This window comes from Dyella solisilvae, assembly GCF_003351225.1.
Lineage (GTDB): Bacteria > Pseudomonadota > Gammaproteobacteria > Xanthomonadales > Rhodanobacteraceae > Dyella > Dyella solisilvae.
This window is the reverse complement of record NZ_QQSY01000001.1, coordinates 676273-787310: the sequence shown is the minus strand read 5'-3', so window position 1 is coordinate 787310 and position 111038 is coordinate 676273. Positions and strand designations below refer to the sequence as shown.

The following is a 111038-nucleotide window of genomic DNA, read 5'->3' as shown; positions in this document are numbered from 1 at the left end:
CGCCCGCCGAAGGCCCGATGCGCGCGTAGGCGGGCAACATCGCGGTGACCAGCATGGCCAGCGTCATGAAACCCATGGACAGCAGCATCGTATGACGCCGCCCGAGCCGGTCACCGATGTGCCCGAACACGATGGCGCCCAGTGGCCGCATGCCATAGGAGATGGCGAATCCGGCAAGCGCGGCGAGCAATGACCTCTCGCCACCGCCAAAGAAGACGCGGGACAGCACGGTGGCGAAGTACAGGTACAGCGTGAAGTCATACCATTCGGCGATGGTGGACAACGCCGCGATGGTCATCGAGGTGCGCGAAAGTCTGGGTTGGTCCAGCCGCCTGGCTGCTGCCATCGATGCTCCCCAGCGAGAGTCGGTGCAAGTCACCCCTCGCAGTTATAGCGGGTGATCGTGGTCAGTGCGATAGCTGGTGCGCCGATCGGAGGCTGCGGACGACATGACGACCGGCGCAGGTGAGCAGATGGCGCGCTGAAAGTGGGGCGCAGGCGAGGTGCTCGCTTTGATGATTTGAGGGAGATATCTCCATTGAAGCGAGTGGATGCGATGCATGGGGATGCCCTTCGTGACCACGAGAGGGCATCCCCATGTTCAAATCAGCGAGGCGGATGTTCGCGGCATCGTGACATTCGAGGCGAGCTGGTGTTCGTCGCTCAGTGGCCCTTGCCGTTGGTCTTGGTGAGTCCCTTGCCGTGGGATTTGTCGCGGGCGACATCGCGCACGGACGGGCCCACCTTCGTATCGTTGGTACGGGCGGTTGCCGCCGCATGAGACACGGCATCGCCATGCACGTCATTGTTCATATGCATGCTTGGCGCTGCGCCTCCGCCGTGACCGTGCGCCTGAGGCGCAGCCATGAGCGGCATGGCGAAGAGTGACGCAGCGAGTGCGAGAGGAATGAGCTGGCGCATGGCGGTACTCCCGGAGAATGACTGAGGCCGGCGCGGTGGATGCGGCGACGGCCGAGTCACCATCGCACAACCAGTGGCCTGCACGATGAACGAACGTATACGGCGCGATGCAGCAAAATTCTCGTTCAGTCTTGGTTTTTTGGCGTCAGTTACACGTCAGAAAAAGACGCTGCTTTTGCGATGCGCCTCACGAAATGGACGTCTGAATAAACAGTCACTGAAAGCAGACGCATCGTTTGCTTAACCGATGTCGAAATCATCTTTTCTTGCAGCTCCGGTTTCGACAGGATCTTTCACCGAGGCCATGGCGGGGTCGAATTACCCGGCCCGCGGCAGATGCGGAGTTCATCTGATGACCATGCTTGGGCGCCTCGGAAGGAAAGTACGTGCACATCATCCTTGCCCGGGGCCACTCATGAAAAGACATCTTCTCGCAATCTCGCTGCTTGCTGCCGTTGCCGGCATCGCCGTTGGCGCCGCCGATGCGTGGGCCGCCGACACATCACCATCGAGCACGGATGGCGCCGAGGGTAGCAAGCTGGCCAATGCGTACGCCACGTTCGCCGGCTCCTCCGCCAACGCGCAGGCGTTGGTGGATGGGCTGCATAACGGGACGGCGATCGTGCTGGTGACGCCTGCCACCGCCACGACACCTGCGGTGCAGACAACTTTGACGCCCTACACGGGCAAGATGGGCTATGGCAATGTGAACCTCGCGCTGGCCCTCGCCGAAGCCGATCTTGCCAAGGCTGGCATCACTCAACCCACCACTGCACAAATTGCGGCTGCGCTGAATGGCGGCGCGGTGACGACTTCGAGCGGTTCCGTGCAAATGCCTGGCGTGCTCGCCTTGCGCGCAAAGGGGGACGGCTGGGGCAGCGTCGCGAAGGCGCTGGGCCTGAAACTCGGCGCCGTCGAGCACGAGGCGCATGCGCGTGGCCCACTGCCGGACCACAAGGACATCGACCACGACGACAAGGTCGCGAAGACCGACAAGGTCGACAAGAACGACAAGGCTGATAAAGCCGATAAAGCCGACAAGTCCGAGAGCGTGGCCGACGCCCAGCACGTCGACAAGCCGGATCACCCGGACAAGGTCGATCGCCCCGACAAACCCGAGCGGCCGGACAAGCCCGAACGCGCCGGTCGCTGACACCTGCTCAGGTGTCACTTATCAGGAGGCCCCTGCGGCCTCCTGCTTTTTGTCTGTACTAAGGAAGACTTGATGAACACCAAGAATGCGGGCGCGCTGTGCGCGCTGGGTATGCTCGGCCTGCTGGCGCAGTCGGCTCATGCGGATGAAGCCTCCACCGTCAAGGTTGGCGCCGGCATCGACTACACCTCAGGCAAGTACGGCACGTCGACCACGACGGATATCACCCAGGTACCGCTGACGCTGGGTTATGAAACGGGCGACTGGACGTTCAAGCTCGACGTGCCTTACATCCACGTGACGGGCGCTGACAATGTGATCCCAGGCGTGGGTCCAGTGACCAACACCAATCCGAAGAAGCGTGGCCACGGCAAGAACAGCTCGGCCGCAGTGACACCGCCCCGGACACCGACCACCGGGTCCGCCTCGGGCCTTGGCGACATTACTGCGGCGGCGACCTACGAGGTCTACCACAACCAGGCCGCCAACTTCGGCATCGATCTGACCGGCAAGGTCAAGTTCGGTACGGCGAATGCGGATGAAGGCCTGGGTACGGGCCAGAACGACTACAGTTTCAATGTCGATCTCTACAAGGGATTCGGCGCGTGGACCGCGTTTGGCGGCGTCGGTTACACCTGGCTTGGCAGCTCCCAATACATCCGCCTCAACGATGTCTGGACGGCGAACGCCGGCGCCAGCTACAAGCTGGATGCCCACAACAGTTTCGGCGCCTATTACGATTATCGCGAGAGGGCCTCGAGCACCAGCTTCGCGCGCAACGAATTGACGGGTTACTACTCCCACAAGTTCACCAGCGCCTGGAAGGCGCAGGCGTATGTCACCAAGGGCTTTACCGACGGTAGCCCGGACTGGGGCATTGGCGCCACGGTGGTGTACGCGTTCTGAGCGCCGTGTGTGCAGGTGGCGTGTAGTGCCGCCTGCACGCGCCTTCGTTAAGCCCATGGTGTCGCCGTGGGCTCACTGGCCAATGGCAACTTCCGCGCAATGCATGGCGCGAGAATGCGTGGCCTCCGCAGGGCACATTTCGCATCCATGGTGCACGCGTCACTTTGCGTTCCAGTCTAAAAAAAGCGGGCTGCACTAAGTAGAACTACGCTGGAATGCATCTCCCGCAAGAGGCAGCCTCTACGCAGTCAAGCCGATGGCCGGCGTCCGCCGGGGTGGTCATCCGTGCACCGGATGGCATCCCCGCACAGCGGGCCGTGACGGCAATTCAGCCAATCAGCGAACACCAGCCTCGGCGGGAGGTTCACGTGAATCGTGTGATCGACAAGATCAAGCATGAATTCCTCGAGATGCTGCCGCCCACGATCTTCTTCTTCGTGATCCTGCACATCATCGCCTTGATTCGCGCGTTGATGGTGCGCGGCACCGGCGTAGCGTTGCCCACGACGGCGTCGGTCACCATTGCCGCATTGATCCTCGGCAAGTCCGTGCTGATCGCCAACATGCTGCCTTTCATCAACCGGTTCCCGGAAAAACCGCTGATCTGGAATGCGGGCTGGAAAACCGTCGTCTACAGCGCGGTGGCCCTGTTGATCCACTACGCGGAGCGGCTGTACGAGTTCTGGAAGGACGCCCCGAGCCTCGCTGCCGCCAACCATGCGTTGCTGACTCAAATGGTGTGGCCGCGATTTTGGGCCATCCAGATCCTGCTGCTGACGCTGATCGGCAACTACTGCGTGTTCGCCGAGCTGGCGCGCCTCATCGGCCGTGAACGGCTCAGGGCGATATTCATCGGGCCCTTGCCCGCGGATATGGCGAGCCGTCTGGCCGAAAATGCGGCACGCCGCGCGGAATTCCACTGACAGGCGGTTCGTGGCGCATGGCCATGAGTGTTGCGGCATGCATTGCGCGTGGCGGAAAGATTCGCTGTGCATCGTTCATGCTGTCGTCGTACGTCCAGATATCGCCTTTGCGGTCGGTTCGAGCCCACGGCGAAGTAGTGGCGCCAGGCAAGGCGAGGGTCAGCACCTGAATCGGGTGCGCTCGCAAATGGGCGTTGCCGTGACATCGAACATCGTGTCAGAACCTGAGCCGGGCAAGTGTACCCAGGCCGGGTCAAAGACACCTCAGCTTGCGTCCGCGACCACTTGCGTCGACCTTGCGAATGCTCACGCGGGGTCCTCAAACGGCTCGATCGCTTGCGCCGGAAAATTGAGGCTCGGCATACTGCCGAGGCCACGACCGCAAGCGTGCGGTCGAAGGCAACCATCTACAGGGGACAAATGGCATGGAATGGTATCTGTCGGTACTGAAGCAGTACGCCGAGTTCGGTGGTCGCGCCCGGCGCAAGGAGTATTGGATGTTCACCTTGATCAACTGCCTCATCATCATGGGCCTCACGATCGTGGCGACGGTGATCAGCCCGTCCGGAAAGGGCAGTGTCCTGGTCAGCCTTTACCAGTTGGCGCTGTTCATCCCCAGTCTCGCCGTGGGTGTGCGCCGCATGCATGACACCGACCACAGCGGCTGGTGGATCATTTGCCCCATCGTCAACCTGGTATTTGCCTGCATGGAAGGCACGCAAGGCGACAACCGGTTTGGCTATGATCCCAAGCTGGTCGCCGAGCCGGCTTGAAGTCGGTATCGGCGCGCGCGGTCTATTGAAGGCATCGCCGGCTTCTGCCGGCGATGTTTTTTTTTGAGGGGATTTCAACCGCTTGTGTAACCGGGCCTGAAGGCTCAGGTCAAGGCGCCGAATGTGGCGCGCCACCGACGTTGGAAGCGATGATGCCGAGGCCCTTCCAGAAATCGGACGGATAGGACAACGCGGGTTTTCCAACCCAGCCGCGCGAGATGTCCAGCTGGTATCCCTCGCCAAGCCGCTTGTAATGGACCGAGTTCAGGGCGATCGCATCCCAGACGCCAGTGAACGTGAGGTCGTCCAGTGTATCCGGATAGCTGCCATGCCTGATCTTGTACAACTCGATCAGCGCGATGGCCGTCTTGAAGTGCTGATCGCCGAACTTGGCATCGGCCTGCTCCTGGAATGCACAAGCGCTCGAGAACATCAGCAAGAGAAGCACGCATAGCCATCGTGTCTTCCTGGACATCAGCATGCAGCTACTCCGGTCTGCTTATGTGCGGCCTTGAACGTCACGGATGCCCCGTCACTGCAGGCGAGGCGACGACCTTCACGAACTTCAACGTCATGCGATCGGATTCGCCGATGGTTTTCATCTTCGCGTGCTCGTCCTCCGGGCCAGACAGGTCGGGGGGCAAGCGATGGACGTTGATGTCTTCCGGGTCATTCGGGTTGGCGTTGATCTCGGACACGTCGCCAAGCTGGAAGCCGGCCTTCATGGCCTGGGAGATCATGTAGTCCTCGGAGATGCGGTGCAACGCGCCGGCGGTGACGCGCGCATCGGAGAACGGCTTGGCCCGATGCTCCTCGATGCCGAGTACGCCACCGGGCTTGAGCACGTCGTACGACGCCTTGAACACCGCGTCGAGTGTTTCCGGACTGTGGATCAGCCAGTCATGGGTGTTGCGGAACGTCAGCACCATGTCTGCGGAGTTCGGTGGTCCGAGATTGACCTGATCCGGCGGCGCGAAAGGAATGACCTTGACGATGTGCCCGAACACCTCCGGATTGGCTTTCAGCTTGGCGGTGAATTTTTCCGCCTTGGGCGACGACGCTTCGATCAGCTGCCCGTGCGCGGCCAGATAGGGCGCAAGAATCTCGGTGTACCAGCCGCCGCCGGGCGAAAGCTCGATCACCGTCATGCCTGGCTGGATGCCGAAGAATTGCAGTGTTTCCACGGGGTGCCGGTAGACGTCACGCGCCTTGTTGGCGTCCGAGCGCCAGCTGCCGGCGACGGCGTCCTGCAAGGAGATTTCCTTCGCGGGTGGGGGTGTGGTGTTGGCGGCCTGGGCGACGGCGGCGCATAGCAGCAGAGCGGGGAGCAGGAACAGCGGCTTGCAGGTGCGGTGGAACATGGTTCAACCCTCCTGGCGGCGATCCCACAAGGGTACGCCCAAATCACGCCGCGTGAGCCGGTAGGAGGGATTCGGCGCAGGACGTTTCATCGCCTCCATGTCACACGTCCCGTGGAATGCTCGCGGCGCGTGACCTTTGCGGCGGCCTGGTCGGCCGTCATTCCGGCTGGGCCGGGCTCCAGCGCCTGCGGCATGCCGAAGGCACGGGATGCCGGCCTCGGCGGCCTGCGCGCGCCGGAACTGGGCGCCATCCCTGACTCGGGAGATCCCCATGCGGTTCATTCCCTACCTCAACTTCAACGGCGACTGCCAACAGGCGTTCGACTTCTACGCCAAGGCCTTCAACGGCAGGGTCACCATGCGCATGACCTATGGCGAGTCACCGATGGCCAAGGACATGCCGCCGGATACGCATGGCCGCGTGATGCATTCGCAGCTGGAATCGGCCAACGGCATCTTGGTGGGCGCCGATGGCCCGCCGCAGTCGGACACCGAGGGCGGCGTGGTGAATATCGATGTCAAGACGCCGGCCGAGGCGGAGCGCGTGTTCAATGCGCTTGCCGATGGCGGCAGCGTGCAGATGCCGATCGGCGAAACCTTCTGGGCCCATCGCTTCGGGCTGCTCACCGACCGCTTCGGCAAGGGCTGGATGGTCAACTGCCTGAAGTCGATGGACTGAGTGGGCGCGAGGGCCGCGCAGGGCGACCCGCGCAACGCGCGCGTTCGTGGCGCTCAGTTGGTGTAGTCGAGCCGTGGATACCAGTCCGCGCCGCGTCCCTCCGGCACACAATCCAGCACGGTCCACAACGGCATCAGGTCGGGAGCGCCGCGCGGGTCCTGGCCCGGATCCGACGTGGCGCCGCCCATCTCGCCGGCCCAGAACAGGCGGATGACGCCGTTTTGTCGGTGGAAGACGTTGAAGGCCGGTTCGTCGCCGCCGTTGTCGCCGATGGCGCGATAGTCGCGGCTGAAATCGCCGTTCACGTCCGAATACAGCTTGAGGTGACGCCAACCGCGCTCATGCTTGAACGCCAGCAGCCGCTCAATCGGCGAGCGGGCGATGACGGCCAGCGCCACGCGCTGCTCGATGTCCTGCGCTTCGCCGTCCCACGAGCTGAGCAGGGAGGTGCACATGGGGCAGGGGCGTTCGCGCTGCGGGCCGAACATGTAGCTGTAGGTCACCAGGGTCTGCTTGTCGCCAAACAGGCCGGCCAGATCCATCGGGCCGTGCTCGCCCATGAAGCGGTAGTCGCCGCTCACCTCGGGACCCGGGGGTAGGGCGCGGCGCTGTTCGGCCACGCGCTCGATATGCCGGCGCAGTTCGATCTCCTCGGCCAGCAGAGCGTCGCGAGCGTGGCGGTAGGCGTCGCTTTCATGGGGAAAACGCACGCCGTTGCGACGCACGAGTTCGGCGGCGGGTACGAATGGCTGGGCTGTCATGGTCGATCACCTCCGTGGTGGCGCTCCTGTCGATCATGGAGCGGGCGCGTTGAAGACGTCGTCATCGAGGACGACGAATCGACACACGGGAAATCGACAAGGGGGAGGGTCAGGCGGCCAGCTGGTTGGCGTAGTCCAGCGTGAGCGCCGCGTTGACCGAGGCGGCCAACTGCTGGGCAAGGTCGGCGTAGCTGTCCGCGCGCGGCACGCGCACGCGCTTGGGCGCCGCGGCCAGCAGGTCGAACTGGCGTTGCGAGGCCGCGTCGGCCAGGCAAATGAACAGGCAGGCGCGGGGCGAATCGAGGAACACGCGCATGTCCACGCTCACCGTCGCGTCCAGCTCGGCGGACCGCTCGGGCCTCACCATGATGGACAACGAGCGGTTGCCCTTGCGGCGCAGCTGGCGCAGGCAGTCCTCCAGGTCGACCACCAGCTCGTGGCCCTCGGGGACATTCAGCTCGCGCAGCAGGATCGGCTCCATCTGCGCCACCACCTTGCGGACCTCGTTCTCGATGCGCCCCAGGAATCCCACGCGCAGGTCGTGCCGCGTGTAGTGCAGCGGCATGGTGGATACCTGGATGTCGTTCTTCCTGACCAGGGTGGAGTGGTTGATGCGCGAAAAGCTCAGCCCCGCCGCCTCGTAGCTCTGCTGGGCATTGGCCCCGCTGATGCCCGCGAAAGCAGCCCAGGCGGCTTTGAGATAGGCGATGTTCGGCGGCGATTGCAGCATGTCGATTCCACGAGGCGGCAAGACCCGTCGTCGTTCATGAATGTGACGGCGGCGCGCCCGATTTGGGCACTATGGGCTTATCGGCGGCAGCGTCTCAAACTTCAGTGCTCCGATGCGGCAAGCTCGAAAGCAGCCCCGCCGGAGGGTCACGTCGCGGACACCCTCGCGTGATGGAATCGTGCCGGCCCCCACCGAGGACTGGCACCGATGAGCAAGGCGCACGCCAATTCACTCGCGGCGATCAACCATATCGCCGTGCTGATGCTGGAGAACCGCTCGTTCGATCACATGCTCGGCTTCCTGTATGCCGACAGCGGCAATCTCTCGCCTACCGGGCAACCCTTTGAAGGACTCACCGGCAAGGAATCGAACCCGGGCGTCGCAGGCGCGCCACCTGTCACGGTGAGCCGGATCGCCTCGGGCGCCGCCAGCACCTATTTCCTGCCCGGCGCCGATCCCGGCGAAGGCTATGCGGCGACCAACGCCCAGCTGTTCGGCAGCAGCACCGCGCCGACGCCGCCCGTGGCGACCAATCAGGGTTTCGTGAGCAATTTCGCCGACACGCTGGTGTGGGAGGCCAAGCAGAAGTGGTCGATCCTGCCGGGCACGGTCGCCGCGGACATCATGGCCATGCACACGCCCACCACGTTGCCGGTGCTGTCGGCGCTGGCGCGCGGATTTGCGGTGGTCGACCACTGGTACGGCTCGGCGCCCACCGAGACCTTGCCCAACCGCGCGTTCGTGCATGCGGCGACCTCGCAGGGACACATGGACGACGCGACCAAGTCGTACACCGCGGCCACCATCTATGGCGCGCTCGGCAAGGCCGGCGTGTCGTGGATGATCTACGGCTACGACGCCGATCCGCTCACGCGGATGAATTTTCCGGACCTGGTCAACGCGCCCGACAGCCAGTTCGGCCACTTCGCGGACTTTCAGGCCGCGGCGGCCAAGGGCACGCTGGCCTCCTACAGCTTTCTCGAACCGAGCTGGGGCTCCAGCGGCAACAGCCAGCATCCCAACTACGACGTGGCCCTGGGCGAGCAGCTGATCCACGACGTGTATGTCGCCTTGCGCAATGGGCCGGCGTGGAACCAGACGCTGCTGATCATCACCTACGACGAGCACGGTGGCTGCTACGACCACGTGCCGCCGCCGACGGGCGCGATCCCGCCGGACAGCTCGGCCGGAGAGTACGGCTTCGACTTCAGGCGCTTCGGGCCGCGCGTGCCGACCGTGCTGGTGTCGCCGCTGATTCCGGCAGGAGCCGTGCTGCGGGCGCCCGCCAGTGGCGCGCCGTTCGACCACACCTCGATCCTGCGCACGGTGGAGTTGCGCTGGAACCTGCCGCCGTTGAACGCGCGGGATGCCGCGGCGCCGGACGTGTCCGCGGCCTTGAGCCTGTCCAAGCCGCGCACCGACGATCCGCTTGCTGGCGTGGTGGTTCCTACCTCCAAGGGCGCCAATCCAGCCGCAGGGCAGCCATCCCATCTGCAGCAGGTCTACGCCGAACTGGTCTCGCGCCTTCCGGTCCCGGACCAGAAGGGCGGTACGCATCATGAGCTGCCTCCGCTCAGGACCGAGCAGGACCACACGCGCTACATCGCCGAACGGCTGGCCGCGTGGAAGGCGTCGCGCCGATAGCGCCAACATTCATCGCGGGGCGAAAGGATTTTCGAATCCTTTCCCCAAGGGCCTCCCGCGTGGTGATCCATGACCTCTGTCCTAGGCGGCGCCCGTCGGGCGCTTGCTATAACTGCCGTGTCAGGGATCCAGACCCCCGACCGTCGTTTCCGCGCCAGTGGGGACTGCGTGGTTGCGCGGCGGCGGATGTCGCTGGTTGTGCGCCCATGCGGGAATGACGGTCGTCACGGTTGTTGTTCGGCACGACGCCCGGCCATTCATTGCAAGATTCTTGGGGAGACATACCGCATGACCCGATTGACGATCCGGCCGCTGTTGGCGGCCTGCCTGCTGGCTTCGGTGGGCAGCGCCATGGCGATGGGCGACAGCACGCCTTCCAGCGACGGCATGCTCGGCTTCACGCCGCAGGGAGCCTCCGCCCAGTCGAGCCTGGAAAAGCGCTTCGATGCCTTGCTGGATCCCGCCGATCAGCGCGAATGGCTCAAGCAGATGTCGTCCGAGCCCAACCAGGTTGGCTCGCCGCACGACAAGGCCAATGCCGAGTTCATGCTGGCCAAATTCCGCGAATGGGGCTGGGATGCGCACATCGAGACCTTCGAGGTGCTCTATCCGACCCCGAAGAAGGTGGCGCTGGAGCTGCAGGGCGCGCATCCGTTCACGGCGAAGCTGAGCGAGCCGGCCGTCGATGGCGACGCCACCTCCGGCATCACCAAGGACGTGCTGCCGCCCTACAACGTGTACGGCGGCGACGGCGACGTCACTGCGCCGCTGGTTTACGTCAACTACGGCATGCCCGACGACTACAAGGAGCTGGAGCGCCGCGGCATCGACGTGCGCGGCAAGATCGTCATCACCCGTTACGGCGGTGGCTGGCGCGGGCTCAAGCCCAAGCTGGCGCAGCAGCACGGCGCCGTGGGTTGCCTGATCTATTCCGATCCGCGCGACGATGGCTACAGCGAAGGCGACACGTATCCGCAAGGCGGCTGGCGTCCGGCCGACGGTGTGCAGCGCGGCTCGGTGGCCGACATGCAGCAATATCCCGGCGATCCGCTGACGCCTGGCATCGGCTCCACGCCGGGCGCCAAGCGTCTGGCGTTGAAGGACGCCAAGACCATCCTGAAGATCCCGGTGTTGCCGATCTCCTATGCCGACGCCACGCCGCTGCTGAAGTCGCTCACTGGCGACGTGGCGCCGCCGCAGTGGCGCGGCGCGCTGCCGCTGACCTATCACGTCGGCCCGAGCAACGCGCCGGTACATCTGACCGTGCAGTCGGACTGGGGCCAGAAGCCGGTGTACGACGTGATCGCGACCCTGAAGGGTTCGACCGAGCCCGACCAGTGGATCGTGCGCGGCAATCACCACGATGGCTGGGTGTTCGGCGCCTGGGATCCGCTCGCCGGCAACGTGGCCTTGCTGGCGGAAGCCAAGGCCATCGGCACGCTGTACAAGCAGGGCTGGCGCCCGCAGCGCACGCTGGTCTACGCCAGTTGGGACGGCGAGGAGCCGGGCCTGTTGGGTTCGACCGAGTGGGCCGAGACGCACGGCAAGGAGCTGCAGCAGAAGGCCGTGCTGTACCTCAATTCCGATACCAACGGCCGCGGTTACCTCAATGCCGGCGGCAGCCATTCGCTGCAACACCTGGTCAACCAGGTGGCGGCTGGCGTGGCTGATCCGGAAACCAAGGCCAGCGTGCTGGAACGCATGCGCGCGCGCATGCTGGTGGATGGCGCCGACAAGGACGCCAAGGCCAGCGTGAAGGAGGAGGCCGAGCTGGCGCAGAAGGGCGGCGATGTGCCGATCGGCGCGCTGGGTTCGGGCTCGGACTTCAGCGCCTTTCTGGAGCACCTGGGCATCGCCTCGCTGGACCTCGGCTTCGGCGGCGAGGAAGACAACGACGGCATCTACCATTCTGCCTACGATTCGTTCGATCACTACGCGCGCTTCGGCGATCCGACTTTCGAGTACGGCGTCGCGCTCTCCAAGGTGGCCGGTCATATCGTGCTGCGCACGGCCGACGCCAGCGTGGTGCCGATGCGCTTCAGCGACTTCAGCGACACGCTGGATCGCTACGTCGACCAGTTGCACAAGCTGGTCGACTCGACCCGCAAGGACACCGAGCAACAGCACAAGCTGCTGGACCAGCGCGCGTATGCGCTCACGGTCGACCCGACCCGTCCGGTGGCGGGGCCCGCTCGCGATTCGGACGTCGCGGAGATCAAGCTGGCGCCACTCGACCAGGCGGCTGCGGCGCTCAAGCAGAGCGCCAACGCTTATGAGGCGGCCTACAACGCACGCGCTGCGGCGGGCTTCAACCTGCCGGAAGCGCAGCGGCGCCAAGTCAATGCGCTGATGGCGCAGATGGAGCAGGCGCTGTCCGATCGCAGTGGACTGCCGGGGCGTCCGTGGTTCCAGCACATGATCTACGCCCCCGGCATGTTGACCGGTTACGAGGTGAAGACCGTGCCGGGCGTGCGTGAGGCGCTGGAAGGACGTCGCTGGGACGAGGCCAACCAGTACGCGACTGTCACCGCCAAAGTGCTGGATCACTATCGCGCGCAGCTGGACCAGCTGACGGCGTTGCTGAAGAAGACCTCGTAAGTCGCAGGTCTCGCATCCATCCGACCTTCATGCCGGCAAGCGCTGGTATGGAGGTCGGGGCGAGAGTCCGGCCGCAGGAAGCTCAAGCCTCCTGCGGCTGGTACATCAGGTATCCGAGAAACGAGCGCTTGAGCTCGCGAAGCAGCACCTTGTCGTCATCGGGAATGAGCGCTCGCCAGTTCTTCATGTTTTCGTCGATCAGGAAGAACTCGATGAGTGTTCCCGTGAGCGTCGCGAAGGCGAAGGACAGCGCCAGGGACGGATCCGGATGAGGGATGTCGTCGCGGTACGCCAGCAACACGTCGAGCACATACGTGTACGACTGCTTTTCCAGCTTGACCGCCTTGTTCTTGAAGGCGAGGTGGTCGCTGCCCTGCACGAACTGACGCAGCCCCATCAACAGGCCTGAGTTGGCCCGATACGAAGCCAGCGTCGCGGAGATGATCTGCTCGATGAGTTCAGGCAGGGTGTGTTCGCGCGTCATTGCCGGTGTGAGCACGCGGCGAATGTGCACGTCCTGATTCTCGAGAATGGTCAGGATCACGGTTTCCAGCAGAGCGTTCTTGTCCGGAAAGCGTCGATACACCGCCCCCGGGGTCAATCCGGCGTGTTCGGCGATGCGCGGAATCGTGGTGGCGTCGAGCCCGTAGCGCCCAAGCACCTCCATGGCCGCTTTGAGCAGCTTCTGTTCCGATTCGCGGCTGCGCGCCTGGCGGGGAGCGAGGGATTTCCTGGTCATCGAGCGGCCTTTTCCTCCTGCGAGCGCCCAGTTGACTCCCGCATAATGCAAATGTAAATTTACATATACAAATTGAACCGGGAGGCCTGCCGTGAGTGCATCTCCAAGCGTTATCAGCGACGCGTCGCCAGCCGCCATCGAGCACCCGCTGCGCAACCGGATCTATCGGCGCTGGCTGGGCGGCAGCGCCATTTCCCTGCTGGGCGACCAGTTCTACCTCGTCGCCTTGCCCTGGCTGGTCTTGCAGCATCTTGGATCGGCAGGCGCCCTCGGCGCCGTGCTGATGGCAGGCGGCGTGCCTCGCGCGCTGCTGATGCTGTTCGGCGGTGCATTGGCGGATCACATCTCCGCCCGACGGATCATGTTGATGACCGCGGCGGCCCGTGCGGTGTGCGTGGCCGTGATCGGCATCCTGGCATGGCGCGGCGCGCTTTCAGCCTGGACGATCTACGCGCTGGTGATCGCCTTCGGCGTCGCCGATGCGTTCGCATTGCCAGCGCAATCGGCTTACGTGCCATCGCTGCTCAAGCGCGAACAACTCGTTGCGGCCACGTCGCTGGCGCAGATCGTTGCGCAGCTCGCCGCGATCCTGGCGCCCTTGCCGGCGGGCCTCCTGATCGCTGGACTGGGTGTCGCTCCCGCACTCTTTGTCGATGCAGCAAGTTTCCTCTTCGTCATCGCCGCGCTGCTGTTTCTGCCTGATCCGCCCTTGACGGCGCGTCATGCAAGCGCGCTGAAGAGCATCGGCATGGGCATCGCCTATGTCATGCGCGACGTGCCGTTGCGGACGCTCATGTTGTTGGCGACGATCCTCAATTTCTGCATTGCCGGACCGATGGCCGTGGGCGTTGCCTACCTGGCGAAGACCCGGCTCGATTCGTCCTCCGCCTATGGCGTGATGGTGGCGGCGCTGGCGGCCGGCGGCCTGATCGGCGCCCTGGTGGCCAGCGCCTGGAAAATCCGTCGGCGTGGCGTGTTGATTGTCGCCGGTTCGGCTTTGCTCGGCTTTTGCCTCATGGCCATTCCATGGGCGGGAGGCGTGGCGAGCGTCGCTGGTGTCCTGCTGCTCATGGGCGCGACAGCCAGCCTCGTCAACGTGCACATCGGCGCCTGGATGATGCAACGCATTGACGTCGAGGTTCGCGGGCGCGTGTCCAGCGTCCTCATGCTTGCCTCATTCGGAACCGCGCCGCTGTCGATGGCTGTCGCGGGCTTTCTCATTGCGTGGAATGAAAACTTGTCGTTCCTGCTGGCGGGAGCGGCCATCTTGTTGACCGCCGTCGTCGCTCTGCTGAAACCGTCGGTGCGCGATATTCGAGAGTAAGCGCCTGATCCCTGATCCAGCGGATCCCGAGGCCGGATCAATCGGTCGCGGGATCCGTCAGATAGCCGACCTTGCGTTGTTTCGGCAGGCGCTTGATCTCCCATTCGGCCCGCGAGGCCTGCGAGCGGTTCGCGTAGGGCCGTGAACCGAGCAGGCGCAATGGCGGGTGGGAGCGCGTGTAGCGCGCGCCCTTGCCGGCGACATGGGCCTCATAGCGCGACTCCAGATCGTTGGTGATGCCCGCGTAGTACGTGCCGTCGCGGCATTCGATCAGGTAGAGCCACCACGTGTCGGTGACTGGGATGGAAGCGGCGGCGTCGGTCATGTGCGGGTGTGCTGAAGCGATCGAATGGCCATGGAAGTTTGCCGCATGGCTGGGTTCCTGGCGAACTGCCCTTCACTTGCGCATGGTGGGTGAGGGAGGAGCTGCGAGGCGGCAGTGCCTCCAGATCCTTCGCTCACGCCAGCGCCATTACGACGATGCAAGTTTGGTCCGGGCGAAGAACGCCACGATCCAGCCGAACAACAACATCGCGGCCAGATTGGCGATGAAGCTGAAGGTGCTGAAATGGGGCACGGCATGCAGCGCCGAGAGCGGGACCACCACGTAGTTCATCACGATGAAGATCACCACGCCGTAGGCGACGCCCCAGACCGGCCACCAGCTGCTGGCGGCGATGCGTCGCCGCGTCGCCCACACAAAGATGGCGGCGATGATGATCGACATGGCCCATTGCAGCAGCAGGCCCAGCGCCGCGTTGGACAGGCCACCGGCCAGCGAGGATTTGCCCAGCAAGCCGCCGGCGATGTACTTCAGGATGATGAGCGGGTGGTAGCCGCTGATCAGCGAAGCGGCGCCGATGTCGAGGGTGCCGGCGACGAATCCACCCCACAGGGTGGCGGCAAGGACGGGGTGACGCGCACGTGGCATGACGTACTCCCATGGCGCCCGGCGCGCCGGTACTGGCGTGCCTGCTGGCACGGCCACTTTAGTAGCCGCCCGGACGTCTGGCGACATGACTTTCCTCAGGGGCATGCTCATGCCAGAGGCGCAGCAACGGCGACGCTCCCTGAAAACATGGCGCGGGTCGCGCGGGCGAAGACGGGGCGGTTGCCCGTGTGGACCGGTCGCTACCGCGGTTACCATCACGCCCCATGTTGTTCTCCGATCCCAACGGATGTCCCGCCAAGACGCAGGTGGCCGAGCTGCGCGATTACCCCGAGTGGCATCGCGGGCGCGAGCGCTATGGCGTGTGGATCGTGCCGGTCGAGCAACCGGAGCTGCTGGGCTACATCGATGAGGCGCGGCGCGCGCTCGATGACTTGCTGCATCCTTGCCCGCTGCGGCAGCCCCATCTCACCGTGTTCGTGTGCGGCTTCGCTCGCGACACGGCGACCGAGGATGATGATTTCTCCCCAGCGCAGTTGCGACGACAGATCGCGATGCTGTCCGGCGACCTGGGCGCGGCGCTGGCGCTGCCGTTGTCTGCGCCGGACAGTTTCACCACGGCCGCCTTCATTCCGGTGCACGATCCCGAGGGCCGGCTGGCGCGATGGCGCAGCCGGCTGGGGGGCGCCGCCAATGAAGTGCGTCAGTCGACATACGTGCCCCACATCACGCTGGGGCTCTATCGAAAGGAGGTGACGGCGGCCGTGCTGCGCAGCCGCCTGGCTGGGATCGATCCACCCGTGATGGCGTTGCAGGCGCACTCGCTGAACTACGCCACCTATGAGACGCGCAGCCAGTTCGGCCCCTTGCACAGCCACCATCGGCTGGCGCTGCCGGGCGGCATCAGTACGCCGGCCTAGGCCGGCGCACGGCGCGGAGCATGCTCTTCCGCGCCGTGCGCGCCTGCAGCGGCGAAGGTCGCGCCATCAGCCACCCGTACCGCTGGACGAGGAGGCATTTGCTGTCGCGCGACTCTTGCCACTCTTGCCACCCTTGTGGGGTGCTCCCTTGTGGTCGCCCGGGTTGCGATACATGGTGTCGGCAATCTGTTTCTGTTCAGGCGACAGCACGGCGTACAGATCGTTGAAGGCGGACGCCAGCTTCTTCATGTTGTCAGCGTGAATCGCGGTGAGGTCCGCGTATGAACTCATCGCGTCAGGCGCGCTCATGGCGGGCAGTTTCTGCGCGCGCTCGCGAAATGCCTGGTCGGCCTTGCGGGCGTTGTCGCGCATGGTCTGCGCGAAGGCGTCCCAGGGTTTGGCTTGCTGATCGGTGATCTTCAGCTGGGTATGCAGGTCGGCGATGCGATGCTCGACAGCGTCGGCATGCTGTTGCCCGTGATCCTTGCTGGCTGCCGGGGTGGAGGAAGGCACCGTGGGCGCGCTGGCCTGTTGCGCCCAGCAGGGCGCGGCCACCAGCGCGAGCGACAGCAGCGCCGGGCGGGTCAGGTTGCGAAGTGATGTTTTCATCGTCGTTTTTCCCTGGCGGCGGGGACGGAGCGCTCATCAATAGCCGTCGTCCTCATAGACGACCGGCGGCGGAGGCGGTGGGGGCGGGGAGGTGTAGACCACTGCGGGCGGTGGTTGGGGCGTGGTGGAGCCTGCAATCACAGCCCCGGCGGCCACGCCCAGCAGGGCGCCGGCGACGATGGCGCCGGTGTCGTCATGCCCATGTTGGTAATCGCGATGGTAGTAGTCGCGATGGTAGTCCTGGTGTTCGACGTGCTCGGGATGGCCGTGGTCGTAACGGTCCTGGTCGTGGCGATAATCCTGTGCCGATGCCGGCAGTGCGAACCAGGGAGCCGCGACCAGCAGTGCGGCGATGCGGTGGCGCATGGCGATGGTCGAGCGGGATTTCATCGAAGTTCCCTCCGGCGGTGCGGCGGAATCGTGCCACCCAACCATAGGTCGGCCAACGTGCATGGCGACCCAACGGGATGCGCGGCCGCACGGTGTCTTAGGGAACGGTTTGCCTATGTCTGCGGCGCGTGAGCGCGAGCTACATGCGCCTGTATTGCGGGGAAATTTTGCGGTTCAGCGATGAAGAGACGGCCGCGCTCGCGTTGGCTGGCGCCCCTGAGGTGGTGTGCGGGTGACCCGCAGATTGAAGCGGCGATGAATCCCTGCGATCGCCACCGGGCTTCGTCGCGCGCAGGTTTCAGCGCCGAGGACGTCCACGGCGCCATGCCGCGTTGCGCGACGGGCGTGGCGCCTCGGCGTGGTGGAGGCGTGTCGCGCCTCCACCTGGCGTTCGGTCATCGGGCATCCATGAAATCGATGCGGTCCAGACCTTGCCGCTTGGCGGCGGCGATGGCGCCCGCCACCGCCTGATAGGTGGCGCCGTCGTCCGGCGCCACCACCAGTTCTGGCGGCTCGCTCCGATGCGCGGCGATGGCCAGCTGCACCTCCAGCGCGGCGGCGTCGACAGGCACATCGTTCCAGCGCATGGACCCATCGGCGCCGATCGACAGATGCACCGTCTCGGGTTCCGTCTGTCGTTCCGTTTTGCCCGGACCGGGCAGGTCGAGCTTGAACTCATGGGTCAACATCGGCGAGGTGATCATCACGATCACCAGCAACACCAACAGGACATCCACGAGTGGCGTGACGTTGATCTGGGCCAGCGGCGCATCAGATACACGTGCAGAGAAAGCCATGATTCTTCCTCCTGACGGCGTGATGTTGCATCGATGTGGGATGCCAGGCCTGGGGATGCGCTGGCGACTTGAGCTTACGCCCTCGCGGGGCAGGGCTGGCAAGTGCGGCGCCGCTGGGGCGGAAGGCGAGGTCGATGGCCGGTTGCGGTATGGTGTGTCGTTTTCCTCGGCTCGTTCCCATGCGTACTCTTCATCCCCGTCCTGACGCCATGCAGCCCGACCTGCTTGGAGGTGGTTCGGGTGCGCCCGCCGCCATCCATCGACTGTTCTTCGCGCTGATCCCGGACGAGGCGGTGGCGAAGCAGATCGAGACGGTGGCGACCGGCGTGGCGGCGAGCCAGCTTCTGCGCGCGCGGATGGTGCGGCGCTCGCGCTACCACGCCACCCTGCATTTCCTTGGCGATCACCACGAGCTGCGCCAGGACATCGTCAGGGCGGCGATCTCGGCGGGCGGCAAAGTGCAGGCAAGCCCATTCGACCTGGTGCTGGATACCGCGACAGCGTTCCATGGGCGCGAGCCACCCTGCGTCCTGCGCTCGTCGGAGGAGCCGGCCGCGCTGCAAACCTTGTGGCAGGACCTGCGCCAGGCCTTGGTTCTGGCCGGGCTCGGCTCGCACATCTCACGCAGCTTCGCCCCACACGTGACCTTTGCCTACAGTCGCGGCGGCTTGCCGCCCAGCACGCGGGTGGAGCCAGTCGCCTGGCGTGTCGAAGGATTCGCGCTGCTGCACAGCGTGGTCGGCGCGGGCGAATACCAGCTGCTGGACGCCTGGCGTTTCCAGTCCCGCTAGGCGTCACCACCCGGCCAGCCATAGCGGCAAGAACTTTCTGTGCGGCCGGTTGATCCATGGCGCGTCGCAACCAGACATACTCACCGAACCTTTGTGACGCCGGTGATTCGCTCCATGATCAAAACCCTGCTTGCCGCCATGCTGCCCCTCGCGATCGCGCTGCCTGCGCAGGCGACCACCCTGGACCCGCACCAGACTCAGGCCCGCGACATCTTCAGCCATGTGATCGCATTGAAGACGGAGATCGGCCAGGGGCAGGTGCCGGTGATGGCCAAGTACCTGGCCGAGCAGTTCCGGGCGGCGGGTTTTGCGGATTCGGACATCCATATCCTGCCGCTGGGCGAGACCGCGTCGATGGTGGTGCGCTATCGCGGTGACGGTACCGGCGGCAAGCCGGTCGCGCTGATGGCGCATATGGACGTGGTCACCGCCAAGCCTGAGGACTGGCAGCGCGATCCGTTCAAGCTGGTCGAGGAGAACGGCTACTTCTACGGACGCGGCACGCAGGACATCAAGAGCGGGGTCACCGTGCTCGCGGCCAACTTCATTCGCCTCAAGAAGGAAGGCTTCGTGCCCACGCGCGACCTCATCATCGTTTTCACCGGCGATGAGGAAACCACGCAGGACACCATGGAGGACCTGGTCAAGAACCATCGCGACCTGGTGGACGCCGAGTACGCGCTCAACACCGACGCCGGCGGCGGCGATCTCAGCGAAGCCGGCAAGCCGCTGGTGTTCGGCTTGCAGACCGCCGAGAAGGCCTATGCCAGCTTCGAGCTGACCACGCGCAATCCGGGTGGCCACAGTTCGCTGCCGCGCAAAGACAACGCCATCTATGAACTGGCCGACGCGCTGAAGAAGGTCCAGGCGTATCAGTTCCCGGTGATGTGGAACGACACCACGCTGGCCTCGTTCAAGGCGCTGGGCGCCGCCACCCAGGGCAATGTGGGGCAGGCCATGCGTGACTTCGCCAAAAACCCGCATGACGCGGCGGCCGCTGCCGTACTGGCGGACGAACCGTCCGAAGTGGGCAAGACCCGCACCACCTGCGTGGCGACCCTGCTGCGCGGTGGCCATGCCGACAACGCGCTGCCGCAATCGGCCACGGCCACCATCAACTGCCGCGTGTTCCCGGGCGTGGCCATCGACACGGTGCGTCAGGCGCTGCAGGAGCAGGTGGGGCCCAAGGTCGAAGTGACCCTGGTCGGCAAGGCGGTCACCAGCGACCCCTCGCCGCTGCGTCCCGACGTGGTGGCTGCGGTGACCAAGGCGGTGCACAGCATTCATCCGGGCGTGCCGGTCACCCCGGTGCAGGACTCCGGCGCTTCCGACGGCATCTATTTCCGCGCCGTGGGCATTCCCACCTATGGCGTCGACGGCATGTTCATGAAAAACAGCGACGACTTCGCGCACGGGCTCAACGAGCGCGTGATGGTCAAGTCGTTCTACGACGACCTGGCCTACTGGTACGTGCTGCTGAAGACCGTGGGTGGCCCGGCCCGGTAAGCCGCCTCCCGCACGTGCCGAAACGCATGCTGCGGATTATGCTCTGGGGGCGCAAAATGGCGCCCCCAGAGCCGGCTCCCTGTTTCTGCACGGCTCTCAACCTGACCACGGAGTTCGTTATGCGTCCGACCGTACTTGCAGTGCTGGTAGCCCTCGCTTTCCCTGTCACCGCAGCGCTGGCCACGCCGCCGGCGGCGTCGGCCATCCCCGCGTACGTCACTGCGGCCGTCAATGACCCGGCGCGCAAGGACGACAGCGCCAATGATGAGCGGCGCAAGATCGCCGACATCATGGCGTTCGCCGAAGTGAAGCCCGGCCAGTCGGTGGTGGACCTGATTCCCGGCAGCGGCTACTTCACCCGCGTGTTCAGCGGCATCGTCGGGCCCACGGGCCATGTCTACGCCGTGTGGCCGAACGAATACGGCTCCGAGGCGAAGTCGGATGTGCAGGCCTCCAAGGCGCTGGTCGCCAATCCGCACTACGCCAACGTGGGCGTGTTCATGGTGCCGTCCAAGGAATTCAAGACGCCGGGGAAGGTCGACCTGGTGTTCACCTCGCAGAACTACCACGACTATCCCGACAAGTTCATGGGCAACGTCGATCCGGTGGTGTTCGACAAGCAGGTGTTCGACTCGCTCAAGCCGGGTGGCCTGTTCGTGGTGATCGATCATGTGGCCGAAGCAGGTTCGGGCATGCGCGACACCGACACGCTGCACCGCATCGATCCGGCCATCGTGAAGAAGCAGGTGGAGTCGGTCGGCTTCGTGTTCGACGGCGAGAGCGACGTGCTGCGTAACCCGGCCGACCCGCATAACATCAAGGTATTCGACAAGGCGATACGTGGTCACACCGACCAGTTCGTCTATCGATTCCGCAAGCCTGGCTAAAGCATTGACTGATCCACTTCGATCCAGCCCGACGGAGGGCGCTGCGGCGCCCTCCGATGATCCGCCTCCCACGCGCCCCCAGCGACCCGATGACGAGGATTGCTGCGGGCAGGGCTGCGTGCCCTGCATCTTCGACCTCTACGACGAGGCGATGGGCCGCTATCGCGAAGAACTGGCGGCGTGGAAGGAGCGCCACCCCGGCGAATCGCCCGAATAAACCGGGCCCCTGCAGGACCGCAACCTGTACGCGACCACAGCGTCGAGTCACTGCCTCGGTCGCGCACGGGGTGCGCCGCTACAGGCTGGGCTTTACACTTGCGCCTCCGTTTTGCCGGATGGTTCGATGCACTCCCTGTCCCTGCGTGCCCTCGCGTGCGGCCTGCTGCTCCTGGTCAGCCAGGCCGGCCTGGCCCAGACGCCGCGCACCGTGCTGCTGGAGAACCTGACCTGGACCGAGATCCGCGACCAGGTCCATGCCGGCAAGACCACCATCATCATTCCCATCGGCGGCACCGAGCAGAGCGGTCCGGGCATCGCGGTCGGCAAGCACAACGCCCGGGCTGCTTTCCTCGCCCAGAAGATCGCCGAACGATTGGGCAACGCTCTGGTCGCGCCGGTAGTGGCGTATGTCCCCGAAGGCGGCTACGCGCCGCCGAGCTCGCACATGCGCTTCCCGGGCACCATCACGATTCCGGACGCGGTGTTCGAGCAGATGCTGGAATCGGCGGCGCAAAGCTTCGCCGTGCACGGCTTCCGCCACATCGTGTTCCTCGGCGATCACGGCGGCTACCAGAAGGACCTGGACCAGGTCGCGGCCCGGCTCAACAAGGCGTGGGCCGGCAAGGCGCGCGCCATCGTCCCGCCGGAGTATTACGCCAGCGCCTCTGACGGCTATGCCCAGCAACTGCGCCAGCGCGGCTATCGCGACGACGAGATCGGCACCCACGCGGGCCTGGCGGATACTTCGCTGCAGCTGGCGGTGGCGCCGCAGATGGTGCGGCAGGATCTGCTCCAGCACGGCCCCAGGCTGGGGCAGGCCGATGGCGTCTACGGCGGCGACCCGCGCCGTGCGTCCGCTGACCTTGGTCAGTTGGGCGTCGATGCTATTGTGTTACACACCGTCGAAGCCCTGAGGAAAGACACCCAGGCTCCATGACGCCCCTCCGGGGAAACCTCCAGACTTCCACCCATAAGTTGTTGCCCATGGCCATCGCACATTCCCTGCGCTCTTCCCGCCTGTTCCGCCTCGCTCCGCTCGCGCTCGCCGCGGCGTGCTTCGGCGGCCAGGTTCTGGCGGCCTCGTCCGTCACCACCGTTCCGGGCATGCCGCCGGTGGTCAACCCCGCCAACATGTACAGCGAGGCTGGCCTCAACAAGCTCAGCCCCGCCGTGGCGAACGACCCGGCGCGCATCTACGTGCCGAACCTGCGTTCCAACGACGTCTACGTGATCGATCCGGCCACCTACAAGGTGGTGGACAAGTTCAAGGTGGGCGAGGGCCCGCAGCACGTCGTGCCGTCGTGGGACCTGCGCACGCTGTGGGTCACCAACAACGCCGAGCGCAAGAACACCGGCAGCCTTACCCCGATCGACGCGCGCACCGGCAAGCCGGGCAAGGCGGTGACGGTGGATGACCCGTACAACATGTACTTCACGCCGGACGGCAAGGAAGCGATCGTGGTGGCGGAGGCGCACGCGCGTCTGGACTTCCGCGATGCGCACACCATGGCGCTGCACTCCAGCCTCGAGGCGCCGGAGTGCAAGGGCATCAACCACGCCGAGTTCAGCATCGACGGAACCTACGCGATCTTCACCTGCGAGTTCACCGGCAAGCTGACCAAGATCGACATGGTCAACCGCAAGGTGCTCGGCTACCTCGACCTGTCCAAGAAGGGCATGCCGCAGGACATCCGCTCGTCCCCGGATGGCAAGACCTTCTATGTCGCCGACATGATGGCCGATGGCGTTTACCTGATCGACGGCGCGAACTTCAAGCAGGTCGGCTTCATCAAGACGGGCGTGGGTACGCACGGCCTGTATCCCAGCCGTGACGGCACGAAGCTGTACGTGGCCAACCGCGGCTCGAACAAGGTGCATGGTCCGCGTGGCGGCAAGGGCAGCGTGTCGGTGATCGACTTCGCCTCGCAGAAGGTGGTGGCGAATTGGCCGATCCCTGGCGGCGGCAGCCCGGACATGGGCAACGTCAGCGCGGATGGCAAGACCTTGTGGCTGTCCGGCCGCTTTGATGACGTGGTGTATGCGTTCGACACCACCACCGGCCAGGTGCGCAAGATTCCCGTGGGCCAGGAACCCCACGGCCTCGCCGTGTGGCCGCAGCCGGGTCGTTACTCGCTGGGCCATACCGGCATCATGCGCTAAGCCCTTTGATCGGGAGCTTTGGGTGTCCTTCGTCGTAACGAAGGACACCCCGCTGCGCGCACGAGTCTCCGCACTGTCATCGCGTAGCAATCGCCGGCCCCGAATATAGCGGTCAAGTTGTGATGCGAATCACATTTTGACTTGCGATACGAGGGGCCGAGCATGAGCGGGAAGCAGTGGCTGGCGCGGCTGATATGCCGCGTTTCCAATCACCAATGGGTGCGCCCGGAACCCGGTCGCCGCGAATGCCGCCGCTGCGGAGGTGTTCAACTTCGTGCCTGGCGCCTTGGCTGAGTCCCAGTTCCTGATGGAGCAAGGCGCCGCTGCAGCATGATGAATGCGCTGATGGCGGATATCGAAAGGATCACCCTTCAATTCGCCGAAGGCAAAGGCGCGTTGAGGATCTTGCATGGGCTCGGTGGCGCAAGGCCACATGGTGCGAACGTCATTCGCAACCGAACCTGCATGACGGTGCGGTTGCGTCCACCTTTCTTCATTCCCAAAAACTTTTTTCTTGCGTGAACCTTGCGAGTAGTTTGCCTGCGCGCGTGTTCGCAATGCCTACGCCAAATTTTTGACACCCACGCATCGCCTTTGCCGAAGGCAACTGTTAAATTGTGATGAAGAGCACATTTTGACAGGGTGGGTCGAGGTGATGGCGGTGAAGTGGAAGCATTGGTCCGGGCGGCTGGCGTGCCGTTTGTTCAAGCACAAGTGGATGCGCCCGGAGCCCGGTCGTCGCGAATGTGCGCGTTGCGGGAGGCTGGAGCAGCGCAGCTGGCGAATGGGTTGATGAATTCCCGTACGAACCGCCCGCGCGGTTCGTAGACAGTGCGGTTCCATTGCCGCATGTCTTCAGCGGTGCCGGTGCCGATGATGGATGTCCGGAAAGTGCGGATGAGTGTGCGTCACCGCTGAGTGCCAGTGCGGGTGGGTGTGTGGCTCGCTGCCGTCCCAGTCGAAATCATGCTCGTGCTGATGATGTTCGTCGTGCACGTGGCGATGCGTGTGGCGCATCGGCTCATGGGTATGCTCGTGTTCGTGACGCTCGGTGAGGTGTAGCCACACGCCGGCGCCCATCAACGCTGTTGCGATCCAGAACGCGACCGTTGCGTGTTCCCCGAACAAGGCGATGGCAATGGCGGCGCCGATGAACGGCGCGGTCGAGAAGTACGCGCCGGTGCGCGCGCTGCCCAGGTCACGCAGGGCGAGCACGAACAGCACGAGGCTCACACCGTAGCCGAGAAAACCGATCAGCATGGCCGGCGCGGCGTGCGCAAACGAAGGCAGTCTGGCGCCAAGCACCAGTCCCAGCGACAAGTTGATGAAGCCTGCGACCCAGCCCTTGCTTCCTGCAATGAACAGCGCGTCGTTGGCGGAGACCTTGCGCGTGAGATTGTTGTCGATGGCCCAGCACAGGCAGGCGCCGGCGATGGCGGCAGGGCCGAGCCAGGAGTCGAGGCCGTCAGCGGCGCTCGACCACGACAGCAACAAACCGCCGGCCACGATCAGCAGCATGCCGGCCACGATGCGACGATCCGCGTTCTCCTGAAACACCACCCATGCCAGCACAGCGGTGAGTACTGCCTCGAGGTTGAGCAGCATGGACGCTGTGGACGCCGATGTACGGGCCAGGCCCAGCATCAGCAGTAGCGGGCCCAGCACGCCGCCAAACAGCAGGGCGCCCAGCCACCAGACCCATTCGTGTAGCGGCATCGTCGGCGGACGCAGGCTGCGCAGGTGCACCGTGCGGATGAGGCCCAGCCCGATGCCGCTGCCCAGATAGAGCAGGCCGGCGAGCAGGAACGGCGACACGCTTCCCACGAGCAGCTTGGCAAAGGGCGTGCTCGCGCCGAACAGCGCGGCGGCCGCCAGCGCGGCGAATACATCGCGGGGAACCGTCGTTCGATTCATGCATGCCTCGGGATGGAATGCAGCGGCCCTACCTGCCCATTCTACGTTGCGGCGCCGATGCATGGCGCCTATGGCATTCGACACGTATTGGAAAGACGAGGATTCCTGGTCTCGCGCATCGCACGTTTGGACGGCTATTTGCCAGGTTGTGCATCATGGGCGTTCACCGGTCCTTTCATCCGCGGAGCAAGTGGCGTGGCGGACGGGGCTGGCAATGCCTCGATCCGTCCCCATATCACCGGCTTGATTGCAGAGGACGCCCGATGATCCCGTTTTCCGTACTTGATCTCGCGCCGGTGACCGAAGGCAGCAACGCGGCACAGGCTTTCGCCAACACGCTGGATCTGGCCCGCCGCGCCGAACGGCTTGGCTATGGCCGCTATTGGCTCGCCGAGCACCACAATATGCCGGGCATCGCCAGTGCGGCGACCGCCGTACTGATCGGTCACGTGGCGGGCGGCACCTCGACCATCCGGGTGGGGGCAGGCGGCATCATGTTGCCCAACCATGCGCCGCTGCAGGTTGCCGAACAGTTCGGCACGCTCGCGTCACTTTATCCTGGGCGCATCGATCTTGGTTTGGGGCGCGCCCCCGGCACCGATCACGCCACGGCGCGCGCACTGCGTCGCTATTTCGACAGCGCCGAGGCATTCCCGCAGGACGTGTCCGAACTCCTGTCGTACTTCGAACCGGCCACCGACAGCCAGCCCGTGCGGGCGGTGCCCGGCGCCGGGATCGAGGTGCCGGTGTGGCTGCTGGGCTCCAGCCTGTTCAGTGCGCGGCTGGCCGCGACGATGGGGCTGCCGTTCGCCTTTGCCTCGCACTTCGCACCGGACCAGATGGACGAGGCGGTAGCCCTGTACCGCCGCGATTTCCGGCCATCACGCCGGTTGTCAGCGCCTTACGCGATGCTGGGCATCAACGTGGTCGCGGCCGACAGCGACGCGCAGGCGCGACGGCTGTTCACCACACAGCAGCAGAGCTTCATCAACCTGCGGCGCGGCCGGCCGGGGTTGATCCCGCCGCCCATCGACAACATCGAGAACTATTGGACGCCCACCGAAAAGTTCGGCGTGGAGCGGGCATTGGCGTGCGCGGTGGTCGGCGATGCCAACACGGTGAGAGATGGCCTCGCGGCGTTTGTCGCGCGTCATCGCCCCGATGAGCTGATGGTCACGGCCAACGTGTTCGATCATGAGGCGCGCTGCCGCTCGTTCGCGATGGTGGCCGAGGTGCGCCAGCAGCTCGCCGCCGCCTGAACGCGGCGCACCCCCCCAGTAGGAAACGGCCCCGCGCGCGAGGGGCGTGCAAACTGCCCGCGGTTGCGCTCTTTGGCGCCCTCCTGAAGAGGGCGATGCGAAGGTAGAACTCAGGGCTCGGCGAAGTTCTTCCGCAGATCCTGTCGGCAACGTGCCAGCAGTGGCGCGGGGAATGGTGAGAACGCCTCGCCGGCGTAGTCGGTGTCGCCATCGAGCAGCCCTTGTTCGGCCAGCAGCTGGCGCATCGCCAGTCGTTGCGCCACGTGGAGCACGCGACTCATTGGCAGCGTCATCGCATCGGCCGTGCTTTCGGCTTGTTCGACCAGCGCATCCAGCACTGGCGGCGGCAGGTCCCAGTGCCGTGAGGCCTGCACCGTGAGTTGGGCGGCGAGGCGGGCGCAGCCGGCGATGAAGAGTGACGAGCAGGCTGGCTGGTCCTGGCCCAGGCCTCTGTCCATCAGGCGCGCGATGGCGCCCAGGCCGGTGAAACCGACGAGGCCGGCGAGGTAGGCCTCGAACGGGTCGCATTGTCCCTTGCTCAGGAACACCGCCGCGTGGGCGCTGCGTTCGGCGTGGTCCCACAAGCGTTGGCCAACGACCTGCCCGCTGTTGCCGGCGCTGGCCATCAGGATCGGCTTCATCACGTAAGAGGTCACCACGTGGCGCAGGCCGATCTGGCCGAGCAGCACCACGGCGTGTTGCAGGCTTCCGATCGGATGGGCGGTGCGATAGGTGACGCTGCCGGTAACCCGCATCACTTCGCCCACCAGCACCGGGTCGCGCCGGATCAGGTCGGCGAGCTGGGCGCCGTTGACGGTGTCGCTCTTCATCGCGCGCATCAGCTGGGGCAGCACGCTGGGCATGCGCGGAAGGCTGCGCACGTCGAAGCGGCCGCTGTCGCAGGTGTCCTTAAGGCGCTGCAACAGCATCTGTTCGAGCGCCGGCTGGGCCTGCTCGCCGGCATCGACGGGCAGGTTGAGAATGAAGCGGTAGAAGCTTTCTTCCAACTGGTCGCAGGACACTGTGCCGTGCGGGCCTTCGTCCCCGGAAAGCCTTGTCAGTTCGCTCGCAGACGGGCGCGGCGCCGCCGTCGCGGGCGCGCGGCCACGTGCAAAGAACCAGTCCCGGATCCCCCTCATTGCGTTGCCTGCTCCACTCATGACCCGCCCCCGCTCCGCTCCTGTATCGGCGGGAAGTCCAGAACATGTAGGGTGGATTGCCGAGGTTGCGACGCGGTCATCAAAGGCTGGCGGCGGGCAGTTCGCCAATCCGGCGGACCACGCCCCGGCCCGCCCGGTAGCCGCTGGCGAAGCAGGCCGTCAGCAGGTAGCCGCCGGTCGGGGCTTCCCAGTCGAGCATCTCGCCGGCGCAGAACACGCCGGGCAGCGCCTTGAGCATCAGGTTCTCGTCCAGTGCTTCCAGTCGCACGCCGCCGGCGCTGCTGATGGTTTCGGCGATCGGCCGTGGACGCAGCAGGCGCAGCGGCAAGCGCTTGATGGCGCGCGCGAGGGCATCGGCGTCGTGGAATCGCTCGCGATCGAGCACTTCGTGCAGCAGCGCGGCCTTGACCCCGCTGAGACCGGTCTGGCGGCGCAGGTGATCGCTCATCGAGCGGCTGCCGCGTGGCCGGGCCAGTTCGTCGCGCAGGCGCTCAAGGGTGCGTCCCGGCGACAGGTCCAGCTCGATGGTGACGCCGCCATGCGCCGCGATGGAATCACGCAGCATTCCGGAGAAGGCGTAGATCAGGCTGCCTTCAATACCGGTGGCGGTGACCACGCATTCGCCTTGACGCGTGTGTTCGCTGCCGGAAGCATCACGCAGGTGGATGACCACGGGCTTCAGCGGAGCACCGGCGAAGCGGCTGGTGATGTGCTCGCTCCAGCCAATATCGAAGCCACAGTTGGAAGGCGCGAGCGGCGCCACGTCGACACCACGGTCGGTGAGCCACGGTTGCCAGGCGCCGTCGGAACCAAGTTGCGGCCAGCTGCCGCCGCCAAGGGCCAGCACCACGGAGTCGGCGTGGATGGAGCGCTCGCCCTCGGGTGTGGCCATGCGCAGGCTTCCGTCCGCGTTCCAGCCCAGCCAGCGGTGGTGCACGTGAAACTGCACGCCGCTTTCGCGCAGGCGATGCACCCAGCCGCGCAGCAACGGCGCTGCTTTCAGGTCGCTGGGAAACACCCGACCGGAGCTGCCGACAAAGGTATCCACGCCGAGCCCGCGCGCCCACTCGCGCAGCGCGTCGGCGTCGAAATCGTCGAGCCAGGCGGCCACCTCCGGAGCCCGCGCGCCATAACGCTGCACGAAATCCGGCTTGGGCTCGCCATGGGTGAGGTTCATGCCGCCCTTGCCGGCGATGAGGAACTTGCGGCCGACCGAGCCCTTGGCTTCGTACAGGTCGATCTCCAGGCCGCCGGCGCGAGCCGTTTCGGCGGCCATCAGGCCGGCAGGGCCACCACCGATGACGGCGAGGCGGGGGCGGGCGGGGCTGGTCGGCATGAGGGCGTGCTGCGAACGAGCGGTCAGGCGGCCGCCGGAGCCATGCGCGTGCGCGGCTCCACGGTCACGCTGGCGTCGTCGCCCAGCAGTTGCAGCTGGCCGTCCTGGATCAGGCATTGCAGGCGCAGGCTGCGTGCGCTCATCGCGGCCAGGGCGTCGACGGTCTCGCCGGCAAGGTCCAGCACCGTCAGGTTGCGGTGGCGCGCCAGTGCGCCCGCGTTCTTGTCCCACCAGATGTCGGCCGCCCGGCCGCCGTAATTGAGGACCACCACCTGTTGCGCGCGGTTGCAGGCCTTGCGGATGCGCGCCTCATCGGGCTGGCCCAGCTCGATCCACTGTTCGATGTCGCCACCGTAGTCCCGGCGCCACAGCGCGGGTTCGTCCTCGTCGCTCAGGCCACGGCCGAATTCCAGCCGCTCGTCGGCGTGCAGCGCGAACGCGAGCAGGCGCACCATCAGGCGCTCCTCGGTTTCCGAGGGATGGCGGGCGAGGGTCAGCGCATGCGTGGCGTAGTAGTGCCGGTCCATGTCGCTGACCTGCAGTTCGGCCTTGTAGATAGTGGCGGTGAGGGCCATGGCGGCATCCGGGTGACGGTCAGCCGCCTATTGTACGTGGCCCGTGCTGCTCCTGTAGGAGCGCCCCGGTGCGCGACCCCCGAGGTGGTGCGGCCCCAGGACGAAACTGGCCGCGCGCAGGCAGGGTCAGCCCTGGCTCAGCTTGTCCAGCAAGGGCTTCACGAGGTCCAGCGGCAGCGGGAACACGATGGTGGAGGCCTTGCCGCTGTTGGAGATGTCGGCCATGGTCTGCAGGTAGCGCAACTGCAGCGCCTGAGGCTCCTGTGCCAGCAGGCTCGCGGCGTCGCGCAGTTTCTCGGCGGCCTGCAGCTCGCCTTCGGCGTGGATCACCTTGGCGCGCCGTTCGCGTTCGGCCTCGGCCTGGCGAGCGATGGCGCGCACCATGGTCTCGTTGAGGTCCACGTCCTTGATCTCAACGTTGCTCACCTTGATGCCCCAGGGGTCGGTGGCGTCGTCGAGGATCTGCTGCAGGCTGTGGTTGATCGAGTCGCGCTGGGACAGGATGTCGTCCAGCTCGTGCTGGCCCAGCACCGAGCGCAGGCGCGTCTGCGCCAGCTGACTGGTGGCCTGGAAGAAATCGGCGACCTGCAGGATCGCCTTGTCCGGTTCCATCACGCGGAAATACACCACCGCATTCACGCGCACAGACACGTTGTCGCGCGAAATCACGTCCTGCGGCGGCACGTCCATCACCGTGACGCGAAGGTCCACGCGCGTCATGCGCTGCACGATCGGTATCAGGATCACCAGTCCCGGCCCCTTGATGCCGGTGAAGCGACCCAGTGTCAGCACCACGCCGCGCTGGTATTCAGGCAGCACCTTGATCGACAGGAACAGCAGCGCAGCGACCCACACCACGATCACGCCGAAGAAGCCGAGCATAGGTGTCACCTCCTGGTAGCCAGTCATGCCTGGGTCACCCGCAACAGCAGCCCGTCGCGGCCGGTCACGCGCACGCGGGCGCCAGCCGGAAGCGCCGCTTCGCTATGCACGCGCCATTGTTCTCCGGCGATGCGCGCCCAGCCTTCGCCGCCGGCGCTCACCGCCTGCATCAACTCGCCGGTGGCCAGCAGCAACTGGGCGTCGCCATTGAACGGGCGCGCTCGTCGCGAGCGGGTCACGAGGCGCAACAGCATGGCCAGCACGGCGGCGCCGGAAAGCCCGATGCCGCCAATCACGCCGACGTTCACCGCATAGCCGGGCACGCCGGTGTTGAACAGCATGACCGAGCCGATCACGAAGGCGATCACGCCACCAATGCCGATCGCGCCCACCGAGGGCGCCAGCGCCTCGGCCAGCACCAGCCCGATGCCCAACGCCATCAGGGCCAGTCCCGCGTAGTTCACCGGCAGCAACTGCAAGGCGTACAGGCCGATCAGCAGGCAGATGGCGCCGGCGACGCCGGGCAGCAACGCGCCGGGATGGAAGGCCTCCAGCACCAGTCCATACACGCCCGCGAGCAACAGCAGATAGGCTAGGGTGGGGTGGGTGATGATGCCGAGGAAGCGCGTGCGCCAGTTCGGCGGATAGTCGCGCACCGGAAGGCCGGCGAGATGCAGCGTGACGTCGGCGCCGGCCACGCGCACGTGGTGGCCCTCGGCGCCCGCGAGCAGGGCCGTGGTGTCCGGCGCGATCAGGTCGATCACATGATTCTGCAAGGCCTCGTTCGCGGTGAGCGTGGCGGCGCCGCGCACTGCCTGTTCCGCCCACGCGGCGTTGTGGTTGTTGAGCTGGGCGAGGGAGCGGATCGAGGCGATGGCGTCGTTGAGCACCTTGGTGCTTTCCGCATCGGGCGGCGGCTTGGCCGCCGTCGCGGCCGGCGCCGGTGGGTTGCCGACCGGCAACGGGCTTTCGCCGCCCAAAGGCACCGGCGTCGCCGCGCCCAGGTGCGTGGCGGGCGCCATGGCGGAGAACGGACAGGCGTAGAGGATGTAGGTGCCGGCAGACGCCGCGCGCGCGCCGCTGGGCGCCACATAGCCCAGCACCGGCAGCTTGGCGGCGAGCAGGCTGGCGATGATCTGGCGCATCGAGTCGGACAGGCCGCCGGGCGTATCCAACTGCACGATGATCGCGCTGGCGCCGTCCTGGGTTGCCCGCTGCAGCACGTCATCCACGTATTCGGCCGAGGCCGGGCCGATCGGTCCGATCAGGTCCAGCCGCGCCACGAAGGGTTCAGCGCGCGTAGGCCCGCCAGTGGCCGGGGCGGCCACTGTGGATCCGGCAAGCAGCACGACGACAAGCGCGCCTGCCAACATCCCGAGCCATCGCCTCATGCGTGGGCCTCCTCGAAGGTGGCGGCATCACTTTGCGCCTCGGTGTGTTGTTTCGGTGTGAGACGCTCGCGGCGTTCCAGGGGCCGTAGGGGCGACCGTGCCGCCATGGCTCCTGCTGGGGCGCACGTGTCATTTCACGGCGCGTTTGTTTCCATCACGCAGTCGTCAGTGAAAGACACTGGCTGCCGTGATGGTTTGCTGGCTTGCAGGCGTGGTTCGAGCGGCCGGATCGCCAGCCGCTCGCCCAGCCATTTCCCTCAGTGCTCGTTGACCTGCAACTTCTCGACCAGCAGGTTGAGCTTGCCCTTCATGGTCTCCTCCGGCCGCGGTCCGTCCACGCCGTAGTAGGCGGTGTACAGCACGCCCGGCTTGGCATCGGCGGCGACTTGCGTGCTGCCGACCGTGCCGATGTAGGTCATGTCATTTTCGCTGTAAGGCACGCCGTCGTCGGGATGATCGCGGCGGAGAATCTTGCCCCAGTAATTGCGAAAACTGTCGTCGAGATCGTCGGAGGGCGCGATGTGGCGGTTGAAGCCGATCTTTTCCGCGTTCTCGATATTGGACTTCACCACCACGTTGGAGACGTCCCACACCACCTTGCCGTGGTCTTCGAAGTAGGACATGCCGAGCACCAGCTGACTGTCCTGGTCGATCTTCTGCAATTGTGGGGTATAGGCAAACGAGAGGCGCCTGGACTGGTAGTGGAAGTCGCTGCCGTAATCGAAATGGATGGCGATGTCGGAAAGCGCCGCGGGCAGCAGCGCGGTGTTGGCGAGGTACTCCTTCCATTGCGCGAGCGTGCCGCTGTAGGAGACATACACGTAATCGGTGAGCGCCTGCAGGTCACCGGCCTCCTCGTGGGCATGCCGGGTGGTGGCCACCCGCACCATCGCCGCATAGCCGTCCGGAACCGGCAGCAGGAAAGCGATCATTTCGGAGTTGTCATACGCCATCGGCCACACGCGCACCTGCCAGTGGCGCTGGTAGCGGTCGGTGAACATGCGCTGCTCGGACGGCTGGCCGAGCGAAGTGATGCGGACCTGCTCGGACGCAACGCGCCGCTGCATCGGGGCGCCCTTGAGCAACAGGTCCATGAACAGCTTCGGATCGTTGTAGAGCTGCTTGCTGGAGACGTCGTCCGGCTTGCGCAGGTGGAACATGATCTGGTTGCCCACCATCGCCTTGGATACATAGCCGTTGTGCGGCAGCGTGCCCTTGCTCTCGCTGGCGGCGGCGATGATCCAGGTGCCGGTATTGCTGCGATGGAGCAGCGAGGGGAAGGGGCTGAGGGTGGAGCCGCTGTGCAGCAGGCGGCTGGAGCCATCGCCTTGCGGAAACAGCGTCGCCGCGTTTTCCGCCAGCAGGTCATGCAGCTGCTGGTCGACGTTGGCGTCGTAGAGCTTCTGGAGGGTGGCGCTGAAGTCCGCGAAGCTCTTGGGCAGCGGGAACTGTGCCTGGAAGCGGCCGGGATGCTTGTTGTCGATCACGTCCAGCTGGTACACGCCGCGCGTGTCCGCCACCGCGAGGTTGGCCGGCGCCTTGAGCACCAGGTCGATGGGCAGGGCGTAGTTGAGGTTTTCGTCCGGTGACTTCATCAGCACCAGGCCGATCACCTTGCCGTCCTTGTCCAGCAGCGGGCCGCCGCTGTTGCCGGGCGACGCGGCGGCGGAGAAGCGCATCCACTTCCAGCGGCCGTCCTCTTCCTCCGGCGTCTGCGAGGTGTACAGGCCGTCGCGAATCACGATGCCGGTGCCCAGCGCATTGCCCACGGCGTAGACCACGTCGTTCATGGTCGGCTGGGTGTTCACCTCGAGCGGCGCGACCTTCGGCGGATCCTTCAGGGTGAATTCGACGAAATCTTCCTGCAGCGAGAAGCGGGTGATCTTGTCGATGGCGTACACGTGGCCGTTGGCGTCGCGCACGGCGGGCTCGCCCATCAGGTTGTCGATGCCAATGGAGAGCACGTGGCCGGCGGTGATGTAGCGGTTCTCGCCCACGGCGAAGGCCGTGCCCACCGAGTAGTACTTGTCGTTGCGCTGCTGGAACGGCAGCAGGTCCATCGGCAAGGGCTTTTCGTAGGTGAGCGGATCGTTGACCGGTTTGGGGATCACCACTTCGAAGGTGGCGCCCTGCACGCGCGGAAGCACGGCAGGATCGAGCGTGGCGGCGCCGGCGGCGATCGGCATGGCGAGCGCGAGCCATGCGAACCATGAAGCGAGTGGTCGACGACGTCGCCGTGGAGAAACATCCTGCTGAACTCGGATTGCCCGCTGCTCCATGTTCCGCCCCTGTCTGCTTTTCCAAGGACGCCCGGGTGGCGTCGTACCCTCGGGCTCGCGCCCGATGCCTGTCGAAGTGTAGCGAAGCCGGGCGGGGCCGGAATGGTATGGGCGACGAAGTCATGTCGCCGTCTCGCCTGTGCCCGCGATCGGTCATTCGCCGGATCGCGGAACATGCCCTAAGCTGCAGACATTCGTGCGCCAGGTGCCAGCATGACCCGACCGCTTGCCGCCAGCTTGCTGCAATTGCCGCCCGGCCCCTGGGTCACGGTGCTCGACGCCCTGTGCGCGCACTTCCCGCGGATCGACCGCGGCCAGTGGGAAAGCCGCTTCGCGCGAGGCCTGGTGGAGGACGAGGCGGGGTCGCCGCTGACCGCGGACGCGCCCTATCGGGTGGGGCTGGGCGTGCGCTACTTCCGAGAGGTGATCGACGAGCAACCGATTCCCTTCCGCGAAACCCTGCTGCACGTCGATCAGCACCTGGTGGTGGTGGACAAGCCGCACTTCCTGCCGGTGACGCCTGCCGGCGGCTTCGTGGAGGAAACCGTACTGGCGCGGCTCACCCGCCACCTGGGCAATCCGGCGTTGGCGCCGCTGCACCGGATCGACCGGCATACGGCAGGTCTGGTGCTGTTTTCGGCCAATCCGGACAGCCGGGCGGCGTACCAGGCGCTGTTCCGCGAGCGACGCATCGACAAGGGCTACGAAGCCTGGGCGGCGCCGCTGCCGGCGCTGGACTTTCCGCATGTGCGACGCTCGCGCATCGAGCCGGGCGAACCGTTTTTCCGCATGCGCGAAGCCGAAGGCGTGGCCAACAGCGAGACCTGGATCGACCCGATCGAGCGCACAGAGCAGTGCTGGCGTTATGCCCTGCGACCGGTCACCGGGCGCAAGCACCAGTTGCGCGTGCACATGGCCGGGCTTGGCGCGCCGATCCTGCACGATCCGTTCTATCCCGAGCTGTCCGAGCAGGCGCCCGACGACCCCGCGCGGCCGTTGCAACTGCTGGCGCGGCGGCTGGCCTTCATCGATCCGCTCAGTGGCAGGCCCCGCGAGTTCGTCAGCGAGTTGTCCTTGCTGTCGCCTCCGTGATCGCGCAGGGCGGGACGTCGCGCGCGCCGGACCGCTAAAATGCGCACCAATCCCTAGCTGACGGGCTGCCCGTGATGTCTGCCGTGTTCTCCGTTGCTGCCGACGATGCAGTGCTGGAGGCTTTGTTCGTGCCGTTCGAAACGGGTGCGCTGGCGCTGCCCGCCGACGGACGCGTGTTGTTCATGCGCGCGCGCGATGGATTCCGTCTGCGTGAGATGGCCCGTCCCGGCTGGGCGTGTGCGCAAAGCTTCAAGCCGTTCGCCGACGCGTTGCAGCGCAGCGGCTTGTCGCTGGCGGGCGATGACGATGCATCCCGCTACCCGCTGGTGCTGGTGTTGCCGCCACGGCAGCGCGACGAAGCGCGGGCGTTGTTCGCCCAGGCGGTGCGCCGCACGGCGCCCCGTGGTGTGGTGCTGGCGGCGATGCCCAACGCCGAGGGCGCCAAGTCCGGCGAGTCGGACCTTGCCCGGCTGGCGGGGCCGCTGCAGCAACTGTCCAAGCACAAATGCCGCGTGTTCTGGGCGACCCCTGGCGAGGCGGTCGACAACGAGCTGCTGGACGCATGGAGCGCGCTCGACGAACCCCGCCGCAATGCGGCGGGCTACATGAGCCGGGCGGGCCTGTTCGCCTGGGATCGCGTGGATGCCGCTTCCGCCTTGCTTGCGGCGCATCTGTCGGTCGATCTGGGCGGGCGCGTGGCCGACCTTGGCGCGGGCTACGGTTATCTGTCCGCCCAGGTGCTGGCGCGCTGCCCGGCGGTGACCTCGATCGACCTGTACGAGGCTGAGGCGCGGGCGCTGGAGCCGGCGCGAATCAATCTGGAGGAGGCGTTGCGGGCGCGCGCCCAGCCGGCGGCGTTCGCGCTGAACTGGCACGACGTCACCCAGGGTCTGTCGCAGCGCTACGACGCCATTGTCAGCAACCCGCCGTTTCACCAGGGGCGCGCCGACCTGCCGGAGCTGGGGCGCGCCTTCATCGCCAATGCCGCCCATGCGCTGTTGCCGCACGGCCGGCTGTGGCTGGTGGCGAACCGGCATCTTCCCTACGAGGCCACGCTGGCCTCACGTTTCAATGAGGTACGTACCGTGGTGACGCAGGATGGATTCAAGGTGATCGAGTCCCGCGGAGTACGCGCATGAAACTGGTCAAGCTGATCGCCAACCTGGGTTATGGCAGCCGCAAGGACGTGGCGTTGATGTTTCGCGAAGGTCGCATCACCGACCCCGATGGCGAGGTGCTGTATGCGGACGACAAGGTGTCCCACGAGCACATCCGCGTCGACGACGAGCCGCTGGATCCGCCGGCCGGGCTCCTGCTGATGATGAACAAGCCGCTGGGCGCGACCTGCTCACGCAAGGACACGGGCCGCGTCGTGTACGACCTGCTGCCGCCGCGCTATCGCCTGCGCGACCCGGCACTGTCCACGGTGGGGCGGCTCGATCGAGACACCTCCGGCCTGTTGCTGTTCACCGACGACGGAGCGTTGCTGCACCGGATCATTTCGCCGCGCGCGCAGGTGGCCAAGGTCTACGAGGCCACGCTGGCGCGTGATCTGAACGGCGACGAGGGGGCGCTGTTCGCCAGCGGCACGCTGATGCTGGAATCCGAGCGCGAACCACTGGAACCGGCCGTGCTCGACGTGCTAGGCCCCCGTCACGCGCGGCTGATCGTCACCGAAGGGCGCTACCATCAGGTGCGGAGGATGTTCGCCGCGGCGGGCAACCACGTGGAAACGCTGACGCGCGTCGCCATTGGTGGACTGACGCTGGGCGAGCTGCCGGCCGGGCAGTGGCGCGCACTGGCGGCGGAAGAGGTCGCGCAGGTCTTCAGCGCGCCTCCGGCCGTCTGAAGGCAGCGCTCAGTCGACCGCGACGATGCGTCGGCGGGCGAGCTCGTCTTCCCGGCGCGATTGCGCGCCAGGCTGCCAGGAAACCAGCTGGGAACAGCTGTGGTCCTGTGAATCTTTTTGTGAGGCGTCCTGCGTGTCCCGATGGGAGAGCATCCCTGCTACTAGCTGCATTCCGCGCTCGAAGGCGGAACGGGCAAGAAGCATGTGCATGAATTTACTCCGGGCTACCCCTGCGTTAGCCACTGGAGCGCACTAAACCACGTTCACGAGCGGTGCACAAATGCCAATCGGTACTGAACAGCGTTACAAATCATTACGCGAAGCTGTCGCAAATTACATAAGACGTTAGCGTTAGAAATAACGGGTTTGCCGCAGAAATCTGCAGTCTCGACGTGCTATCAGGATGGCCTCGTAACACCATCTCTTAAAAAAGCTTTTCTAACGCATGCGTTCGATGCCCTTCGACAATTCGTTCATTCGCGAGCTTCCCGGCGATCCGGACCGGGGCATCTGGCAACGCCCTGTGCTGGGTGCGGCTTTTTCGCGCGTGACGCCCACGCCGGTCGCCGCGCCACGGGTGGTGGCCTGGTCGCGTGAAATGGCCGCGCGGCTCGGCCTGGATGAGACCGACGTGGCCAGCCCCGAGTTCGCCTCGGTTTTCGGCGGCAATGCGCTGCTGGACGGCATGGAACCCTGGGCGGCGAACTATGGCGGGCATCAGTTCGGCGTGTGGGCGGACCAGTTGGGCGACGGGCGGGCGATCTCGCTGGGCGAGCTGCTGAATGCCGCCGGTGAGCGCTGGGAATTGCAGTTGAAGGGCGCGGGGCGCACGCCTTATTCGCGCGGCGCGGATGGTCGTGCGGTGCTGCGCTCATCCATCCGCGAGTTCCTGTGCAGCGAGGCGATGCATCACCTGGGCGTGCCGACCACGCGCGCGCTCTGTCTGGTGGTGACTGGCGATCTGGTCGTGCGCGACATGTTCTATGACGGGCATCCCGAGGAAGAGCCCGGCGCCATCGTGTGCCGCGTGGCGCCGTCATTCATCCGCTTCGGCAACTTCGAGCTGCCCGCGGCCCGCGGCGACATCGCGCTGCTGAAGCAACTGGTCGACTACACCATCGCCCGTGACTATCCCGCACTGGAGGGCCAAGGCGAGGCCTTGTATGCCGAATGGTTTGCCCAGGTGTGCGAGCGCACGGCGGTGATGGTGGCGCACTGGATGCGCGTGGGCTTCGTGCACGGCGTGATGAACACCGACAACATGTCCATCCTCGGGCTCACCATCGACTATGGTCCCTATGGTTGGGTCGACAACTTCGATCCCGACTGGACGCCCAACACCACCGACGCTGGCCAGCGTCGCTACCGCTTTGGCCAGCAACCCAACGTGGCCTGGTGGAACCTGAGCCGGCTGGCCATGGCCCTGTCGCCGTTGTTCAGCGGAACCGAGCTGTTGCAGGCGGGACTGGACCGTTATGCGGCGACGTATGCCCAGGCGGATCGCAGCGACATCGCCGCCAAGCTGGGCCTCGCCGAGTGCCAGGATGACGATGTCACGCTGATGCGCGACCTGCATGTCCTGCTGGCCGAGGCCGAGGTCGACATGACGCTGTTCTTCCGCGCGCTGGGTGAACTCGATTCGGCGGCGCTGGAGTTCGAGCCGTTGCGCGAATCCTTCTACGACGAAGGCAAGCGAGTGCAGTCCGAGCCGGCCTTTCAAGCCTGGTTGGCGCGGTATGCGTCGCGCCTGTCCGCCGACCCGCTGAGCGCCGATCAGCGGCGTACGCGCATGCGCGCCGCCAACCCGTGCTACGTGCTGCGCAACTACCTGGCGCAGGAGGCGATCGATCGCGCCACGCAGGGTGACTACGCGGGCATCGACGAACTTTTTGAGGTCATGCGGCGCCCGTACGACGAGCAGCCCGGACGCGAGCGCTTTGCGCGCAAGCGTCCGGATTGGGCCGTGCACAAGGCGGGATGTTCGATGCTCTCTTGCAGTTCCTGAGCGTCAGGCGAGCGCGCCGGCGAGGAACTGCCGCAGCTGGGCCGGATTGAGCGCGCCAGCCTGGCGCGCGATTTCGCGGCCGCCGCGCAGCACGAGCAGGGTGGGGATGCTGCGGATGCCGAAACGTTGGGCAAGCGCCGGCTGCGCCTCGGTATCCACCTTGGCTAGGCGCAGCTGCGGTTCGAGGCTGCGCGCGGCGTCGCTGAACACCGGCGCGAAGCCGCGGCAGGGGCCGCACCACGGCGCCCAGAAATCCACCACCACGGGCAGGTCGCCACGTCCGGCGATCGCATCGAAGTTGGCGGTGGTCAGGGTTACCGGCGCGCCCTCGAACAAGTGCTGCTTGCACCGGCCACACACGGGCGCCTCGCCCAGCCGTTCGGACGGTACGCGATTGAGCGCGCCGCAATGGGGGCAGGGAACGTCCAGGGTGGTGGACATGGCGGGCTCCGTCGGTAAAGACTCGATGGCCGCAGAGATGGTGTCCGCGGCAGCGTCGCACAAGGTTGCCGGCTTACCTGGAGCGCCCTGATGAAGCGAAGCGGTGCGTTGCGCGCAGCCCTCCTGCTCGGCGCCTGCTGGACCTTGCCCAACAGCCTGCTGGGCCTGCTGGCCGGCCTGGCCTGCCTGGCCTGGGGCGCACGTCCGCAGTGGCGTCAGCGGGAATGCGCATTGGTGTTCCGACGCGTGCCCTGGCCCGGTCCGGGAGGCGCGCTCACCCTGGGCAACGTGATCCTGCACACCGGCGACGAACTGGATACGCCCTGCTACACCTACGCGCATCGCGCCGGGCTGGACGACGAACCACGCATTTCGCTGGCCGACCACGAACGCGCGCACGTGTATCAGTACATGGTGCTGGGGCCGCTGTTCCTGCCGATGTACGCGCTGTGCGGCGGCATCAGCGCGCGCAATCGCTTCGAGCGCGCAGCCGACCACTACGCGCGCCACGGCGCCGGCTGGTGGCCGTGGCGGTCGCGCGGCGACGATGCCGGCTGTGCGCAGAAGGTCAACAGGCGGTAGCCGCGCAGGGGGGGCATGCGCTTTCGCGGGAAAACCTCGCCGTCGCTGCAGGGCTGCCCGTCCAGTTCACGCCAACCGTGCGCGACAGCGCCATCGAGTGGGCCCGTGTCGGGAACATCGCGGCCAGGCGATCGCCGGTGAGCTGCTGGCCTGCCCGACAGCAAGTCGTGGGCAATCGCAGGCGCGTGGCTCCCGGGCAACGCGCTCAGCCGCCTCCGCCGCCGGAATCATTCTTAGGCGGCGGACGCTGCTGCGGGCGCTGGTTGCCACCTTGGCCGGGTGGGCGCTGTCCGCCCTGGCCCGGCGGACGTTGTCCCTCCTGACCCTGCGGCCGTGGTCCGCCCTGGCCCTGCGGATTTGAGCTTCCTGCTGGCCGCGGGCCCTGGTTCGGCGGTCGCTGATTGGGGGGCGGCCGGTTGCCTTGCGGCGGCCGGTTGGTGGGAGGTGGCGGACGGGCGCCATGCGGCGGTTGATAGCCCTGCGGCGGGCGGTAGCCTTGAGGCGGGCGATAACCCTGCGGCGGCTGATAGCCCGGACGTTGCAGAGGCACAGGATGGACCGGTGGCCGCACGGGTGGGCGGGGCGGTGGCCGTGGCATGTACGGACGGTTGTACCAGTACGCCCGGTTCCCGTAGAACGGCCGGTTGCTGTAGTACCTGCCCCAGTAGTCTGCGATCGCAAACGTGACGATCGGTATGCCGATGCTGGCGCCGTAGTCGGTCACGATCACGGGTTGGTTCTGGTAGGTGTACTGCACGAAGGTGCCCGCCACCCAGCCGCGCATGCCCAGGGTCGCCACGTCGCACCAACCCCATCCGGCGGTGCATCCCATGATCGAGACGCTGGTGCCAGCGGGCAGCTGCGCAACAACCGGGAACCCGACATCCGGGCCGGCATAAAGATCCACAAAGGTGGTGACCACGCCGTTGCCGACCTGCCCGAACGCTGGTGTGGACAGGCCGAGGACAGCAATCAGCAGCCATATGAACCGCTTCATCGACGTGCGTTCCTGCAGCTACGACTCGATGAGAGCTCGCGTGACGCGAAGGGGCCGTCAATGAGAGGGGGACTGCACCCGGGCAGTACCGACCATGCGGCGTCGCTGCCACGCGTAGATGGGCAATCCGGCCGCCAGCAACACGAGACCCCACAACAATGGCTCTGCTCCAGCGCCGGCCAGCGCCCACAGGCTGAACGCCAGCGCAGCCATGGCGACCAGCCGTCTCAGCCAGTGCGCGCCACGTCCCTCAAGCCGCCACCAGGCCAGCGTGGTCACCAGATACGGCAGTAGGGTCGTGGCGGTGGACAGCAGGATCATGAAGGTGAACAAGGCCACCAGCGATCGGGTGTAGTTGGTGGCGATCAGCGCGCTGGTGAGAGCGCCGCTCACCAGCAGCCCGATCCACGGCGTGCCGTGTCGGTTGATGCGCGCGAATGCGCGGGGAAACAGGCCATCCTGCGCGGTGGCCAGGGTGGTCTGCGAGACCAGCAACACCCAGCCGTTGAGTGTGCCGAAGCAGGACACTGCCGCCACGACCGCCAGCGCGACGCCGGCCTGCGGTCCCCATACCTGCGTGGCCGCCGCGGCCATGGGCGCGGCGGACGTGGCAAGCGCGCCGCCAGGCAGCAATCCGATTACGACAGTGCAGGTCAGCATGGTGGCCAGGCCTGCGACGAGCGTGCCTATCACCGTGGCGCGCGGCACGGTGCGCTGCGGGTCGATCACCACGCCCGTTGGCACCGTGGCCGTCTCCAGTCCCAGCATCGCCCACAGGGCGAGCGTGGCCGTGGACAGCGCCACCTGCGGCAGTGGCATGCCGCTCGGATTGAACGGTCGGTAGGCGCCGGCGTGCAGCGCAGCCAGGCCCAGCACGCCGAATACCAGCAGCGGGACCAGCTTGAGCAGGGTGGTCAGCACAGCGACGCGACCGGCCTCGCGCACGCCGCTGAGCGTGATGCCGTTGCACAGCCACAGTGCGCCGAGCGCACACAGCCCGCTGCGCAGCGGTGTGGCCGTAGCCGCTGGCCAGAGCGCGCCGAGACTGCCGGTGAAGGCCACCGCGATCGCCGCGTTGGCCGACCACGTGCACACCCAGTAACTCCAGGCCACCAGAAAGCCGACGCCGTCGCCGAAGGCGCGTCGCGCATAGGCGTAGGGGCCGCCATGGTTCGGAATGCTGCGCGCCAGCCACGCAAACACCATCGCCAGCGCCAGCGCGCCTCCCACGCTGATGCCCCAGCCGAGCAGGCTGGCTGCGCCGAATGGCGCCATCGCCGCCGGCAACACGAAGATGCCCGAGCCGATCATGTTGCCGATCACCAATGCGATCAGCGTCCACAAACCAATCACCCGCGGGGGCGTGCTCATGCGTCGGCGAGCGCCTCGCGGTAGCCGCGGCGCACCAGCTCATGAAAGTGGTGCACGGCGTTCTCGCGCAGCGGATTCAGCCTTCCGGCTTCGTACGAACCGGAGGCGAGGCCACGCTGCACATCCTCGCAGATGGTCACGTCCTCATCCTGCACTTCGTCGCTGAATTCCACGTCCCTGGCGCGCCGCGCCTGCGCTTCGTCGCTGTGGTCCGGCCGGTAGTAGAAGTCGAACTCCACGCGGCAGCGATCCACGCCGAGCGGCAACACGCGATTGGTCTGCAGGCGGCCGGGCAGGATGTTGAGCATGGTGTTGGGATGGATGAAGTAGTACAGCGCCTCGCCGCTGCCGTAGAGGTCGCTGGCGCTTTCCAGCGGGCTGTACTGGAACGAATACCACTGCGCCGTCTCGGTGATGTAGCTGCGGTAGTCCAGCAGGCTGTTGAGGCCCGGATGGATGTGCGGCACGTGGTAGCCCTCAAGGTAGTTGTCCACGTACACCTTCCAGTTGCACGCCACGTCGTAGCTGGCGCGGTGATGGAAGACGTAGCCTTCCAGCGAGCGGTCCGCGCCGAGGCGTTCGTCGATGCCGGCCACCAGTTCGGCGAATGGCGGCGCCTCGCCGATGGCGACGAACACCAGTCCCTGCCATACCTGCACGCGCACTTCCGGCAAGCGGATGTCGGAGGGATTGAAGTCAGGCGTGCGGCCCATTTCCGGGGCGCCACGCAGCACGCCATCCAGGCCGTAGGTCCAACCGTGGTAACGGCAGCGCAGCGCCTTGGCGCCGCGGCCGTCGCAGCTCGCGATGGGCCCGGCGCGATGGCGGCACACGTTGTGGAACGCACGAATCGCGCCGTCCTCGCCGCGCACCACCAGCAGAGGCAGGCCGGCGATCTCGGTCACCACGTGGTCGCCCACGCCGGACACCTGCGTCTGGTGGCATACCAGCTGCCAGCTGCGCGCGAAGATCGCGCGCGCATCCCAGGCGGCCATGCGCGGGTCGGTATAGAAGCGGGCGGGCAAAGTGAGGGCGTGATCGAGCGGCTGCGAGGCAAGGGCAGGGGCTTCGAGCAGATCACGCATGGATCAACGTCCGGCAGTGGTTTTGGCCGAGTATGGGTCGGCCCGCCACGGTGCGGGAAGGGGGCTATGCGGCCTGATTTCAGACCAGCACCGCCAGCTGGCCCTGCGCCTCGCATCAGGGCAAACGTCGCGCAAGCTCGGCTGGATCGGGAAGCGGCCAGGAATCGCGGTTTTTCCGGATAAGACTGGTCTGGCGCCGCCTGTCGCCAGTGGGCGAGGCGAGCCTTGCGCAAAGAAGCCGCGGTTGGGCCGCGGCTTCCTTGGAGGGATAAGGATTGCTCAGTGCCCGCTATCTTCGTCTTTCTTGGGTTGCGGATGTGGCGCCTGCTTCTGGCCCTCATGGTGGTCACCCTGAGGCGGACGCTGCACCTGCCCCGAAGGATGGGCGCCTGGACCTTGTACTGGCTGGCCGTGGCCCTCGACGGGCGGTGGTCGGTTGGCGGCGGGCGCCGGCCGGTAGTTGGGCGATGCCGGTCGGTACTCCTGCGCTCGTTCCGGCTGCGGTCGATAGCCAGCAGATGGCATGGGCTGCATGGCTGGAGCATTGGGTTGATGGACGGGAGCCGGCGCCAGGTGAGCCGAAGCCGGCGGCGCGCGATCATGATTGCCGCGGTCTGCCTCCCGCCATCCCGGTGGGCGCGGCGGTGGACGTGACTCGATGGGGTGGCTGTACCAACGATCGCGGTCCCGGTAGAACGGCCGGTCGCGGTAGTAGTGATCCCAGTACGCGCCGATGGCGAACGCCACGATGGGGATGCCGATGCGCGGCCCGTAATCGGCCACGATCACGGGCTGGTCCTCGTAGGTGTACTGCACGAAAGTGCCCGCCACCCAGCCGCGAGTGTCCATGGTGATCACGTCGCACCAGTTCCACCCTTCGAGGCAGCCCTGGATGTCCACGGGCGTGCCCGCAGGCAATCCGGCGACGGCGGGATAACCGACGTCGGGGCCGGCGTACAGGTCGACGTCCGAGGTGATCACGCCGTTGGCGCCCTGCGCCGCGGCCGGGCCCGTCATCGCCAACATGAGCAGAATCGCGCAAGGAAAATTTCTCATCGCAAGTCTCTCGTGGGTATGCGACCCCATGAGACCCCCGGCTGCGAGAACGCGTTGTCAATCCTGTGTAAGCGCGCCGATTGCCCTTCAGGAAGAACAACCGAACGAAAACGCCGCAGCTGTCAGGCGACTTCCGCCAATTGTCCCTGAACGTCGTTGATCGAGTTGCGGATGCGCTGGCTGAAGACCGAGTCCTCGTGATGGATCATCACCAGCCGTTCCGTCGCGCGCGTCATCGCGACGTACAGCAGGCGCGCCTCGTCGGCCTCGTCCTTGCCCGGCTTGGGCAGCGAACCCAGGCCAGGGATGACCACCAGCGGGAACTCCAGCCCCTTGCTGGAGTGCATGGTGACCAGCTTCACCGTGTCATCGACCACGAACAGCGCGCTCTTGCCGTTGCCTTCGGCCAGGCGGCTGGGAATGTTGGCGCGCTGCAATGCCTCGTGCAGTTTTTCGCCTTCCCAGCTGTTGCGGAAAATCACCGCCATGTCCGACAGGTGTCGGCCGCCGGCCTGTTCATCGCGCAGGCGCTGGATGATCGCCGGCAGCTGGTCCTCCTGGCGCTCGACGCGGATCAGCTCCGGCAGGGCGCCGCGGCGGCCGGCGCTCTCCGGCGCAATCAGCGGCACGCTGTCGTCGTCCTCGGGTCGCTCGAACAGCAGTTCGTTGGCGAAGCCGCGCGCCACCGCCAGGATCTCCAGCGTGTTGCGGTAGTTGAGCTTGAGGATGGTGGTGCGGCCTTGCGCCTGCACGCCCAAGCTCTTCCAGCTGAGCTGCTTGCGGCTGGACTGCCCGTAGATGTTCTGCGCGTCGTCGTACAGCACCAGCAGCGAGTTGGTGTTGGGGTCGATCATCTGCACGATCAGCTTGTACCACTCCGGCTCGAAGTCGTGGCCTTCGTCGACCAGCACCGCGCCATACTGGAAACGCGGGATCTGCCCGCTGTCCACGCCGGCGATCACCGCGGGCGGCAGTTGCTCGGCGAAGTGCTTTCCATTGGGCGGCAACGGCACGTGGTACGCCGTGAGCATGCTGCGGCACCACTTGTGGAAGTTGTACACCTGCACTTTGTCGCTCAAACCGCGCTCGCCCATGAGCTGTTCCAGTCGCGCGGCGAGCGTCTTGTTGTAGCAGAGCACCAGGATCGGCTTCGATAGCGCGCGCGCCAGATGCATCGCGCGAAACCCAAGGATCATGGTTTTGCCGGAGCCCGCCACGCCGTGGATGATGCGGTGCTCGTCGCCCAGCGAGCGGGCGAGCAGCTCCTGCTGCGCGTCCATCACCTTGATCAGGTCGGGGATCGCAACCTTTGTGCTGCTTTGCGCCTGCGCGCCGAACAGGCCGAACTGACCCTCGCCGGGTTCCACGCGGATTTCGGGGAACAGGTGCCAGCGCACGCGGTCGATCTGCGGCAGCGTGAGCGCGGTGGGAAACACCTGCGGGAACATCGCCCACAACCGCTCCTGGAAGGCCTCCGGCTCCACCGACTCGAACATCTCGTCCTGGCAGATCACCAGGTGCGAAGGAATCACGGCGTCCAGCTGACCGGCGTCGAACTGCTTGCGGCTGATGTTGGCGAGCACCACGCCATAGCCCCACGGCATCAGCAGCTTGCCCTCGTAGGTGTGGCCGGGCCGGTGGCGCAGCGCCGGGTCCTGCGCCAGCACTTTGTAGACCTCGCTGGCGCAGTCGCGCGCCTGCATCAGCGGGTTGTGCTCCTTCACGCTGCTGTTGCCGGTGAGCAGGGTGAACAGCGTGCGGTCGGCGTGCTGGATGGTCCCGGGCTTCCAGTCCTTCACCTCCAGCACCAGCAGGCCACGGCGCGGGTGGAACACGATGAAGTCGGGGCGGCGTTGGCGCGGCCCGATCGCCACGTCGTACCACAGCAGGTAGTCGTCCTCGAGCTTCTGTTCCAGTCGCTCGGACAGGCGCTTCTCGCCGCCGGTCATGCGCGGCAGGCAGCTGTTGCGGGAAGGAATGAGCGTCGCCACCGTGGCCCCCTGGCGTTCCGATCCGGCGACGTTAGCGGATCGGCGCGGGGTGTCAATCTCGCGGCGTGGCGCGATCGTGTCTTTTCATCGGCGCCACGACGCACTTATGGCTACGGGCCGATACCCTGCCAATGTTGCAGCGACTCGGCCGAGACGCCGACGCGCGCGCAAGCGCGGCTGGCGATGCCGTCGTGCAGGGCCATGCGGAACATCGGCGCCACCGATGCCAGCGCGCGCGCAGCGAGCCGGGCCTGCGCCCGCTGCAGGGGCGAGCGTTCCAGCAATATCTCGGCCCACGCCGGCAACAGCGCCGCGCCGGCTTGCAGGAACACATCGCGTGAAAGTCCAGCGATACGCACCGGCAAGCGCACTCGCGAGAGCACGTCCAGCACCGTGCGCGAGCGGGCGCTGAACACCAGTTCAGATCGCATGCGCCGGAAGTAGGCATGGATCTGCGCCTCCGATGCGGGTACCTCGCGCGCGCCCAGCGCCTCGGCGACACGGCGCACTTCGTCGTAGTAGCGATCAGCCGCGCCCGCCGGCAAGGTGATGCGGCTGTAGCGTCGATAGCCTTGCAGGAAGCTGTACGCCTCGGTGACATGCACCCAGGTCAGAAGGTGAGGATCGTCCGCCGCGTATGGACGTCCATCCTCGGCGACACCACGCACCTGCGCGTGAATGTTCCTCACGCGCTCGATCAAGGCCTGCGCCTGGTCGCGCGGCGCATAGGTGGTGCCGCTGACGAACGACGTCGTGCGGCGCAGGCGGCCGACCAGATCTTCGCGAAAATTGGAGTGATCCCACACGCCGGCCAGCGCCAGCGGATGCAGGGTCTGCAACATCAGTGCGGCGAGGCCGCCAGAGAGCATTCCCGGAAAGTCCGCATGCACGCGCCAGGTGGCGCTGTGCGGACCGAAAATTCCCGGATCGCCCAGCGGCTGGTCGTAGTCGACGTGGCCGCCACCGCCGCGCGGAAACGCACTGAGCACCCAGCGCCGGATCGGTTCACGGGCGGGCAGGGCGAGCAATTGCCAAGGTGTTCGCATGCGCGGAGTGTATCGCTTGGTTGCAAATGCATCCTTTGCACCCGCGAAAAGCCTGTGTTATCTCTAGCGGCCATGATCAACCACACCGCCCGCCAGTATTTTTGGTTTTACGGCTATCCGATGCCGCTGGCGGAGGGTTGGTCTCGAATGTCCTGAACGACACGACACCAGATCCCAAAAGGCCGCCAGCCCAACCACTGGCGGCCTTTTTCTTGGGTCGCGAGTGGAACCCCCGACAGGAGCCCCACCGTGAACCCCTCCACTGACGATTTGCGCATCCGCGCCATCACCACGCTCAGCACGCCGGCCGAGGTGATGCGCGATTGCGTGATGAGCGCGCGCGCCGCCCACACCGTCGCCTCCTCGCGCGAAGCCTTGCATCGCATCCTGGCCGGCCGCGACGACCGCCTGGCGGTGGTGATCGGCCCGTGCTCGATCCATGACACGGCCGCCGCGCTGGAATACGCCGAGCGTCTGGTCGAACTGCGCCTGCGCCATGCGGGCGAACTGGAGATCGTGATGCGCGTGTATTTCGAGAAGCCGCGCACCACGGTGGGATGGAAGGGGCTGATCAACGATCCTGACCTGGATGGCAGTTTCCAGATCGACAAGGGCCTGCGGCTGGCGCGCGGACTGCTGCGTGACATCAACGAGCTTGGCCTGCCGGCGGGTTGCGAATTCCTCGACATGGTCACGCCGCAATACATCGCCGACCTGGTGGCCTGGGGCGCGATCGGCGCACGCACCACCGAGAGCCAGGTGCATCGCGAACTGGCGTCGGGACTGTCCTGCCCGGTGGGCTTCAAGAACGGCACGGACGGCAACGTGAAGATCGCCGTTGACGCCGTGCAGGCCGCATCGCAGCCGCATCATTTCATGGCGGTCACCAAGGAAGGACAGACCGCCATTGCGGCGACGACCGGCAATGAGGATTGCCACGTGATCCTGCGCGGCGGCAAGACGCCCAACTACGATGCCGCGAGTGTCGACGCCGCCTGCTCGGCCATCGCGCGCGCAGGACTGACCGGGCAAGTGATGATCGACGCCAGCCACGCCAACAGCAGCAAGCAGCCGGAAAACCAGCCTCGCGTGATCGACGACATCGCGGTGCAACTGTCGGGCGGCGAGCGTCGCATCGTGGGTGTGATGGTGGAGAGCCATCTGGTCGGCGGCCGGCAGGATCTCGTGCCAGGCGAGCCGTTGCTTTACGGCCAGAGCATCACCGACGGCTGCATCGACTGGGCCGCGTCGGTCGAGGTGCTCGAGCGGCTTGCCGCCGCCGTCCGTTCGCGCCGCGCGGCCGAGCGCGCTGCGGCGCGTCCGGCTCGGTTGGCGTCAGGTTGCTGAGCGTCAGTCCCGGCCTTCGCGGGTGTGGCCGCTGGGATCCACCGCGAGCGTCAGCAGCGCCACCTGCACGCCTTGATCGGCGGACAGCGTGGCCACCGACGTGCTGCCGCGCTGGGTGGCATAGACGTTGTCCTGATCCAGCGTGATGCGCTCCAGGCCATGACGCCCGTAACGTGCGTCCGCCATCGCGGCGAGGCTGGCCGACTCGGGGAAAAACAGTTGCCCGGTGTGCACCACCTGCCCGCCACGGTAATGGCCATCCTGCATCTGGCCGCCCACGTGCAGCTTGAGATGGATGTGGTTGGTGCGCCCGGCGTAATAGCCGGGCCAGATGGTGTGGAAGTCCACGCGTCCGCGCTCATCGGCGATCTGCACGCCGCGCAGGAAGGTGAGCTCGTCGGTGGCGACGCTGCGTGGTGGCGCCCCGCGTCCCGGGCCGCCCATGCCAGGCGGCGGACCCGGCGGCATGCCGCCCGGCGGTGATCCCGGTGGTGGTCCCATGCCACCCGGAGGCGGTCCCGGCGGCGGTGGCCCCATGCCCGGGCCACCCGCGGACATGGCGGTGAATCCGGAGTACAGGCCTTGCGCGTCGCAATGCCAGATTTCCAGCGCCGTTCCGCTCAGCGGCCGGCAGGTGCGGCTGTCGAGAATCTCGAAATGCAGCGCCAGCGGCAGGCCGCTCCTGCCTTCGGTGATGTCCTGGCGCAGCAAGGCGCGGTCCAGGTAGTACGGACCTTCCGTCTGTTCGGGGCTCAGCTTGCACGCGGGGCGTCCATCGGGCAGGGCGCGCGCAACGCGGACGAAGGGCAGGGTGGCGACGCCGCCCAGGCACGCCTGCAAGAAGTGGCGTCGATTCCAGGTGATCTTCACAGCATGTCCTGACGAGGAAAGGGCGCCATGCAGGCATGGCCCGTCTTCGAACGCGCTGGGAAGTCGATGGATGACAGCCGCGCTGATGCTCAGCCTTCGAGCCGCGCGTCGAGCGTGATGCGGGCTTTCAGCACCTTGGAGACAGGGCAGCCTTCCTTGGTGGCCTGCGCGATGCTGTCGAAGGTCGCCACGTCGATGCGCGGCACCACGGCGCGTGAGATGAGCTCAACCGTGGTGATGGCGAAGCCGTCGCCATCCTTGTCGAGCGTCACTACCGCCTTGGTCTCGACGCGCGCAGGTGTGAAGCCGGCTTGCTCGAGCCCCGCGGCGAGCGCCATGGTGTAGCAGCCTGCGTGAGCGGCGCCCAGCAATTCCTCGGGGTTGGTGCCCGGCCCATCCTCGAAGCGCGAATGAAAGCCGTAGGGCGCGTCGTGCAACACGCCGGTGCCTGTGGACACGATGCCCGAGCCTTCCCTGAGGCCACCGGACCAGGCGGCGGAAGCGGTCTTCTTCATGGGTGATCCCCGTGGCGCGGCAGTGCGCTCATGGGCGCCAGTGTGCCGAGGCGCCCATCCATGAAATGCGAATGCCGCGCGGCGCTGCCTTCACGTGCGGTTCGCTGGCGTCTGTTCTACGCTTGCGCGCTTCCACCGCCCGCGTGAGCGTTTCATGTCCGCCGAGATCAACCACAACCCGACAACCCACCGTTTCGAAGTCAAGGTGGATGGTGTTCCCTGCGTGCTCGATTACACGCTGGAGAACGGCGTGATGACCATTACCCATACCATTGTGCCGTCGGCCGTTGGCGGTCGCGGCATCGCCTCCAACCTGGTGCGTACCGCGCTGGACACGGCGCGGTTCGAACACTGGAAGGTGGATCCGGCTTGTTCCTATTCGGAAATCTGGATGAAGCGCCATCCGGAGTATTCGGACCTGCACGTCTGACGCTTCGCCTTCCACCTGGCCTGCCATGGGCCGATAGCGATTAAGATGGCCGGGCCCGCCGCCGGGTCATCGGAGTGATCGCCTTGACGATGTGTCGTACGCCGGCATGAACGTGCCGAACGGAAAGCTACCGGCGCCCGCCGGTTCCAGCAAAAATCGCCCCCTTCGGTTCCCCGGCCTGCGCGCGCGGCCACGCATGGCCATGTCCGCCGTGGTGTTCCTGATCGTCGGGCTGACCTTGTGGCAGGGTTGGCATCTGAAGCCGGCCAAGGCCCTGCTGCTGGGCTTCGACCTGGGCGCGTTGATCTACTTGATGACGCTCGCGCTGCTGTTCAATCGCACCTCCACGCCCGAGCTGATGCGCGACCAGGCTCGAAGGCAGGACACCGGGCGCTGGGGCGTGTTGTGGACAGGCCTGGCGCTCACCGCGGTGGTGGCGTTGGCGTTGACCACCGAGCTGGGCGCGGCCAGGAGTGGCGGCGCCCAGGCCCTGCTGGTTTCCGCCGCCAGCATCGTGCTGTCGTGGCTGTTCCTCAACGTGATGTTCGCGCTGCACTACGCGCACGGCTACTACGGTGACTTCGGCCAGAAGCACGAGGGGCTGGAGTTCCCCAGCACGCCACAGCCCGACTACTGGGACTTCGCCTATTTCGCGATCGTGATCGGCATGACCTTCCAGGTGTCCGACGTGCAGATCACCAGCCGCTACCTGCGCCGCGTGGCCCTGCTGCACAGCGTGATCGCGTTCTTCTTCAACGTGTTCATCATCGCCATGAGCGTGAATATCGCCGCGGGATTGGCGGGTTAGGCTATCCGCCCGTCACGCCGGCAAAGTCCGCGGCGATGGTGGTTCGCCATCAGTCGCGGAAATTGTCGAACTGCAACGGCAGTTCCACATCGGCCTTGCGCAGCGCCGCCATGGCCAGCTGCAGGTCGTCGCGCTTCTTGCCGGTGACGCGCAGCTTGTCGCCGTTGATCTGGGCCTCGACCTTGAGCTTGGCCTCTTTCAGCGTGGCCACCAGCTTCTTGGCGATCGGCTGCTCGATGCCCTGCTTGACGGTGATCTTCTGGCGCGAGCCGCCGAGGTTGGTTTCCGCATCACCGACATCGAGCGCGCGGATGTCGATCTTCCGCGAGGTCAGGCGGCCGCGAAGGATGTCCAGCATCTGCTCCAGCTGGAATTCGCTGGGCGCGCTCTGGGTGATCACTTCCTTGTCCAGCTCGAATTTCGCGTCCGTGCCCTTGAAGTCGAAGCGGTTGGCCAGCTCGCGGTTGGCCTGGTCCACGGCATTGGTCAGCTCGTGCTTGTCGACTTCGGAGACGACGTCAAAGGAGGGCATGGTGGCGGTCCGTATGCATTTGGAAGGGCCGAGTTTAAGCGATATGGCGCCGGCTGTCGGATAATGCGCGACTTGCGAGACCTGGAGCAGGCCGAGATGGTGGTGGGCGCGTGAAAGTGGATGTACTGATCATTGGCGCCGGCGCCGCCGGGCTGATGTGCGCGATCACCGCCGGCCAGCGCGGGCGCGACGTGCTGGTGGTCGACCATGCCAACAAGGTCGGCAAGAAGATCCTGATGTCCGGCGGTGGGCGCTGCAATTTCACCAATCTTGGCGTGACGCCCGGCTGCTATCTCTCGGCCAACCCGCACTTCGCCAAGTCGGCGTTGGCGCGCTACACGCCGTGGGACTTCATCGCGATGGTGGAGAAACACCGCATCGCCTACCACGAGAAGGAACTGGGCCAGCTGTTCTGCGATGAATCGTCCAAGCTGATCGTACGCATGCTGATGGATGAATGCGCGCAGGCCGGCGTGCGTGTCGAGGCCAACTGCGGTGTCGATCGCGTGCGCAAGACGGACGAGGGGTTCAGCGTGCACACCGCACGCGGCGAAGTGCACGCGCAGTCGCTGGTGGTGGCGACGGGCGGCCTGTCCATTCCCAGCATGGGCGCCACCGGCCTGGGCTATGAGCTGGCGCGCCAGTTCGGCCACAACGTGTTGCCGACGCGGGCAGGACTGGCGCCGTTGACGTTGAGCGGCAAGCACCAGGAGCGCTACGAGGACCTGGCCGGCGTGGCCTTGCCCATGGTCGAGGCGCGCGTGGGGAAGCGCTCTTTCCGCGCCGGCATGCTGTTCACCCATCGGGGCATCAGCGGCCCGGCGATCCTGCAGATCTCTTCCTATTGGCAGCCGGGAGACGACCTGCGCATCGACCTGCTCCCCGACATGGACGCCGGCGCCTGGCTGCAGGCGCAGCGTGGTTCCCGTCCGGCGGCCGAATTGAAGAACGTGCTGGCTGATGCACTGCCGCGGCGCCTGGCTCAGCGCCTGTGCGAGCTGTGGTTTGACAGCCGCCCGATGCGCCAGTACCGCGAGGCGGAACTTGCCGCCATCGGCGGACAACTGCACGACTGGCCGATCGTCGCCAGCGGCACCGAGGGGTACCGTACCGCCGAGGTAACCCTGGGTGGTGTCGACACCGACGGGCTGTCCTCCTCCACCATGCAGTCGAAGCTGACGCCGGGGTTGTTCTTCATCGGCGAAGTGGTCGATGTCACCGGCTGGCTGGGCGGCTACAACTTCCAGTGGGCGTGGGCCTCCGGGCACGCCGCGGGCGAAGTCGTCTGAATTCGCGTGGGCTGTACGTGGCGCGTGGTCCACTGCCCGCGCCTCATGTCGAGGAGGATGGACGCATGAAAGTCGGTTTTATCGGCCTCGGCGCGATGGGCAGCGCCATGGCCAGCAACCTGCTCAAGGCCGGCCACGAGGTGACCGTCTGGAACCGCTCCCCGGCGGCCACGGAGCCGCTGGCCTCGCTGGGCGCCAAGGTGGCCAAAAGCGCCGACCGGGCCGTGCTGGGCGATGTGGTGTTCAGCATGCTGGCCAACGACCAGGCGGTGCGCGACGTCTTCCTCACGGACGGCCTGCTCGATGCGATGGACAAGGGCATGGTGCACGTCAACCACGCCACCATCTCCGTCGCGCTGGCGCGGGAGATCGCGGCCGAACACGCGCAGCGCGGGTTGGAATACGTGGCCGCCCCCGTCTTTGGACGCCCCGATGCCGCCGCCGCGGGCAGGCTCAATATCCTCGCGGCCGGCAAGCCCGCGGTGGTTGCGCGCGTGCACCCCTTGCTGGAAGCGATGGGCAGTCGCGTATGGCCGCTGGGCAACGCGCCCGAACGCGCCAACGTGGTGAAGATTGCCGGCAACTTCATGATCTGCGCCGCCATCGAGAGCATGGCCGAGGCCTCGGCGCTGGCGCGGGCGCACGGCGTCGGCGCCGCCGACTTCCTCGAAGTGATGACGGGTTCGCTGTTCGCCGCGCCGGCCTATCAGGGTTACGCGAAGCTGATTGCCGAACAGCGCTACAGCCCGGCCGGATTCGCGTTGCCGCTCGGCTACAAGGACATCGGGCTGGCGCTCAGCGCCGCCGACGCCACGCGCGTCCCGCTACCGCTGGCCGGCCTGCTGCGCGACAACCTGCTGGAGGCGTTGTCGTCCGGCGTCGAGGACGTGGACTGGGCGATCCTGGCGCAGGTGGCCGCGCGCCGCGCGCACCTGGACGAACGCGGACTCTGACACGGCAGGAAGTCGCACTCCTGCGCGGAATGCCCGGCTTTTAGCGCGCCTGTCGGCGTCGCGTCAGCCAGCGGTCCAACTGATTGGCGAAGGCCTGCTTGTCGCGGGGATGGAAGGCGGCGGGGCCACCGGTGTCGATGCCGGCGCCACGCAGCTCGTCCATGAAATTGCGCATGCCAAGACGCTGCGCGATGGTGTCGGCCGTGTACAGCTCGCCGCGTGGATGCATGGCCAGGGCGCCCTTGGCGATCACGGCGGCGGCGAGCGGAATGTCCTGGGTCACCACGAGGTCATCGGCGCTCACCCGATCCACGATCTCGTTGTCGGCCACGTCGAAGCCGCCAGGGACCTGGATCGCACGTACAAAGCGCGAGGGCGGCGTGCGCAGCCACTGGTTGGCCACCAGGGTGACCTGCACCTGCTCGCGATCGGCGGCGCGGAACAACACTTCCTTGATCGCGGCCGGGCAGGCGTCGGCATCCACCCAGATTTGTGCGGCCGGGTTCACGCCGCGCCGTTCCAGTGGAGGGCGCCGTCGATGATGGTGTTGGTATGGCCACCGATCCACACCGTGCTGCCGTCGATGCGCACGCTGAGGCTGGCGTCGTGGCCAATTTCGCGACCCTGGCTCACCGTGTAGCCGCGGGCCAGCGGGCCATGCGGCTCGGCATGGGCGATGTAGGCGGCGATCAGGCCGTTGGCCGCGCCGGAGGCGGGATCCTCGATGATGCCCACGCCGGAGGGGAAGGCTCGCACCACCAGTTGGTAGTCGGGATGGGCGCTGCGCGCGAACACGCACAGGCCCAGGCTGTTGGTGGCGTGCGCCAGCGCGCCAATCGCCGAATGGTCCGGCTGCCATTGGCGCAGGCTTTCCTCGTCCGCGCATTCGGCCAGCCACCAGTGGCGGCCTCCGGCGACGTAGGCCGGCGGCAGCGCGCCCAGCGCGATGCCTGCAAGGGCGTCGTGCAGCAACGGGTGCGCGTCGCGTCCGGTCTTTTCCACCGTAGCGTGGGGCGACTTCAGCAGCAGCCGGCGCGACTCGCCTTCGCCCTCGATGCGGATGGGCAGCACGCCGGCGCCGCATTCCTGCCACAGCACGCCGTCCACCGGTGCGGCCAGCCCGCGCAGCAGCACCGCGTGGGCGCTGCCGATGCTGGGGTGCCCGGCGAACGGAATCTCCTTGTGCGGCGTGAAGATGCGCACGCGGTAGCTGGCGTTCGGCTGGGTCGGCGGCAGCAGGAAGGTGGTCTCGACAAGGTTGGTCCAGCGGGCGAAATCCTGCATGCGGGCGTCGCTCCAACCGGTGGCGTCGGTGACGACGCCAAGGTGATTGCCGCCGCCCGGTGTGGCAGCAAAGACGTCCAGATGCAGATAGCGGATCGACATGGTTTTCAGGTTGGGTTGGCGTGAGGAAGGGCGCGCGAAGTCGCGAATCATAGTGCGGATTGCCCCGTCGTGCCCGGTTTTCCGGACCCGGCGGAGTCGACAACGGCCTCGCGCGAGGCCAAGATGCGGGCTCTTTGTCCTCCCGCATCCGATACGGAAGTCCGCATGATCACCCTGGCCATCATCGCCATCACCTGCGTCGTGTCCTTCATGGCGTTCAACAACGTCCGTCTGATGAACGACCTGATCCTGTGGCCGCCGGCCATTACGCGCAGCCGGGAATACCACCGCCTGGTGACCTACGGGCTGGTCCACGCGGACTTCAACCACCTGCTGTTCAACATGATCACGCTGTTCTTCTTCGGGCGCCTGATGGAGCGGTTCTACACCGCGAGCCTGGGTTCCCTGGGGTTCGCGCTGTTCTACATCGCGGCTCTGGTCGTCTCGATCCTGCCGACCTACCTGAACAACCGTAACAACAGCAACTACCGCAGCCTGGGCGCTTCCGGGGCGGTGTCCGCCGTGCTGTTCTCCTACATCCTGCTCGCCCCGTGGTCACGCATCATCGTGTTCGTGGTGCCGATGCCGGCGATCATCTATGCGGTGCTCTACGTGGCCTATTCGATCTACATGGATCGTCGCGGTCAGGGCAACATCAACCACAGCGCGCATTTGTGGGGCGGGGCGTTCGGCGTCGCCTTCACCTTGCTGGTGCGGCCGGAAGTGTTCTCGTACTTCCTCTCGCAACTGGCGCAACCGCGATTCTGAGCGGCAAAAACAGGCTCCTGCTCACCCGGGATACATCTTTGCGGTGCTAATCCTCGCGTGGCCTGGCGAGCAGGGCGTCGGGCCTACTCGACAACCGCAGGAGTGCAGACGCATGGCAACGACGCGCAAGCCAGCCGCCAAACGATCCACGACCCGCAAAGCAACCCCCCGCAAGACCACTGCCAGGAAATCCGCCGCCACCTCCAAAGCGCGCAAGACCGCCCACAAGACCGCAACTCGCAAGACAGCTGCCCGCAAGACCGCCACGCGAAAGACGGCAGCGCGCAAGACTGCAACGCGCAAGACGGCAACGCGCAAGACGGCAACGCGGAAGGCTGCAACGCGCAAGACGGCAACCCGCAAGACCACCGCGCACAAGTCCGCGGCACGCAAGAGCGCCGTCCGCAAGAGCGCGGCCACCCGGACATCGGCACGCAAGACCGCCGCCAAGCGGCCGTCCACCCGCAAGGCCGCTCCGCGCAAAACCGCCAGCAAGGCAGCACGAAAGACCGCACGGAAGGCCCCGGCGAAGCGCGCGACCGCCAAACGGGCTCCCGCCAAGAAGACCGCCACCCGAAGGGCCGCCGCCAGCAAGCTGGTGACGGCCCAGGTGACGGGCAAGCCCATGCCTCCCCGGTCAGGCGCGCGCAGGGCAAGCGCCAAGCCCGCCGCTGAGGCTGCCGGCCACCGGACGCTCGCCCGTCCACGCAGGGCGCCGCGCAAGGCCAAGAAGCGGCAACTCACGCCGCAGGAAGCCGTCGCGCAAATCCAGGCGCTGCTCGAGGCCAAGCAGGAGCGCGTCCGGCAGGGGCCCAGTTGGCCCGGCGCTACCCGTTTCCCGTCCGGCGACATCGACAACCACGGCATGGGTGACCGCGGCCCTGGCGCCCCCGTTGAAGGGGTTCAGCGTCACATCCTCCAGCCACCGGGACGCAGCGGCGGTCACTGAAACAGGCGACGGGCCGCCATCTTGGCGCGGCCTCCCGCAGCGCGTGGCCGGCAGGAAAAATTCTTCCGGCCATGCCTGCGGCATTCAGTGCGCACTCAATGGTTTAGGACTAGCGTAGAGCTGTCCTCCGTAGAGGTCTGTGCCATGAAACGCATGCTTGCCGGCCTGGTCCTGTTGGCCGCTGTGGCGGCACTGTCCGGTTGCTACTACTACCCGAACTACACCTACGCGCATCCGGTGAGCACCGGCGGAGGTGACGCCTACTATGGCACTGGCGTCGTCTACAGCTCCTACCCCGGGTATTACTACCCGGGCTATTGGGGTTACTACGGTTGCTGCTGGGGGCCGACGATAGGCATTGGCGGGATCTGGTACGGGGGCTCCTACTACTACGGCCACGGCGGCTACTACGGTCATTACGGCCACGGCGGTTACTACGGCCATGGCGGCTACTACGGCCATGGCGGTGGTGGCCACGGTAGCTGGGGCGGCCACGGCGGCAGCGGACACTAGACGCACGCTTTCATCGCCCGGAGTCAGGGCACAATCGCGGCATGAGGTTTCCCACCGGTTTGCCGCCCATCAGGATGATGTTCAGGCCCATCGCCACGCTGGCGATGGGCCTCGTGCTTTCCGCCTGCGCGACGGTCGGCTACTACTCCCACGTGGCTGCCGGCCAGAGCCAGCTGATGCTGCACCGTCGCGACGTGGCGCGCGTGCTCGACGATCCCTCCGTGGACGCCAAGCTCAAGCGCCGCCTGCAACTGGCGCAGGAAGCGCGCGCTTTCGCCAGTTCGCATCTCGGGCTGCCCCAGAACCGCAGCTACACCAGTTATGTCCAGCTCGACCGGCCTTACGTGGTGTGGAACGTGTTCGCCACGCCCCGCTATTCGATGGACCCCATCCGGCACTGTTTCCTGTTCGCCGGCTGCGTGGCCTATCGCGGCTATTTCTCGCACGACAAGGCCAAGGCCGAGGCGGCGCGCCTGGAGAAGGGCGGCGACGACGTCTACGTCGGCGGCGTGCCGGCGTACTCCACGCTGGGCTGGTTCGCCGATCCCATCATGAGCAGCATGATGCGCTGGGACGACGACGAGCTCGCCGCGACCATCTTCCACGAGCTGGCGCACCAGCTGATCTATGTAAAGGACGACAGCGCCTTCAACGAATCCTTCGCGAGCTTCGTGCAGGAGGAGGGCTTGCGTCAGTGGCGCCAATCACGCGGCCTGCCGCCGCAGGACGTGCTGGCCAAGACCATGGACGACGGCTTCACCTGGCTGGTCATGGATCTGCGCGAGCGCCTGAAGAAGCTCTATGCGAGCGGTGTTGACCAGGCTGCGATGGAGGCCGGCAAGCAGCGCGAGATCGCTGATTTCCGCGTGCGCTACGCGCAGTGGCGCGACCTCGACTGGCCGGACGACCATCGCTACGACGGTTGGGTCAGCGGTCCGATCAACAACGCGCGGCTGCTGCCATTCGGACTGTACGACCGCTGGACGCCGGCGTTCGCCGCGCTGTTCAAGCAATCCAACCAGCAGTGGCCAGACTTCTATGCCGGTGTGCGCGCCCTGGCGCGCCTGTCCCATGCCGAACGCCAGCAGGCGTTGCAGCGGCTCCTTCCGCCGGGTACGCCGCCGCCCGCCTGAGGGCCCTCAGTGCTGGACCTTGTGCGCGGCCATGTGCCGCAGATAGGCGAGCAGGGCGTCGAGGTCCGCATTGGACAGCGCGTCGCGGTCAAAGCCCGGCATGCGTGCCTGCGGCCAGCGCCGCAACGACTGCGGGTCGCGGATATAGGCGCGCAGCAGGTCCTCGCGCAGGTACTCGGTGGCGCTGTGAGGAATATTGAGGTCAGGCCCCAGCCGCGCGTCGCCCTGGCCATTGAGCGTGTGACAGGCCAGGCAGGTGCGCTGGAACACGGCGAAGCCCCGCGCCACGGCGCTGTCCGGTCGCACCGACGGGTCGGGATTGAGCGCGGGGAAGCGCTCGGCGACCGGCGCCAGCCGCCGGATCGAGGCCAACTGGAACGGCCACTGCTCCGGGCCGATCCGCATCGCCTGCGGGTCGGTCCACACCAGATAGAACGGCCCGGCGCCGGGTTTGTCGTCGGCGAGCGCCGGCCAGGGGTGTTCCGGCTCCTCGATGGCCAGCCAGGCCTCGGCGCCGTGGGCCTTCAGCAGCAGCCTGGCGGGAATCTCCGCGGCGAAGCCGTCGTTGGCCACGAACAGCAGGGCGTCGTCTGGCGCGGCGCCCGAGAGCAGCGCCTTCAGCGGCACGGCGCGATAACGCATCGAACGTTTGTAAGCCACATCGACGGGAATGCTGATGGTGCGTACGTCCTGGCGCGCGAGCAGCTGCGCGGTGCTGTAGGTGCGCGTTCCGTGGCCGAGATCGATGCTGAGGTCGGCGGCCTGCAAGGGTGGTGCAAGGCAGAGGATGAGCAGGCACAGGCGACGCAACAGCGATGACATGGGTTGGTCCGCGGAAAGGTGCGGGCGATTGTAACGGTCGGCGTCCAGCTTGCCGAAACCTGAACGGCGCCGAGCGAGCCCTTGAACCGGGGCAGGGCGGACCACACTAACTAGTCGTATCGCCGTGACGGCGACAGGAAGTGGCTCAGCACCATCGTGCCACTGAGGGGTCGGTCCTTTTCCCCTCTTTGTTTGCGACCGGCCTGACAAAACCTCGGTAGCCCCTCCCCTGGCTACCGGGGTTTTTATTTGCCCCCATGTGGCGCGTACTCGCGCTGCCGCCCGCCAGACGGGGATAATCGTGCGCATCCATCCCCGTAGCGCCGATCCGGCGCCTGAGCGACTGATGATCGTTACCTCCCTGCTCGACACCGACCTGTACAAGTTCTCGATGATGCAGGTGGTGCTGCATCACTATCCGGCCGCGCAGGTCGAATACAAGTTCAAGTGCCGCAACCCCGGCATCGATCTGGTCCCATATATCGATGAGATCCGCGCCGAGATCGACGCGCTGTGCTCGCTGCGTTTCACCAACGATGAGCTCGACTACCTGCGGACCTGGCGATTCATCAAGAGCGATTTCGTCGACTTCCTCGGGCTGTTCCAGCTCAACGCCAAGTACGTGGAAATCAGGCCCGCCCAGGACGGGCCGGGCGAAATCGAATTGCACATCCGCGGGCCCTGGCTGCACACCATCCTGTTCGAGGTGCCGCTGCTGGCCATCATCAATGAGGTGTACTTCCGCAACACGCAGCCGGGACTCGATCTGGGCGAAGGACGCCGCCGCCTGCGCGAGAAGATCGCGCTGTTGCGCGACACCGACGGATTCACGGAGTGCCGCATCGCTGATTACGGCACGCGCCGCCGCTTCTCGCGCGCCTGGCACGAGGAGGTGGTGACCACCCTTCGCAACGGACTCGGGAGGCAACTGGCGGGCACCAGCAATGTGTGGCTGGCATGGAAGCTGGGGCTCACCCCATTGGGCACGCTGGCTCACGAGTACCTGCAGGCGCACCAGGCGCTGGGTCCGCGGCTGCGCGACTCGCAGGTGGCGGCGCTGGAGGCCTGGGCGCGCGAATACCGCGGCGACCTGGGCATCGCGTTGTCGGACGTGTACGGCCTCAGCGCCTTCCTGCGCGATTTCGACATGTACTTCTGCAAGCTCTTCGACGGGACGCGCCACGATTCGGGCGACCCGTTCGCCTGGGGCGAGCGCGTGCTGGCGCATTACCGCGCCAATCGCGTGGACCCGAGCTCGAAGGTGCTGGTGTTCAGCGACGGCCTCGACATCCCCAAGGTGATGCGCCTGTACCAGCACTTCCACGGGCGCTGCCAACTGGCCTTCGGCGTCGGCACCAACCTCACCAACGACGTGGGACCCGAGCCGCTGCAGATCGTGATCAAGATGATCCGCTGCAACGGCCAGCCCGTGGCGAAGATCAGCGACACGCCGGGCAAGAACATGTGCGAGGACAGCGCCTACGTGGCGTACCTGCGGCAGGTGTTCGAGATTCCGGCGGAGCCGGAGGTGGCGTGACCGCAGCTATCTTCCACGCCTTGAAGATGAAGCTGAAATACGTGGTCCCTCAGCGTCATTCCGGCGCAGGCCGGAATCCAGCGCCTTTGATCTCGCATTGACCGCGGACCGCAAAAGGCACTGGATTCCGGCCTGCGCCGGAATGACGGTGAGGAACGATGGGGTGAATGGCAGTGGGAGAGGGCTTGGGCCGCGGCAGAACCAGCCGTCCCGCCCATCCCATCAAAACGCCGGCAACACCGCGCCCTGGTACTTCTGCTCGATGAAGGCCTTGATCTCGGGGCTGGTCAGCGCCTTGGCCAGCTTCTGGATGCGCGGATCGTCCTTGTTGTCGGGGCGCGCCACCAGGTAGTTCACGTACGGCGAATCCTTGTCCTCGATCAGCAGCGCGTCCTTCGCCGGGTTCAGGCCCGCGGCCAGCGCGTAGTTGGTGTTGATCAGGGCCAGGTCAACTTCGTCCAGCGTGCGCGGTAGCATCGCCGCTTCCAGCGGGCGGAACTTCAGCTGCTTGGGATTGGCGCTGATGTCCTTGACCGTGGACAGCTCGTTGGCCGGATCCTTCAGCGTGATGATGCCGTGCCTGGCCAGCAGCAACAGCGCGCGGCCGCCATTGGCCGGATCGTTGGGCAGGGTCACGGTGCCGCCATCGGGCAGTTGGTCGATCGACTTGAGTTTGCGCGAATACGCGCCGAACGGCTCGATGTGCACGCCGGTGACGATCACCAGGTTGGTGCCACGCTCGTGATTGAACGCGTCCAGGTACGGCTTGGTCTGGAAGTAGTTGGCGTCGATCGCCTTCTCCAGCACCTGGGTGTTCGGCTGCACGTAATCGGCGAAAACCTTGATCTCCAGGTCCACGCCTTCTTTGGCGAGGATCGGCTTGACCTGCTTGAGGATCTCCGCGTGCGGCACGGCCGTGGCTGCCACCACCAGCTTCTGGCTGCCGGCGTCGCCGCCGGACTGCGACGAAGAACAGCCTGCCAGCAGGATCAGGGCGGCAAGCATGGCTATGAGCTTATTCATCTTCGTCATGGGGCGGTTGTCTTGATGCGGCGCACAAGAATAGCCGTCCATATCGCCCGATGCAAAATCATGCGCTGCGCCTCCTTGCCGAAGCGCAGCGCCTGGGGGCCTCAGTGGCGGGTATAGCGCGCCACGATGCGATCGCCCAGCATCTGCAGCAGCTGGACCAGCACGATCAGCAAGACGACGGTCACCAGCATGTAATCGGACTTGTAGCTCAGGTAGCCGTAGCGGTAGGCGAGGTCGCCCAGGCCGCCCGCGCCGATCGCGCCGCCCATGGCGGTGTAACCGACCAGGGCGATGGCGGTGACGGTCGTGCCGGCGATCAGGCCGCCGCGCGCCTCCGGCAGCAGCACGTGGCGCACGATCTGCCAGGTGCTGGCGCCCATGGCCTGGCTGGCTTCGATCACGCCGCGCTGCACCTCGCGCAGTGCGGTTTCCACCAGGCGCGCGAAGAACGGCGCCGCGCCGATCACCAGCGGAGGGATGGCGCCGCGAATGCCGAGCTTGGTGCCCACCAGCACGTAGGTGAGCGGCATCAGCACGATCATCAGGATGATGAAGGGAATCGAACGCAGGATGTTCACCACCAGCGACAGCGCGGCGTACAGCTTGGGCATGGCGCGCAGTTGGCCCTTGCCGGTGAGGTAAAGCAGCACGCCGAGCGGCAGTCCAATAAGCACGGTCAGCAGCAGCGAGCCACCCAGCATCAGCAAGGTGTCGATGCAGGCCTGGCCGATCTCGCTCCAGTCATCGATGTTGGGGAACAGGGATTGCAGCGGTGCGATGCTCATGCGCGGTGCTCCGGCGACGATGCGGTGACTTCCTCGATCTCGATGCCGGCCTGGCGCAGGTGGGCCAGCGCGTCGTCGACGCGGTCGCCCTGCATGGCCAGGGTGAGCTGGCCGTAGGGCAGGTCCTTGATGCGGTCGATACGGCCGGCCAGGATGTTGAAGTCCACGCCGGTCTCGCGCGCGACGCGGCCCAGCGCCGGCGTCCAGGTGGCGTCGCCGCGGAACGACAGGCGCAGGATGCGGCCTGGCACGTGTGCGAATGGCGCTTGCTCGCCGGCCGCTTCCTCCGGCAAGGCTTCGTTGACGAAGCGGCGCGTGGTGGCGTGCCGTGGATGCAGGAACACGTCAGCCACCGGACCGTTTTCCACGATGGCGCCGGCGTCGAGCACAGCCACGCGATCGCACACACGACGCACCACGTCCATCTCGTGGGTAATCAGCACGACAGTGAGTTTCAGTTCGCGGTTGATCTGGGCCAGCAGGTCCAGCACCGACGCGGTGGTCTGCGGGTCGAGCGCGCTGGTGGCCTCGTCACATAGCAAGATCGCCGGACGATTCGCCAGCGCGCGTGCGATGCCGACGCGTTGCTTCTGGCCGCCGGAGAGTTGCGAAGGATATTTTCCAGCGTGCGCGCTCAGGCCCACGCGGGCCAGCAATTCGTCGACACGGCTGCGGATCGCCATCGCATCGCGTTCACCGGCCAGGCGCAGCGGAAAGGCCACGTTTTCGGCCACCGTCTGCGAGGCAAGCAGATTGAAATGCTGGAAGATCATGCCGATGCGCTGGCGCTGCTGGCGCAACTGGGCATCGGAAAGCGTGGTCATGTCCACGTCGCCGATCTGGATACGGCCGCCGCTGGGGCGCTCGAGCAGGTTGATCAGACGGATAAGCGTCGATTTACCTGCGCCGGAATGGCCGATGATGCCGAATACCTCGCCGTCGGCGATGTCCAGGCTGAACGGTTGCAGGGCGGGGACGTCCTTGCCGTCGACGCGGTAGGACTTGTGCACATCCTGGAATCTGATCACGGGATACCTTCGGGGAAACCTGAGGCCGAGGCCTCGGGACAGGCAGTGGCTGTGCCGATGCGGGGGCACAAGCATAAGGCATGTGACTTGGCGGGTGCGCACCGTGTGGGGCCAAGGTATGTCGCGCCGTGTGTCGTGGTGGCGAGCGATCGTGACGGCGGGCTACTCGGCGTGCGCGAACAAGTCCTAGACTGGGGACTCCCCGCCTGAGGACCGCCAGCATGACGTCCGTCTACGATTTTTCCGCCCGCGACATCGAGGGCAATGAGCGCTCGCTCGCCGACTACCGTGGCAAGACCTTGCTGATCGTCAACGTGGCTTCCAAGTGCGGATTCACTCCGCAGTACACCGGGCTGGAGGCGCTGTGGAAGGCCGAACGCGACCAGGGACTGATGGTGCTCGGCTTTCCGTGCGATCAGTTCGGCCACCAGGAGCCGGGCAATGAAGCGGAGATCCGCAACTTCTGCTCCACCAGCTACGACGTGAGCTTCCCTCTCTTTTCGAAGATCGAGGTGAATGGCGACGGGGCCCACCCGCTGTACAAGTGGCTCAAGAGCGAGGGCAAGGGGATCCTCGGCAGCGAGTCGATCAAATGGAACTTCACCAAGTTCCTGGTTGACCGCAATGGCCAGGTGGTGAAGCGCTACGCGCCGACCGACACGCCCGAGAAGATCGCCAAGGACCTCAAGCCCCAGTTGGCCGGATAAGCCTCAGTTGGCCGGATGAGTCGCCACCGCCGGCGCCGTTGATACCGCGCCGCTGCGGTTGCGCATGCCAGCCAGCATCACGGCAATGGCATCCAGGTCGCGGGTGGCGCTGGGCGCGCCCGCGGGCGGCGCGTAGTTGTTGAGCATGATGGCGAAGGCCAGGCGCTCACCGTCGCTGGTGGTGACGTATCCGGCCAGGCAATGCACGAAATTCATGCTGCCGGTTTTGGCGCGAACGTTGTTCTCCGCCGGCGTGTTGCGCATCCGGCCGTAGAGCGTGCCGTCGACGCCGGCTATCGGCAGCGCGTCCTGCAGTGTCGCCGCATAAGGTTGCGTGGCCAGATAGGCGAGCAGGCGCGCCATCGCGTTGGCGGTGGTCAGGTTGCTGCGCGACAGGCCCGTGCCTTCCTCGATCAGGGTGGACGTCGGCGTGATGCCGATCTGTTCGAGCAACTGGTGCATGGCGCGGATCCCCCAGCGTTCGCTGGTGATGAAACCGAAGCTGCCGTCGCGTTGCTCGGCATCGGTTTGCGCCTTGACGCCGGCGAGCAGCAGCAGGTTCTGCAGGTAGAGATTCTGCGAGCGCTTGAGTCCGCGCGAGAGGATCTCACCGAGCGGGGGAGAGCGCACTTCCGCCAGCGTGTGTGCCTGCGCCGACAACGCGATGTCGCGCCTCGGCCATTGCAGCACCACCAGCTTGCCGTCGAGCTGGATGCCATGCCGCGCCAGCGCTGCACGCAACAAATTTCCGGCGTAACGGGCCGGATCGGGCACGGCGAGCTTGTAGGTCTGTGCAGGCGAATGCGCGGCGATGTTGCCGAACGCGTACAGCACGCCATCGCCAGGCGCGCGATACAGGTTGATATCGTTGCGCGAATGCGGGGCGCTGGTGACGATCTCGCTCGCCAGGTTGGGGATGGACTCGGCCGGATCGAAGCTGATCGTGGCCGGGGCGCCGGCGGTGGACCCGGGCGCCACGGTGACCTCCACCTGATTCTCGTGCACGCTGAGCGCGGTGGCCGGCACCGCGAACCAGCTCTGCAGGTCGATCGCCTCCCAGCCCGAACCCATCATCGGGCTGGCGAAGTAGGTGGCGTCGGCGATCAGGTCGCCATGCACGTGGTGTAGCCCCTGCGACGCCAGCTGCTCGGCCAACTGGTCGGGCCAGGTCTGTGTCGATGGATCGGCGCCCAGGGTGGGGTCGCCCATGCCGTAGAGGATCAGCGGCCCCTCGAGCTGGCCCTGGCGGATGGCGCCGGTGGCGAGCACGCGGGTGGGAATGCGGTAGTCCGGACCGAGCTCGCTGAGGGCGACAGCGGCGGTGAACAGCTTGGCGGTGGACGCCGGCTGCAGCAGCTGGTCCGCATGGTGGGTGTAGACCGTGCGGCCGGTATCGAGGGAAACCACCGAAATGCCCCAGTCCGCGCCGGCGAAGCGGGCCTCGCTGATGAGGTTGTCGATCTGCTCGGCCAGCGTCGATGCCGAGGCGGGCGAGGAAGGTGCGGCGGTGGTCTGCGGTGTGGCGGCCAGCGCGCTGGAATCGAGCGGCGCAAGGGTCAGCCCGACGCAGAACAAGGCGCCGGCAAGACGGCGAAACGGGATTGACGACCAGCCCATGGGCCAAGTATCGCCAATCCACCCACCGGGAAGCCAGCCGATGCCGGAAGCCGCAGTCTGTTACCCTTGGCCGTTCGTGTCGGCGCGTGCCGGCGCTCCCTATCCCCATTCGAGAACGTCATGCAGATCGCAGAGAATTCCGTTGTCTCCTTCCACTACACGCTGACCGACGACCAGGGCCAGGTCATCGACAGCTCGCAGGGCCGTGAGCCGCTGGTGTACCTGCAGGGCGTGGGCCAGATCGTTCCGGGCCTGGAGAAGGCGATGGAAGGCCGCCAGGTCGGCGACCAGTTCAAGGTCGACGTGGCGCCGGAGGAGGGCTACGGCGTGCACCATCCGGAGCTGATGCAGGAAGTGCCGCGCGAGGCGTTCCAGGGCGTGGAGGACATCCAGCCGGGCATGCAGTTCCAGGGCCGCGGTCCGCAGGGCGTGATCAATGTCACCGTGACCAAGGTCGACCAGGACAAGGTGCACATCGACGGCAACCACCCGCTGGCCGGCCAGACCCTGCACTTCGACGTGGAAGTGACCGAAGTGCGCGCGGCGACCGAGGAAGAACTCTCGCACGGTCACGTGCACGGTGAAGGCGGCCACCACCACTGATGGCTCGCGACGGCGACGCTCCTGTAGCGTCGCCGTCACTCAACTGAATTCGCGCTCCCTCCAGAAGGGCGCCATGTGCGCGACCGACGCGCCCTCAATACCAATCGAGCAACGACACCCCGATGCCCAGATAAGTGGCATTGTGGTTGTAGTCGATCATGGTTACGCCGTAGCCCTTGAACAGCTCGATGTAGCCCCGCAGGTTGCCCGCCACCGGGAACGACCACGTGAACTGCGCCGCGCCATGGCTTTCGCTGCCACCTCGCAATGAGTGGCGTAGCAGCAAGCCGAATTCCTGGCCGTTCCATTCGCGGATGATCTGCATGTCCGCGCGGCCCATGTAGTTGCTGATATCAGGATTGTTGTCGTCCACGCCATGTTCGGGCACGCGCCACCATGGGCGCAGCATCACCGTCCAGTGTTCGCGTTCGAATCCGAGATAGCCCATCACCCGGTTCCAGCTGCGCGACAGCGGGTCGGACTGGCCGTTGGACTGGTGGTTCACGCCAATGCCCAGCAGGCGACCATCCCAGCCCCACAAGTCGTAATGGGTATCGAACGTCAGGATCGCCTCGGGCTCGTAGTCGGTTTCGCGAAACGGCCGCGACTCGGGTTCGTTGTAGACCTGCCAGTACGAAGCCTGGGTGTAGGCCACCCACAGGTCGCCCGCATCGCCGAACACGCCTTGCCAGATCTTGGTCTTCAGGCTGAGCTGGAACTTGCTTTCGATGTTGTCCAGACGCTGCGGCGTGTCGACCGTGTTGAGCGGATTGGGGCTGGTCGGCTGCCGGTTCTGGTTGCTGCTGGCGAAGAACGGCATCACCGTGATCGGCTTGTAGCCGCGAAGGTTGAACGTGCCGAGCTTGCTCTCGGGCGACAGCTCCCACCGACTGTCCAGAAGCGACGGCCCCGTAGGAGAAGGCTCCTGCGCCGCAACGGAAGCCGATGCCGTGCCGACCTTCGGCGGTTCATGGCTGAACACGATTCCGGGCGGCGCCGGTTGCGCCGCTTCGTTGGATTTCTTCTGTGCCGCCGGAAGCTGGTCGCGACCCGTCGCGTGGTCATAGCAGGCCAGCCGCTGCGCATCGCTTTCGATGGCGGTGCAGGCGCGGATGTCCATGGGGTTCGGGTTCTGCGCGCGCGCGGCAGTCAGGAAAAGGCCCAACGCCAGCGTGATGGCCGTCAGGAGGGTCAATCGCATGATTGGGCTCCGTCCTCATCCAGTCTGCGATGGTAGCGAGTGGCGCATGGGCCCGCCGCACGTGCTGGCATCACACAGGACGACGCGGGCCGCTAATGCCGCGGCCCGCGTCGGGGGGCTCCATCTTACTTACTTGTTCTCCACCCAGTGCTCGTACTCTGCCCTGGTGATGTGACCGGTCTTGCCCTTGTCGACGTACAGGAAGTCATTGGCCAGCGGCGGATAGGCCGACGCCTGGTCCTCGGTGATGTACCTGGCGCCGCCCGAGAGCTGGTCGAAGCTCGGCGCCGGGCCGGCGGCGACCTGCGGCACCTCCGAGTTGATGATCACTTTGCCCTGCGGGCTGTTGAACTGCGCCTGCGTGCCGCCCGGAGGCGGTGGAGGCGTCGGCGCGCTGGACGGAAGCGTGGTTGCGTTGGCCGGCGGCGACGACGTTGGCATCGACTGGGTCGCGGTTGGCATCGACTGGGTCGCAGTAGGCATCGACTGGGTCTGCGCCAACAGCGAGCCTGCCAGCATCAGCGAACCGGCGGTGACCACGGTGAGGATGGGAATGCGGGCTTTCATCGTGTTGACTCCATGCCAGAATGCTTGGCTCGTGAACGGATGAGCGCGATGCAAGTTGCGTGGCGAGGTCGCGCTGCGAACTCCCTCGCGCTCGTTTCAACGCTAGCAAACGGCGATTAATGTCGCCTCAATACAGGCATGGTCATCGCGTGAAGTCGTCGTTACCGTTGTCGGTCCCTTCATTCCCCGCGCAGGCTGCGTTAAGCATCACGCAGGCACGGCGTCTTCATCTGGCGGCGCAAGGTTTGCTGCAACAGCCGCGTGCACGCGCGCGGCGCGAAGATGTGGTTGCAGCGATCACGCGCATGCGGCTGTTGCAGATCGACAGCATCCATGTGGTGGCGCGCAGTCCGTACCTGGTGTTGTATTCGCGCCTTGGCGAGTACAAGCCGCAATGGCTGGACGATGCACTGGAAGCAGGGCGCCTGGCCGAATGCTGGGCGCACGAAGCGTGCTTCGTGCCGGCGGCTGATGTGTCGTTGCACCACGCATGGCGTCGCCAGCGCGCGATGCATTGGGCCTACAAGCATGCGGCGCGCATGCATGCGGAACATCGCGAAGGTATGGATACGTTGCTGGCGCGCATTCGCGACGGCGGCGCCGCGCGTGCCGCCGACTTCGAAAGCGAGCAGCGCAGTGCAGGTGGCTGGTGGTCGTGGAAACCGGAGAAGCGCTGGCTCGAGGCGTGGTTCGCGCTCGGCGAGTTGATGGTGACGCGCCGTGAGCGCTTCCAGCGAGTCTACGATCTGGCCGAACGCGTGTTGGCCAAACTTGATCCGCCGATCGACGCCACGTCGACCTCACTCGATCACGCATCCTTGCGCGAACACTTCGTGCTCGACAGCGTACGCGCACTCGGCATCGCCCAGGCGCGCTGGATTGCCGACTATCACCGCCTGAAGCCCGCGGTCACCGACCGCGAGCTCGCGCCGCTGGTGGCGCGCGGCGAGCTGTTGAAGGTCGAGGTGGAGGGCTGGACGACGCCGGCTTACGTCCTTCGCGATCACGCCGATCTGCTGGCGCAGGCCGCGCAGGGAAAGCTGCGCGCCACGCGCACCGTGCTGTTGTCGCCGTTCGATCCGGTGGTGTGGGATCGCGCGCGGGCGCTGGCGCTGTTCGGCTTCGAATACACCATCGAGTGCTACGTGCCGGAGTCCAAACGCCGCTACGGTTATTACGTGCTGCCCATCCTGCATCGCGGGCAACTGGTCGGCCGGCTCGATGCCAAGGCGCATCGAAGTGAAGGCGTATTCGAGATCAAGTCGCTGTTCCTCGAACCGGAGGTGGAACCGTCGGAACGCCTGTTGGATGACCTGGCGCAGGCGATCGCGGCAACGGCGCGTTGGCACGAGACGCCGCAGGTTCGACTGGGGCGGTGTGGCGCCCGAGGTGTGTCGGCGGCGCTGCGGGCCCGCTGGCGCGAGGCTGGCGCGTCAGCGTGAGCCGGGGCTCGTGACGGCCGCCGCCGGACTGCCAGGAACGCAGGATTTGCCGTGCAGCGCTTCCCTCAACTGCGCCGCCAGCGCGGTGCAGCGAGCTCCCAGCTGCGGGCGCGTGGCTGGATCCTGCGAATCGCGCAAGAGGCTGGTGCGCATCGCCTCAAAGCGGGATTCCAACTGGTCCGGCGGGAAGATGCCGGCGGCGCGGTGGCAGGCCATATAACTTGCCAGGTAGTCGTCACAGGCCGGAATGCCCGTGCTGTCCGACAGCCCCGAAGTGGCCTGCTGCGAGCCGCCGTGGGGCTTGGCCGCTCCCGTCGTGGCTGCGCCGCCGCCGGTATGGCTGGTGGGGGCGCTGGTGGTCGCCGGATGAGCCGTAGGCGCCGGATGGGTGGTCGGCTGGTTTGAGCAGCCCACCATGACGACTCCACCGGTCAACAGGGCCAGGAGGGCAAGGCGGTAACGGGCTGACTTCATGGGCTTCTCCTTCACTGGCATGGCCGGGCCGGGCGGCGCCCAAGGGGGCGACCATGGACCTGAGGCTTAAAGAGAGGGATGAAATGGGAAGATGGCGTGAAAATCAAATCGGCTGATACGCCGGGCATCGGGCATCCATTCAGCTTCGGGATATCCGGGGATTCGCGTTGCGACCAATGTCCCGCTATGATTGTCAGGCTGTGTTTGCTGGGGTCACCAGAGTTTTGTGACCCGATGCCGCTGATCTCGATCTAGCCACATCGCCTCACCCCTAGGGTTTCCTTGCACACCAGTAAGCCTGCCTGCGCATGTCGCGTGGGCTGAGTCTCTTCAATCCTATGGAGTGTTTCATATGTCTGATCGTCAGATCGGTACCGTCAAGTGGTTCAACGATGCCAAGGGTTTCGGCTTCATCAGCCGTGACAATGGCCCGGATGTCTTCGTGCATTTCCGCGCGATCCAGGGCAACGGCTTCAAGAGCCTGCAGGAAGGCCAGAAGGTCAGCTTCAAGGTTGTGCAGGGCCAGAAGGGCCTGCAGGCCGACGAAGTGATGGCTGCCTAAAAAGCGTTTTCAATAACGCAATGAATAAGCCAGGCAGTAATGCCTGGCTTTTTCTTTTTGCAAATGTCGACGAAATGTGAAAATCACGCGGGTCATTCACTTGTATTAGAAAAATCCGTTATGCTGGATTTACTGTGGTTGCTCGGTCACGCGCGTGCCCGATGCGCGACCCATCAGGGTCCACATCGCTTCACCCGATCCCTGCATGCCCAGTAAGCCGTCGGCCAAAGGGGAGGCTGACTTGTCTCAGCATCGAGCAGATCGGAGTGAGTCATGTCGGATCGTGAAGTTGGCACAGTCAAATGGTTCAACGACGCCAAGGGCTTCGGCTTTATCAGTCGCGAAAGCGGCCCCGACGTCTTCGTGCATTTCCGGGCCATTAGTGGCACAGGCTTTCGCAGCCTGAAGGAAGGTCAAAAGGTGAGCTTCAAGGTGGTGCAGGGCCAGAAAGGCCTGCAGGCCGACGAAGTCGCGCCTGCCTGATTAATTGCCGTCGATAGTGAAAAAGGCCGGTGCAAACCGGCCTTTTTCATGCGCGAGACTTTTTCATTACACAGGTATTGGGTAGCCTGCGACGTTTTCACGACTGACGCGTGCCCTTGTCGATGATGTCCGCGCCCTCGTTTGACCCGACACTACTTCCCGATTGCGAAACGCTGCCCGCATCCGCCGCGGATGGCGCCTGTGCCGAAGTGATTCTGCAATTGCCGGCGGGGGCGATTCACGACGTGGTGTATTGGTTGCCGGCCTTGGGTATGCCGGCGCGACAATATTTGCCGCTTGCGCAGGCGCTCGCCGCGCAGGGCGTCGCCGTGGCGATCCACGAATGGCGGGGCATCGGCTCCAGCAACCATCGCGCGAGCCGGCGCGACGACTGGGGTTATCGCGAGCTGCTGCAGGACGACCTGCCGGCCGGCGTGGCGGCGGTGCAAGCACGCCTGCCGCAGGCCCGCTACTGGTTTGGCGGGCACAGCCTGGGAGGGCAGCTGGCGTCGCTTCATGCGAGCCTGCATCCGCGGCAGGTGGCTGGCCTGCTGGTGGTGGCGAGCGGGGCGCCGTATTGGCGGCAGTTTCGCTGGGGCGGGCCGATCTGGCTGGCCTTTGTCCTGGCCCCGTGGCTGGCGCGACTGGTGGGTTACCTGCCCGGGCGTCGCCTCGGTTTCGGCGGCAACGAGGCGCGTCGGCTGATCGTCGACTGGGCCCGGACCGGGCGCACAGGGCGCTATGCCGCCGAAGGCATGCCAGATGACCTCGAGCAGCGCCTGGCCGCGCTGAGCGTGCCCTTGCTCGCCTTGCGCCTGGCCGACGACTGGATGGGGCCGCCGGCGTCGCTGGAATGGCTGCTGGGCAAGATGCCGCACTGCGCGATTACCCGCGAGGTCATCAGCGCCGCCGATCTCGATGGCCGACCGGCCGAGCATTTCGGCTGGATGAAGACGCCCGAACCCCTGGTCGCGCGCACGATGACGTGGCTGGCGGCCGCATCGACCGATCGGGCCGGGGTGGAAGCTTGAAGTCGGGCATGGTCGCCTGAATGTGTGATGGAACTTTCTACTGGAATGACACGATGAAGCTGTTCACCCCGTTTGCCCAACGCAGCCTTTCGCTGCGCAATCGCCTGGTCATCGCCCCGATGTGCCAGTACTCGGCCGTCGACGGGATGCCGAACGAGTGGCACCACGTGCATCTGGGCAGCCGCGCCGTGGGCGGCGCCGGGCTGGTGATCGTGGAGGCCACCGCGATCTCGGCGGAGGGGCGCATTTCCGCCGGCGACGTCGGCCTGTGGAATGACGCGCAGCGGACCGCCTGGCAGCCGATCACGCGGTTTGTCACCGAACAGGGCGCGATCGCGGGTGTGCAGCTGGCGCACGCCGGCCGCAAGGCCAGCGTGCTGCCGCCATGGGAGGGCGGGCATCCGCTCACGGCAGAGAAGGGCGCCTGGCAGACCGTCGCGCCGTCGGCCATCCCGTTTGACGCGCACTGGCACGTGCCGCAAGCGCTGGATGCGGCCGGCATCGCCGAGGTGGTGGCGGATTTTCGCGCCGCCGCGGTGCGCGCGCTGGAAGCGGGCTTCCAGTTGGTCGAGCTGCACGCGGCCCATGGCTACCTGCTGCATCAGTTCCTGTCGCCGCTCAGCAACCAGCGCACCGATCAGTACGGCGGCAGCTTCGAGAACCGCACACGCCTGGTTCGCGAGGTCGCCACCGCCGTGCGAGAGGTATGGCCCGAGCAGTTGCCCCTGTGGCTGCGCATTTCTGCCACCGACTGGGCCGAGGGTGGCTGGGACGTCGAGCAAAGCGTGCAGTTGGCGCGCGAGATCAAGACGCTGGGCGTGGACCTTATCGACGTGTCCAGCGGCGGCCTGACGCCCCACGTAAAGATTCCTGTCGCGCCGGGTTACCAGGTGCCATTCGCATCGCGCATTCGTCACGAGGCGGGCGTCGCGACCGGCGCGGTGGGACTCATCACCGAATCCACACACGCTGCGCGCATCATCGAGGAGGGCTGCGCCGACGTGGTGCTGATCGCCCGCGAGAGCCTGCGTGATCCGTATTTCCCGCGTCGTGCGGCGCAGGAGCTGGGCGTGTCGATCGATGCGCCGATGCAGTACCAGCGCGCCTGGTAAACAGGCGCACCCATCATCCAGGGAGCACGAAACATGGAACAACAACCGATGCTGATCGATGGTCGCGTGCATGACCTGGGCGATGGCTTCAACGTGCGGCGCCTGCTGCCTGTGCTGCAGGCCAGGCACGTGGGGCCGTTCGTGTTCTTCGACTACATGGGGCCGGTGACCTTTCTGAAGGACAAGGGCATGGATGTGCGGCCGCATCCGCACATCGGGCTGGCCACGGTGACCTGGTTGTTCGAGGGCGTGATCCGTCATCGCGACAGCCTCGGCAGCATCGCGGACATCCGTCCCGGCGAAGTGAACTGGATGACCGCCGGACGCGGCATCGTGCATTCGGAGCGCACGCCGCCCGAGGCGCGCGGCGGTGGCATGCGTGCGCACGGTATCCAGGTGTGGGTGGCGCTGCCGCAGAAGGACGCCGAGATCGAGCCCGAATTCCATCACCACGGCGCCGACGAGTTGCCGCGCATCGAACGGCCCGGCGCCAAGCTGGTGCTGATCGCCGGCACGGCCTATGGGAAGGCTTCGCCGGTGAAGGTGTTCGCACCCATGTTTTTCATCGAGGCCACCTTGGAAGCTGGCGCCGAGCTGCCCTGGCCGCCCGAACACACCGAACGCGGCGTCTGCGTGGTCGACGGCGGAGTGGAGTGGGATGGCGTGACCGTGCAGCCGATGCAGGCCGCCGTGCAGGCCGGCGCCGATTCGCCGCCGCTGCGCACCACGGTGGCCAGCCGCGTGATGCTGTTCGGCGGCGCCCCGCTGGATGGCGAGCGCCACCTCTGGTGGAACTTCGTGGCCAGCAGCCGCGAGCGCATCGAGCAGGCCAAGGCGGACTGGTCCGCGCAGCGCATGGGCAAGGTCATCGGTGACGAAGAGGAGTTCATCCCGCTGCCGGCCTGAGAGCCTTTGTTGCATTCGCGCATGCAACGGCAGGGCGGCCGGATTAGGCTGGCGGTACTCCCTTGACGGCGATCTCCATGTCCGGCTTTGCCAGCTTCCGCGAGTTCTACCCGTACTACCTCAACGAACACAGCGACCGGCAATGCCGGCGCATGCACTTCGTGGGCAGCACGCTGGTGCTGGCGGTGATCGTGGCGGCGCTGGTCACCGGCAACGCATGGTGGCTGCTGCTGGCGCCGGTGATGGGCTACGGCTTCGCCTGGGTCGGGCACTACGTGTTCGAGAAGAACCGGCCCGCGACCTTCACCCATCCGCTGTACAGCCTGATGGGCGACTGGGTGATGTACTGGGAGATCCTGCGGGGCAAGGTCAAGATCTGAGGCCTTGCGCTGCGGCAGTGTTCGTAGCCGGTCAGCGGTATTGCTGATGGCAGGACTGGCAGGTTTCGGCGATCGGCTTGAGCGCCGTCGCCAGCGCCGCGCAGTCGGCAGGCGCGGCCTGCAAGGCGGCCTGGGTCTTGTCCTTGAGCTTCGCCGCCTCGTCGAGGAACGGCTGGTCCACCCCAGGGAAAGCCTCCTTGAGATCGGCCTGGGTTTGCAGCAGGCGGGTAAGGTGAAGCTGGGTTTGGGCGGCGTCACATTGGCGGGACTTCACGGCCTGGCGCAGAGCGCCTGCGTGGTGGTCCATCATGGTCATGACCGTGTGAGACAACGGCTGGTGCTCGTGGAGTGCATTCAGCGCGAACACGGTTCCCATGACGCCGATGACCAGGCCGAGCACGATCAGGAGGGCATTGCGCATGCAGTGGTGTCCCGCGGGTTTGCGAAAGCGCCAAGCATAACCTGCGCCCACGGCAGGCGTGCTGCGGCGTTCGCCAGCAGCCGCTAAAATGTCGTGTCATCAAGATCTTGGAATGGTTCCAGTGAAGCAGTCAGAGAGTGCGGCCGGCGTAGCGGCAGAGCCAGCGGCAGAGGCGTCGGCGGCGTTTCCGCGCGAGCGTTTTGCCGGTGTCGAGCGCCTGTATGGCGTGGGCAGCGTGGATCGGCTGGCGCAGAGTCATGTCTGCGTCATCGGCATCGGCGGCGTGGGTTCGTGGGCAGCCGAGGCGCTGGCGCGCAGTGGCGTGGGTCACCTCACCCTGATCGACGCCGACGAGATCTGCGTGTCCAACACCAATCGCCAGTTGCACGCGCTTGATGGCGAGTACGGCAAGTCCAAGGTCGGTGTGATCGAGAAGCGCCTGCGCGCGATCAATCCCGCCATCAAGGTGGACGCGATCGAGCGCTTCCTCACCACCTCGACACTGGATGAATTGCTAGACCGCGGCTACGACGTGGTGCTGGACGCCTGCGACGCCTTCCGCGTGAAGCTGGAGGCCATCGCATGGTGCCGTCGGCGCAAGCTGCCGATGGTGACGGTTGGTTCGGCCGGTGGCCGCACTGATCCGACCCAGATCCGCGTGCGCGACCTGTCGCGCACCGAGCACGACGCCATGTTCAGCCTGATCCGCAAGAAGCTCCGCCAGGACTTCAACTTTCCAAAGAACCCCGATCGGTATTTCGGCGTGTCGGCCGTCTATTCGCTGCAGAACGTCCAGTATCCGCAGCCGGACGGCACGGTGTGCGGCACGCGTCCGCCGGTAGCCAATGGCGCCGAGGCGTTGAACCTCGCCTGCGGCGGCGGCCTTGGCGCCGCTACCCACGTGACCGGCGCCTTCGCCTTCGCGGCGGTGGGCCGGGTCATGGAACGGCTGTTCAAGAGCGAGAAATGAGGAACGAGAAGTGAGAAACGAGAGAGAGCCATGCGTTCCCCGGCTTGTCTCTCACTACTCACTCCTGTCCCCATCACCAGCCCATGTAGTGACCGCCATTGATGGACAGGTTGGCGCCGGTGATCCAGGCCGCTTCCTCACCGGTGAGGAAGGCCACGGCGTGGGCGATTTCCTCAGGCTTGCCGAGGCGACCCACCGGGATCTGCGCGATGATCTTCTCGCGCACTTCCTCCGGCACCGCCATCACCATGTCGGTACCCACGTAGCCGGGCGACACGGTGTTCACGGTGATGCCGAACTTGGCGTTTTCCTGCGCCAGTGAAATGGTGAAGCCGTGCATGCCGGCCTTGGCGGCGGCGTAGTTGGCCTGGCCGTACTGGCCCTTCTGGCCGTTGATCGAGCTGATCTGCACGATGCGGCCCCACTTGCGCGTGCGCATGCTTTCGATCACCGGGCGGGTGACGTTGAAGCAGGCGTTGAGGTTGGTGTTCACCACTTCCATCCACTGCGGGTAGGTCATCTTGTGGAAGGTGGTGTCGCGGGTGATGCCCGCGTTGTTGACCAGGATCTCCACCGGCCCCAACGCGCCCTCGATGATGCGCACCATCGCCTCGCAGGAATCGGGATCCTTCACGTCGCCCGGCACGAGCAATACCTCGATGCCCTCCTGCGCCATCATCGCCTTCATCGCCTCAGCCTTGGCCTGGTCGCGATAGTTGGTGGCGACCCGATGTCCCTGGCGAGCGAGGTAGCGGATGATCGCCGTGCCGATACCACCCGTGCCGCCAGTGACCAATGCCGTACGCTGCGTCATGCCTGTTCTCCAAAAAGATGCTGCTGCGGTTGAGACCCGGATCGTGCGTCGCGGGCGACGTCATGTCTAGCACGCCAAATATGGCAAAACGTCGATGGAATGCACGTGTTGGCGGTAAACACGGGGGCGGGTCACGGGGAAGGTTCTTTATAGACCTTTACGCCGCGACGCGTTCGCTGCAATGCGGCAAAAGGGTGGGGTCGAAATGCGCCAGCGCATGCTCCAGCAGGTCCACAGGGGCGTGCGCATGGCTGGCGATGGGCAGCTCGAGGAAGCCAAGCGCGCGCCGCAGCGCCGGCATGGGGTGGGTGGGGTCCACCGGATGCGCCTGCTCGGACTTGGACAGCTTGCGTCCGCTGTCGTCCAGGGCCAGCGGCAGGTGCAGGTAACCGGGCGTGGGCAGGCCGAGGCAGCGTTGCAGGTAGATCTGACGAGGGGTGGAGTCGAGCAGGTCGTTGCCGCGCACCACCTCGGTGACGCCCTGGTAGGCGTCATCCACCACGCAGGCCAACTGGTAGGCGTAATAGCCCTCCACCCTACGGATCACGAAGTCGCCCGCGGTGTTGCGCAGGTTCTGCCGCTGCGGACCCTGCAGGGCGTCGTCAAAGTGGATAGCAAGGTCCGGCACGCGCAAGCGCCAGGCCGGCTCACGATCAGAGCTGGGCGCCGCCCGGCAATGCCCGTCCAGGTGCAGTCCGCCGGCCAGGTCGTTGCGGCTGCACCAGCAGGGGAAGACCAGGTCGCGGGCCTTGAGCTGTTCGAATGCGGCGTCGTACGCCGCCATCCGGGAGGACTGGTACAGCGCTGGCGCATCGGCGACCAGCCCAAAGGCCGGCAGTGCGGCCAGGATGCTTTCCGCCGAGCCAGGCATCTCCCGGGGCGGATCGATGTCCTCCACGCGCAGCAGCCACTGGCCCCCGGCGCGCCGCGCGCACAGCCAGCTGCCAACGGCGGCTACGAGGGAGCCGAAATGCAGATGGCCGGTCGGGGAAGGAGCGAAGCGTCCGCGGTAACTCATCGCGCCATTGTACGAAGGATGTTTCGGCTTGCAGGAGGGCGCCCTGTGGGCGACTGTACGAGGCCGCGCCAGCATGAACGCCAGTCGCGCGGGGTGCGATGCCGCAGGGCATGGGCCTTGAAACCGCAAGGTTTCGCCACGATGCTTCCACGGAGGCGAAAGCCGCCCATTCCCTTTCATGACTGCCCGAGAGACAGCCATGCGTCGCATCGCATTGTTCCTGCTTACCAATATCGCCGTCCTGTTCCTGCTGAGCATCGTTTGCCACCTGTTTGGCGTCGATCAGTGGGCCGCCGCCCGTGGTTACGGCGGCATGCAGGGCCTGCTCATCTTTGCCGCCGTGTTCGGCATGGGCGGCGCCTTCATTTCGCTGGCCATGTCCAAGTGGACGGCGAAGATGTCCACCGGCGCCCGCGTGATCGAGCAGCCGCAGAACGAGGCCGAGCGCTGGCTGGTGGACACCGTGCGCCGCCACGCCCAGGCAGCCGGCATCGGCATGCCGGAGGTGGCGATCTACGACGCGCCGGAAATGAATGCGTTCGCCACCGGCATGACCAAGAACAGCTCGCTGGTGGCGGTGAGCACCGGCCTGCTGCAGCAGATGGATCGCCAACAGGTGGCGGCGGTGCTCGGCCACGAGATCGGCCACGTCGCCAATGGCGACATGGTGACCTTGACCCTGATCCAGGGCGTGCTGAACACGCTGGTGATCGTGGCCGCGCGCATCGTGGGCCGCCTGGTCGACAGCTGGCTGTCGGGTGGTCGCGACCGTGACGGTGGCGGCGGCATCGGTTACTTCGTGTCGGTGATGGTGCTGCAGGTGGTGTTCGGCCTGTTCGCCTCGATGATCGTGATGGCCTTCTCGCGCTGGCGCGAGTTCCGCGCGGATGCGGCCGGCGCCAAGCTGGCTGGCCGTGGCGCAATGATTTCGGCGCTGCAGCGCCTGCAGGTGCAGCACGGCGAGAGCACGCTGCCGCAGACCATCGCCGCCTTCGGCATCTCCGGCCACCTGGCCGGCGGTTTCCGCCGCCTGTTCATGAGCCACCCGCCGCTGGAAGAGCGCATCGCGGCACTGCAAAGCGCCTCGTCCAACGGCTGAATTCACCCGCCCTCGCCGAGAGGGCGGGCAGCATGAGGGGCCGATTCGTCGGCCCCTTCGTTTGTGTATCCCTTTCGTCCTACCTTTGCCCGAGTCTTTCGTATGACCAACGCCACACCCGAGACCCGCAAATTCGAAGCCGAAGTAGCCCAGGTGCTGCATCTGGTGACGCACTCGCTTTACTCGCACAAGGAGATATTCCTGCGCGAGCTGATTTCCAACGCCTCCGACGCCTGCGACAAGCTGCGCTTCGAGTCCATCGCCCAGCCGGACCTGCTGGCGGGCGAGGGTGAACTGCAGATCCAGGTGAGCTGGGATCCGCAGGCGCGCACGGTCACCGTGCGCGACAACGGCATCGGCATGAGCCGCGACGAAGTGGTAGCCAACATCGGCACCATCGCCAGCTCCGGCACGCGCCGCTTCCTCGAGGCGATGAGCACCGAGCAGAAGACCGACGCGCGCCTGATCGGCCAGTTCGGCGTGGGTTTCTATTCGGCGTTCGTGGTGGCCGACCGCGTCACTGTGCTGAGTCGCCGCGCCGACCTGGCGACGGGCGAGGGCGTGAAGTGGGAGAGTGACGGCAAGGGCGAGTACAGCCTGTCCCAGGTCGACCTGCCCGAGCGTGGCACCGCGGTGATCCTGCACCTGAAGGCCGACGAGGACGAGTTCCTCAAGGGCTGGGAGCTGCGCTCGCTGATCCGCAAGTATTCCGACCACGTGGCCTTCCCGATCCGCATGCCCAAGGAGCAGGACGGCAAGCCGGGCGAGGAGTTCGAGACCGTCAACGACGCCTCCGCGCTGTGGGCCAAGCCGCGCAACGAGATCTCCGACGAGGACTACCAGAGCTTCTACAAGTCGCTGGGCCACGACTTCAACGACCCGCTGGCCTGGACGCACAACCGCGTCGAGGGCAGCCAGAGCTTCACCACGCTGCTGTATGTCCCCGAGCAGCCCCCGTTCGACCTGATGATGGGCGGGCGCGACGAGCGCAAGGGACTAAAGCTCTACATCAAGCGCGTCTTCATCATGGACGCGGCCGAGGAGCTGCTGCCCAACTACCTGCGCTTCGTGCGCGGCGTGGTGGACGCCGACGACCTGCCGCTCAATGTGAGCCGCGAGATCCTCCAGCACAATCGCCAGCTCGAGCGCATCCGCGCCGCCTGCGTGAAGCGCGTGCTCGACCTGATCGAGAAGCTGGCCCGTGACGAGCCCGAGAAGTTCGCAACGTTCTACAAGTCCTTCGGCAACACGCTGAAGGAAGGCATCGCCGAGGACAGCGCCAACCGCGAGCGCATCGCCAAGCTGCTGCGCTTCGCCTCCACCAAGGGCGAGGGCGCGGGCCAGACCGTGTCGCTGGACGACTACATCGGGCGCATGACGGTGGGTGAGGACACCATCTGGTACATCACCGCCGACAGCTATGCCGCCGCCGTCGGCAGTCCGCAACTCGAAGCCTTCAAGGCCAAGGGCACCGAGGTGCTGTTGATGTCCGACCGCATCGACGAATGGATGCTGGGCAGCCTCAACGAATACGCGGGCAAGAAGCTGCGCAACGTGGCCAAGGGCGAACTGCCGCTGGACGAGGCTGGCAAGAAGCAGCAGGAGGAGGCCAACAAGGCGGCCGAGCCGCTGCTGAAGAAGCTGAAGGACCTGCTGGGCGATCGCGCAGGCGACGTGCGGGTGTCTGCGCGCCTGACCGACTCGCCGTCGTGCCTGGCGCTGTCTGACTATGAGATGGCCCCGCACCTGGCGCGCCTGTTGCGCGAGGCCGGCCACGACATGCCGGAGAGCAAGCCGACGCTCGAGATCAACCCGCAGCACCCGCTGCTCAAGCGCCTGGAAGGCGAGGGCGACCAGGCCCGCGCCGCCGACCTCGCCAACCTGCTGCTCGACCAGGCGGAGATCGCCGCCGGCGCGCAACTGCCGGATCCGGCGGCGTTCGTGCAGCGGCTTAATCGCTTGATTGGTGGGTGATTGATCGGAGAGGGGCTCGCTTGCCTTGAAGTGCGCTCGGAATGGCCGTTTTCGGGCCTCGTGCCAAAGTCACTGGATTCCGGCGCTTGCCCCCTCTTTGGGGTTCGCCGGAATGACGAGCCAAGAGGCTGCCGAGTCACCGAGTCGTCATCCCGGCGAACCCGCAAAAGGGGGCAAGAGCCGGGATCCAGTGTCTTTCGCGAGACAGGACAAATGCAGTGGCCTGTCTTTCGCGAGCGCGATAGTTGATCGATAGGCGAGACAAGGCGGCTATGGAAGTGCCCTGACTAGCCTCCCCAAGGGCAACTGCAGACGGCCGCTATACTGCGGCCGTCTCTTTTTGCGGGAAATCCATGAGCGCGCTGCTGTTGTTGTTCACCTGCCTGTTGCTCGGCGCGCTGGTGGCGCGTTTCGCCAAGCCACCTTCCGGCATCGTCCACGGCATCAACTGGTGGGTGATCAACATCGCGTTGCCGGCGCTGGTGCTGGAACTGATGCCGCGCGTGAAGATCGACGCGCAGCTGTGGTTTCCCGTGGCGGCGATGTGGGTGGTGTTCTTTGGCGCCTGGTTGCTGTTCGCGACGCTGGGGCGTTGGCTGGGTTGGTCGCGCGAACGCGTCGGCGCGCTGACCCTGGTATGCGGTCTGGGCAACACCTCGTTCATGGGCTATCCCATGATGCAGGCGCTGCACGGCAAGGAGGGGCTGGCGCTAGCGGTGGTTGCAGACCAGCTCGGCTGCTTTCCGCTGCTGTCTTCGGCTGGCGTGGCGGTGGCGTCGTGGTATGCGGGCAAGTCGCCGCAACCGGCGGTGATCGCGCGACGCATCCTGAGTTTTCCCGCGTTCCTGGCCCTGGTGGTCGGCGTCATCGCCGGTGCGCTGGGTGGCTGGCCGGCATGGGCGGACGACGTATTCGTGCCGATCGGGGCGACACTGACGCCGCTGGCGCTGTTCTCGGTGGGACTGCAGTTCAAGTTCCATTTGCGCCCGGGGCAGCGGTCCGCATTGGTGCTTGGCCTGGGCTGGAAGCTGGCTCTGGCGCCGCTGGCGGCATGGCTGCTGGGTCGTGCGGCTGGCGTGGGTGGACTCACGCTGACCGTGGGCGTCCTGCAGGCGGCGATGGCGCCGATGATTTCCGCCGCGATCCTGGCCGACGAACACCGGCTGGAACCCGCGCTGGCGAACACCATCCTCGGCGCTGGCATCGTGTTGTCGCTGGCCACGGTGCCCCTGGCCAACCTGCTGCTGGGCGGGTGATGCGATGGATCTGGCCGAACACCTGCTCGACCTGGAGATGCAGCTTCACCGGCAGGACGTTCGCGCCGATGCACAGGCGCTTCGGCGGCTGATCGCCGAGGACTTCGTCGAGTTTGGTGTGTCCGGCACGGTGTGGGCGCGAGAGAGCGTGATCGCCGCCTTGCACGGCGAGACCTTTTCGCCACGAAGCGTGAGCGACTTTCGCCTCACCCCGCTGGCCGACGACGTGGCGCTGGTGACCTACCGCGCCCACCGCTTCGCGACGGCGGAGCGCCCCGAGGCCGACTCGCTGCGCAGCTCGATCTGGCGGCGGCGCGAAGGCCAATGGCAGATGGTCTTCCACCAGGGCACGGCGCTGTAAGGGCGCATCCGCCGTACGCGGTTGTCACGCGCTGCGCTGGGCGCTTGCGCGCAGCATGCGCCCCACGGCGGGAGGTTTGGGGGAGAATACGGCGCATGTCTTCATCCCCGACTCCAGACGCGCCCAGCGTGCGCGCCGACGTGTGGCTCTGGGCCGCGCGATTCTTCAAGACCCGCAGCCTCGCCAAGCAGGCCATCGACGGCGGCAAGATCGACCTCAATGACGGCGCCTGCAAGCCAGCCAAGGCCGTGCACGTAGGCGACGTCTTCCGCATCAGTCGCGGCGAGGAACGCCTGGAAGTGGAGGTGCTGGCGCTGTCCGAGCAACGTGGGCCGGCCCCGGTCGCACAGGCGCTGTACTGCGAGAGCGAGTCCAGCATCGCCGCCCGCCTGGCGGCGCAAGCCCAGCGCAAGTTAGTGGGCGCGATGGCCCCGCCAGGGCGTCCGGACAAGCAGGCACGTCGAGAATTGCGACGCCTTAAGGATTTCATGTGAGTCACCCATCGCAGAACCGGCCGCGGTTCTGCGGGAGCATCTCGTCCAAGGAAACGCCGCACAGGAGCGGCCTTCCAACGACCTGAAGCTGGAGGATGACTATGACGGGCTTGGCTTTCCTGAAGCGTTGGCTTGGGGCGGCGACACAGGCTCGGCCGCCGGAACCGATGCGCAAGGCGCCGCAGGGCGCCCGGGTGTTGGTCGTGGACGATTCGGCGACCATCCGCGCGGTGCTGGGCCGGATGCTGGAAGTGGACGGTTACCAGGTGGTCCGCGCCGTGGACGGCGAGAGCGCCCTGGAGCTGGTTCGCCAGGACCCGCCGGCGATGATCTTCCTGGACATCGTGCTGCCCGGCATCAATGGCTTTGCCGTGCTGCGCTCGCTGCGCCACGACCCGCTGACCGAGCACATTCCCATCGTGATGATCAGCGGCAACCAGCAGGCGACCGAGCAGTTCTACGTGCAGCGCTTCGGCGCCGACGACTTCATCAGCAAGCCGTTCGGCCAGGGCGAGGTTGCCGGCAGCATCGATCGCCTTGTACGCCTGGGACGGTTGCCGGCGCGCGAGGTGGCGACCGTGGTGAGCCTGCCAGTCACCGTGCCGGTGGAGGCGATCCCCGACATGCTGGCGAATGCCACCGCCGAGCTGCCCGAGGGCGGCCAGGCGCCGGAGCTTGCTGCCTGAAGGTTCGCGCCGGCACCCCTCATGCCGGCAAGAAAAGGGCGGCCACCCTCACGGATGGCCGCCCTTGATTTCCCTGGCGTCAGCGCCAGGCCGGCTGCTGCCGATAGTGATCAGGCAAGGTCGAAGCGGTCGAGGTTCATCACCTTGTGCCAGGCAGCGACGAAGTCGTGGATGAACTTCCCCTGCGCGTCCGAGCCACCATAGACTTCGGACAGGGCGCGCAGCTGCGAGTTCGAACCGAACACCAGATCGACGCGCGTGCCGGTCCAGCGTGGCGCCCCGGTCTTGCGGTCGTGTCCCTCGAACAGTTCATCGGCGTCCGACGTCGGCTTCCACTCCGTGTGCATGTCCAGCAGGTTCACGAAGAAGTCGTTGGTGAGCACCCCGGGCCGGTTGGTGAAGACGCCGTATTGCGTATGGCCAACGTTGGTGTCCAGTACGCGCATGCCGCCAATGAGCACCGTCATTTCCGGCGCCGTCAGCGTCAGCAGCCTCGCCTTGTCCACCAGCAACGCCTCGGCGGACACGCTGTATTTGCCCTTGAGGTAGTTGCGGAAGCCGTCGGCGATCGGTTCGAGCACCGCCATCGAATGGACGTCAGTCTGTTCCTGCGAGGCGTCCATGCGGCCCGGCGAGAACGGCACCGTGACGTTGTGACCGGCCTGTTTCGCCGCGTGTTCGATCGCTGCGCCACCGGCCAGCACGATCAGGTCAGCCAGCGAAACTTTCTTGCCGCCCGATTGCGCCTTGTTGAACTCCTGCTGGATCCCTTCCAGCGTCTTGAGCACCTTCGCCAGCTGCTCGGGCTGGTTGACTGCCCAGTCCTTCTGCGGCGCGAGGCGGATGCGCGCGCCGTTGGCGCCGCCGCGCTTGTCCGTGCCGCGGAAGGTGGAAGCCGACGCCCAGGCAGTCGACACCAGTTGCGACACGCTCAGGCCCGAGGCCAGCACCTTGGCCTTCAGCGCAGCGATGTCCTTGTCATCGACCAGCGGATGATTGACTGCGGGAATCGGGTCCTGCCAGATCAGCTCTTCGGCCGGAACCTCCGGGCCGAGATAGCGTGCGCGCGGGCCCATGTCGCGATGGGTCAGCTTGAACCAGGCGCGGGCGAACGCATCGGCGAACTTGTCGGGGTTCTCGTAGTAGTTCCGCGAGATCTTCTCGTAGGCCGGGTCGGTGCGCAGCGACAGGTCGGTGGTGAGCATGCTTGGCGCGCGGCGCTTCTTGGGATCGTGCGCGTCGGGAATGGCGTCGGCGCCGGCGCCGTTCTTCGGTATCCACTGGTGCGCGCCGGCAGGGCTCTTGGTCAGCTCCCACTCGTAGCCGAACAGGTTCTCGAAGAAGTAGTTGCTCCACTTCGTCGGCGTCTGCGACCAGGTGACTTCCAGGCCGCTGGTGATCGCGTCGCCGCCCTTGCCGGTACCGAAGCTGCTCTTCCAGCCCAAGCCCTGCATCTCGAGGCCGGCGGCTTCAGGCTCGGGGCCCACATGGGAGGCCGGGCCGGCGCCGTGCGTCTTGCCGAAGGTGTGGCCGCCCGCGATAAGCGCGACGGTCTCCTCGTCGTCCATGGCCATGCGCGCGAAGGTCTCGCGGATGTCCTTCACCGCGGCGGCCGGATCCGGATTGCCGTTCGGGCCTTCCGGATTCACGTAGATCAGGCCCATCTGCACGGCGGCCAGCGGGTTTTCCAGGTCGCGATCGCCGGTGTAGCGCTTGTCGCCCAGCCAGGTGGTTTCGCTGCCCCAATAGATGTCCTCATCCGGTTCCCACACGTCCTCGCGTCCGCCGCCGAAACCGAAGGTCTTGAAGCCCATCGACTCCAGCGCGACGTTGCCGGTCAGCACGATCAGGTCCGCCCACGAGAGCTTGCTGCCGTACTTCTGCTTGATCGGCCACAGCAGCCGGCGCGCCTTGTCCAGGCTGACGTTGTCGGGCCAGCTGTTGAGCGGCGCGAAACGCTGTTGGCCCGAGCCGGCGCCGCCACGGCCATCGCCGGTGCGGTAGGTGCCGGCGGCATGCCATGCCATGCGGATAAACAAACCGCCGTAGTGGCCGAAGTCGGCCGGCCACCAGTCCTGCGAGTCGGTCATCAGCGCATGAAGGTCTTTCTTCAGGGCTGCAAAGTCGAGGCTGTTGAACTCCTTCGCATAGTCGAAGCCATGGCCCATGGGGTCGGACTTGGACGAGTGCTGGGCCAGCAGCTTGAGGTTCAACTGGTTTGGCCACCAATCGCGGTTGGATGGACCATCGGCCTCGGTTTGATGAAACGGGCACTTCGCTACGGTAGACATGGGTTCTGTACCTTTCGCTGTTTCAATGCAACAACTCGGACCGGTTCGGCACCGAGCACCGATAAGGGAGTCTGTTTGTCGTTGGCATCCGCATCTGTAGGTGATGCTGGATGCTCGGGTGCTTCCGTTCCCGCGGCGCATGGCCGGCAGGGCCGCCTGGCATGTCGGGCGATGGCATCACCCGATGCACGGGCGAGGACTCTGCGCTATGCACTCATGACGTGCTCCTTGGTCGCAGGGTGAGGCGGACGAATGCTCGTCTCTCTTGAGACTCTACGCAGGCCGAGTGGCTCGCGGAATTTGATTTTTTCGATGCATTTCATAGGCGCGGACTATGAGCATGCGCATGCGGAGACAACCCCTGAAGCTTGGCCTTCGCCGCGGTGATGAAGACGTGACGAGAAGCGTGACATTGCGTTAAGCGCAACGCCTTCAACCGCTCCCGGCCCTGGCCGTGATGCGGGTTGGTCAACATCCGCCATGCATGAAGACAGGCCAGTGGCCGCGTCGGCATCGATGCGGTGCGTCGTGGCCCGCGTGGAGGGAACGAGGAGAGTTTCCGTGGGGTCAGTTGCGTCGACGGCGTTGCGCCGTGCGCGGACGAGTTCACGCCCGCTGCCGGGCGCTCGTCAGTTTGCAGGGGAGAGTGATGCTCGGCGACCGCCAGGCGGTGGGGCCTCGAGAGGCGGGCCCGCTGCGCTCAACGCAGGGGCCCGCCAGCAGCTTCAGGTGAGCGCCTTCAGCCGGTACAGCGCTTCCAGCGCCTCGCGGGGCGACAGCGCGTCGGGGTCGATGCCTTCGAGTGCGCGCTCCACCACGGATGGTGCGGCGGCGAACAAACCAAGCTGCGGCGATTCCTGCGCCGGGGTCTTGGTGGTGGCGGCCGAGGCTTGCTGGTACATGCCGCGCTCCAGTTCCGCCAGCGTGCGCCGCGCATCGGCGATCACCGAACGGGGCAGACCGGCCAACGCGGCGACCTGCAGGCCGAAGCTGCGGTTGGCCGGGCCTTCCTTCACCGCGTGCATGAACACCAGTTGTTCGCCGTACTCGACAGCGTCCAGGTGCACGTTGGCGATGGACGGATATTCGTTGGCCAGCTCGGTCAGCTCGAAGTAGTGCGTGGCGAACAAGGTGTACGAGCGGCTGCTCGCCGCCAGATGCACGGCGGCGGCGCGCGCCAGCGCAAGACCGTCGTAGGTGCTGGTGCCGCGTCCCACCTCGTCCATCAACACCAGGCTGTGCTCGGTGGCGTTGTGCAGGATGTTGGCCGTCTCGCTCATCTCGACCATGAAGGTGGACTGGCCGCGCGAAAGGTCGTCGCCCGCGCCGATGCGGGTGAAGATGCGATCGATGGGACCGATCAGCGCGCGCGAAGCCGGCACATAGCTGCCGATATGCGCGAGCAGCACGATCAGCGCGTTCTGGCGCATATAGGTGGACTTACCGCCCATGTTCGGGCCGGTGATCACCAGCATGCGGCGGCTGTCGTCGAGCGCGAGGTCGTTCGGCTCGAATGGCTCGTCGCGCACCTTCTCCACCACGGGGTGACGTCCACGCTCGATTGCGATGCCGGGCTCATCGGTAAGCTCGGGTGCGCTCCAGTCGAGCGTCGAGGCGCGTTCCGCCAACGTGGCGAGCACGTCCAGCTCCGCCATCGCGGAGGCGGCGTTCTTCAGCGGTTCGAGTTCGCCGATCAGCGTGTCGATCAAGGCCTCGTACAACGCGCGCTCGCGCATCAGCGAGCGTTCCTTGGCCGAGAGCACCTTGTCCTCGAAGGTCTTCAGTTCCTCGGTGATGTAGCGCTCGGCGTTCTTGGTGGTCTGGCGGCGCGTGTAGTGCGTGGGCGCCTTGTCGGCCTGGCCCTTGCTGATCTCGATGTAATAGCCATGCACGCGGTTGTAGCCGACCTTCAGCGTCGGGATGCCGCTGGCGGCCTTCTCGCGTTCTTCCAGCTCGACCAGGTACTGGTCAGCGTGGGTGGAGAGGCGGCGCAGCTCGTCGAGTTCGGCGTCGTAGCCGTCGGCGATCACGCCACCGTCGCGCTGGAGTACGGGCGGTTGCGGCACCACGGCGCGTGCGAGCAGGGCGGCGGTGCCGGCGTGGTCGCCGATGCGTTCGACCAGCGCATGCAGCAACGGGCTGTCGAGTGAAGCGATCAGGGCGCGCAACTCCGGCGCCGCAGCCAATCCGTCGCGCAGGGTGGACAGATCGCGCGGACGTGCAGAACGCAGCGCCACGCGCGCAAGAATGCGTTCCAGGTCGCCGATGCCGCGCAGCTGCTCACGCAGCGCTTCGTACTGGCGGTTGTCGATCAGCGTGCCGATCGCCTGATGGCGGCTGCGCAGCAGCTCGCGCGAACGCAGCGGGCGGTTGAGCCAGCGACGCAGCAGGCGGGCGCCCATCGGCGTCACCGATTCGTCCAGCACGCCGAGCAGGGTGTGTTCGGTGCGCCCGCTGGGATGCGTATCCAGTTCGAGATTGCGGCGCGTGGCGGCGTCGAGCGCGATGGTTTCGCCCGCGCTTTCCACCGCCATGCCGGACAGGTGCGGCAGCGCGCTCTTCTGCGTCTCTTCCACATAGCCGAGCAGGCAGCCGGCCGCGGCGATCGCCAGCGGCAGGCGGTCCACGCCGAAGCCGCCGAGGTCGCGCGTGCCGAAGAAGCGATTGAGTTCGCGTCGCGCGGCGTCCCCATCGAAATGCCACGGCGGACGCTTGCGCAGGCCGGGGAGGGAGCTGACGAACTTCGGCCACGCCACATCTTCACCGACCAGCGTCTCGGCCGGCTGCAGGCGCGCCAGTTCGGAAGCCAGTGCTTCGGCGCTCGGAACCTCGCTCAGCAGGAAGCGGCCGCTGGCCAGATCGACCCAGGCGAGGCCATAGGCGCCATGCGCGCCAGCCGAGATCGCCATCAGCAGGTTGTCGCGGCGCTCCTCGAGCAGCGCGGCATCGGTCACCGTGCCCGGCGTGACGATGCGAACCACCTTGCGTTCGACCGGACCCTTGGCCAGCGCCGGATCGCCGATCTGCTCGCAGATCGCCACCGACTCGCCCAGCCGCACCAGCCGCGCCAGGTAGTTCTCCACCGCGTGATACGGCACGCCGGCCATGGGAATGGGCTGACCCGCGGACTGGCCACGCTGGGTCAGCGTGATGTCCAGCAGCCGCGCTGCCTTGCGCGCGTCGTCGTAGAACAGCTCGTAGAAGTCCCCCATGCGGAAGAACAGCAGCACGTCCGGGTGCTCGGCCTTGGCGCCCAGGTACTGGCGCATGAGTGGGGTGTGTTCGGTGCTGTTCTCGGCCATTCCTGCGCGGTGTCCTGATGTTGCCCGCCGGCGTCGCGGCGCCGGTCAAAGGCGCTCACTTTAGCGGTTCGGCCACGGCTTGTTGAGCGGATGTCGCTGGCGGCCACTCATAACTGTTGGGGTATTTGCTGCACTGCGGTGGTGCAAGCTGCCGGGTGTTAGGCCATGGCTGGTGCACGAAATCGGCCGACATTTCTCGAGAAATTCGCCAAGTCCGTGTTTTTCGGCGAGATCGACCACTGGCATATGTGTTGCTAAGCAACATATGGGCGACCAATGGCCGCCGCCGCAAGGCGGTGCGCATGGGGCGATTCGTCATCTTCGGGCGGAGGTGTTATGTCGGGCAAGGCGACGCGGATCGAACTGTTTCAATGGCGCACGCCGCAGATGCGAGCGTTCCATCTGAGCTGGATGGCGTTCTTCGCATGCTTCTTTGCATGGTTCGCCGTGGCGCCGCTGATGCCCCTGGTGAGGGCGGAGTTCCGGCTAAGCCCCGATCAGGTCGCCAACATCACCATCGCGGCGGTCGCGGTCACCATCTTCGGGCGCCTGCTGGTGGGTCCGCTGTGCGACCGGCTGGGGCCGCGGCGCACCTATACAGGCCTGTTGCTGCTCGGAGCCATCCCGGTATTCGGGATGGCGCTGGTGCAGGGCTACACCTCGTTCTTGGTCGCGCGGCTGGCCATCGGCGCCGTGGGCGCGGGTTTCGTGATCACCCAGTACCACACCTCGGTGATGTTCGCGCCAAATGTCGTGGGCGCCGCCAACGCAACCGCGGCTGGCTGGGGCAATGCGGGCGGCGGCGCGGCGCAGGCAGTAATGCCGCTGGTGCTCGCCGCGCTGTTTGCGCTTGGCGTGGGCGGAGGCCTGGGCTGGCGCATCGCCATGGTGCTGCCCGGCGTGCTGATGGTGGTCGTGGGCATCCTGTATTGGAAATTCACGCAGGACACCCCGGAAGGCGACTTCCGCGCGTTGCGCGCACGCGGCGTCACCGGGGGCAGCGGTAAGCAGGGTGGCTGGGCCGCATTTCGCCAGGCGGCCGGCAATTACCGGGTGTGGATGCTGTTCGTCACCTATGCGGGTTGCTTCGGCATTGAACTGTTCGTGCACGGGGTGGCGGCGTCCTACTACATCGACCGTTTTGGACTGGATCTGCGCAGCGCCGGGTTGGCCGTCGGCGGATTCGGCCTGCTCGCCCTGTTTGCGCGCGCCATGGGAGGCGTGGCGTCCGACAGGCTCGCGCGAAGACAGGGCCTGCAATCACGTACTCGACTCCTGTGCGTGCTGATGCTGTGCGAGGGCGTCGGGCTTCTTTGGTTTTCGAACGCACAGGCCGCGCGCACGGCGGTAACTGCGATGCTGGCCTTCGGCCTGTTCACCCACATGGCGTGCGGGGCGACCTATGCGCTGGCGCCTTTCATCGACCGCAAGGCGCTGGGCGGCGTTACCGGCATCATCGGCGCGGGCGGAAACGTTGGCGCGGTGGCGGCCGGGTTCCTGCAGAAATTCACCGGCTCGGTGCAACACACCTTCATGGTGCTCGGCGGCTTCGTCATCGCCGGCTCGTTGTGCGCGCTCGCCGTGCGCTTCAGTCGCGAGCACCTGGCCGATGAGGAGCGTCTCTATCAGGAAGCCTTGCAGCAGGTCAGCGGCGCCGCGCCGGCGCTGGCCATCGACTGAATCGACGGGGAGGGCATCGAGATGACGATGAAGCTGGTCGTAGTAGGCAACGGCATGGTGGGCCACAAGTTGCTGGAGGAACTGGCGACGCTGCAGCCGCCGGGCCTGGACGTCACGGTGCTGTGCGAGGAAACGCGTCCCGCGTATGACCGCGTGCATCTGTCGGAATTCTTCACAGGCAAGACCGCCGAGGATCTGTCGCTGGTGACGCCCGGCTTTTTCGAGCAAGCCGGCATGCACCTGCGGCTGGCGACGCGAGCGGTGGGCATCGATCGCGCGATGAAACGCGTGACCACCAGCGACGGCGAGGTCATTGCGTACGACAAACTGGTGATCGCCACCGGCTCGACGCCGTTCATACCGGCGATTCCCGGCAATGACCGCCCGGGCTGCCTGGTGTATCGCACGCTCGACGACCTCGCGGCGCTGGCGCAATGGGGTGGTCGCTCCAGGCACGGCGTGGTGATCGGTGGTGGCCTGCTTGGTCTGGAGTGCGCCAAGGCGGTGCGCGACATGGGCCTGGAAACGCACGTGGTGGAATTCGCGGCGCGGCTGATGGCCGTGCAGGTGGATGACATCGGTGGACAGGTGTTGCGCAAGTCCATCGAAGATCTTGGCCTGGTCGTGCACACCGGCAAGAACACCCAGCAGATCACCGAGGGACAGACGCTTCGTCACCGCATGAGCTTTGCCGACGGCAGCCATCTGGAAACCGATCTCATCGTGTTTTCCGCCGGTATCCGGCCGCGCGACGAACTGGCGCGGCAAAGCGAGCTGGGCGTGGGGCAGCGCGGCGGCATCATGGTCGACAACTTCTGCCGCACCCGCGACCGCGATGTCTACGCCATCGGCGAATGCGCGCAGTGGGGCGGCAAGGTGTTCGGCCTGGTGGCGCCGGGCTACGACATGGCGCGCGTGGTGGCCAACCACCTGCACGCGCTGTTGATCAGAAAGCCTGCGCCCGCCCTACCAGAATTCGCCGGGGCGGACATGTCCACCAAGCTCAAGCTGATGGGTGTGGACGTGGCCAGCATTGGCGACGCGCACGGCGCGACACCAGGAAGCCGCAGCTACCAGTTCAGCGACGGTCGGCGCCAGGTTTACAAGAAGCTGGTGGTGTCGGAGGACGGCAAGCGCCTGCTCGGCGGTGTGCTGGTGGGCGACGCCACCGACTACGGCACGCTGCTGCAGATGATGCTCAACGGCATGGATCTGCCTGAGGCGCCCGAATCCCTGATTCTTCCCGCAGCCGATGGCAAGGCGAAGCCGGGTCTTGCGGTGGAAGCGCTGCCTGCCTCGGCGCAGATCTGCTCGTGCAACAACGTGAGCAAGGGGCAGCTCTGCAACGCCGTGGCGGCAGGCGCGACCTCCATCGGCTCACTCAAGGAGGTGACGAAAGCCGGTACCGCGTGTGGCGGCTGCGTGCCGCTGGTCACGCAGATCATGAAGGTGGAGATGAAGCGCCAGGGGCTGGCGGTGAGCAATCACCTGTGCGAGCACTTTGCGTACTCGCGACAGGAGCTCTACCACCTCGTCCGCGTCGAGCGCATCCGCCGTTTCGATGAGCTGCTGGCGCGTCACGGCAAGGGCCTGGGCTGCGACATCTGCAAGCCCACGGTGGCGAGCATCCTGGCGTCGTGCTGGAACGAGTTCGTGCTGCAGCAGGAGCATGCATCCCTGCAGGACTCCAACGATTATTTCCTGGCCAATATCCAGAAGGACGGCACCTACTCGGTGGTGCCGAGGATGCCGGGAGGCGAGGTGACTCCCGACGGGCTGATCGCCATCGGGGCGGTTGCACGCAAGTATGGTCTCTACACCAAGCTCACCGGCGGCCAGCGGGTGGACATGTTCGGGGCGCGGCTTGAGCAGTTGCCGCTGATCTGGGAAGAACTGATCGCCGCCGGCTTTGAATCGGGACATGCCTATGGCAAGTCGCTGCGCACGGTGAAGTCGTGCGTCGGTTCGACCTGGTGTCGTTATGGCGTGCAGGACTCGGTGGGCGCCGCCATCAACCTCGAGAACCGCTACAAAGGCCTTCGTTCACCCCACAAGCTGAAATTCGCTGTGTCGGGGTGCGCGCGCGAGTGCGCCGAGGCTCAGAGCAAGGACGTGGGCATCATCGCCACGGAGAAGGGCTGGAACCTGTACGTATGTGGCAACGGCGGCATGAAGCCGCGACATGCCGAGCTGCTGGCCGGCGATCTCGATACCGACACCCTCATCCGGTACGTCGACCGCTTCCTGATGTTCTACATCCGCACGGCCGATCGCCTGCAACGCACCAGTGTGTGGCGCGACAACCTCGAAGGCGGCATGGACTACCTGCGCGATGTGGTCATCCATGATCGGCTCGGTATCGGCGATGAGCTTGAGGCGGACATGCGGCATGTGGTCGACACCTACGAATGCGAGTGGAAGAAGGCCGTCAGCGACCCGCAAGTCCGTCGCCGCTTCCAGCACTTCGTGAACAGTGATGCAGGCGATGACCAGGTGGCCTTCGTGCCCGAGCGTGGCCAGATACGGCCTGCCACGTCGGAAGAGAAACGCCGCCGACTGGGTCGCATTCCCGTCGTGGTGGAAACGGAGTGAACCAATGAGCCACGACATGACACAGATCGATTGGACGACCGTTTGCCAGATCGACGAGATTGTTCCCAATACCGGCGTATGCGCGCTGGTAGGTGGAGAGCAGGTTGCCGTGTTCCGGCTTGGGGATGGGGCGCTCTTCGCGATCGACAACATCGATCCCAACTCCGGCGCCTCCGTGCTTTCCCGGGGACTGCTCGGCAGCCTGGGCGAGCGCGTCGTGGTGGCGTCGCCCATCTACAAGCAACACTTCGACCTGCGCAGCGGGGAATGCCTGGAGGCGCCGGAGCACGGCGTACGCGCGTGGCAGGTGCGCCGAGAGGGTGACGCCATACAAGTCAGGCGCGGCGATCGATGAGCAGACATCGGCCCCGGCTGGAGGTCGTCGTCGCTGCCTTTGATGGCGCTTCGACGCGTGGCGCCCGTCGTCAGGATCTGATTGGGCTGAACGCCAATGCCTGGACTTGCTGCAACGGTCCGCCGATGGGACAGGGTGACCGTCAGTCCGTGGCAGCCGGGGCGAACACATGACCGGTCGGGTCGCTACTACCTGTCCCTATTGCGGAGTCGGTTGTGGGGTGCTCGCCCGAGTCGAAGCCGATGGCGCAGTGAGTGTCGCCGGGGATCCGGAGCACGGTTCCAACTTCGGACGTTTGTGCGTGAAGGGCGCTGCGCTCGGGGAAACGGTGGACCTGGAGGGGCGCCTGCTGCATCCGCAGATGCGCGACGCCAACGGCGTCCTTCACCGGGCGACCTGGGATGAGGCGCTGGACCGCGTTGCCAACGGATTCCGCCGCATCGTCGACCAGCATGGTCCCGACGCCGTCGCGTTCTACGTGTCCGGCCAACTGCTGACCGAGGACTACTACGTCGCCAACAAGCTCGCCAAGGGTTACCTGGGCACAGCCAACATCGACACCAACTCGCGCCTGTGCATGTCCTCGGCCGTGGCGGGGCACAAGCGCGCCTTTGGTGAAGACGTCGTGCCAGGTTGCTACGAGGATCTGGAGCAGGCCGAGCTGGTGGTGCTGGTGGGGTCCAACACCGCGTGGTGCCATCCCGTCCTGTTCCAGCGCATCGCCAAGGTGAAAGAAGGCGGCGCGCGGTTGGTGGTCATCGATCCGCGCTCCACCGCCACCTGCGAATCGGCTGACCTGCATCTGCCGATCAAGCCGGGCACCGACGTGTGGCTGTTCAACGGGCTGCTCGTGTTCCTGTTCCAGCATGGCGTGATGGATGCCGAATTCGTCGATGCCCACACCGGCGAGCTGAATGCCGCGCTGGCGGCTGCCGCGGCGGATGCCGGTGATCCCGCGCAGGTGGCGCGCATCTGTGGCGTGCAGCTGGGCGACCTGCTGGCGTTCTATCGCCTGTTTGCACGCCATGAGCGCACGGTGAGCCTGTTCTCGCAGGGCGTGAACCAGTCGTCCAGCGGTACCGACAAGGTCAACAGCATCATCAATTGCCACTTGCTCTGCGGGCGCCTCGGCAAGCCGGGCATGGGGCCGTTTTCAATCACCGGGCAACCCAACGCGATGGGCGGTCGAGAGGTGGGCGGGCTGGCGAACATGCTGGCTGCGCACATGGATCTGCAGGACGCCACGCATCGCGACATCGTGCAGACGTTCTGGTCGTCGCCGCGTATCGCGTCGCAGCCCGGGTTGAAAGCGGTCGAGTTGTTCGACGCCCTGTTGGAGAAGCGGGTCAAGGCGGTCTGGATCATGGGCACCAACCCGGTGGTCAGCCTGCCGGATGCCGATCGCGCGAAGCGCGCCCTCCAAGCCTGCGAGCTGGTGGTGTGCTCCGACATCATCGAGCGCACCGACACCAACGCGCACGCCCACGTGCTGCTGCCGGCGCTGGGGTGGGGCGAGAAGGATGGCACGGTGACCAACTCGGAGCGGCGCATATCCCGCCAGCGCCCCTTTCTCCCGGCGCCGGGCGAAGCGCGGGCGGATTGGCGCATCGTGTGCGACGTGGCGCGTCGGCTGGGGTTTGCTGAGGGTTTCAACTTCGAGAGTGCTCGCGACATCTTCGTCGAACATGCCCGGCTCACGTTGTTCCGCAATCACGACGCCAGTGGTGATGTCCCTGCGGCCCGCCGGTTGTTGAATCTCGGTGGACTGGGTTCGCTCAGCCAGCAGGCCTACGACGCGCTGCAGCCGGTGCAGTGGCCGGTGCACGAAGACGGAACCGGCACGCACCGACTGTTCGGCGCCGGACACTTTGCCCATGGTGATGGCCGCGCACGATTTGTGGCCACGGTCGCGCGTTCACCCGCCAATGCGCCGGGCCGTGAATACCCGCTTGTGCTCAATACCGGCCGGGTGCGCGACCAGTGGCACACGATGACGCGTACCGGGAAATCCCCGCGACTGGCCGGCCATATCAGCGAACCGTTTGTAGACATGCATCCACGCGACGCCCTGCACAGCGGCGTCCGCGAAGGCGAGCTCGCGCGCGTGCATTCTCAGTGGGGCGCGATGGTGGCGCGCGTTCGCCACAGCGGTGGCATCCTTGCCGGCAACGTGTTCGTGCCGATCCACTGGAACGACCAGTTTGCCTCCGATGCGCGTGTCGGCGGCCTGGTGAATCCCGTGGTCGATCCGGTCTCCGGCGAGCCGGAGTTCAAGCACACGCCTGTACGCGTGGAACCGTTTGCGGTGCGCTGGTATGGCTTCGCGTTCGGCCGTCGCTTTCTGCCGGCCTCGGAACTCAGCTACTGGACTTTGATTCGAGGCGACCGCTTCCTGCGTTACGAGATCGCCCATCGCGAGCGGCCGAAGGACTGCAGCGCCTGGGCGAGGGCGTGGCTTGGTGCGCAGGATGCCGACGCCGATTGGCTGGAATACGAGGACCCCAGCACGGGGGTCTACCGCGCTGCGCATGTTGTGGATGGCCGTATCGAGTCCTGCGTGTTCCTGTCCCCGCGCCCCGACCTGCCGTCCCGCCATTGGTTGGCCGGGCTGTTCGCTCGCCAGCCGCTGGAGCCGGCGGATCGCGAGGGGCTGCTCGCGGGTGAGCCGCCTGGCCCGAGCGTTGATGTTGGCCCTGTGGTGTGTTCCTGCTTTGGCGTGGGACGAAACACCATCAGCGAGGTCATCCGCTCGAAGGGGCTGGAAACCGCGGCGCAAGTGACGGCGGCGACGCGGGCGGGGGGCAATTGCGGGTCGTGCATACCTGAGCTGCGTCGGCTGATTGCCGACGCGCATGCAGCGTCGGGTGTCTGAAATGAGGCAATGTCGAAGCGGAGGCCATCGATGAAGCTCTATCCCATCTTCGCGGATCTGCATGGTCTGCCGGTGCTGGTGGTGGGCGGCGGCAGCGTCGCCCGTCGCAAGGCGCAGATGCTGCTTGGGGCCGGTGCACGAGTCTCGGTAGGCGCGCCGCAACTGGACGAGGAACTGGCGCACCAGGCGGAGGGAGGGGAAATCACCTGGCGATGCGGCGAGTTCGCGCCCGATTGGCTAGAGGGCATGTGGCTGGTGATAGCCGCCACCGATGATCGCCAACTCAATGCCAGGGTGGCTGCCGAAGCGGGCAAGCGGCGCATCTTCGCCAACGTGGTGGACGACGCCGAACAGTCGCGCTTCCACGTGCCCGCCGTGGTCGATCGCTCGCCGCTGATGGTGGCCATTTCCACGGCGGGCGCCGCGCCCGCGCTGGCGCGCCGTGTTCGCGAGACGCTGGAACAGGTGCTGGACCACGGGTTGGGCGCGCTGATAGCGCTGGCGCAGCGTCACCGAGCGCGCATCGTCCAATGCCGTGGCGATCTGGCGAGCCGGCGCGCGTTCTATGACTGGCTGCACGATGGGCCGGTGCTTTCCCTGCTTCGCCGGGCGCGCCCGCAGCAGGCGGAGCGGGTGTTGCTTGATGCGCTTCATGCGGACAAAGGCGTGCCCCGTGCGGGATCGGTCACCCTGGTCGGCGCCGGGCCGGGGCATCCGGGGCTGCTCACCCTTCAGGCGTTGCGCGCGCTGAATGAGGCGGACGTGATCCTGCACGACCAACTGGTGAGCCCGGAGATTCTTTCGATGGCGCGGCGCGACGCGGAACGCATCGACGTGGGCAAGCGTTGCGGCGGTCGCCAGGTGGCGCAGGAACAGATCCACCGCCTCATGCTGGCCCATGCGCGGGAGGGGCGGCGCGTGGTGCGCCTGAAAGGCGGCGATCCCTTCGTGTTCGGGCGTGGCGGTGAGGAAATAACGTTCCTTCGTCGCCACGGCATTGAGTGCGAAGTCGCGCCGGGGATCACGGCCGCAGTGGCGTGCGCGGCTTTTGCGGGTATCCCGCTCACGCATCGCGATCACGCGCAGTCGATTTGCCTGCTGACGGCACATGGCAAGGACGCGACCGATACGCTGGATGCGCGGATGCTTGGCGCTGAGCGCCAGACTTTGGCCGTCTATATGTGCGTGGAGCGGGTCGACGCATTGACGGAACGGCTGATCGCGAACGGCCGCGCCGCAGAGACGCCGGTGGCGATCGTCGAGAATGGCAGCTTGCCGGAGCAGCGAGTGATTACAGGAACACTGGGCGACTTGCCGCGACTCACCCGACGGCACGCGGTGAAAACCCCCGCGCTGCTCATCATTGGCGAGGTGGCCGCGTTCGCCACGGAGCATGCCTGGTTTGGCGAACGGATCACCGAGCCTTCGCCCTCCCTGTCGTTGGCGCAGGCGGCGTTGGCGTGATGGCGGACTGTCCGTCAGGCATCATGGCCTCCCCCCACACGGAGCCAGAGTCGTGAACGTGTCCGCCGAGTCCGCAGGACCCTTGTCCGGTCGCTGCATCGCTGTGCCCGAATCCCGGGAGCTGGATGTGTTCGCCGCCTTGCTTGAGCGGCGGGGCGCGAGCGTGCTGCGCTGTCCGCTGGTGGATATTCGCGATGCCCCGGATCCGGCCCCCTTGCTCGAATGGCTGGCTCGGTTCAACGACGGCGGGTGTGACGACCTGCTGCTGTTCACCGGCGAAGGGCTGCGTCGCCTGCTTGGCGTGCTCGACCAGCACCAGCCCCCGTGGCGAGCACCATTTGTCCAGCGGCTGGCCGAGGTTCGCATCGTGGCGCGCGGCCCGAAGCCGGGCAGGGTGCTGCGTGAACTCGGTTTGCGCCCGTCGGTGGTGGCCGACCCCGCCACCACGGAGGGGATGATCGCTTGCCTGAAACAGTTTGACCTGCGCGGCAGGCGCATTGGGGTGCAGCTGTACGGCAGCGAGCCCAATGCGCCACTGATGGCCTTCCTCGCGGAAGCCGGCGCCGATGCGCTGCCGGTGGCTCCCTATCGTTACGCGGACGCCGCCGATGACGCGGAGGTGCTGGCGATGCTGGATCGCATGAGGCAGGGCGCCATCGACGCCATTGCCTTCACCAGCCTGCAGCAAGTCGAGCGCCTGTCGAAACTGGCGGCTGCGAACGGGCAAGTCGGGTCACTGAAGGACATGCTATCCCGCACGGTGGTGGCGGCGGTTGGTCCCGTGGTGGCGGAGGCGTTGGCGCGGCATGGTGTGCAGGTGCAAGTCGTCCCTGCGGGCAGCTATTACATGAAGCCGCTGACGCAGGGCCTGATCGACACCTTGGCCCGATAGACGAGCGCTGCTTCCAGGATCCGGCGTGGCGGGCGATGCGATGCCGCGCCATGGCATCGCCGGGGTCATCGAAGGCCCCGCCGCCATTTCCAGAACTCAAGTGATGACGGGCGCCCGGTGAGGCGTGTTCGCATTCTCCTGCGGCTTGTGGCCCGGAGAATCCGCTGTGTAGGATCGTTCGCCATGCATATCCCATTTCGTACTGCCTTCCCTCGGGTGGCGGCGCTGGTCCTCGCGCTGTCCGCTTCCGCCGTCTACTCCGCCGGGAGCGAGGCATCCAGGCCATCGGCGACCGAGCCCGTCACCCTCTACGCCGGCGCCACCGTCATCGACGGCACCGGCGCAGCCTCCCGTTCCAACCAGGACATCCTGGTGCGCGGCGAGCGGATCGTGGGGGTGGGGCCGCATGGTTCGCTGGCCGGCGCGAAGGAGGCAGGCGTTCGTACGATCGATCTGCATGGGGACTACGTGATCCCCGGCCTGATCGACAGTCACGTGCACCTGGCCACGCCGCCGGACGCCAAGCGCGCGCAGGCGGTTCTTCGGCGCAACCTCTATGCCGGCGTCACCGCCGTGCGCGACATGGCCGACGACTTGCGTTCGGTGGGCGAGCTGACCCGCCAGGCGCGGACGGGCGAGATTCCGTCACCCGATATCTATTACGCGGCGGTGATGGCTGGCCCGGAGTTTTTCGCTGATCCGCGCGTGGCGGCGGCGAGCTACGGCGTGACGCCGGGCAAGAGCCCGTGGATGCAGGCCATCGACAAGGACACCGACCTGCGCGAGGCGGTGACGCTGGCGCGTGGTACTTCGGCCACGGCGATCAAGGTCTACGCGGACCTGCCGCCCGAGCTGGTGGCGGCGATCACCAGCGAAGCCCATCGGCAGCACATCATGGTGTGGGCGCATAGCGCGGTGTTCCCCACGCGGCCGGCCGACGTGATCAATGCCGGCGTCGACGTGGTCAGCCACGCCTGTTACCTGGCCTACCAGTTGGAACCGGTGATGTTGAAGTCCTACGAGGATCACACGCCGTTTCACGACGCACTGCTTGCGCCGAAGGGCGACGATCCGGTCATCGCGGGCCTGTACCGCGACATGCTCAAGCACGGCACGATCCTGGACGCGACGGGCAGCCTGTTCGTCCACTACGACGCCGAGCGCAAGGCTCATCCCGAACGCAAGCCATTGCGCTGCACCGGTCCGACCACCATCCGGCTGGTCCGCCAGGCGTGGCAGGCAGGCGTCCCCATTTCGACCGGCACCGACAACGACGGTGGCGCCAAGAGCGCCTGGCCGACGGAGTTCGACGAGATGTTCTTCCTGGCGCATGACGTGGGCATGCCTCCGCTGCAAGTGATCCGCTCGGCCACGCTGGTCGGCGCTCAGGCGGCGGGGCAGGCGCAGGACATGGGTTCGATCGAGGTAGGCAAGCTCGCGAATTTCGCCGTGCTTTCCGCCGATCCGGTCAAGGACATCGGCAACATCCGCAGCATCCGCATGACCGTGAAGCGCGGGCATGAGTATCCGCGCACCGACTATCGCCCCGTGACGAAGGAAGAGATGGGCAATGACGACGACGATTGATCGACGGACCTTCCTGTCCGGCATGGCGTGGGCGGCAGCGGCATCGATGCTGCCCTGGGAAGCGGGCGAGGCGTCGACAAAGGCCGCTGGCATGACGGACACGGGCATCATCATCAACGCGCTGGGCGGCCTGGACGATCCCAACCGCGGATCGGACAGCCTGGTGCCGACACTGACGCCACGCGTGCTGGCCGAGGCCCATGCGTCGGGCCTCACCGCGGTGAACATCACACTGGGTTATGTATCCGGGCCGGACGATCCGTTCGAGGCGAGCGTGCGCGACATCGCCGCGACCGACGCGCTGGTGCGCGAGCACGAGCACGATGTGCTGAAAGTGCTGACGGCCGCTGACATGCGCCGCGCCAAGGCGGAAAAGAAGATCGGGCTCATCTACGGCTTCCAGAACGGCGCCATGATGGGCAAGGACGCATCGCGCGTGGACATCTTCGCCAACCTCGGCGTGCGCGTGTTCCAGCTCACCTACAACCCGGCCAACCAGCTTGGCGATGGCTCGATGGCGCCGGAGAACCGCGGCCTGACCGACTTCGGCCGCGAGGTGGTGGCGAGGCTCAACGCGCGTCACGTCATGGTCGACCTCTCGCACAGCGGCGAGCGGACCTGCCTGGAGGCGGCGCGCGTTTCCACCGCACCGATCTCGATCAACCACACCGGCTGCCGCGCCGTCACCGACCTGCCGCGCAACAAGACCGACGCCGAGCTGCGCCTGGTGGCCGAGCGCGGCGGCTTTGTCGGCATCTACTTCATGCCCTTCCTCAACGCCTCCGGCCACGCCCACGCCGAGGACGTGGTGGCACACATCGATCATGCGGTGCAGGTCTGCGGCGAGGACCACGTGGGCATCGGCACCGATGGCTCGGTGACCCAGATCGACGACCTCAAGGCGTACCAGACGGCGCTGGCCAAGGAGATTGCAGAGCGCCGCGCCGCCGGCATCAGTGCGGCGGGCGAACGGCCCGACACGTTCCCGTTCGTGGTCGACCTGCGCGGTCCGCAGCAATTCCAGCGGCTGGCGCAACTGCTGGCGCAGAAGGGCTATTCCAGTGAGCGGATCGAGAAGATCCTGGGCCTCAATTTCCTCCGCTACGCGCAGACCATCTGGGGCAGCTGAGGCCCGGCGAGGATGGGGGCGGCTGGCCTGCGTGCCGGCCGGCCCTTGGCGGGATGGCGCGGGCAAGGTAGAAGGATCGACTGTTGCCCGTCCGCAGGAACTCCCGATGACCCTAGCCGTCCCCACCGATGCCGAGCTCAAGGCGCAGGCCGAGCAGATCGCCGACGTCGCCTTGCGCCAGCGCCTGATGCTGGTGACAGCCGAATCGTGCACGGGTGGCTGGATCGCCAAGACGCTGACCGACTTGCCTGGCAGCTCCGCCTGGTTCGACGCCGGCGTGGTGACCTACAGCTACGAGGCCAAGGAGGCGCTGCTGGGGGTCAACCCGCGCACGCTGGAGCGCACCGGCGCCGTCAGCGAGGAAACCGCGCTGGAGATGGTGTCAGGCGCGCTGGCGCGGTTTGGCGCGGGTATGGCGGTTGCGGTCACCGGCATCGCCGGCCCAAGCGGCGGCACCGCCGACAAGCCGGTAGGCACCGTCTGGATCGGCTGGAAACGGCGGGGTGGGTACGCCCACGCGCAGCTCTTCCATTTTGATGGCGACCGCGAGGCGGTCCGCCGACAGACCGTGGCGGCGGCGCTCAGCGGCGTGCTGAAGGCGCTGACGGACTGACGCGCCAAGCCTTTGCCGACCGGCTTGACCGGTGTGGGATACTCGTACGCCACAGATTCTTAGCCCGTGAGACTAACCGCGGGCATCATGCCTTCCATTCACTGCCACCCGGGATTCAAGACGATGGATGACAACAAGCGCCGTGCGCTCACCTCCGCCCTCGGCCAGATCGAGAAGCAATTCGGCAAGGGCGCGGTCATGCGCCTGGGCGACCGTACCGACGATGTCATCGAGACCGTCTCCACCGGCTCGCTGGGCTTGGACATTGCGCTGGGCGTCGGCGGCCTGCCGCGCGGTCGAGTGGTTGAAATCTATGGTCCGGAGTCCTCGGGCAAGACGACGCTGACCCTGCAGGTGATCGCCAACTGCCAGAAGAATGGCGGCACTGCGGCCTTCGTCGACGCCGAGCACGCGCTGGATCCGACCTATGCCGCCAAACTGGGCGTCAACGTGGACGACCTGCTGGTCTCCCAGCCCGACACCGGCGAACAGGCGCTGGAAATCGCCGACATGCTGGTGCGCTCCGGCGCGGTGGACGTGGTGGTGGTCGACTCGGTCGCCGCCCTCACGCCCAAGGCTGAAATCGAAGGCGAGATGGGCGACTCCCACGTCGGCCTGCACGCCCGCCTGATGAGCCAGGCGCTGCGCAAGCTCACCGCCAACATCAAGAAGTCCAACTGCCTGGTGATCTTCATCAACCAGATCCGCATGAAGATCGGCGTGATGTTCGGCAGCCCGGAAACCACCACCGGCGGCAACGCGCTGAAGTTCTACGCCTCGGTGCGCCTGGACATCCGCCGCATCGGCGCGGTGAAGAAGGGCGAGGAAGTCATCGGTTCGGAGACCCGCGTCAAGGTGGTCAAGAACAAGGTGGCCCCGCCGTTCCGCCAGGCCGAGTTCGAGATCCTCTACGGCGAGGGCTCCTCGCGCGAAGGCGAAATCATCGAGCTGGGTGTGGCCCAGAACCTCATCGACAAGTCCGGCGCCTGGTACAGCTACAAGGGCGACCGCATCGGTCAGGGCAAGGAAAACGTCCGCCAGTTCCTGCGTGACAACCCGGCCATCGCCAACGAAGTGGACGCCGAGCTGCGCGCCCGCCTGTTGACCACCGGCGGTGGCAAGGGCACGCCGGTGTCCGAAGAGGCGATGGAAGAGATCTGACCGGCTCCGTCGGTTGACCACGTGCCGCGAAGGGCGACTTTCGCGGCACGCTCGTATCTGGCGTTAGCCGAGAGGTGGGTTGCCTCCCGGCCAGCTTGAGGCTCCGAGCGGGACGCCGCTCCTTGCCTGCTGCCGGCCCCGCTTTCAGGCCTTGGCCGCCGCCAGTGCCGAGAACTGTTCAAAGGCGGCCAGGGCGTCGGCGGCGAACATCAGTGACGGGCCGCCGCCCATGTAGATGCTCATGCCCAGGGCTTCCTCGACTTCCTGTCGGGTGGCCCCGAGCTTGACCAGCGCCTCGGCGTGGAAGCCAAGGCAGCCATCGCAGCGGGCGGCGACGCCCAACGCCAGGGCGATGAGCTCCTTGGTCTTCTTGTCGAGGGCGCCGTCGCGGGTCGCGGCCTGCGCCATGGCCGAGAAGCCTTGCATCGTGTCGGTGATGTCGGCACGCAGGGATTTCAGATTGGCGGAGATATCTTTGGTGATGGACGGAAAATGCTTGGACATACGTATTGGCCTTTGCTGACACTACTGCAGGCTGATTTTAGGACCGCTCGAAATCGTGAAACTGACTCGGGTCATTTCCCTGCCGCGTTTGCCCAATGAGCCTGGGTTTCATCGCCGGAAACCCGGGTGGTCCCATCCATCGTGCGCTGACATCCCGCTCCCCGCCGCAGGCGCTCCATGACGCGACGAGACGACGAATCCGGGAAATCCCGCCCAAGCGCCTATAGCAAGGCGATGGGTCTGCTGGCGCGCCGGGAGCACTCCCGGCGCGAACTGCAGCTCAAGCTGAGGAAGGGGGGCTACGAGGGGGCGGAGGCCGGTGAGGCGCTGGATCGCCTCGGCGAGCAGCGCTACCAGGATGACAACCGGTTCGCCGAAGTTCTCGTGCGGAGCCGGGTGGCCCAGGGCTACGGCCCCCTGCGGCTGCGGGCCGAGCTGAAGAGCCACGGGCTGTCCGACGCCCGGATCCGCGCAGTGCTGGACGCCGCTGAGGTCGACTGGACCGCCTCGGCCGCCGCCCAGTTGCGCCGGCGATATGGCTCAGGAGGGGCTCCGGACCCCGCCGAGAAGGCCCGAAGGGCGCAATTTCTCTTGCGTCGTGGCTTTCCCGCCGCCACAGTACGGAGTGTTACCCACGCCGACGTGGACGACGCAGCCGATGATGAAGCCTGACCGCCCCGATGCGTGGGGTGGGTGAGCGCCGTTTCGGCGCCGTTTCCAGGGCGTGGTCCATCTGCCAGGTCCTCCCCAGTCGCATGAAAACCGCCGAAATCCGCTCGACCTTCCTCGACTATTTCCGCTCGAAAGGGCACACCATCGTGCCGTCCAGCTCCCTGGTGCCGGCCAGCGACCCCACGCTGCTGTTCACCAACTCGGGCATGGTGCAGTTCAAGAACGTGTTCCTGGGTAGCGAGAAGCTGCCGTACGTGCGCGCGGCCGACGTGCAGCGCTGCCTGCGTGCCGGCGGCAAGCACAACGACCTGGATTCGGTTGGCTACACCGCTCGCCACCACACCTTCTTCGAGATGCTGGGCAACTGGTCGTTCGGCGACTACTTCAAGCGCGACGCCATCGCTTACGCGTGGGAGTTGCTGACCGACGTCCTCAAGCTGCCCAAGGACAAGCTGTGGGTCACCGTCTATCACACCGATGACGAGGCCTTCGACATCTGGAACAAGGAAGTGGGCGTGCCCGCCGAACGCATCGTGCGCATCGGCGACAACAAGGGCGCCCCGTTCGCTTCCGACAATTTCTGGCAGATGGCCGATACCGGCCCGTGCGGACCGTGCACCGAGATCTTCTACGACCATGGCGCCGAGATCGCCGGTGGTCCTCCGGGTTCGCCGGACGAAGACGGCGACCGCTACATCGAGATCTGGAACCTCGTGTTCATGCAGTTCGACCGTGCGCCTGACGGCACGCTGTCGCCGCTGCCGGCGCCGTGCGTGGATACCGGCATGGGCCTCGAGCGCCTGGCCGCCGTGCTGCAGCACGTGCACTCCAACTACGAAATCGATCTGTTCCAGCACCTGATCCAGGTGGCCTCCAAGCTGACCCATACGCCGGACCTGGCCAACAAGTCGCTGCGCGTGATCGCCGACCACATCCGCGCCTGTTCCTTCCTGATCGTCGACGGCGTGCTGCCGTCCAATGAAGGTCGTGGCTACGTGCTCCGCCGCATCATCCGTCGCGCGCTGCGCCACGGCTGGATGCTGGGCGTGCGCGGCGACTTCTTCTGGAAGATGGTGCAGCCGCTGGTCGAAGAGATGGGCGAGGCCTATCCGGAGCTGGCCGCCAAGCAGGGCTTCGTCGAAGACGCATTGCGTACTGAAGAGCGCCGCTTCGGCGAAACGCTGGAGAACGGCATGCGCCTGTTCGACGCCGTCGCCGCCAAGGCCAACGGCAGCATTCCCGGCGTCGATGCGTTCCGCCTGTACGACACCTACGGCTTCCCGGTCGACCTGACCGCCGACATCGCGCGCGAGCGCGGCCTCACGGTGGACATGGACGGCTTCGAGCAGGCCATGAAGGAACAGCAGGAGCGCAGTCGCGAAGGCGGCAAGTTCGAAGCCAAGGGCCAGATGCCGGCCGAGCTGGCCAGCCAGCTGCAGCCTACGGCGTTCCTCGGTTATGAGGTGTTGCAGAGCCAGGGCAGCAAGGTGGTCGGCATCGTGCAGGCCGGCAAGCAGCTCGAGCAGCTGGGGCAGGGTGAAGAGGGCCTGGTCATCCTCGACCGCACGCCGTTCTATGCGGAATCCGGTGGCCAGGTGGGCGACATGGGCTCGCTGAAGAACGCGGCCGGCGCGTTCCAGGTGTCCGATACGCTCAAGATGGGCGGCGTGTTTTTTGGTCACGCCGGTCGTTGGAATGGCGCTCAGCCGTTGCGCGTGGGCGACATGGTTGATGCCGAAGTCGACGGCGTGCGTCGCCAGTCCATCGTGCTCAACCATTCAGCGACCCATTTGCTGCACGCCGCGCTGCGCAAGGTACTGGGCGAGCATGTCACGCAGAAGGGTTCGCTGGTCGCGCCCGAGCGCCTGCGCTTCGACTTCTCCCACTTCAAGCCGATGAGCGCGGACGAACTGCGCGAGATCGAGGCGCTGGTGAACGCCGAAGTGCGTCGCAATGCGCCGGCCGAAGTGCGTCACATGGCGTATGACGACGCGATCGAATTCGGCGCGATGGCGCTGTTTGGTGAGAAGTACGGCGACGAAGTGCGCGTTCTGAAGATGGGCGACTTCTCCACCGAGCTGTGCGGTGGCACCCACGTGGGTCGCACGGGCGACATTGGTCTGTTCAAGATCGTCAGCGAGGCCGGCGTGGCTTCGGGCGTGCGCCGCATCGAGGCGGTCACGGGCGCTGGCGCGCTGGCTTATGTGGCCGATGAAGAGCGTCGACTGGGTGAGTTTTCCCAGTTGCTGTCGTCCGCCGGTGATGACGCCGTGGAGAAGCTGCGTCAGCTCTTCGACAGGCAGAAAAAGCTCGAGCGCGAACTGGAATCGCTGCGCGCCAAGGCCGCCGGCTCCGCCACGGCGGACCTCGCCTCTTCGGCGCAGGACGTGCACGGGGTCAAGGTCGTGGCGGCGCGCCTGGAAGGCCTGGACTCGAAGGCCCTGCGTGACAGCATGGATCAGCTCAAGCAGCAGCTTGCCGATTGCGTGATCCTGCTGGCGGGGGCCGCTGACGGCCGCGTTTCGCTGGTCGCTGGCGTCAACGGCAAGGCGCTCGGCCGGGTCAAGGCGGGCGAGGTGGTCTCCCACGTGGCCAGCCAGATCGACGGCAAGGGCGGTGGTCGTCCCGACATGGCCCAAGGTGGTGGCATGGATAGTGCTGCGCTGCCGGGAATCCTGAATGGCCTGCCCGGTTGGGTGGGTGAACGATTGGCCTCCTGAACGAGTCAACGGAGCAGACTCCGTTGCCGTTTACGCATTGCACTGCGATCCGGCGCTCGGCTAGTATCAAACACTGCCGACACCGATAGTTGCGCCGGTGTCGACCGACTTGGCATCACAGGGATGCTGCGTTTGTGAACCGGGGAAGGCGGTAGGGCCTTCGGCGGACAATGATCGTCGAACTGTCCAGACGGTGAAGCTCAGGGGTGAGGCATAACCGTCTGTTGGCCTATGACCAAAGTATTCATGGAGTGGCAAACATGTTGATTCTGACCCGCAGGGTCGGTGAAACCTTGATGATCGGCGACGAGGTGACCGTCACCGTTCTGGGCGTGAAGGGCAATCAGGTGCGCATCGGTATCAACGCACCCAAGAACGTTGCCGTTCATCGCGAAGAGATCTATCAGCGCATCAAGAACGAGCACGAGCCGGAGGGCAGCGCCCCCGGGGATGCTGGCGAACACTGACGAGCAAGAAAAGGCTTTACCTCGAGCGCGCCGGTTAGTATCCTTGCCGGCTCCGCAGTAATGCGGACCAAAGTCCGGAGAGATGCCCGAGAGGCCGAAGGGGCTCCCCTGCTAAGGGAGTATAGGGTCAAAAGCCTTATCGAGGGTTCGAATCCCTCTCTCTCCGCCAGATACGCAAAAAGCCCCATTAGTGGGGCTTTTTGCGTATCTGGCGGAGAGAGAGTTGTGGACGAACCCTCTTGGTTCGACAAATTCGCCTGGAGCGAATTTGGACAGCCGTAGGCTGGCCCTGGAGCGCGCAGCGCGGAAGGGTTCGGCCCATGGATGGGCCGAACAATCCCTCCCTGCACGCAACAGCACCATTGAACGAAGCCCCTAGTAGGGCTTTTTGCGTATCTGGCGGAGAGAGAGTTGTGGACGAACCCTCTTGGTTCGACAAATTCGCCTGGAGCGAATCTGGACAGCCGCAGGCTGGCCCTGGAGCGCGCCGCGCGGAAGGGTCCGGCCCATGGATGGGCCGAACAATCCCGACCTGCACAAAACAGCTCCACCCAACAAAACCCACTCGCGAGGCTTCTTGCGTATCCGGTTGAGCGGTGTCTGGACGGACCATTCCGGCAGAGATGCAACGGAGTGGTGTAACGAGGTTTGTTGAGTTCTTCGCGATTCGGCAGGACAGGTGAGGAGGATCAATGATCCCGTGAGCCGACGCCTGGAGCGGTTGTTGCTTTCGGGCCATCGGTTGCCGCCTTCACCGCAGATCACGCGCCCGGCGCGCCACTCAAGTTTTCTCGCGAATGAACGCATGTGAACCAGGCAACGGCCCGTTGTCAGGTGGTTCAACGCCCCGCGCGATACTTTGAATACCGTCGTCCCCGAGGAGGGCGCGTCATGGACATGTTCCAGACTGCTCACTCGTTGCCATTCAACCGCCGTCGGCTGGTTCGTCTCGTCGTGCTGGCTTTGGTGCTGGCGGCAGGCGCGATGTCGCCGTTGACCGTGAGGGCTGCTGTCGACGTCGATGTTGGAGTCTCGGTTGGCTTTCCTCCGCCACCGTTGCCTCTCTATGTGCAACCGGCGATTCCAGGACCGGACTACCTATGGGTGCCTGGCTATTGGGCGTGGGATGGGGCGGACTATTACTGGGTGCCCGGCTATTGGGTGCTGCCGCCCTACATAGGTGCGCTATGGACGCCACCCTATTGGGGCTGGTTTGGTGATGTCTACGTGTTCCATCCCGGTTACTGGGGGCGGCATGTGGGGTTCTATGGCGGCATTGACTACGGGTTTGGCTATCCCGGCCATGGCTATGTGGGCGGCCACTGGGAACATGGCAATTTCTACTACAACCGCTCGGTCAACCAGATCAACGATCCGCGCATCACCCATGTCTACAACGGGGTGGGCGCTGGGAGTCGCTTCGCCAACCGCACGAGCTTCAATGGTGGTCGCGGTGGCGTGATCGCCAGGCCGACGATGGAAGAGGCTGTGGCGGGACGAGAGGCGCACGTTGCGCCAGTGGCCGCGCAGCAGCATCAGGCTGAGATGGCGAACCGCGATCCTGCCATGCGTGTTGGCGTCAATCACGGCGCGCCTCTGGTGGCGGGGGCAGCGCGACCTGCAGCGGCCGGTGTCTCGGCCGCGACCCATCCGAGCGGACAGGCGCGTCCGTCGGCCCGCAACGTGACGGCATTGCGCTCAGCGGGCTTTGCGCCGCACGCGGCAATGACGCCGCCGGCCAGCCGAGCAATGGAGACACCGGGCGGTCGGGCGATGGCGCCGGCGACCAACCGAGCGATGGAGCCCCCGGCCAACCGACCGATGCACGCGGCGGCGCCACGCACGGAGGGCTTCGCTCCGCCGGCAGCGCG

General features: G+C 66.1%; 108 protein-coding genes and 1 tRNA gene (2 of these 109 only partly in view). 63 read left to right on the top strand and 46 right to left on the bottom strand.

Translation table 11 applies throughout. The annotated features are described in order from the left end of the window. A protein-coding gene (locus tag DVT68_RS03490) for an MFS transporter (RefSeq protein WP_114823636.1) crosses the window boundary here: on the bottom strand, positions 1-346 show its 5' end (the start). 944 nt of this gene lie to the left of the window's left edge; only the first 346 of its 1290 coding nucleotides appear in the window; it begins with the start codon at positions 344-346; its stop codon lies beyond the left edge, outside the window. 317 nt (positions 347-663) lie between these two features. Continuing rightward, positions 664-819, bottom strand: a complete 156-nt coding sequence (locus DVT68_RS20635; RefSeq protein WP_233523327.1) for a hypothetical protein — start codon at positions 817-819, stop codon at positions 664-666. Positions 820-1336: 517 nt separating this feature from the next. Here DVT68_RS20635 and DVT68_RS03480 point away from each other — a divergent pair. The 4 genes from DVT68_RS03480 to DVT68_RS03465 all read left to right on the top strand — a co-directional run bounded on the left by DVT68_RS03480 (position 1337) and on the right by DVT68_RS03465 (position 4676). After that, positions 1337-2074: a hypothetical protein gene (locus tag DVT68_RS03480; RefSeq protein ID WP_114823634.1), complete on the top strand. Its 738-nt coding sequence runs from the start codon at positions 1337-1339 to the stop codon at positions 2072-2074. A gap of 72 nt (positions 2075-2146) precedes the next feature. After that, a complete protein-coding gene (locus DVT68_RS03475) occupies positions 2147-2980 on the top strand; it encodes a transporter family protein (RefSeq protein ID WP_114823633.1) in 834 nt (277 codons plus the stop codon). Positions 2981-3357: 377 nt separating this feature from the next. After that, entirely contained in the window at positions 3358-3903 is a 546-nt protein-coding gene (locus tag DVT68_RS03470; RefSeq protein ID WP_233523326.1) for a hypothetical protein, read from the top strand. A 425-nt stretch (positions 3904-4328) separates the two neighbouring features. Then, the gene (locus DVT68_RS03465) at positions 4329-4676 is read left to right on the top strand and encodes a DUF805 domain-containing protein (protein WP_114823631.1); all 348 of its coding nucleotides are present in this window, start codon (positions 4329-4331) and stop codon (positions 4674-4676) included. 109 nt (positions 4677-4785) lie between these two features. On the opposite strand, the gene DVT68_RS03460 is transcribed toward DVT68_RS03465, so the two are convergent. Then, positions 4786-5157 carry a hypothetical protein gene (locus DVT68_RS03460; RefSeq protein ID WP_233523325.1) on the bottom strand — a complete coding sequence of 124 codons (372 nt, stop codon included), beginning with the start codon at positions 5155-5157 and terminating at the stop codon, positions 4786-4788. A 37-nt stretch (positions 5158-5194) separates the two neighbouring features. Continuing rightward, positions 5195-6037: a class I SAM-dependent methyltransferase gene (locus tag DVT68_RS03455; protein ID WP_114823630.1), complete on the bottom strand. Its 843-nt coding sequence runs from the start codon at positions 6035-6037 to the stop codon at positions 5195-5197. Between the two features lie 271 nt (positions 6038-6308). Between DVT68_RS03455 and DVT68_RS03450 the strand changes: the two genes are divergently transcribed. After that, positions 6309-6716 (top strand): VOC family protein, encoded by a 408-nt coding sequence (locus tag DVT68_RS03450; RefSeq protein WP_114823629.1) that lies wholly within the window; start codon positions 6309-6311, stop codon positions 6714-6716. 53 nt (positions 6717-6769) lie between these two features. Here DVT68_RS03450 and DVT68_RS03445 read toward each other — a convergent pair whose 3' ends face one another. Together DVT68_RS03445 and DVT68_RS03440 are read right to left on the bottom strand one after the other, a co-directional pair. Continuing rightward, positions 6770-7477, bottom strand: a complete 708-nt coding sequence (locus DVT68_RS03445; protein ID WP_114823628.1) for a DUF899 family protein — start codon at positions 7475-7477, stop codon at positions 6770-6772. 109 nt (positions 7478-7586) lie between these two features. Continuing rightward, complete coding sequence (locus DVT68_RS03440; protein ID WP_114823627.1) at positions 7587-8207, bottom strand: hypothetical protein; 621 nt, start codon at positions 8205-8207, stop codon at positions 7587-7589. A 207-nt stretch (positions 8208-8414) separates the two neighbouring features. Between DVT68_RS03440 and DVT68_RS03435 the strand changes: the two genes are divergently transcribed. Together DVT68_RS03435 and DVT68_RS03430 are read left to right on the top strand one after the other, a co-directional pair. Further along, the gene (locus DVT68_RS03435) at positions 8415-9851 is read left to right on the top strand and encodes an alkaline phosphatase family protein (RefSeq protein ID WP_114823626.1); all 1437 of its coding nucleotides are present in this window, start codon (positions 8415-8417) and stop codon (positions 9849-9851) included. A 288-nt stretch (positions 9852-10139) separates the two neighbouring features. Continuing rightward, a complete protein-coding gene (locus DVT68_RS03430; protein ID WP_114823625.1) occupies positions 10140-12449 on the top strand; it encodes a transferrin receptor-like dimerization domain-containing protein in 2310 nt (769 codons plus the stop codon). An 82-nt stretch (positions 12450-12531) separates the two neighbouring features. Here the strand turns inward: DVT68_RS03430 and DVT68_RS03425 are convergent, their stop codons facing one another. Beyond that, positions 12532-13188 carry a TetR/AcrR family transcriptional regulator gene (locus tag DVT68_RS03425; protein WP_158543449.1) on the bottom strand — a complete coding sequence of 219 codons (657 nt, stop codon included), beginning with the start codon at positions 13186-13188 and terminating at the stop codon, positions 12532-12534. A 91-nt stretch (positions 13189-13279) separates the two neighbouring features. Here DVT68_RS03425 and DVT68_RS03420 point away from each other — a divergent pair, with 91 nt between their 5' ends. Then, a complete protein-coding gene (locus DVT68_RS03420) occupies positions 13280-14512 on the top strand; it encodes an MFS transporter (protein WP_114823624.1) in 1233 nt (410 codons plus the stop codon). A 37-nt stretch (positions 14513-14549) separates the two neighbouring features. On the opposite strand, the gene DVT68_RS03415 is transcribed toward DVT68_RS03420, so the two are convergent. Both DVT68_RS03415 and DVT68_RS03410 read right to left on the bottom strand, forming a co-directional pair. Then, positions 14550-14837, bottom strand: a complete 288-nt coding sequence (locus DVT68_RS03415) for a GIY-YIG nuclease family protein (protein WP_114823623.1) — start codon at positions 14835-14837, stop codon at positions 14550-14552. A gap of 147 nt (positions 14838-14984) precedes the next feature. Next, a complete protein-coding gene (locus tag DVT68_RS03410) occupies positions 14985-15443 on the bottom strand; it encodes a hypothetical protein (RefSeq protein WP_114823622.1) in 459 nt (152 codons plus the stop codon). Between the two features lie 224 nt (positions 15444-15667). On the opposite strand from DVT68_RS03410, the gene DVT68_RS03405 reads away from it, so the two are divergent. Continuing rightward, positions 15668-16321 carry a 2'-5' RNA ligase family protein gene (locus DVT68_RS03405; RefSeq protein WP_114823621.1) on the top strand — a complete coding sequence of 218 codons (654 nt, stop codon included), beginning with the start codon at positions 15668-15670 and terminating at the stop codon, positions 16319-16321. A gap of 66 nt (positions 16322-16387) precedes the next feature. Here the strand turns inward: DVT68_RS03405 and DVT68_RS03400 are convergent, their stop codons facing one another. The 3 genes from DVT68_RS03400 to DVT68_RS03390 form a co-directional block, all read right to left on the bottom strand. Then, positions 16388-16930, bottom strand: coding sequence for a Spy/CpxP family protein refolding chaperone (locus DVT68_RS03400; RefSeq protein ID WP_114823620.1), 543 nt, complete (start codon positions 16928-16930; stop codon positions 16388-16390). Positions 16931-16966: 36 nt separating this feature from the next. Beyond that, a complete protein-coding gene (locus DVT68_RS03395; protein WP_114823619.1) occupies positions 16967-17320 on the bottom strand; it encodes a hypothetical protein in 354 nt (117 codons plus the stop codon). A gap of 395 nt (positions 17321-17715) precedes the next feature. Further along, on the bottom strand, positions 17716-18117 hold the full coding sequence (locus DVT68_RS03390) for an ExbD/TolR family protein (RefSeq protein ID WP_114823618.1): 402 nt from the start codon (positions 18115-18117) through the stop codon (positions 17716-17718). Positions 18118-18296: 179 nt separating this feature from the next. On the opposite strand from DVT68_RS03390, the gene thpR reads away from it, so the two are divergent. The 7 genes from thpR to DVT68_RS20240 all read left to right on the top strand — a co-directional run bounded on the left by thpR (position 18297) and on the right by DVT68_RS20240 (position 24202). Further along, positions 18297-18908 carry an RNA 2',3'-cyclic phosphodiesterase gene (gene thpR / locus DVT68_RS03385; RefSeq protein ID WP_233523324.1) on the top strand — a complete coding sequence of 204 codons (612 nt, stop codon included), beginning with the start codon at positions 18297-18299 and terminating at the stop codon, positions 18906-18908. A gap of 114 nt (positions 18909-19022) precedes the next feature. Further along, positions 19023-20414, top strand: coding sequence for a M20/M25/M40 family metallo-hydrolase (locus DVT68_RS03380; protein ID WP_114823616.1), 1392 nt, complete (start codon positions 19023-19025; stop codon positions 20412-20414). A 119-nt stretch (positions 20415-20533) separates the two neighbouring features. Beyond that, positions 20534-21301, top strand: coding sequence for a class I SAM-dependent methyltransferase (locus DVT68_RS03375; RefSeq protein WP_114823615.1), 768 nt, complete (start codon positions 20534-20536; stop codon positions 21299-21301). Beyond that, positions 21255-21518, top strand: a complete 264-nt coding sequence (locus tag DVT68_RS03370; protein ID WP_325050402.1) for an oxidoreductase-like domain-containing protein — start codon at positions 21255-21257, stop codon at positions 21516-21518. The genes DVT68_RS03375 and DVT68_RS03370 overlap by 47 nt, the downstream gene beginning before the upstream one ends. Positions 21519-21644: 126 nt before the next feature. Further along, complete coding sequence (locus DVT68_RS03365) at positions 21645-22457, top strand: creatininase family protein (protein WP_114823613.1); 813 nt, start codon at positions 21645-21647, stop codon at positions 22455-22457. A 47-nt stretch (positions 22458-22504) separates the two neighbouring features. Then, on the top strand, positions 22505-23680 hold the full coding sequence (locus DVT68_RS03360) for a YncE family protein (RefSeq protein ID WP_114823612.1): 1176 nt from the start codon (positions 22505-22507) through the stop codon (positions 23678-23680). A gap of 330 nt (positions 23681-24010) precedes the next feature. Next, positions 24011-24202 (top strand): hypothetical protein, encoded by a 192-nt coding sequence (locus DVT68_RS20240; protein WP_147281659.1) that lies wholly within the window; start codon positions 24011-24013, stop codon positions 24200-24202. A 333-nt stretch (positions 24203-24535) separates the two neighbouring features. Here the strand turns inward: DVT68_RS20240 and DVT68_RS03355 are convergent, their stop codons facing one another. After that, complete coding sequence (locus DVT68_RS03355; protein ID WP_114823611.1) at positions 24536-25594, bottom strand: DMT family transporter; 1059 nt, start codon at positions 25592-25594, stop codon at positions 24536-24538. Positions 25595-25857: 263 nt separating this feature from the next. On the opposite strand from DVT68_RS03355, the gene DVT68_RS03350 reads away from it, so the two are divergent. Further along, positions 25858-26853, top strand: a complete 996-nt coding sequence (locus DVT68_RS03350) for an LLM class flavin-dependent oxidoreductase (RefSeq protein ID WP_114823610.1) — start codon at positions 25858-25860, stop codon at positions 26851-26853. A gap of 110 nt (positions 26854-26963) precedes the next feature. Here DVT68_RS03350 and DVT68_RS03345 read toward each other — a convergent pair whose 3' ends face one another. The 6 genes from DVT68_RS03345 to DVT68_RS03320 form a co-directional block, all read right to left on the bottom strand. Continuing rightward, on the bottom strand, positions 26964-27992 hold the full coding sequence (locus DVT68_RS03345; protein ID WP_114823609.1) for an HDOD domain-containing protein: 1029 nt from the start codon (positions 27990-27992) through the stop codon (positions 26964-26966). Between the two features lie 100 nt (positions 27993-28092). Next, positions 28093-29349, bottom strand: a complete 1257-nt coding sequence (locus DVT68_RS03340; RefSeq protein ID WP_114823608.1) for a TIGR03862 family flavoprotein — start codon at positions 29347-29349, stop codon at positions 28093-28095. Positions 29350-29372: 23 nt separating this feature from the next. Then, a complete protein-coding gene (locus DVT68_RS03335; protein ID WP_114823607.1) occupies positions 29373-29924 on the bottom strand; it encodes a YaeQ family protein in 552 nt (183 codons plus the stop codon). 126 nt (positions 29925-30050) lie between these two features. Continuing rightward, positions 30051-30806: a slipin family protein gene (locus DVT68_RS03330; protein WP_114823606.1), complete on the bottom strand. Its 756-nt coding sequence runs from the start codon at positions 30804-30806 to the stop codon at positions 30051-30053. Between the two features lie 23 nt (positions 30807-30829). Next, positions 30830-32197, bottom strand: a complete 1368-nt coding sequence (locus DVT68_RS03325; protein WP_114823605.1) for an NfeD family protein — start codon at positions 32195-32197, stop codon at positions 30830-30832. Positions 32198-32454: 257 nt separating this feature from the next. Further along, positions 32455-34383 carry a S1 family peptidase gene (locus DVT68_RS03320; protein ID WP_233523323.1) on the bottom strand — a complete coding sequence of 643 codons (1929 nt, stop codon included), beginning with the start codon at positions 34381-34383 and terminating at the stop codon, positions 32455-32457. Between the two features lie 306 nt (positions 34384-34689). Here DVT68_RS03320 and DVT68_RS03315 point away from each other — a divergent pair, with 306 nt between their 5' ends. From DVT68_RS03315 to DVT68_RS03305, 3 genes are all read left to right on the top strand, one after another. After that, complete coding sequence (locus DVT68_RS03315; protein ID WP_114823603.1) at positions 34690-35568, top strand: pseudouridine synthase; 879 nt, start codon at positions 34690-34692, stop codon at positions 35566-35568. Between the two features lie 74 nt (positions 35569-35642). Then, positions 35643-36707 (top strand): class I SAM-dependent methyltransferase, encoded by a 1065-nt coding sequence (locus DVT68_RS03310; RefSeq protein WP_114823602.1) that lies wholly within the window; start codon positions 35643-35645, stop codon positions 36705-36707. Then, positions 36704-37417 carry a pseudouridine synthase gene (locus tag DVT68_RS03305; protein ID WP_114823601.1) on the top strand — a complete coding sequence of 238 codons (714 nt, stop codon included), beginning with the start codon at positions 36704-36706 and terminating at the stop codon, positions 37415-37417. The genes DVT68_RS03310 and DVT68_RS03305 overlap by 4 nt, the downstream gene beginning before the upstream one ends. A gap of 9 nt (positions 37418-37426) precedes the next feature. On the opposite strand, the gene DVT68_RS03300 is transcribed toward DVT68_RS03305, so the two are convergent. Continuing rightward, positions 37427-37627: a hypothetical protein gene (locus DVT68_RS03300; protein WP_114823600.1), complete on the bottom strand. Its 201-nt coding sequence runs from the start codon at positions 37625-37627 to the stop codon at positions 37427-37429. Between the two features lie 235 nt (positions 37628-37862). Here DVT68_RS03300 and DVT68_RS03295 point away from each other — a divergent pair, with 235 nt between their 5' ends. Continuing rightward, entirely contained in the window at positions 37863-39422 is a 1560-nt protein-coding gene (locus tag DVT68_RS03295; RefSeq protein WP_114823599.1) for a protein adenylyltransferase SelO, read from the top strand. Positions 39423-39425: 3 nt separating this feature from the next. Here DVT68_RS03295 and trxC read toward each other — a convergent pair whose 3' ends face one another. Further along, on the bottom strand, positions 39426-39863 hold the full coding sequence (trxC, locus tag DVT68_RS03290; protein ID WP_114823598.1) for a thioredoxin TrxC: 438 nt from the start codon (positions 39861-39863) through the stop codon (positions 39426-39428). Between the two features lie 90 nt (positions 39864-39953). On the opposite strand from trxC, the gene DVT68_RS03285 reads away from it, so the two are divergent. Continuing rightward, the gene (locus tag DVT68_RS03285) at positions 39954-40445 is read left to right on the top strand and encodes a hypothetical protein (RefSeq protein WP_114823597.1); all 492 of its coding nucleotides are present in this window, start codon (positions 39954-39956) and stop codon (positions 40443-40445) included. A 205-nt stretch (positions 40446-40650) separates the two neighbouring features. Here DVT68_RS03285 and DVT68_RS03280 read toward each other — a convergent pair whose 3' ends face one another. From DVT68_RS03280 to DVT68_RS03255, 6 genes are all read right to left on the bottom strand, one after another. Continuing rightward, complete coding sequence (locus DVT68_RS03280; RefSeq protein ID WP_114823596.1) at positions 40651-41442, bottom strand: SH3 domain-containing protein; 792 nt, start codon at positions 41440-41442, stop codon at positions 40651-40653. Positions 41443-41499: 57 nt separating this feature from the next. Further along, positions 41500-42813 (bottom strand): amino acid permease, encoded by a 1314-nt coding sequence (locus tag DVT68_RS03275; protein WP_114823595.1) that lies wholly within the window; start codon positions 42811-42813, stop codon positions 41500-41502. Next, on the bottom strand, positions 42810-43898 hold the full coding sequence (locus DVT68_RS03270) for an aromatic ring-hydroxylating oxygenase subunit alpha (RefSeq protein ID WP_114823594.1): 1089 nt from the start codon (positions 43896-43898) through the stop codon (positions 42810-42812). Before DVT68_RS03270 ends, DVT68_RS03275 begins: the two co-directional genes overlap by 4 nt. A 279-nt stretch (positions 43899-44177) precedes the next feature. After that, positions 44178-44924, bottom strand: coding sequence for an SH3 domain-containing protein (locus DVT68_RS03265; protein WP_158543448.1), 747 nt, complete (start codon positions 44922-44924; stop codon positions 44178-44180). A 152-nt stretch (positions 44925-45076) separates the two neighbouring features. Further along, entirely contained in the window at positions 45077-46945 is a 1869-nt protein-coding gene (locus tag DVT68_RS03260) for a 3'-5' exonuclease (protein WP_233523322.1), read from the bottom strand. 110 nt (positions 46946-47055) lie between these two features. Next, positions 47056-47991 carry an oxygenase MpaB family protein gene (locus tag DVT68_RS03255; RefSeq protein ID WP_114823592.1) on the bottom strand — a complete coding sequence of 312 codons (936 nt, stop codon included), beginning with the start codon at positions 47989-47991 and terminating at the stop codon, positions 47056-47058. Between the two features lie 249 nt (positions 47992-48240). On the opposite strand from DVT68_RS03255, the gene DVT68_RS03250 reads away from it, so the two are divergent. Next, entirely contained in the window at positions 48241-49338 is a 1098-nt protein-coding gene (locus DVT68_RS03250; protein WP_114823591.1) for a 3-deoxy-7-phosphoheptulonate synthase, read from the top strand. A 3-nt stretch (positions 49339-49341) separates the two neighbouring features. On the opposite strand, the gene DVT68_RS20400 is transcribed toward DVT68_RS03250, so the two are convergent. Beyond that, positions 49342-50208, bottom strand: a complete 867-nt coding sequence (locus DVT68_RS20400) for a peptidase associated/transthyretin-like domain-containing protein (RefSeq protein WP_158543447.1) — start codon at positions 50206-50208, stop codon at positions 49342-49344. Between the two features lie 89 nt (positions 50209-50297). Beyond that, positions 50298-50723, bottom strand: coding sequence for an OsmC family protein (locus DVT68_RS03235; protein WP_114823588.1), 426 nt, complete (start codon positions 50721-50723; stop codon positions 50298-50300). Positions 50724-50877: 154 nt separating this feature from the next. Here DVT68_RS03235 and DVT68_RS03230 point away from each other — a divergent pair, with 154 nt between their 5' ends. Further along, positions 50878-51153: a GNAT family N-acetyltransferase gene (locus tag DVT68_RS03230; protein ID WP_114823587.1), complete on the top strand. Its 276-nt coding sequence runs from the start codon at positions 50878-50880 to the stop codon at positions 51151-51153. 196 nt (positions 51154-51349) lie between these two features. Further along, complete coding sequence (locus DVT68_RS03225; protein WP_114824367.1) at positions 51350-51961, top strand: DUF1345 domain-containing protein; 612 nt, start codon at positions 51350-51352, stop codon at positions 51959-51961. 49 nt (positions 51962-52010) lie between these two features. Here the strand turns inward: DVT68_RS03225 and DVT68_RS03220 are convergent, their stop codons facing one another. After that, positions 52011-52493: a YajQ family cyclic di-GMP-binding protein gene (locus DVT68_RS03220; protein WP_114823586.1), complete on the bottom strand. Its 483-nt coding sequence runs from the start codon at positions 52491-52493 to the stop codon at positions 52011-52013. A gap of 110 nt (positions 52494-52603) precedes the next feature. Here DVT68_RS03220 and DVT68_RS03215 point away from each other — a divergent pair, with 110 nt between their 5' ends. Next, positions 52604-53782 (top strand): BaiN/RdsA family NAD(P)/FAD-dependent oxidoreductase, encoded by a 1179-nt coding sequence (locus DVT68_RS03215; protein ID WP_114823585.1) that lies wholly within the window; start codon positions 52604-52606, stop codon positions 53780-53782. Between the two features lie 65 nt (positions 53783-53847). Continuing rightward, complete coding sequence (locus DVT68_RS03210) at positions 53848-54735, top strand: NAD(P)-dependent oxidoreductase (RefSeq protein WP_114823584.1); 888 nt, start codon at positions 53848-53850, stop codon at positions 54733-54735. Between the two features lie 40 nt (positions 54736-54775). On the opposite strand, the gene DVT68_RS03205 is transcribed toward DVT68_RS03210, so the two are convergent. Continuing rightward, positions 54776-55243: a YaiI/YqxD family protein gene (locus DVT68_RS03205; protein WP_114823583.1), complete on the bottom strand. Its 468-nt coding sequence runs from the start codon at positions 55241-55243 to the stop codon at positions 54776-54778. Continuing rightward, positions 55240-56121, bottom strand: coding sequence for a PhzF family phenazine biosynthesis protein (locus DVT68_RS03200; RefSeq protein ID WP_114824366.1), 882 nt, complete (start codon positions 56119-56121; stop codon positions 55240-55242). Before DVT68_RS03200 ends, DVT68_RS03205 begins: the two co-directional genes overlap by 4 nt. A gap of 165 nt (positions 56122-56286) precedes the next feature. Between DVT68_RS03200 and DVT68_RS03195 the strand changes: the two genes are divergently transcribed. From DVT68_RS03195 to DVT68_RS03180, 4 genes are all read left to right on the top strand, one after another. Next, positions 56287-56889, top strand: a complete 603-nt coding sequence (locus DVT68_RS03195) for a rhomboid family intramembrane serine protease (protein ID WP_114823582.1) — start codon at positions 56287-56289, stop codon at positions 56887-56889. Positions 56890-57001: 112 nt separating this feature from the next. Beyond that, complete coding sequence (locus DVT68_RS03190) at positions 57002-57838, top strand: histone H1-like repetitive region-containing protein (RefSeq protein ID WP_114823581.1); 837 nt, start codon at positions 57002-57004, stop codon at positions 57836-57838. Between the two features lie 144 nt (positions 57839-57982). Further along, on the top strand, positions 57983-58351 hold the full coding sequence (locus tag DVT68_RS20395; protein ID WP_158543446.1) for a hypothetical protein: 369 nt from the start codon (positions 57983-57985) through the stop codon (positions 58349-58351). Positions 58352-58392: 41 nt separating this feature from the next. Beyond that, the gene (locus DVT68_RS03180; protein WP_325050400.1) at positions 58393-59484 is read left to right on the top strand and encodes an aminopeptidase; all 1092 of its coding nucleotides are present in this window, start codon (positions 58393-58395) and stop codon (positions 59482-59484) included. Between the two features lie 6 nt (positions 59485-59490). On the opposite strand, the gene DVT68_RS03175 is transcribed toward DVT68_RS03180, so the two are convergent. Further along, positions 59491-60306: a cytochrome c gene (locus tag DVT68_RS03175; protein ID WP_114823580.1), complete on the bottom strand. Its 816-nt coding sequence runs from the start codon at positions 60304-60306 to the stop codon at positions 59491-59493. Positions 60307-60652: 346 nt separating this feature from the next. Between DVT68_RS03175 and pncB the strand changes: the two genes are divergently transcribed. Then, entirely contained in the window at positions 60653-61843 is a 1191-nt protein-coding gene (pncB, locus tag DVT68_RS03170) for a nicotinate phosphoribosyltransferase (RefSeq protein WP_114823579.1), read from the top strand. Between the two features lie 222 nt (positions 61844-62065). Here the strand turns inward: pncB and DVT68_RS03165 are convergent, their stop codons facing one another. The 3 genes from DVT68_RS03165 to DVT68_RS03155 all read right to left on the bottom strand — a co-directional run bounded on the left by DVT68_RS03165 (position 62066) and on the right by DVT68_RS03155 (position 64688). Further along, positions 62066-62866 carry a MetQ/NlpA family ABC transporter substrate-binding protein gene (locus tag DVT68_RS03165; protein WP_114824364.1) on the bottom strand — a complete coding sequence of 267 codons (801 nt, stop codon included), beginning with the start codon at positions 62864-62866 and terminating at the stop codon, positions 62066-62068. Positions 62867-62976: 110 nt separating this feature from the next. Further along, entirely contained in the window at positions 62977-63660 is a 684-nt protein-coding gene (locus tag DVT68_RS03160) for a methionine ABC transporter permease (RefSeq protein ID WP_199535947.1), read from the bottom strand. Then, positions 63657-64688, bottom strand: coding sequence for a methionine ABC transporter ATP-binding protein (locus tag DVT68_RS03155; RefSeq protein WP_114823578.1), 1032 nt, complete (start codon positions 64686-64688; stop codon positions 63657-63659). Before DVT68_RS03155 ends, DVT68_RS03160 begins: the two co-directional genes overlap by 4 nt. Positions 64689-64909: 221 nt before the next feature. Between DVT68_RS03155 and DVT68_RS03150 the strand changes: the two genes are divergently transcribed. After that, positions 64910-65395 (top strand): glutathione peroxidase, encoded by a 486-nt coding sequence (locus DVT68_RS03150; protein ID WP_114823577.1) that lies wholly within the window; start codon positions 64910-64912, stop codon positions 65393-65395. A 3-nt stretch (positions 65396-65398) separates the two neighbouring features. Here DVT68_RS03150 and dacB read toward each other — a convergent pair whose 3' ends face one another. Further along, the gene (gene dacB / locus DVT68_RS03145) at positions 65399-67012 is read right to left on the bottom strand and encodes a D-alanyl-D-alanine carboxypeptidase/D-alanyl-D-alanine endopeptidase (RefSeq protein WP_114823576.1); all 1614 of its coding nucleotides are present in this window, start codon (positions 67010-67012) and stop codon (positions 65399-65401) included. 120 nt (positions 67013-67132) lie between these two features. On the opposite strand from dacB, the gene DVT68_RS03140 reads away from it, so the two are divergent. After that, positions 67133-67615, top strand: coding sequence for an FKBP-type peptidyl-prolyl cis-trans isomerase (locus tag DVT68_RS03140; protein ID WP_114823575.1), 483 nt, complete (start codon positions 67133-67135; stop codon positions 67613-67615). A gap of 94 nt (positions 67616-67709) precedes the next feature. On the opposite strand, the gene DVT68_RS03135 is transcribed toward DVT68_RS03140, so the two are convergent. Then, complete coding sequence (locus tag DVT68_RS03135) at positions 67710-68816, bottom strand: phospholipase A (RefSeq protein ID WP_114823574.1); 1107 nt, start codon at positions 68814-68816, stop codon at positions 67710-67712. Between the two features lie 129 nt (positions 68817-68945). Beyond that, positions 68946-69383 (bottom strand): hypothetical protein, encoded by a 438-nt coding sequence (locus tag DVT68_RS03130; RefSeq protein ID WP_114823573.1) that lies wholly within the window; start codon positions 69381-69383, stop codon positions 68946-68948. A gap of 305 nt (positions 69384-69688) precedes the next feature. On the opposite strand from DVT68_RS03130, the gene DVT68_RS03125 reads away from it, so the two are divergent. Then, positions 69689-70825, top strand: a complete 1137-nt coding sequence (locus DVT68_RS03125; RefSeq protein WP_233523321.1) for a winged helix-turn-helix domain-containing protein — start codon at positions 69689-69691, stop codon at positions 70823-70825. Here DVT68_RS03125 and DVT68_RS03120 read toward each other — a convergent pair. Further along, positions 70817-71299 (bottom strand): hypothetical protein, encoded by a 483-nt coding sequence (locus DVT68_RS03120; protein WP_114823571.1) that lies wholly within the window; start codon positions 71297-71299, stop codon positions 70817-70819. The genes DVT68_RS03125 and DVT68_RS03120 overlap by 9 nt on opposite strands. Before the next feature lie 352 nt (positions 71300-71651). Here DVT68_RS03120 and DVT68_RS03115 point away from each other — a divergent pair, with 352 nt between their 5' ends. From DVT68_RS03115 to DVT68_RS03090, 6 genes are all read left to right on the top strand, one after another. Continuing rightward, positions 71652-71861 (top strand): cold-shock protein, encoded by a 210-nt coding sequence (locus DVT68_RS03115; RefSeq protein WP_114823570.1) that lies wholly within the window; start codon positions 71652-71654, stop codon positions 71859-71861. Positions 71862-72134: 273 nt separating this feature from the next. Further along, positions 72135-72344: a cold-shock protein gene (locus tag DVT68_RS03110; protein ID WP_038616299.1), complete on the top strand. Its 210-nt coding sequence runs from the start codon at positions 72135-72137 to the stop codon at positions 72342-72344. A 125-nt stretch (positions 72345-72469) separates the two neighbouring features. After that, positions 72470-73375 carry an alpha/beta hydrolase family protein gene (locus DVT68_RS03105; RefSeq protein ID WP_114824362.1) on the top strand — a complete coding sequence of 302 codons (906 nt, stop codon included), beginning with the start codon at positions 72470-72472 and terminating at the stop codon, positions 73373-73375. Between the two features lie 53 nt (positions 73376-73428). Next, positions 73429-74487 carry an NADH:flavin oxidoreductase/NADH oxidase gene (locus DVT68_RS03100; RefSeq protein ID WP_114823569.1) on the top strand — a complete coding sequence of 353 codons (1059 nt, stop codon included), beginning with the start codon at positions 73429-73431 and terminating at the stop codon, positions 74485-74487. A gap of 33 nt (positions 74488-74520) precedes the next feature. After that, positions 74521-75393, top strand: coding sequence for a pirin family protein (locus tag DVT68_RS03095; RefSeq protein WP_114823568.1), 873 nt, complete (start codon positions 74521-74523; stop codon positions 75391-75393). Positions 75394-75470: 77 nt separating this feature from the next. After that, positions 75471-75773 (top strand): Mpo1-like protein, encoded by a 303-nt coding sequence (locus tag DVT68_RS03090; protein WP_114823567.1) that lies wholly within the window; start codon positions 75471-75473, stop codon positions 75771-75773. 31 nt (positions 75774-75804) lie between these two features. Here DVT68_RS03090 and DVT68_RS03085 read toward each other — a convergent pair whose 3' ends face one another. Further along, on the bottom strand, positions 75805-76194 hold the full coding sequence (locus DVT68_RS03085) for a cytochrome c (protein ID WP_114823566.1): 390 nt from the start codon (positions 76192-76194) through the stop codon (positions 75805-75807). Positions 76195-76411: 217 nt separating this feature from the next. Here DVT68_RS03085 and DVT68_RS03080 point away from each other — a divergent pair, with 217 nt between their 5' ends. Beyond that, on the top strand, positions 76412-77164 hold the full coding sequence (locus DVT68_RS03080; RefSeq protein WP_114824361.1) for a tRNA threonylcarbamoyladenosine dehydratase: 753 nt from the start codon (positions 76412-76414) through the stop codon (positions 77162-77164). A gap of 73 nt (positions 77165-77237) precedes the next feature. Here DVT68_RS03080 and phbB read toward each other — a convergent pair whose 3' ends face one another. Continuing rightward, on the bottom strand, positions 77238-77978 hold the full coding sequence (phbB, locus tag DVT68_RS03075) for an acetoacetyl-CoA reductase (protein ID WP_114823565.1): 741 nt from the start codon (positions 77976-77978) through the stop codon (positions 77238-77240). Positions 77979-78135: 157 nt separating this feature from the next. After that, the gene (gluQRS, locus tag DVT68_RS03070) at positions 78136-78996 is read right to left on the bottom strand and encodes a tRNA glutamyl-Q(34) synthetase GluQRS (RefSeq protein WP_114823564.1); all 861 of its coding nucleotides are present in this window, start codon (positions 78994-78996) and stop codon (positions 78136-78138) included. 199 nt (positions 78997-79195) lie between these two features. Between gluQRS and htpX the strand changes: the two genes are divergently transcribed. The 6 genes from htpX to DVT68_RS03040 all read left to right on the top strand — a co-directional run bounded on the left by htpX (position 79196) and on the right by DVT68_RS03040 (position 84866). Beyond that, positions 79196-80095, top strand: coding sequence for a protease HtpX (gene htpX / locus DVT68_RS03065; RefSeq protein ID WP_114823563.1), 900 nt, complete (start codon positions 79196-79198; stop codon positions 80093-80095). A 102-nt stretch (positions 80096-80197) separates the two neighbouring features. Then, on the top strand, positions 80198-82069 hold the full coding sequence (gene htpG / locus DVT68_RS03060) for a molecular chaperone HtpG (RefSeq protein ID WP_114823562.1): 1872 nt from the start codon (positions 80198-80200) through the stop codon (positions 82067-82069). Between the two features lie 353 nt (positions 82070-82422). Further along, a complete protein-coding gene (locus tag DVT68_RS03055; protein ID WP_199535946.1) occupies positions 82423-83325 on the top strand; it encodes an AEC family transporter in 903 nt (300 codons plus the stop codon). A gap of 4 nt (positions 83326-83329) precedes the next feature. After that, positions 83330-83686 carry a nuclear transport factor 2 family protein gene (locus DVT68_RS03050; protein ID WP_114823561.1) on the top strand — a complete coding sequence of 119 codons (357 nt, stop codon included), beginning with the start codon at positions 83330-83332 and terminating at the stop codon, positions 83684-83686. A gap of 95 nt (positions 83687-83781) precedes the next feature. Beyond that, the gene (locus tag DVT68_RS03045; protein WP_114823560.1) at positions 83782-84180 is read left to right on the top strand and encodes an RNA-binding S4 domain-containing protein; all 399 of its coding nucleotides are present in this window, start codon (positions 83782-83784) and stop codon (positions 84178-84180) included. Positions 84181-84281: 101 nt separating this feature from the next. Beyond that, positions 84282-84866 (top strand): response regulator, encoded by a 585-nt coding sequence (locus DVT68_RS03040; protein WP_114823559.1) that lies wholly within the window; start codon positions 84282-84284, stop codon positions 84864-84866. Between the two features lie 110 nt (positions 84867-84976). Here the strand turns inward: DVT68_RS03040 and katG are convergent, their stop codons facing one another. Together katG and mutS are read right to left on the bottom strand one after the other, a co-directional pair. Next, complete coding sequence (gene katG, locus DVT68_RS03035; protein ID WP_114823558.1) at positions 84977-87157, bottom strand: catalase/peroxidase HPI; 2181 nt, start codon at positions 87155-87157, stop codon at positions 84977-84979. Between the two features lie 725 nt (positions 87158-87882). After that, positions 87883-90459, bottom strand: coding sequence for a DNA mismatch repair protein MutS (gene mutS, locus DVT68_RS03030; protein ID WP_114823557.1), 2577 nt, complete (start codon positions 90457-90459; stop codon positions 87883-87885). Between the two features lie 336 nt (positions 90460-90795). Between mutS and DVT68_RS03025 the strand changes: the two genes are divergently transcribed. From DVT68_RS03025 to recA, 10 genes are all read left to right on the top strand, one after another. Then, on the top strand, positions 90796-92139 hold the full coding sequence (locus DVT68_RS03025) for an MFS transporter (RefSeq protein ID WP_114823556.1): 1344 nt from the start codon (positions 90796-90798) through the stop codon (positions 92137-92139). Positions 92140-92166: 27 nt separating this feature from the next. Beyond that, positions 92167-94731, top strand: coding sequence for a nitrite reductase large subunit NirB (nirB, locus tag DVT68_RS03020; protein WP_114823555.1), 2565 nt, complete (start codon positions 92167-92169; stop codon positions 94729-94731). A 4-nt stretch (positions 94732-94735) separates the two neighbouring features. Beyond that, positions 94736-95086: a nitrite reductase small subunit NirD gene (gene nirD, locus DVT68_RS03015; RefSeq protein ID WP_114823554.1), complete on the top strand. Its 351-nt coding sequence runs from the start codon at positions 94736-94738 to the stop codon at positions 95084-95086. Between the two features lie 169 nt (positions 95087-95255). Then, positions 95256-97958 carry a nitrate reductase gene (locus DVT68_RS03010; protein WP_114823553.1) on the top strand — a complete coding sequence of 901 codons (2703 nt, stop codon included), beginning with the start codon at positions 95256-95258 and terminating at the stop codon, positions 97956-97958. 30 nt (positions 97959-97988) lie between these two features. Next, on the top strand, positions 97989-99422 hold the full coding sequence (gene cysG, locus DVT68_RS03005) for a siroheme synthase CysG (protein ID WP_114823552.1): 1434 nt from the start codon (positions 97989-97991) through the stop codon (positions 99420-99422). 52 nt (positions 99423-99474) lie between these two features. Then, positions 99475-100314 carry a uroporphyrinogen-III synthase gene (locus DVT68_RS03000; RefSeq protein ID WP_199535945.1) on the top strand — a complete coding sequence of 280 codons (840 nt, stop codon included), beginning with the start codon at positions 99475-99477 and terminating at the stop codon, positions 100312-100314. A 183-nt stretch (positions 100315-100497) separates the two neighbouring features. Further along, positions 100498-101901 (top strand): amidohydrolase family protein, encoded by a 1404-nt coding sequence (locus DVT68_RS02995; RefSeq protein ID WP_114823550.1) that lies wholly within the window; start codon positions 100498-100500, stop codon positions 101899-101901. Continuing rightward, positions 101885-103030, top strand: a complete 1146-nt coding sequence (locus DVT68_RS02990) for a dipeptidase (protein WP_233523320.1) — start codon at positions 101885-101887, stop codon at positions 103028-103030. Before DVT68_RS02995 ends, DVT68_RS02990 begins: the two co-directional genes overlap by 17 nt. 106 nt (positions 103031-103136) lie before the next feature. Continuing rightward, positions 103137-103643 carry a CinA family protein gene (locus DVT68_RS02985; protein ID WP_114823549.1) on the top strand — a complete coding sequence of 169 codons (507 nt, stop codon included), beginning with the start codon at positions 103137-103139 and terminating at the stop codon, positions 103641-103643. Positions 103644-103766: 123 nt separating this feature from the next. Beyond that, entirely contained in the window at positions 103767-104804 is a 1038-nt protein-coding gene (gene recA / locus DVT68_RS02980) for a recombinase RecA (RefSeq protein WP_114823548.1), read from the top strand. 144 nt (positions 104805-104948) lie between these two features. Here recA and DVT68_RS02975 read toward each other — a convergent pair whose 3' ends face one another. After that, on the bottom strand, positions 104949-105308 hold the full coding sequence (locus DVT68_RS02975; protein ID WP_114823547.1) for a carboxymuconolactone decarboxylase family protein: 360 nt from the start codon (positions 105306-105308) through the stop codon (positions 104949-104951). Between the two features lie 177 nt (positions 105309-105485). On the opposite strand from DVT68_RS02975, the gene DVT68_RS02970 reads away from it, so the two are divergent. The 5 genes from DVT68_RS02970 to DVT68_RS02950 form a co-directional block, all read left to right on the top strand. Continuing rightward, complete coding sequence (locus DVT68_RS02970) at positions 105486-105980, top strand: regulatory protein RecX (protein ID WP_114823546.1); 495 nt, start codon at positions 105486-105488, stop codon at positions 105978-105980. An 83-nt stretch (positions 105981-106063) separates the two neighbouring features. Continuing rightward, a complete protein-coding gene (alaS, locus tag DVT68_RS02965) occupies positions 106064-108700 on the top strand; it encodes an alanine--tRNA ligase (protein WP_114823545.1) in 2637 nt (878 codons plus the stop codon). Between the two features lie 260 nt (positions 108701-108960). After that, positions 108961-109167 carry a carbon storage regulator CsrA gene (gene csrA, locus DVT68_RS02960; RefSeq protein ID WP_114823544.1) on the top strand — a complete coding sequence of 69 codons (207 nt, stop codon included), beginning with the start codon at positions 108961-108963 and terminating at the stop codon, positions 109165-109167. Between the two features lie 76 nt (positions 109168-109243). Next, positions 109244-109336, top strand: a tRNA-Ser gene (locus DVT68_RS02955). Positions 109337-110058: 722 nt separating this feature from the next. Then, on the top strand, positions 110059-111038 hold the 5' portion of the coding sequence (locus DVT68_RS02950) for a YXWGXW repeat-containing protein (protein WP_114823543.1). The gene runs 145 nt beyond the window's last position; the window shows 980 of its 1125 coding nt (coding positions 1-980); it begins with the start codon at positions 110059-110061; the stop codon falls past the right edge of the window.

What these genes read in the sequence shown, in the direction of transcription:
- DVT68_RS20635 (WP_233523327.1), bottom strand. Translation starts at nt 819, where the DNA reads ATGCATATGAACAATGACGTGCATGGCGATGCCGTGTCTCATGCGGCG.
- DVT68_RS03480 (WP_114823634.1), top strand. Translation starts at nt 1,337, where the DNA reads ATGAAAAGACATCTTCTCGCAATCTCGCTGCTTGCTGCCGTTGCCGGC.
- DVT68_RS03475 (WP_114823633.1), top strand. Translation starts at nt 2,147, where the DNA reads ATGAACACCAAGAATGCGGGCGCGCTGTGCGCGCTGGGTATGCTCGGC.
- DVT68_RS03465 (WP_114823631.1), top strand. Translation starts at nt 4,329, where the DNA reads ATGGAATGGTATCTGTCGGTACTGAAGCAGTACGCCGAGTTCGGTGGT.
- DVT68_RS03460 (WP_233523325.1), bottom strand. Translation starts at nt 5,157, where the DNA reads ATGCTGATGTCCAGGAAGACACGATGGCTATGCGTGCTTCTCTTGCTG.
- DVT68_RS03455 (WP_114823630.1), bottom strand. Translation starts at nt 6,037, where the DNA reads ATGTTCCACCGCACCTGCAAGCCGCTGTTCCTGCTCCCCGCTCTGCTG.
- DVT68_RS03450 (WP_114823629.1), top strand. Translation starts at nt 6,309, where the DNA reads ATGCGGTTCATTCCCTACCTCAACTTCAACGGCGACTGCCAACAGGCG.
- DVT68_RS03445 (WP_114823628.1), bottom strand. Translation starts at nt 7,477, where the DNA reads ATGACAGCCCAGCCATTCGTACCCGCCGCCGAACTCGTGCGTCGCAAC.
- DVT68_RS03440 (WP_114823627.1), bottom strand. Translation starts at nt 8,207, where the DNA reads ATGCTGCAATCGCCGCCGAACATCGCCTATCTCAAAGCCGCCTGGGCT.
- DVT68_RS03435 (WP_114823626.1), top strand. Translation starts at nt 8,415, where the DNA reads ATGAGCAAGGCGCACGCCAATTCACTCGCGGCGATCAACCATATCGCC.
- DVT68_RS03430 (WP_114823625.1), top strand. Translation starts at nt 10,140, where the DNA reads ATGACCCGATTGACGATCCGGCCGCTGTTGGCGGCCTGCCTGCTGGCT.
- DVT68_RS03425 (WP_158543449.1), bottom strand. Translation starts at nt 13,188, where the DNA reads ATGACCAGGAAATCCCTCGCTCCCCGCCAGGCGCGCAGCCGCGAATCG.
- DVT68_RS03415 (WP_114823623.1), bottom strand. Translation starts at nt 14,837, where the DNA reads ATGACCGACGCCGCCGCTTCCATCCCAGTCACCGACACGTGGTGGCTC.
- DVT68_RS03410 (WP_114823622.1), bottom strand. Translation starts at nt 15,443, where the DNA reads ATGCCACGTGCGCGTCACCCCGTCCTTGCCGCCACCCTGTGGGGTGGA.
- DVT68_RS03405 (WP_114823621.1), top strand. Translation starts at nt 15,668, where the DNA reads ATGTTGTTCTCCGATCCCAACGGATGTCCCGCCAAGACGCAGGTGGCC.
- DVT68_RS03400 (WP_114823620.1), bottom strand. Translation starts at nt 16,930, where the DNA reads ATGAAAACATCACTTCGCAACCTGACCCGCCCGGCGCTGCTGTCGCTC.
- DVT68_RS03395 (WP_114823619.1), bottom strand. Translation starts at nt 17,320, where the DNA reads ATGAAATCCCGCTCGACCATCGCCATGCGCCACCGCATCGCCGCACTG.
- DVT68_RS03390 (WP_114823618.1), bottom strand. Translation starts at nt 18,117, where the DNA reads ATGGCTTTCTCTGCACGTGTATCTGATGCGCCGCTGGCCCAGATCAAC.
- thpR (WP_233523324.1), top strand. Translation starts at nt 18,297, where the DNA reads ATGCGTACTCTTCATCCCCGTCCTGACGCCATGCAGCCCGACCTGCTT.
- DVT68_RS03380 (WP_114823616.1), top strand. Translation starts at nt 19,023, where the DNA reads ATGATCAAAACCCTGCTTGCCGCCATGCTGCCCCTCGCGATCGCGCTG.
- DVT68_RS03375 (WP_114823615.1), top strand. Translation starts at nt 20,534, where the DNA reads ATGCGTCCGACCGTACTTGCAGTGCTGGTAGCCCTCGCTTTCCCTGTC.
- DVT68_RS03365 (WP_114823613.1), top strand. Translation starts at nt 21,645, where the DNA reads ATGCACTCCCTGTCCCTGCGTGCCCTCGCGTGCGGCCTGCTGCTCCTG.
- DVT68_RS03360 (WP_114823612.1), top strand. Translation starts at nt 22,505, where the DNA reads ATGGCCATCGCACATTCCCTGCGCTCTTCCCGCCTGTTCCGCCTCGCT.
- DVT68_RS20240 (WP_147281659.1), top strand. Translation starts at nt 24,011, where the DNA reads ATGATGAATGCGCTGATGGCGGATATCGAAAGGATCACCCTTCAATTC.
- DVT68_RS03355 (WP_114823611.1), bottom strand. Translation starts at nt 25,594, where the DNA reads ATGAATCGAACGACGGTTCCCCGCGATGTATTCGCCGCGCTGGCGGCC.
- DVT68_RS03350 (WP_114823610.1), top strand. Translation starts at nt 25,858, where the DNA reads ATGATCCCGTTTTCCGTACTTGATCTCGCGCCGGTGACCGAAGGCAGC.
- DVT68_RS03345 (WP_114823609.1), bottom strand. Translation starts at nt 27,992, where the DNA reads ATGAGGGGGATCCGGGACTGGTTCTTTGCACGTGGCCGCGCGCCCGCG.
- DVT68_RS03340 (WP_114823608.1), bottom strand. Translation starts at nt 29,349, where the DNA reads ATGCCGACCAGCCCCGCCCGCCCCCGCCTCGCCGTCATCGGTGGTGGC.
- DVT68_RS03335 (WP_114823607.1), bottom strand. Translation starts at nt 29,924, where the DNA reads ATGGCCCTCACCGCCACTATCTACAAGGCCGAACTGCAGGTCAGCGAC.
- DVT68_RS03330 (WP_114823606.1), bottom strand. Translation starts at nt 30,806, where the DNA reads ATGCTCGGCTTCTTCGGCGTGATCGTGGTGTGGGTCGCTGCGCTGCTG.
- DVT68_RS03325 (WP_114823605.1), bottom strand. Translation starts at nt 32,197, where the DNA reads ATGAGGCGATGGCTCGGGATGTTGGCAGGCGCGCTTGTCGTCGTGCTG.
- DVT68_RS03320 (WP_233523323.1), bottom strand. Translation starts at nt 34,383, where the DNA reads ATGCCGATCGCCGCCGGCGCCGCCACGCTCGATCCTGCCGTGCTTCCG.
- DVT68_RS03315 (WP_114823603.1), top strand. Translation starts at nt 34,690, where the DNA reads ATGACCCGACCGCTTGCCGCCAGCTTGCTGCAATTGCCGCCCGGCCCC.
- DVT68_RS03310 (WP_114823602.1), top strand. Translation starts at nt 35,643, where the DNA reads ATGTCTGCCGTGTTCTCCGTTGCTGCCGACGATGCAGTGCTGGAGGCT.
- DVT68_RS03305 (WP_114823601.1), top strand. Translation starts at nt 36,704, where the DNA reads ATGAAACTGGTCAAGCTGATCGCCAACCTGGGTTATGGCAGCCGCAAG.
- DVT68_RS03300 (WP_114823600.1), bottom strand. Translation starts at nt 37,627, where the DNA reads ATGCACATGCTTCTTGCCCGTTCCGCCTTCGAGCGCGGAATGCAGCTA.
- DVT68_RS03295 (WP_114823599.1), top strand. Translation starts at nt 37,863, where the DNA reads ATGCGTTCGATGCCCTTCGACAATTCGTTCATTCGCGAGCTTCCCGGC.
- trxC (WP_114823598.1), bottom strand. Translation starts at nt 39,863, where the DNA reads ATGTCCACCACCCTGGACGTTCCCTGCCCCCATTGCGGCGCGCTCAAT.
- DVT68_RS03285 (WP_114823597.1), top strand. Translation starts at nt 39,954, where the DNA reads ATGAAGCGAAGCGGTGCGTTGCGCGCAGCCCTCCTGCTCGGCGCCTGC.
- DVT68_RS03280 (WP_114823596.1), bottom strand. Translation starts at nt 41,442, where the DNA reads ATGAAGCGGTTCATATGGCTGCTGATTGCTGTCCTCGGCCTGTCCACA.
- DVT68_RS03275 (WP_114823595.1), bottom strand. Translation starts at nt 42,813, where the DNA reads ATGAGCACGCCCCCGCGGGTGATTGGTTTGTGGACGCTGATCGCATTG.
- DVT68_RS03270 (WP_114823594.1), bottom strand. Translation starts at nt 43,898, where the DNA reads ATGCGTGATCTGCTCGAAGCCCCTGCCCTTGCCTCGCAGCCGCTCGAT.
- DVT68_RS03265 (WP_158543448.1), bottom strand. Translation starts at nt 44,924, where the DNA reads ATGTTGGCGATGACGGGCCCGGCCGCGGCGCAGGGCGCCAACGGCGTG.
- DVT68_RS03255 (WP_114823592.1), bottom strand. Translation starts at nt 47,991, where the DNA reads ATGCGAACACCTTGGCAATTGCTCGCCCTGCCCGCCCGTGAACCGATC.
- DVT68_RS03235 (WP_114823588.1), bottom strand. Translation starts at nt 50,723, where the DNA reads ATGAAGAAGACCGCTTCCGCCGCCTGGTCCGGTGGCCTCAGGGAAGGC.
- DVT68_RS03230 (WP_114823587.1), top strand. Translation starts at nt 50,878, where the DNA reads ATGTCCGCCGAGATCAACCACAACCCGACAACCCACCGTTTCGAAGTC.
- DVT68_RS03225 (WP_114824367.1), top strand. Translation starts at nt 51,350, where the DNA reads ATGGCCATGTCCGCCGTGGTGTTCCTGATCGTCGGGCTGACCTTGTGG.
- DVT68_RS03220 (WP_114823586.1), bottom strand. Translation starts at nt 52,493, where the DNA reads ATGCCCTCCTTTGACGTCGTCTCCGAAGTCGACAAGCACGAGCTGACC.
- DVT68_RS03210 (WP_114823584.1), top strand. Translation starts at nt 53,848, where the DNA reads ATGAAAGTCGGTTTTATCGGCCTCGGCGCGATGGGCAGCGCCATGGCC.
- DVT68_RS03200 (WP_114824366.1), bottom strand. Translation starts at nt 56,121, where the DNA reads ATGTCGATCCGCTATCTGCATCTGGACGTCTTTGCTGCCACACCGGGC.
- DVT68_RS03195 (WP_114823582.1), top strand. Translation starts at nt 56,287, where the DNA reads ATGATCACCCTGGCCATCATCGCCATCACCTGCGTCGTGTCCTTCATG.
- DVT68_RS03190 (WP_114823581.1), top strand. Translation starts at nt 57,002, where the DNA reads ATGGCAACGACGCGCAAGCCAGCCGCCAAACGATCCACGACCCGCAAA.
- DVT68_RS20395 (WP_158543446.1), top strand. Translation starts at nt 57,983, where the DNA reads ATGAAACGCATGCTTGCCGGCCTGGTCCTGTTGGCCGCTGTGGCGGCA.
- DVT68_RS03180 (WP_325050400.1), top strand. Translation starts at nt 58,393, where the DNA reads ATGAGGTTTCCCACCGGTTTGCCGCCCATCAGGATGATGTTCAGGCCC.
- DVT68_RS03175 (WP_114823580.1), bottom strand. Translation starts at nt 60,306, where the DNA reads ATGTCATCGCTGTTGCGTCGCCTGTGCCTGCTCATCCTCTGCCTTGCA.
- pncB (WP_114823579.1), top strand. Translation starts at nt 60,653, where the DNA reads ATGATCGTTACCTCCCTGCTCGACACCGACCTGTACAAGTTCTCGATG.
- DVT68_RS03165 (WP_114824364.1), bottom strand. Translation starts at nt 62,866, where the DNA reads ATGAATAAGCTCATAGCCATGCTTGCCGCCCTGATCCTGCTGGCAGGC.
- DVT68_RS03160 (WP_199535947.1), bottom strand. Translation starts at nt 63,660, where the DNA reads ATGAGCATCGCACCGCTGCAATCCCTGTTCCCCAACATCGATGACTGG.
- DVT68_RS03150 (WP_114823577.1), top strand. Translation starts at nt 64,910, where the DNA reads ATGACGTCCGTCTACGATTTTTCCGCCCGCGACATCGAGGGCAATGAG.
- dacB (WP_114823576.1), bottom strand. Translation starts at nt 67,012, where the DNA reads ATGGGCTGGTCGTCAATCCCGTTTCGCCGTCTTGCCGGCGCCTTGTTC.
- DVT68_RS03140 (WP_114823575.1), top strand. Translation starts at nt 67,133, where the DNA reads ATGCAGATCGCAGAGAATTCCGTTGTCTCCTTCCACTACACGCTGACC.
- DVT68_RS03135 (WP_114823574.1), bottom strand. Translation starts at nt 68,816, where the DNA reads ATGCGATTGACCCTCCTGACGGCCATCACGCTGGCGTTGGGCCTTTTC.
- DVT68_RS03130 (WP_114823573.1), bottom strand. Translation starts at nt 69,383, where the DNA reads ATGAAAGCCCGCATTCCCATCCTCACCGTGGTCACCGCCGGTTCGCTG.
- DVT68_RS03125 (WP_233523321.1), top strand. Translation starts at nt 69,689, where the DNA reads ATGCGGCTGTTGCAGATCGACAGCATCCATGTGGTGGCGCGCAGTCCG.
- DVT68_RS03120 (WP_114823571.1), bottom strand. Translation starts at nt 71,299, where the DNA reads ATGAAGTCAGCCCGTTACCGCCTTGCCCTCCTGGCCCTGTTGACCGGT.
- DVT68_RS03115 (WP_114823570.1), top strand. Translation starts at nt 71,652, where the DNA reads ATGTCTGATCGTCAGATCGGTACCGTCAAGTGGTTCAACGATGCCAAG.
- DVT68_RS03110 (WP_038616299.1), top strand. Translation starts at nt 72,135, where the DNA reads ATGTCGGATCGTGAAGTTGGCACAGTCAAATGGTTCAACGACGCCAAG.
- DVT68_RS03105 (WP_114824362.1), top strand. Translation starts at nt 72,470, where the DNA reads ATGTCCGCGCCCTCGTTTGACCCGACACTACTTCCCGATTGCGAAACG.
- DVT68_RS03100 (WP_114823569.1), top strand. Translation starts at nt 73,429, where the DNA reads ATGAAGCTGTTCACCCCGTTTGCCCAACGCAGCCTTTCGCTGCGCAAT.
- DVT68_RS03095 (WP_114823568.1), top strand. Translation starts at nt 74,521, where the DNA reads ATGGAACAACAACCGATGCTGATCGATGGTCGCGTGCATGACCTGGGC.
- DVT68_RS03090 (WP_114823567.1), top strand. Translation starts at nt 75,471, where the DNA reads ATGTCCGGCTTTGCCAGCTTCCGCGAGTTCTACCCGTACTACCTCAAC.
- DVT68_RS03085 (WP_114823566.1), bottom strand. Translation starts at nt 76,194, where the DNA reads ATGCGCAATGCCCTCCTGATCGTGCTCGGCCTGGTCATCGGCGTCATG.
- phbB (WP_114823565.1), bottom strand. Translation starts at nt 77,978, where the DNA reads ATGACGCAGCGTACGGCATTGGTCACTGGCGGCACGGGTGGTATCGGC.
- gluQRS (WP_114823564.1), bottom strand. Translation starts at nt 78,996, where the DNA reads ATGAGTTACCGCGGACGCTTCGCTCCTTCCCCGACCGGCCATCTGCAT.
- htpX (WP_114823563.1), top strand. Translation starts at nt 79,196, where the DNA reads ATGCGTCGCATCGCATTGTTCCTGCTTACCAATATCGCCGTCCTGTTC.
- htpG (WP_114823562.1), top strand. Translation starts at nt 80,198, where the DNA reads ATGACCAACGCCACACCCGAGACCCGCAAATTCGAAGCCGAAGTAGCC.
- DVT68_RS03055 (WP_199535946.1), top strand. Translation starts at nt 82,423, where the DNA reads ATGAGCGCGCTGCTGTTGTTGTTCACCTGCCTGTTGCTCGGCGCGCTG.
- DVT68_RS03050 (WP_114823561.1), top strand. Translation starts at nt 83,330, where the DNA reads ATGGATCTGGCCGAACACCTGCTCGACCTGGAGATGCAGCTTCACCGG.
- DVT68_RS03045 (WP_114823560.1), top strand. Translation starts at nt 83,782, where the DNA reads ATGTCTTCATCCCCGACTCCAGACGCGCCCAGCGTGCGCGCCGACGTG.
- DVT68_RS03040 (WP_114823559.1), top strand. Translation starts at nt 84,282, where the DNA reads ATGACGGGCTTGGCTTTCCTGAAGCGTTGGCTTGGGGCGGCGACACAG.
- katG (WP_114823558.1), bottom strand. Translation starts at nt 87,157, where the DNA reads ATGTCTACCGTAGCGAAGTGCCCGTTTCATCAAACCGAGGCCGATGGT.
- mutS (WP_114823557.1), bottom strand. Translation starts at nt 90,459, where the DNA reads ATGGCCGAGAACAGCACCGAACACACCCCACTCATGCGCCAGTACCTG.
- DVT68_RS03025 (WP_114823556.1), top strand. Translation starts at nt 90,796, where the DNA reads ATGTCGGGCAAGGCGACGCGGATCGAACTGTTTCAATGGCGCACGCCG.
- nirB (WP_114823555.1), top strand. Translation starts at nt 92,167, where the DNA reads ATGAAGCTGGTCGTAGTAGGCAACGGCATGGTGGGCCACAAGTTGCTG.
- nirD (WP_114823554.1), top strand. Translation starts at nt 94,736, where the DNA reads ATGAGCCACGACATGACACAGATCGATTGGACGACCGTTTGCCAGATC.
- DVT68_RS03010 (WP_114823553.1), top strand. Translation starts at nt 95,256, where the DNA reads ATGACCGGTCGGGTCGCTACTACCTGTCCCTATTGCGGAGTCGGTTGT.
- cysG (WP_114823552.1), top strand. Translation starts at nt 97,989, where the DNA reads ATGAAGCTCTATCCCATCTTCGCGGATCTGCATGGTCTGCCGGTGCTG.
- DVT68_RS02995 (WP_114823550.1), top strand. Translation starts at nt 100,498, where the DNA reads ATGCATATCCCATTTCGTACTGCCTTCCCTCGGGTGGCGGCGCTGGTC.
- DVT68_RS02990 (WP_233523320.1), top strand. Translation starts at nt 101,885, where the DNA reads ATGACGACGACGATTGATCGACGGACCTTCCTGTCCGGCATGGCGTGG.
- DVT68_RS02985 (WP_114823549.1), top strand. Translation starts at nt 103,137, where the DNA reads ATGACCCTAGCCGTCCCCACCGATGCCGAGCTCAAGGCGCAGGCCGAG.
- recA (WP_114823548.1), top strand. Translation starts at nt 103,767, where the DNA reads ATGGATGACAACAAGCGCCGTGCGCTCACCTCCGCCCTCGGCCAGATC.
- DVT68_RS02975 (WP_114823547.1), bottom strand. Translation starts at nt 105,308, where the DNA reads ATGTCCAAGCATTTTCCGTCCATCACCAAAGATATCTCCGCCAATCTG.
- DVT68_RS02970 (WP_114823546.1), top strand. Translation starts at nt 105,486, where the DNA reads ATGACGCGACGAGACGACGAATCCGGGAAATCCCGCCCAAGCGCCTAT.
- alaS (WP_114823545.1), top strand. Translation starts at nt 106,064, where the DNA reads ATGAAAACCGCCGAAATCCGCTCGACCTTCCTCGACTATTTCCGCTCG.
- csrA (WP_114823544.1), top strand. Translation starts at nt 108,961, where the DNA reads ATGTTGATTCTGACCCGCAGGGTCGGTGAAACCTTGATGATCGGCGAC.